Consider the following 111,973-nt stretch of genomic DNA (forward strand, 5'->3'; position numbering starts at 1 on the left):
CCTGCGTGCCGCCGATCCAGGTGCTTTTCAGCTGGTAGTCGTTCGTCAGGATCAGGAAGTCGGCGTCGTATCCCTGCTTCAGCTGGCCTTTGCGGCCCGCCAGTCCGGCAGCCTCGGCTGGGTAAAGGCTTGCCATACGAATGGCTTCCTCGATTGGTAGGCCGAGTTTCCGGTGAACGAAAAGAACAGACGAGAGCATATCGATGTCAGCACCCGCCAGCGTGCCATCGGCAAGCGTCAGGCGACCGTCCTTCCGATAGATCTGGCGCCCATTCAGTGTCAGGCCTTCAAGATCGGTGCCGATTGTGGACATGGCGTCTGTAACAATGAAGATCCGTCCGGGTCCCTGTTTGGCCCTCAGCGCAGTGCGCATCGCCGCGGGGTGGACATGAAAACCATCAGCGATGATCCCGGCTGAAACAGTGCCCAGTTCGAGAGCGGCGCCGACGAGACCGGGCGAGCGGTTTTCGAGCGGGCTCATGGCGTTGAAAAGGTGCGTTACGGTACGCGCTCCCGCTTCTACATAGGCCTCTGCCATTTCAAAGGCAGCATTGGTGTGACCAAGACTGACGATAAAGCCGCCCTCTGCCAGTGCCTTGACCTGCTCCAACGTTGTGTTTTCCGGTGCGACCGTAATCATCAGGGCGTCGAAGCTTTTCCCGATTTTCAAAAGACGTTCGAGATCTTCCCGTTCCATAGGCCTTATCAGGTCTGGATGATGAGTGCCCTTGCGGGCGACAGAAAGATGTGGGCCTTCCAGATGCAGCCCTATAAAGCCTGGAATGCGTGCGGCTTTCGCGTTGAGGCCAGCCTCTATAGCCGTTGCCGTAACCTCACGCGTATCTGTAATCAAGGTTGGCAGGAGAGCGGTTGTGCCAAAGCTTGCATGGGCCGCGCAGATCTGCCGGATACCCTCGACGGACCGGTCATCGTTCAGCATCACGCCGCCGCCGCCATTGACCTGCAGATCGATGAAGCCGGGAACAATCAGCCCGCCAGCCGTGTCGACGGTTTTCACGCCTGAAGAAAGCTCGCTCTGCGCAGCAATGCTGATGACCTTGCCATCTTCAACAACAAACGCGCTTTCTTCGATCCAGCCCTGGCCGTCGAAAATTCTGCAATTGGTAAAGGCTTGAACCATTATCAGCGTGTCTCCGTGACCTTCTTGAGGGCAACCGGGGCATCGGGGTTGAACCCGCGCGATCGGGACCAGGCCTCAACGAACCCGTAAAAGGGCACAATCAGGGCAAGCGAATCGGTCAGCGGATGGCCGGTTTCAACAAATGGCAATCTACGGGCGTGGCTTGCTCCATCTGCGGTCACGAAGGCAAGGGCACCCTTTTCTGCGAGACTGTCGGCTGTCGTCAGGACAGACATCAAGGCCGCATCACGCGCCGCAAAAGTGACAACCGGAAAGCGGCGATCTACCAGTGCCACAGGACCGTGAAGCACCTCGGCGCTGGAATAGGCCTCGGCGTGCATTTCCGAGGTTTCCTTGAATTTCAGCGCAGCCTCGCTGGCGATTGCCAATGAGGGACCGCGACCAAGCATGTAAAGCGAATCCGCGTCTCCCAGCTCCGCTGCGAGATCTTTCCAATCCAGCGTGATGGCCTGATGTAGCTTTTCGGGCAGTTGCCGGATGGACCGTTGCAGATCCGAATCGACTGTCCATTCGGCCAGAACAGCAAGTCCGGCCAATACCGAGTTGAAAAAGGATTTGGTTGCCGCTACCGCGAGCTCTGGCCCGGCATTGATATCGATGGCATGTGCACAGGCATCCGACAAAGGCGAGGGCCGCGTATTCGTCAGCGAGATCGTCAGCGCACCCGCCGCCGCAGCCGATTGGGCAAGAGCAACGATGTCAGGACTTTTTCCCGATTGCGATACCGAGATCGCTGCCGCTTTGTCCAGTTTCAGCGATTTCCCGTAAATGGAGGCAAGCGAGGGGCCGATGGAGGCCACGGCGCGGCCTGCCTGCTGCTCGATGGCGTATTTGAGAAAGTGGGCGGCATGATCCGAAGAACCGCGCGCGATGGTGATGAGAAAGGCGGGATCAAACGCCCGCAACGCCTTGCCGGCAGCCTGAAGGTCATCGCTGGCACTGCTCAGCAAACGGCTGGCTGCATCGGGTATTTCATCGATTTCCTGGCGCATATGCGTGGGCATGGAACTCTCTTTTCCTGTGTCGGCGGCGGCACTCAGCCGTCCGTCAGTGTCATTTCAGCTACGAAGTCGTAGGCGTCGCCCCGATAGAGCGATCGCGTCAACTCAACCACGCGGCCAGATTCCAGATAGGATATGCGTTCGATGGCGAGCCCTGCCGACCCCTCGGGAACCGCAAGCAAAGCCGCATCCTCACGCGATACGTTGCAGGCCGAAATACGTTGTACCGCACGCACAGGCCGGTTGCCGCTACGGTGCAATTCGGCATAGAGCGATGTGCCCACCGCTGCCGGATCGGGCAGTATATCCGATGCCAGGCTTGCTCTCTCTATGGCAAGGGGCAACTCATTGGCGATGCGGAGACGCTCAAGACGCGCGACCATCATGTCGACCTTGAGACCCAGCATCATCATCTCGTTGGATGACGGGTGGAAAAGACCTCTGGCAAGCCATTCCGAGCGGGTAACATATCCCCGTCTGGCCATGTCTTCGCTGAAGGATGTGAGGCGCGACAGCGGTTGCTGCAGGCGGGAAACTGGCTTCATGACGAAAGTGCCAGAACCGTGCTTGCGGCTAAGCAAGCCGTCCTTGACCAGATCGTCTACCGCTTTTCGGACAGTGACGCGGCTGACATTGGCAAATTCCGCCAGATCGCGCTCGGGAGGCAATGCCTGCCCATGGGCCAGTTTACCGGAAAGGATCGCACTTTCCAGCGATTGCCGAAGCTTGACGTAAAGAGGTCCCGTTCCGATGGATTGCAGATCGTCAGGGGAGATGAAATCGGACAAGGCTTCCGTCATGCCACTCCCCCTTCAACGCCTGCGAAAGCGGCTTTTGCCAGCGCAATCGAGCCTGCCAGCGCATCCTGCGCAGGTTGGACAAGACGCTGCTGATGGCGTGGGGCCAGATACTGTGCGTAGAGCGTCGACAACCCGCCCAGAAGACAAAGTCTTCCGCCGTGTGTCAACTCGGACATGCGGTCAAGCGAGCGGTCAATGAATCGGGCGGATTGCTCCAGAATGCTCAAAGCGGCCTTGTCGCCGTGGGCACCAAATTGAAACACAAGGGGGGCATAGCGACCATAGTCGCCCGGTTTTGCGCTTTGAGAAAATGCCACCATCTTGCGTGGATCGAACTCAAACTCTTCAAGCAATGCCTGCGTAAGTTCTGTCCGGACAGAAATTCCGTCGTGGGCCAGCAGGCTTTCCTGCAGAGCCATCTGGCCAAGTCGCGCGCCACTTCCCAGATCACCGAGATGGTAGCCCCAGCCGCCGATGGAGCTGACTTGCGAGCCGGACCGGGCAATATAAATCGTTCCGGTCCCCAAGATCGCAACCGCGCCATCTCCGTCACCAAGAGCGCCCTGCAGCGCGATCAATCCGTCAGACTCGATGATGGACTGGTGGAATGGCAAGCGCGGCATGACGTATGCCACGGTGTTCTCGACATTGTTTCCCGCAAGTCCGAGATAGGCCTCAGCATCTTCCATCAAGCGCGGATCAAGACCTGCATCTTCAAACGCCGCTTTGGCGGCTTGGGCGATGTTTGATATCGCCGTGTCTGGCGCGGTCATGATGTTGGACGCGCCGCTTCTGCCACGACCAAGAATTCTGCCGGTTGCGTCTGCGACTGCTGCCCGGCAACTCGTGCCGCCGCCGTCGACTCCCACGAGATATCGCTGCATGAAATCGTCTCCTGCGAGAAAGATACCAAAAAAATACCAATTTCCAAGTCGAAAAAATAAAGTTTTTGTAAAAGCCATTTTCTCTATTTTTATCATTAGGTTATGCTTTTGACTAACTGTTGGGAGGCTAATAAATAAATCATTTCTTAAAAGACGCTGGACAATTGGTATTTTTTTGGCATTAAATTCCACTGCAGGGAGTTTTTTATGAGCGCAGGCGGAACTGAGGGTTTGCACGATAAGGCGAGGGGGCTCGACACCATGGTGCCGAGCGATGTTCTGTCGCTTTTGAGTTCAGGACAGCAGCAGGCTGCCCGGTCCGTCGATGCAGCCCGGGATGCCATTGCGTCAGCGTCACTGCTTGCGGCCGATGCGATTTCGCGCGGTGGTCGGCTCGTCTATGCGGGAGCGGGCAGCTCTGGCCTGATGGCCATGGCTGACGCTTTGGAGCTGCCAGGAACCTACGGGATAGAGCGCGAGCAGATCGCTATTCTTTTCGCTGGCGGTATCAGCAATCTGTCTGAAATGCCGGGTGCGCCTGAGGATGATGTCGAGCAGGCGCGGATAGATGCAGAGGCGGTCGTTGGGGCAGGAGATTGTGTCGTCGTTATCTCGGCAAGTGGGTCGACACCCTACGCGTTGGGCGTCGCGGACTTCGCCCGTCAGAAGGGTGCAAAGGTTATTGCCATTGCCAACAATGCGGATGCAAAGCTTTTCGACAGAAGCGATGTCGCCATTCTGCTCAAAACTCCACCGGAATTCGTTGCGGGCTCGACCCGGATGGGCGCGGGCACGGCGCAAAAAATCGCGCTCAACATGTTTTCGACCCTCATGGCCATTCGCCTGGGGCATGTACATGACGGCCATATGGTTAACCTGCGCGCCGATAACCGAAAGCTGCTTGAGCGGGCAGCGCGCATTGTTTCCGATGTCGCCGGTGTGAGCATGGACGAAGCAGGACGTTTGGTGGAAAAGGCGTCCGGGTCCGTCAAGGTCGCGATTCTGCTTGGGGCGGGCGCGAAAGACAAGAATTCAGCCGAGAGAATGCTAGAGACAAGCGGCCAGAACCTTCGCCGTGCGCTTGAGCTGATCGGCGGATAAGACTGCAACAACCATAGTTGATGAACGCCGTGGCGGCGTTACACCAAGAGGGAGAACAAGAATGACCCGTAATCTCACGAAAGCCCTGGCCTTGGGAGCAAGTTTGCTGGGCTATGCCGGTCTGGCCTCGGCAGCGGACGTAACGCTGACGATCGAGAGCTGGCGCAATGACGATCTGGCGATCTGGAAAGACAAGCTCATACCGGCTTTTGAAGCAAAGAACCCCGGTATCAAGCTCGCGTTTCAGCCCATGGCGCCAACGGAATATAATGCCGCATTGAATGCCAAGCTGGAATCCGGTTCGGCGGGCGATCTCATCACGTGCCGTCCTTTCGATGCATCGCTTGAGTTGTTCAAGAAGGGCTATCTTGGCGACCTGACCAAGAATCCTGGCATGGAAAACTTCTCGAACGTTGCGAAAACGGCCTGGTCAACGGATGATGGTGCCCAGACGTTCTGCGTTCCGATGGCCTCGGTTATCCATGGTTTCATCTACAACAAGGACGCATTCGAGACACTCAAGATCGAAGTGCCGAAGACGCAGGCGGAGTTCTTCGCCGCCCTCGACAAGATCAAGGCTGACGGCACCTATGTCCCGATGGCGATGGGCACCAAGGATCTTTGGGAAGCCGCAACCATGGGCTATCAGAATATCGGCCCTAACTACTGGAAGGGCGAAGAAGGCCGTCTGGCGCTGGTCAAGGGCGAGCAGAAGCTGACTGATGCCGCCTGGGTCAAGCCCTACGAGGTCCTAGCGAAGTGGAAGGACTATCTGGGCGACGGCTTCGAAGCGCAGACCTATCCCGATAGCCAGAACATGTTCACCCTTGGTCGCGCGGCAATTTATCCTGCGGGCTCATGGGAAATCTCCGGCTTCAACACGCAGGCTCAGTTCAAGATGGGCGCATTCCCGCCACCCGTCGAGAAGGAAGGCGATACCTGCTACATCTCCGATCACACGGATATCGGAATGGGTGTAAACGCCAAGTCCAAGCATCCCGCCGAGGCTGCCAAGTTCCTTGAGTGGGTCGCATCTGCGGAATTTGCCGATCTCTACGCCAACGCACTGCCGGGCTTCTTCAGCCTCAATACCACGGCTGTAAAAATGGCTGATCCTCTCGCCCAGGAATTCGTCTCCTGGCGCGAAAAGTGCAAGCCGACGATCCGCTCGACATACCAGATCCTGTCGCGCGGCAAGCCGAACCTGGAAAACGAAACCTGGGTTGAATCCGCCAACGTCATCAATGGAACGGATACGCCTGCCGTGGCTGCTGAAAAGCTGCAAAAGGGTCTCGACAGCTGGTACAAGCCAGCAAAATAAGTCTGACGAAGCGGTGCATGGCGGAGGATATTCGCCATGCACCCAGCGCGTCACAAACCTATTTGCTTGTCAAATCTGACCTATGGTTTTCGTTGGGCCGTATCCGCGCCCCGTTAGCCTATGTCATGCTCGACTTCCCATCTGACAGTTCGGACTGATCCCATGAGCGCCGAGAATAGTTTCAACGACGAAAGAACAAGCCGGCGGCCATTCCGGTGGCATATCCTTGTGTTCATGCTTCCGGCATTCCTCGTCTACACGGCGGTGATGATCATTCCTCTGGGCAGCACGCTCTGGCTTTCCTTTTTCAAGGAGGTCGACGGGCAAAGACTTTTTGTCGGGCTTGAGAATTTTCGGACACTGTTCTTTGAAGATCGGTGGTCGGAAAGCTTCTGGAACGCACTGGTCAACAACGTCTATTTCTTCATCATCCACATGCTCGTGCAAAATCCGATCGGCGTCGCGCTGGCCGCACTTCTTTCACTGCCCAAGCTGCGTTTTTCGGCCTTCTATCGTACGGCAATATTCCTTCCTACACTTCTATCTTTCGTGATTGTTGGCTTTATCTGGAAGCTCATCCTGTCGCCGCTTTGGGGAATAGCGCCGACATTGCTGGATTTCGTCCATTTGAAATTCCTCTTTGCGCCATGGCTCGGCAGGCCGAATTCGGCACTCATTGCCGTGTCGCTGATATCTGTCTGGCAATATGTCGGTATTCCCATGATGCTGATCTATGCAGCGCTGCTCAATATTCCCGATGAGGTCATCGAAGCTGCCGAAATGGATGGCATCACCGGCTGGAGCCAGTTCTGGAAAATCAAGCTGCCGCTTATCCTGCCAGCCATTGGCATCATCTCGATTTTGACATTCGTCGGCAATTTTAACGCGTTCGACCTGATCTACACCGTGCAGGGCGCGCTGGCCGGGCCGGATGGGTCGACTGACATCCTGGGAACGCTACTTTATCGCACCTTCTTCGGCTTCCAGCTCCAGTTGGGTGATCGCTCCATGGGTGCGACAATTGCAACCGTGATGTTCCTCATCATTCTTGCCGGAGTGAGCTTCTACCTTTTTGCCATTCAGCGCCGTATGCGCCGCTATCAATTCTAAGGGGCGTCGGAAATGTCTAAAGCACGCTCCTCACTCGTCCGCACCGTTCTGGCCCACGCCGTCCTTCTTTCCTACACGGCCATCGCGCTTTTTCCGGTGGTGCTGACGATCATCAATTCCTTCAAGTCGCGTAATGCCATCTTCCGCAATCCCATGCAGGTGCCGTTACCTTCGACATTCGATCTCGTCGGTTACACCACCGTTCTTGGCCAGAGCGATTTTGTGCAATATCTACAAAATTCGCTGATCGTTACGGTGGTTTCGATTGCGCTCGTGCTGCTCTTTGGCGCGATGGCGGCATTTGCGCTGTCGGAATATCGGTTCAGGGGCAACACCTGGCTTGGCCTCTATATGGCGCTCGGCATCATGATTCCGATCCGCCTTGGCACGATCGGCATCCTGCAGGGCATGGTGGCGACGGGGTTGGTCAATACGCGAACTGCCCTGATCCTGGTTTACACCGCTCAAGGTCTGCCGCTTGCGATCTTCATCCTGTCGGAATTCATGCGAACGGTTTCCGATGACCTCAAGAATGCGGGTCGCATCGATGGATTGTCGGAATACAAGATATTCTTCCGCCTTGTCCTGCCGCTTATCCGCCCCTCCATGGCAACGGTTGCGGTCTTTACGATGATACCGATCTGGAACGATCTCTGGTTCCCTCTTATCCTCGCGCCCAGTGAGGCGACCAAGACCATCACGCTCGGCGCGCAAATATTCATCGGTCAATTCGTCACCAACTGGAACGCGGTCCTGGCAGCCCTGTCGTTGGCAATCGCACCTGTCCTTGTTCTCTACACCATATTCTCGCGGCAACTGATCCGCGGCATCACGGCAGGAGCGGTAAAATGAGCCAAAAACCCCTCAAGGTTCTGGTTGCGGGTCTCGGCAATATGGGCATGAGCCATGCGCTGGCCTATGCCGCCAATCCCGGTTTCGAAATCGTCGGGCTCGTCAATCGTTCCAAGCCGGTCTTGCCTCCAGCACTTGCGGGCCATGACATACTGCCGTCTTTTGAAAATGCGCTGGCGGAACTAAAGCCGGATCTCTGCTCCATCAATACCTATTCCGACAGCCATGCCCAGTTGGCCATCACGGCGATGGAGGCGGGCTGTCACGTCTTTGTGGAGAAGCCGCTGGCGACGACCGTTGCGGATGCCGAGCGTGTGGTTGCCTGCGCACGCGCCAACGGCCGTAAACTCGTTGTCGGCTATATTCTGCGTCACCACCCGTCCTGGGTAAAATTGATCTCACTCGCTCGCGATCTCGGCGGGCCCTATGTTTTCCGCATGAACCTCAACCAGCAATCATCCGGCAAGACCTGGGAGACACATAAGGCCTTGATGCAGACGACGCCTCCGATCGTGGATTGTGGCGTGCATTATGTGGATGTCATGTGCCAGATTACGGATGCAAAACCCGTTTCGGTGCGCGGCATGGGCCTGCGGCTTTCTAACGAAATTGCGCCGGACATGTACAATTACGGCCACCTGCAGGTGACTTTCGAGGACGGCTCCGTGGGTTGGTACGAGGCCGGATGGGGCCCGATGATCTCCGAGACTGCTTTTTTCGTAAAGGATGTCATGTCGCCGAATGGCTCCGTTTCCATCGTCATGGACCCGAATGCCAAATCGGATGACATCGACACCCACACGAAAACGTCGACGATTCGTCTCCACAAGGCTGAGACGGGTCCGGATGGCCGTTTTGTCGAGCCCGATCAGTTGCTGCAAATGGACGGCGAGCCCGGCCACCAGGAACTGTGCGACCGGGAGCAGGCCTATGTCTTGAAGGCTATCCGCGAGGATATCGATCTCGACCGGCATATGAGCGATGCTGTCCAATCGCTGCGGATCTGCCTTGCGGCGGATGAAAGCGCGCGAACCGGCCGTATGGTCGATCTTTGAATCTGGAGAAAATCCTTGGGTAATCTGACACTCAAATCCGTCGCAAAATCCTTTGGCACCGTGGAGGTGCTGAAAGGGATTGATCTGGACGTCAAGGATGGAGAGTTCGTCATCTTCGTCGGGCCATCCGGTTGCGGTAAATCAACGCTGTTGCGGACCATTGCGGGGCTTGAAGATATCAGCTCCGGCGAGATCATCATCGATGGTCGCGAAGTCTCCGCCGTGCCGCCCGCAAAGCGCGGTATCGCCATGGTCTTCCAGTCCTACGCGCTTTATCCTCATTTGACGGTTAAGGATAATATGGGCCTTGGTCTCAAGCAGGCCGGAACACCGAAGGATGAGATCGAGACGCGGGTCGCCAATGCATCGTCCCTTCTATCGCTCGGCCCTTATCTGGAGCGACGTCCGGCGGAGTTGTCGGGTGGGCAGCGCCAGCGCGTAGCCATCGGCCGCGCCATCGTGCGGGAGCCGACGCTTTTCCTTTTCGATGAGCCTCTTTCCAATCTCGATGCGGCTCTTCGCGTGCAGACTCGCCTCGAAATCGCGCGTCTCCATCGGCGGCTAAAGGCAACGATGATCTATGTAACGCATGATCAGGTCGAGGCCATGACTCTTGCAGACAAGATTGTGGTTCTCAACGCCGGGCGCATTGAGCAGGTCGGCACCCCCATGGAGCTTTACAACCGCCCAGCCAATCTTTTCGTTGCCGGGTTCATCGGGTCCCCGCAGATGAACCTGATCGATGCCGCGCGGTTTGGTGAAAGCGGCTACAAGACACTCGGCATTCGTCCAGAACATATTCTGCTGTCGCGCGAAAGCGGCACCTGGCCTGGAAAGGTCGTGCATGTCGAACATCTGGGTGCCGATACCATCGTCTACCTCGAGAGTGATGCCATCGGCCTGTTGACCGTGCGCCTGTTTGGTGAACATGCCTATCACCCGGACGATGTTGTTTACGCTTCGCCAAGCGGGGACGCCACACACCGTTTCGACGCCAACGGAAATGCGGTTCGATAGTCCGTCTTTATCGCCACTCTTATCGCATCAGGTCAATCATGGCTGAAATTTGGCTGGAAGTCTGCGTCGATGATGTCGCGGGCCTGAACGCCGCCGTCGAGGGTGGAGCGGATCGGATTGAGTTGTGCAGTGCTCTTTCCGTCGGCGGACTGACACCGTCCGTCGGCTTGATGAGTCTGGCTGGGCGCTCCCCGGTGCCATGCTATGCGATGATCAGACCGCGGGCCGGAAATTTCGTCTATTCCCCGGATGAACTGGCCGTGATGGAAGACGATATCAGGTTTGCCGCTTCCTGCGGCATCGCTGGTGTGGTCTTTGGAGCAAATCTTCCAGACGGGCGTCTCGATCATCTTGCTCTGAGGCAGTTGTCCGAGGTCGTAGGGTCCATGCCGCGCACCTTGCATCGCGCCTTCGATCTTGTACCTGACATGTCTGAGGCAGTCGAAACCGCCATCGATTGCGGCTTTGAGCGGATACTGTCCTCCGGGCGCGCTGTAACGGCTCTCGACGGGATCGCCGATTTGAAAGCCGCGATAGAAATCGCTGCGGGTCGTATCTCCATCATGCCGGGCTCTGGCATCAATCTCGACACGCTCGGCCCGGTGCTTGAGGAGTTGCACGTGGCAGACATCCATTCGTCCTGTTCCTCCAGTGTAGAGGTCACCGATCCAGCCGTCCTGGCTTTCGGTTTTTCTGCTCGGCAGATGAAACAGACCGATGTCGCTATCGTCAGGGCGATGAAAGAGCTGCTCACGGCAGCTTCCTAGCGGACCTCACGGACAGTTCTGCATAAAAATGGCGCACGATCAAAAAATGAGCTTGACGTGTCGAGCTTTTACGGCTTGATTTGAACCAATGTAAAATTGGTACCAACCAATGAACGAAACATCCCGCATTCTTGGTCCGGAAAATGCCAACTACGCACTCGAGAGACTGCGGGAACTGATCACCGTCAGCGCGTTTGGGAGAGATGGCAAACTGCCGACGGAAAGAACGCTATCCGAGCGCCTGGGCGTTGGTCGTCGCGAAGTCAGGCGTGCTCTCGAAGTATTGGAAGCCGAGGGGCTGATCTGGCGCAAACAGGGCGCGGGCACCTTCCTGGGGCAAAAGCCGGATAGCTGGAGCGATCATGCCGCGAGCCTGGTTTCCGGGACCAATTTCATGGAAATCATGGAGGTGAGGCTACGGCTGGAGCCACAGCTGGCGCAACTTGCCGCAATGCGGGCCAAGCCCTCCGACATTGCAAGAATGCGCGAGACGTGCCTCAAGATTTACGAGCGCACCGATGCCGACTGGCGCGAACTCTGGGATGGCTCGCTGCATCGGCTGATTGCGCAAAGTGCCGGAAACCAGCTGTTCCTTTCGCTGTTCGATGTGGTCAATCGCGTCCGACAGGACCCGACATGGCAGGCTGTGCGGGAGCGCGCCCGCCGCCTCGATCACACCTTGCAGGAATCGCGTGATCAGCACGCCGAAATCATCGATGCAATCGCCGAGCGTGATCCGGCCAAGGCGGGTGAAGCCATGCGCAATCACCTGCTGACGCTTCAGGAGAGGCTCGTTCGCCAGACGTCCATGGACCATCTGGACCATCCATCCAAGGAAAATGCTTGAAAGACGGCGTAGGGCTCTCCTGCGCAGAGGTAGAACCGGAAAACCGGCTGCCATAACCGACCAGAGGAACAAGAAGATGAAACGACAGATGACATTTGCTGCCAGTTTGCTGGCGGCGGCACTCCTTTCGACGTCGCTGCAGGCCGCGGAACTTCGTATCGGTTTGCAGGACGATGCCGACGTGCTGGATCCTGCCCAGTCCAGAACCTTTGTTGGACGGCTGGTTTACACCAGCATGTGCGACAAGCTTGTCGATCTAGACAATAACCTGTCAGTCGTTCCGCAACTGGCGACGAAATGGGCCTGGGGCGACAATGGCAACACGTTGACCATGGATCTGCGCGAAGGCGTTGTCTTCCACGATGGCACGCCTTTCAACGCCGAGGCCGCCGTCTATACGATCGAACGCAACATGACCATGCCCGAATCCCGCCGCAAGAGCGAGCTTGCATCTGTGGCGAAGGTCGAAGCGACGGGCGCGTATCAGATCAAATTCACGCTGAAAAGCCCGGATGCGAGCCTGCTGGCGCAGCTTTCCGACCGAGCTGGCATGATGGTTTCGCCAAAGGCTGCAAAGGAACTCGGAGCGAATTTCGGTTCCAAGCCGGTGTGTGCCGGACCTTTCCGGTTTGTCGAGCGCATTCAGCAGGACCGCATTGTTCTGGAGAAATTTCCGGACTACTGGAACAAGGACAATATCTTCCTCGACAAGGTCACGTTCCTGCCTATTCCGGATACCACGGTGCGCCTTGCCAACCTTCGCGCCGGTGATCTCGATCTGGCAGAGCGGATTTCCGCGTCTGACGCCGCTTCCGTCAAGGATGATCCGAAGCTGACCTATGGCGAAGTGGTCGGCCCCGGTTACATGGCAATGTATGTGAATATTGGCAACGGTGCTCGCGCCGATAATCCGTTTGGCAAGGACAAGCGGTTGCGGCAGGCTTTTTCGCTGGCCATTGATCGCGAGGCCATCAACCAGGTTGTGTTCGAAGGAACGGCGCTGGCAGGAAATCAACCCTGGCCATCCACCAGCCCCTGGTACAACAAGTCTGTCCCGGTGCCTGCGCGTGATGTTGAAAAAGCCAAGGCATTGATGAAGGAAGCCGGCTTCGATCGCTTCGAAATCGAGTTGCAGCACGCCAACAACACCACCCAGACCCAGATGATGCAGGTCATTCAGGCCATGGTTGCCGAGGCCGGTTTTGACGTGAAGCTGAAGGCGACGGAGTTTGCGACGCTGCTCTCTGAACAGACTGCTGGCAATTACGTCCTGTCACGGTCTGATTGGTCGGGCCGTTCCGATCCGGATGGAAACATCCATCAGTTCGTGACCTGCAAGGGTGGCATCAACGACACGAAATACTGCAATCCAGAGGTCGACAAACTGTTGAACGAGGCGCGCGCTTCAACCGACAATGCCGTGCGCAAGGAAAAATATGACGCAGCCACCAAGATTCTCGATGAGGATCTGCCGCTGATTTATCTCGGGCATCAGGCTTACCTTTACGCGACGTCGAAGGCCGTTACCGGTTTTCAGCCTTCGTCCGACGGGATGATCCGTCTGACCGGCGTGAAGAAGGGCTCGTAAGAGACGACTGTTATCCCGGTGCGCGGCGAGCTGCCGCGTATCGGGGTCATCGATACCCGGCCTCGCCCAAAGGATCACCTTCATGCATATCTATATCGGCAAGCGGCTTCTGGTGGCCATTCCGACGCTGCTCATCATTTCCATCTTTGTCTTCTCCCTGCAGAAGTTGCTCCCGGGCGACCCCATACTCGCCATGGCTGGAGAAGAGCGGGATCCGGCGGTTATCGAACTGTTGAGAGAGCGATATCGAATGAACGATCCTCTCGTCTTCCAGTATTTCTACTGGCTAGGCTCCGTGCTTCAGGGTGATTTCGGAATTTCGCTTAGAACGAACCAGCCCGTTCTCGAACTGATTGCGCAAAAGCTTCCTGTCACGATCCAGCTCGCGCTGATGTCGATGTTCTTCGCGCTGATTATCGGTGTGCCCATAGGAATACTCGCCGCTGTCAAGCAGAACACATGGATTGACTACCTCTCCAACATCGTCGCCCTTTCCGGGCTTTCCATCCCGAATTTCTGGCTGGGGATCATGCTTATCCTGCTGATATCGGTGCAACTGGGATGGTTGCCCGCGTCAGGTTACGAATCGATCTTCGTTGATCCCGTCAGGTCTATCCAGACCATGATCATGCCCTCATTCGTGCTGGGCAATGCGCTGGCGGCGACGTTGATGAGGCATACACGCTCCGCCATGCTGTCGGTGATGAAATCGGATTACATCCGCACCGCCCGCGCCAAGGGATTGTCGAACTGGCAGGTCATTTTCAGTCACTCGTTCCGCAACGCCCTTTTGCCGATCATCACGCTTGCCGCGTTGTTGTTCGGCGAGCTGCTGGCAGGTGCCGTTCTGACCGAACAGATTTTTACCATTCCGGGCTTTGGCAAGCTGATCGTCGACGCCGTTTTCACGCGTGATTATGCGGTGGTTCAAGGCGTCGTGCTCTGCACGGCAGTCGGCTTCATCTTGATGAACCTCTTGGCGGATGTCGTCACGGTCTTGCTCAATCCGCGCATGAGGACTGCGATATGACAGTTGCCATCGACGTCACCAACGTGACCAGGAAATCGCAAAATCGCGCCTGGAAGAAAATGAAGCGCAACAAGAGCGCCATTGCCGGGTTGATCATCATATCCTTTTTCGTGCTGCTTGCACTTGTTGCGCCGCTTCTGCCACTTGCCGATCCCTATGCCACGAGCTGGAGCGCCATTCGAAAGGCGCCGTCCATGGCGCACTGGATGGGTACTGACGATATTGGAAGGGATATTCTGTCGCGCATGATCTGGGGCGCGCAGGCGTCGCTGATGGCAGGGGTTATTTCCGTGGCGATCGCCGTTGCAGCCGGCGTGCCGCTCGGACTTGTGTCCGGCTATTTCGGCGGCTGGATCGATCAGGTGATCTCGCGGATCACCGAAGCATTTCTCGCCATGCCATTTCTCATCATGGCCATCGCACTCGCCGCCTTTCTGGGGCCGAGCCTTGGCAACGCCATGATCGCCATCGGTCTTTCCGCCATGCCCGTCTTCATCAGGTTGACGCGGGCCCAGGTCCTTGCCGTCAAGAGTGAGGACTATATAGAGGGCGCACGCTCGATTGGCCTTGGCCATCATGACATCATGCTGCGTTATATTCTGCCAAATATCGTGCCGCCCATCATCGTGCAGGCAACGCTCACCGTCGCCACAGCCATCATCGCCGAAGCGAGCCTTTCTTTCCTAGGGCTTGGACAGCAGGCACCCGCGGCCAGTTGGGGCTCGATGTTGAATGTGGCCAAGAATTACCTCTCGCAAGCGCCCTGGATGGCCATGTGGCCCGGCGCTGCAATCTTTCTCGTGGTCATTGGCTTCAACCTGCTGGGTGACGGCTTGCGCGATGCGCTTGACCCCCGTGAACATTGATATCTAAGCACCGAAGGAAACAACATGACTGCATTCACAACCCGCCCAGAAATCCTCGGTACGTTCGGGGTTGTCACATCCACGCACTGGATTGCCTCATCGGTTGGTATGAGCATTCTCGAAAAAGGCGGAAATGCATTCGATGCTGCCGTCGCCACCGGTTTTGTCCTGCAGGTTCTGGAGCCGCATCTCAATGGTCCGGGCGGCGACATGCCTGCCGTGATCTATTCCCGCAAGAAGGACAAGGTGGAGGTCATCTGTGCGCAGGGCCCTGCACCTGCCGCGGCAACAATCGACCACTATAAGAGTGAGGGGCTGGATCTCATCCCTGGCGACGGCCTGCTTTCGACCGTCATCCCCGGCGCGTTCGATGGCTGGATGCTGATGTTGCGGGACTATGGTTCCATGAGCGTGAGGGAGGTGCTGGAGCCAGCCATTTACTATCTGGAGAATGGCCACCCGATGTTGCCGCGTGTTTCTGCCTCGATAGCCGGGCTCGCGGAATTTTTCGAAAAGGAATGGCCTACATCCTATCAAACCTGGTTGCCCGGCGGGGCAGTCCCGCAACCGCTTTCCAATTTCAAGAACCCGACACTTGCTGCAACATGGAAGCGGATCGTCAACGAAGCGGAGGCAAAGAGAGACCGCGAAGCTGGCATCGAAGCGGCACGAGACGCGTTTTATCGCGGTTTTGTCGCCGAGCAGATCGCGGATTATCTTAAAGACGCCGAGGTCATGGATGCCAGCGGCAGCCGTCACAAGGGCGTCCTCACCGCAGATGACATGGCCAACTGGCGCGCGACAATCGAAGCACCCACGACTTATGATTATCATGGCTGGACGATTGCCAAGACCGGCCCATGGGGGCAGGGGCCGGTTCTTTTACAATCGCTGGCGCTTCTCAAGGGCATCGATATCGCTGGAATGGATCCCGCCGGTCCCGATTTCGTGCATACGGTTGTGGAAGCAATGAAGCTCGCCTATGCGGATCGGGAGGTCTATTATGGAGATCCGGAATTCGCGCAGGTGCCAACGGAAACCCTGCTGTCTGACGCTTACAATGACGAGCGTCGGCGTTTGATCTCGTCCCATGCTTCGATGGAACTGAGGCCGGGCCTCGTTCCCGGCTTTGACAACCAGCGCGACCTCACACTTTCCATGCTCGGCTCGATGCAGGGTACCGGCGCGGTCTACGAGCCAACCATGTCCCATCTGACCGAGAAAAGGGGCGATACCGTCCATATCGACGTCATCGACCGCGAGGGCAACATGGTTTCCGTCACGCCGTCCGGTGGCTGGTTGCAAAGCTCACCCATCGTGCCGGGTCTGGGCTTCTGCCTCAATTCTCGTGCGCAGATGTTCTGGTTGCAGCCTGGGCTGCCCACGTCTCTGGAGCCCGGCAAACGCCCTCGCACGACGCTCACCCCATCGCTTGCGCTTTACGAGGGACGGCCCACGCTCGCCTTCGGCACGCCGGGCGGCGACCAGCAGGACCAATGGCAGCTTTCCTTCTTCCTGCGCTATGCCCATTTCGGGCTCAATCTTCAGGAGGCCATCGACATGCCTCTGTTCCACACCTCCCACTTTCCCGGCTCTTTCTATCCGCGAACGAGGCAGCCGGGTAATGTGATGATCGAAACCAGCATCGGCCAGGGCGTTCTGGACGAATTGCGCGGCCGAGGACACGATGTGACACCGGCAGACCCGTGGACGGTCGGACGATTGACGGCCGCGCGGCGCGATGCTGATGGCCTTTTGCGTGCGGCCGCAACTCCCCGCCTGATGCAAGCCTATGCCGTGGGACGCTGACCATGGATGACAACGCCCTTTTTGAAAAAACAGCGGTGCTTAGTGTAAAAAACCTGACCACCTCGTTTCGTGTCGATGACGCATGGAAGACGGTCGTGCGGGACCTTTCTTTCGAGGTGCGAGCCGGGGAAACGGTCGCAATCGTTGGCGAGAGCGGCTCTGGAAAGAGCGTCACCTCTCTCTCGCTCATGCGTCTCCTCGATCCGCGAAACAGCCGGATAGAAGGCTCCGTTTCCTTGAACGGGAAGGATATTCTCAGCCTTTCAGAAGGAGAAATGCGCCACGTGCGCGGCAATGACGTTGCCATGATCTTCCAGGAGCCCATGACATCCCTCAACCCGGTTTTCACGATCGGGAGGCAGATTTCCGAAGTGCTTGTCCGCCACAAGGGGCTCAACACGCTTCAGGCCCGCGAAGAAACCATCCGCCTGTTGGAAAAGGTGCGGATCCCGAACGCGGCCAGCCGTTTCGACGAGTACCCCCATCAGTTCTCGGGCGGAATGCGCCAGCGCGTCATGATTGCCATGGCTCTTGCATCGCGACCGAAGCTGCTGATTGCCGACGAGCCGACAACAGCTCTGGATGTGACGATCCAGGGTCAGATTCTCGACCTCATCAAGACGCTACAGGAAGAGGAAGGAATGGCAGTCCTCTTCATCACCCATGATATGGCGGTGGTTGCCGAAATTGCGGACAGGACCATCGTCATGTTTCACGGCGATCAGGTTGAGACTGGGCGAACGGCTGATATATTCCATCGTGGCGCTCACCCCTACACCCGCGCGCTGCTGGCCGCGATACCGAAACTCGGTTCGATGAAGGGGCACGAGAAACCATTGCGGTTTCCATCGGTAGATATGACCACAGGTGCGGTCGGACCAAGCATAGAGGTGGACGATACGGTTACGGGGGGCATGACGCCCATTCTTTCGGTCAAGAACCTCGTCACACGTTTTGCCATTCGCTCGGGTATGTTCGGTCGCGTCACCGGCGCTGTCCACGCGGTAGAAAATATCAGTTTCGATCTCTTCCAGGGGGAAACCCTATCGCTTGTGGGAGAGTCCGGATGCGGCAAGTCAACGACCGGCAGGTCGATCACGCGGCTGGTCGAGCCATTGTCAGGCGATATCTCGCTTGATGGATATGACGTTCTCAAACTCGATCCATCGGGGCTTCGCGCGATGCGTCGCAGCGTGCAGATGATCTTTCAGGATCCGTTCTCCAGCCTCAATCCCCGCATGACCGTTGGTGCGGCGGTGGCGGAACCGATGATCAAACATCGCACCGCAACCCCCGCCGAGGCGAGAAAGAATGCGGCTGACTTGCTTGAGCGTGTCGGGCTTTCGCCCGCAATGATGGACAGGTACCCCCATGAATTCTCCGGTGGGCAGCGGCAACGGGTCGCGATCGCCAGAGCATTGGCGCTCAACCCAAAGGTCATCGTGGCAGATGAGAGCGTGTCCGCTCTGGATGTGTCGATAAAGGCTCAGGTGTGCAATCTGCTGCTGGACCTTCAGCAACAGTTCAAGATCGCCTTCCTGTTTATCAGCCATGACATGGCGGTGGTGGAACGCGTGAGCCATCGTGTCGCCGTCATGTATCTGGGCGAGATCGTTGAAATTGGTCCCCGAGCGGATATTTTCGCGAACCCGCAGCACCCCTATACGAGGAAGTTGATGGAGGCAGTGCCCGTACCCGACCCAGCGCGAAGGGGCATTCGTCGCAATGCCGGGGCCGAGGAGTTGAAAAGCCCGATCAGGCCGGTGGGCTACGAAGCGCCGAGGCGAGAATATGTCGAGATTTCGCCCGGACATCTCGTTCGGGCATAAACACAAGGGCGCGCTCATCGGCCGAAAAGTGCCTATGTCTGACCCTGAGTGCTATGCTTAACTCATTGTTAAGTATAGCACTAAGCTTTTAGTCAAATTCGATCTTAATCAGATTTTTGCCTTATATTTTCATGATTCCGCGGCATAACTGTTTTCAACGAGCTGCGCCTTAAAAGGCAGTTCCACCAATGCCAATGCCCCTATCGTTAACGGGGTGGACAAGTATGGAGTTTGAAATGTCCCGTGGTCTGAAATCTTTCGGAGCTGTCCTGCTCGCAACTTTCGCTGCAACGCCGGTCTTGTCTGCAGACTTGAATTCTTATGAAGCGCCGCCTGCATATAACGAGCCTGCCAGCACGTCCTGGACCGGCGCTTATGTCGGCGGACATATTGGCGCGGCCATGCCAAGAGCCAACCCGTTCAAGGGTGGCAAGGGCCTGGCAATCGGCGCGCAGGCAGGTTACGATTACGATCTCGGATCTGCTGTTGTCGGTGGCGAAGTTGAAGCATCGCATCTCGGCGACACCGAGGTTCGGGTTCCCGGCGGCCATTTGAAGGAACGCTGGCGTGCAGCCGTCAAGGCGAAAGCCGGTGTGAAGCTCGATCAGACGCTCGTCTATGGAACGGCTGGTCTCACCGCGACGAGCCTGCGTGATGCCGATGGCGTCACCGGTCCTGACAGCACCAAGGGTGGCTACCTCCTGGGTGCAGGCGCTGAGCACCGCTTTACGCAACAGATTTCCGGCAAGGTCGAATATAACTATGTCTCGACCAATGATGTTCGCACATTCGCCAATGGAAGCGCATCCCATACGGATCTGAGCGATCACGTTATCAAGGGCGGTGTCAACTATCGCTTCTAAGCGACGGTGGTCACTCTCTGCATAATCATGCAACTGAGCAGCGCGCCCTTGGCGCGCTGTTGGCTTTTCAGGGCGCAGTTCTGTCGAATTTTGTCTAACGATCACCAAACAGGGCGTTTCTATCAGCGAAGATGACGCGATGTGGAACGTTGATCGCCTAGCCCCGTTTGCTCTCCACAAAACAGGAGAAAACGTATGGCCAATAACGACGATGACATCACCAAGGTTTGGGAACTCGCAGATAAGATCGGCTTCTGCATGTTGACGACAAGCACGGGAGAGGATCTGCGCGCGCGGCCCATGTCTGCCTATTCCGAGCAACTGGAAAACGCCTTCTATTTTCTGACGGATGTGGCCAGCCACAAAGACGAGGAAATTGCCCGTCATCCAAACGTCTGCCTGGCCTTCGCGGATTCTAAGGGGCAGAAATACGTCTCGATCTCAGGTGCTGCAGAGGTTCAGAACGATCGTGAAAAGATCAAGGAATTGTGGGCAACCCCCGCAAAGGCGTGGTGGGACGATGCGGATGATCCATCAATCAGGATCCTTAAAGTGACTCCGACCTTCGCGGAATATTGGGACAGCCCAGGCACCGTGATCAGCTACATCAAAATGGCTGCTGCCGCCGTCAGCAACACGCGGCCAGATATGGGCGAAAATGCCAAGGTAGATATGTGAAGAAATAGCGGCCAGTTATCTGGCCGCAACTCCCCGCATTTACGAGAGTAATAAGAGCCAAGCCGCTCAGGCGGCTTGGGCGTTACCCTTGTAATAATGGGACGAAATCCCGCTGCGATCGAGTTTGAAGCGTGAAATGAGACGTGCAAGCGTATTCACTTCATCGTCAAGGCGGTTTGTCCCGGCAGTGGACTCCTCCACCATCGCGGCATTCTGCTGCGTGACCTGATCCATCTGGTTTACAGCGCTGTTGACTTCCGCAAGGCCAGTGGACTGTTCCTTCGACGCCGTCGCGATTGAGTGGACAAGGTCGTTTATCTTCATGACGTGACTTTCGATCAGCGACAGAGCCTCACCTGTTGCCGTCACAAGTCTCACGCCTGATTGAACTTCTTCCCCTGAGCGATGAATGAGATTCTTGATATCCTTCGCCGCACCCGCAGACCGTTGGGCCAGCTCACGAACCTCCTGTGCAACGACAGCAAATCCCTTGCCCGCTTCGCCAGCACGGGCCGCCTCGACGCCTGCATTCAGTGCGAGAAGGTTCGTTTGGAAGGCGATTTCGTCAATGACATTGATAATCTGCCCGATTTCAGCGGAAGCGCTTTCAATCTTCCCCATGGCAGAGACGGCATCCCGGACAACGGCACTGGACTGTTCAGTGCTGCGCCGGGCCTCATCGACCATCTGGCTGGCTTCGTGAGAGCGATCCGTTGAGCTTTTTACCGCAGAGGTGATTTCTTCAAGAGCCGCTGATGTCTCTTCGAGTGAAGCGGCCTGCTGCTCAGTACGTCGTGAAAGATCGTCCGAAGCGGCGCGTAGCTCGCCGGTCCCGCCGCTGATGGTGTCAATGGAGAATTTGATCTCTCCAAGAACGGATTTCAAACCCGACATCGTTGAGTTGACGTTCTGCTGCAGCTCGTAAAAAACGCCCTGGAAACTGCCACGCATTTCCTCTGTCAGGTCGCCCTCGGCCAGTGCGGCTACGACGCGCCGGGTTTCGGCCACACCTCTGTCTACCGAGGTCACAAGCTCGTTGACGCTTTTTGCGAAGCGGTTGAGGTCTGGGTTGGCATAATCCTTCTCAATCCGTCGGGTGAAGTCACCTGCAACCGCTGCCGCAACGACAACGCCAATGCTGGACTGAAGATCTGCACTTTTTGCCTGCAACGCCGCTTCCTGTGCGTTGAGGTCACGGACCTTGATGCCGTTTTGTTTGAAGACTTCGACCGCGCGCGCCATTTCGCCGATTTCATCCTCCCGATCCGCAAGCGGTATGTTACTTTCAAGATCACCTTCGGCAAGCTTTGCCATACTGCGTGTGAGGTTGCCGATCGGTTGCGCGATGGCTTTCGCGCCAAAAAACGCCGAACCACCCAGAACGATAATGACGAGGGCGCCCATGCCCAAACCTATCTGGAGCGCAAGCGCCTGCGCGTTGTCCATATCGACGACTGCGGCATCTGCTCTCTTTTTCGTGGCGTCGACACTTTCGTCCAGCAGACCGCTCATCTTTTCCGCTATGCCGTTCATTTCGGCTGCATCACTGCGCTCGGATGGCATTGGGGAAACATCAGGAGTAGGACGACCCAATCTCGTCGTGATCGCTTGCGAAAGACTTGCAAACTTTGTCATCCAGCTTTGATTAAGCTCCAATATCTTTTTTGTGCGCTCCACATTGGCCGGCAATGACATGTGGCTGAGCGCAGAATTGAGATATTTTACCGCTGAAGAATGGCGTTTGCTGACGAAGTCTTTGAAATTTGCCGCTTCCTCTGCCGTTTGTGCAAGCCGAAGTTCGGACATTCCTGCGATCATGCCACGGATAGATGCTTTCGCATCCACGAGATCGCGCGAGATTGTCAGTTGCGTCCGCCCGAAATCTGAGCTTCGACTGACCGACGAGCCGCCCAGCCATATTGCGCCGAGCATCCCAATCACCATGAGGATGCCAATCGCGGACATAGCGGAGAGTTTGGAACTGATACGTTTCAGTGAAATCGGATTGGGCATGCACTGTTCCTCCGGCGGAGACGTCAGCTTTCATGCCGCCGTTATCCAGCTCTCTGAAATAGAATTCATTCTATTCGCTGAATTGTCGGCGCCGACGGACACGCAGTCGCCATGCACCTTCCAGTTGCTGAAATATATTAAAGAATGGCTTAAAGAAATGTTACAGTTTTATGACAAGACAAGGTATTTCCTTGTTTGTGTTCCGCACGCTATTCTAATACGGCCTTCAATCTGAACTGTTAGGTAAGAGAACTGTTTTCTTTAATAATAACATGATTATGAATATGGGACTTTCCCGATTTTTGTAGCGATATTCACATCAACATATTGTTAAATATGACGGCATCCCTATTTTCTCAGGAAACTATACTAGCATGTTTCAAGGTTTCTGCGTTGAGACCAGATTGTTGATGGAGATGTTTCCCTTGAGTACGCCTCGTTCCAAGTCGGTTCGCCCACTCTCAATTTGAACGACCGTATAAAGTTTTTCACTTCTAAATTGACTCGCTTCATTGGTGGTCGTGCCTCCAGCCGGCGCCGCGTCGATCTCCATAAAATCGAGTTCTTGGGAAGACGCGACGATGCGAGCGTCGCCAGTGGTGCGTGCAGCAACGACAATTTCTTCCCTGCCCGGGGCGTTTTGCCACCGCGGGTCGTCTTCGGCCGCAATGGGTATGAGGCGATAGACATTGAGGACGGTATCTTGCGACGGTCCCGCCGTTGTCTGTGCGTCGTCAAACTGCGCCTGGCTCTCGACCGATTTCCCAAAGCTGGTGTGACTTTCGCCAGTTGAGACGACGCTGCCTGTTTTATTGCTGTCGCCAGTATTGTTCGACATGGGAAATCTTCCTTACTACGGATGGGGGTGCGTCACAGTGAGGCCTGTGACGCAAACGATACGGGAAATCAGATCATGATCTCGCCGCCGGTAACAGGGATAACGGCACCCGTCATGTAACTGCCAAGGTCGGAGGCGAGCAGCACATATGCTCCCGCCAACTCGGCCGGCTGGCCAGCACGACCGATCAGGGTCTTTTCGCCAAACTTCGATGCTTTTTCAGCCGGCATGGTGGAAGGGATCAGGGGGGTCCAGATTGGGCCCGGTGCGACTGCGTTCACCCGAATTCCCTTCTCGGCAAGCATTTCTGCCAGACCAGCGGTGAAGTTCGAAATCGCGCCTTTCGTTGATGCATAGGCGAGCAAAGATTGCGAAGGCTGTCGAGACTGGATCGAGGTGGTGTTGATGACCGAGCTTCCAGCCTTCATATGGGGCACGGCAGCCTTTGCAAGGTAAAACGGCGCATAGATATTGGTACGAAATGTTTCGTCCCACTCTTCTGCCGAGATATCTTCAATCGACGCATAGGTGCGCTGGAAGGCTGCATTGTTCACGAGGATGTCGATTTTTCCAAGTTCACTCACGGTCTTATCGACCAGCGAGCGGCAATGCTGCTCGGATTTGATGTCTCCAGGGGCAAGAACAGCCTTTCGTCCGGCTTCTTCGATCCATTTTGCGGTATCTTTGGCGTCTTCATCCTCATTGAGGTAAGAAATGACGACGTCTGCTCCTTCTCTCGCAAAGGCAATAGCGATCGCCTTGCCGATACCGGAGTCTGCGCCAGTAATCAGTGCGACCTTACCGGACAGTTTTCCATCGCCTCGATAGGATTGCTCACCATGGTCTGGAACAGGCTGCATCTTGGCAGTCTGGCCTGGTGGCTCCTGCTGTTGCTCGGCAAAGGGTGGCATGGGTCTACGGCTATCGGACATGAAATTTCCAATCAATGGTGAAATGGTTACTCCCATCCTAACCATCGTTGACGCTATGAGTTCCGATATGACTTCGGCCGGTCTGTTACAGCTTTGCTCTTGTAGAGCGAGCAGTGGACAGAAGCAGGCTTGTTTCACTTCCGGTTATGCCGGGGACAAGCCGGATGCGGCGCAGCACCGAGTCGAAATCACTCAAGGTGGCGGCACTGAGTTCGACGATCAAATCCCATCGTCCGTTGGTGGAATGAATTGCCGATACTTCCGAAAAGCCGCCGAGGGCGCGGATCACCCGGTCTGTCACATGACCCTCGATCTCAATCATCATAATACCGCGCACCGCCTCTCCCATGGCATCGCCACGCAGAATGACAGTGTAGCCGATGATATCGCCACTGTGTTCCAGCCGTTCCAGGCGAGCGCGGACTGTCGCCCTCGATGTGCCCGTCTCCATAGCAAGGTCTGAAATGCTTCTTCGCCCATTGTGCCGCAGCAGTGTGATGAGTTTTGTGTCGAGTTCGTCCATGCTGATCACTTTGAAAGTTCAATTTGCCGAAACGATAAGTCATATATCAAATTTTGCCAATATTTATCATTCAATCTGCCAGACGCCCGTGATGAGATATCTGTGTTTCTCAAATATTTGGAGTGGGTTCATGGAGTGCAGATTGATAGGGGTGCCGCTGCAGATCGGCGCGGGCCAACTCGGCTGTGAGATGGGCCCAAGCTCCCTTCGGGTCGCGGGACTGAAATCGGCATTGGAGGAACTGGGGCATACTGTTGTGGATGTAGGAAATGTCGCGCCCGCGGTAATGCGGGATTTTTCCCATCCCAACCCGGCGGTTCATCATTTGTCGGAGACGGTCGCCTGGACGGAAGCATTAGCGGACGTCGCGTATCTGCAATCCGAAAATGCCATGCCGATATTTCTTGGCGGCGATCACGCCATATCCGCCGGAAGCGTGACAGGTGTTGCGCGCCGGGCGGCAGAAGTGGGAAGACCGCTTTTTGTTTTATGGCTGGATGCGCACACCGATTATCACACGCTGGACACGACGCGCAGCGGAAATCTTCACGGCACTCCGGTGGCTTATTATAGCGGCAGGCCGGGATTTGAGGGCTATTTCCCGCCGGTCTCACATCCGGTCGATCCTGCCAATATTTGCATGATCGGTATTCGCAGTGTCGATCCTGCAGAGAGTGCCGCGCTTGGCGAGACCGGCGTGACGATCAACGATATGCGCATGATCGACGAGCATGGCGTCGGCGTGCTGTTGCGTGCGTTTCTGGAAAGGGTTTCTGCTGCCAACGGGTTGCTCCATGTCAGCCTGGATGTGGATTTTCTTGATCCGTCCATTGCCCCTGCAGTCGGCACGACGGTTCCAGGCGGGGCGACATATCGGGAGGCCCATCTCGTCATGGAAATGCTCTGCGACAGCGGGCTCGTCTCAAGCCTCGATCTGGTGGAGCTCAATCCGTTTCTGGATGAGCGGGGGCGTACCGCGCGTCTGATGGTGGATCTGACTGCGAGCTTGATGGGAAAGCGCGTCATGGATCGTCCGACCCGAGCGGCTTGAGGAGGGGCACAGCAATGGCACAAGTAGAAAATCTCAACATCGTTCCCTTTGTCAGCGTCGACAATATGATGAAGCTGGTACTTCATGTGGGGATCGATACGTTTCTGCGTGAACTCGCTGTCACCATCAAGGAGGATTTTCTGAGATGGGAGCAGTTTGACAAGACTGCGCGTATAGCATCGCACTCGAAAGACGGCGTTATCGAGTTGATGCCAACGAGCGACGGGACGCTGTACGGGTTCAAATATGTCAATGGTCACCCTAAAAACACCCGGGAGGGCAGGCAGACGGTAACGGCATTCGGCGTGCTGTCCGATGTTGGCAATGGCTATCCCATGCTGCTTTCGGAGATGACGATCCTTACTGCTCTGCGCACCGCCGCGACCTCCGCCCTTGCTGCCAAATATCTCGCCCGGTCAAACGCCCGTACCATGGCAATCATCGGCAATGGCGCTCAAAGCGAGTTTCAGGCACGCGCCTTCAAGGCAATCCTTGGAGTCGATCATTTGCGACTTTACGATATAGACCGGTCTGCCAGCCTCAAATGCCTCCGTAATCTTGATGGGCAGGGTTTTTCGATAGAGATCTGTGATACTGCGCAAGATGCCGTCGAGGGCGCCGACATCATCACGACAGTCACTGCAGACAAGCAATATGCCACGATCTGTACCGACAATATGGTAGGGCCGGGGGTGCACCTGAACGCTGTCGGTGGCGATTGCCCCGGCAAGACAGAATTGCACAGGGACATATTGCTCCGCTCCGATATCTTCGTGGAATACCCTCCCCAGACCCGTGTGGAGGGGGAAATCCAGCAGCTTGAGAAGGATCATCCTGTTACCGAACTCTGGGAGGTCATCGCAGGACGTGCGTCTGGCCGAACCTCGGATCGGCAGATCACATTGTTCGATAGCGTCGGTTTCGCTATCGAGGATTTTTCAGCACTGCGTTATGTCCGTTCCAAACTGGCGACGACGGGGCTGTACGATCAGCTGGATCTGCTCGCTGATCCCGATGAGCCACGGGATCTTTTCGGGATGTTGCTGCGGTGTGAGGCATTGCAAGCCATATGAACAGCACCACCGAAGCGGCGTCACCGCGCTGACGCGCGCTTTTTGCGGGCAAGCATCTGCTCTCGCCAGATCGTAAACAGGCCCGCGGCGACGACAATGGCTGCGCCGACAACCATGTGCGTGCTGAGCACTTCACCGTAAAGGCTGACGCCGAGGATGGAGACAAGTACCATCTGGTAGTAGGAGAATGGTTGAACCGAAGCGGCGTCTGCAAGCTCGAAAGCTCGGATCAGCAGGTAGTGGCCACTCATGCCGGTCACACAAAGCGCCAGCATCCAGCCCCAATCATAGGGTGCCATATGCGTCCAGAAGAATGGGCCAACTAAGGTCAGCGCGCATGCGCCTGGAACCCCGATGTAGAAGAAACTGGTCATCGCCGTGTCCGTGCGGCTGGCGAGCCGTGTCAGGACGCCGTAGAGGCCAAGCAGCGCTGCAGCTGCGAAACTCACGATCAGGACAGGGTCAAAACCGCTTTCATCCGGCTTGAGGATGATGAGAACACCGAGAAAGCCGACAAGGATAGCTGACCAGCGCTTCCAGCCGACTTTCTCGCCGAGGATCGGCACCGAAAGTGCGGCGACGATGAGCGGCGTGGAGGCGAGGATGGCATGGGTGTGCGCAAGGCCTACGAGCGAAAATGATATGATTGAAAGCACGATCTGGACCGCCAGAACGACGCCCCGGCTTACCTGGAGAACAATGCGATCTGTTGATATCGCCTTGCGTAAACCACCGTTCGATCTCGCTGCGAGGATAATAACGAACAGGGCAAAGGCCCAGTACCGCAGCATGGCCACGAAGACGGGCGGATAGGCAGAGCCCAAGTGCTTTGAAATGCCGTCTTGAACGGCGAAAATCGTGAAGGCTGCGAACGCGTAGAGGTAACCTGCGGATTGAGGTGGCATGGACTCAAGTGCTTTTCAGGGAAGGAATGAAGGTGCTTCAAGTTCTAGACGATTATCAACTGATCGGGAACCGTCAATCTGTCAAAACTTGTCGCTATCTCCCTGTGCCCTTCTGTGGTGGCAGACGGGTGCGCCGCTTTGTCTTCACCTGGCGGATTTGGCAGTGGCTTGGATCGCTTTCTCGAATTCGTCTGGCAGCACTCCGACAGCCGAGCGGATCATCATCTTGAGAAGCTCCTGCAATGTCTCTTCGCGGCGAATTTCCGGTGTGAAGAAAGAGGCAACCAGCCCCTGACCGGCGAGGAGATGGGAAATGGCTATGGAGTGCATGAAGAATGTCAGGGGTATGTCTTCCGAGCGGATCAAGCCGAGCGCTTTGCCCTCCATCAGAAGCGGCATCGTGACATTCTGAAAGGGCTGGATCAACGTGTCCCTGACCAGTTCCTGCCGCTCGCCCGGCTGCAACATCTCCTGCAGGATGAAAAGGCCGTAGTCCGGTGTGTCGGCGCTGAAGCGAATGAATGTGGCATAGACGCCCACCAGCTTTTCCGGATAAGGCAGCGCTCCAGTAGCCAGAGATTGCATTTTCGATACGCAATCTGTTGCGGTCATCTGCAACTGTTGCAGGCACGCTTCCCACAAGGACTGCTTGGAGCCGAAATGATAATTTGCCAGCGCAATGTTCACACCGGCCTGCTTGGCAAGATCGCGTATGTTGACGCCATCAAATCCCCGGCGCGCAAAGTTTTGCAGAGCATTGGAGAGAATAGTGTCCCGCCCGGTTTCCTTACCCAGCCGGGGCCTGCCGGATTTTGCTCTGGCGGACTCGGGGTTCGGTTTCTTCAACGGCGTGCTGCTCATGTTGCTGCCTTGTCTGTATGCGTCGAGTTTGAAAAACGATACAGAAACAAGACCCTGAATCCTACATTGAATAAGCGAACAGGCAGATGTTTCACAGCCTTATGCCGGATATGGATATGGCAGACATCTGGAATTCAATCGTACCAGCAGGGTTGGGTTATGGCACAAGGATGGCGCACGACGCAGTCCCTTCAACGATTTTTCATGCGCGGCACACTGTCTGATAACGCTGAACCACGGTCGACAGGACTTGATCAACGGGCTGGGCGTTCCAGTTGTTTGAGAATATCTCAACCTCCTGCGGACCCAAAAAACCGGCTTTCTCGATCATCGTTCTAAAGCCTTTGAGGTCTATGACGCCGTCTCCCATCATGCCGCGATCATTCAGCGGATCCTTGGTTGGCACCAGCCAGTCGCAAATGTGGTGCGCGAGGATTTGTCCATTTCGACCCGCGCGGGCGACCTGTTGCTCGAGCTCCGGATCCCACCAGACGTGATAGACGTCGATGGCAACGCCGGTGCCCTCTCCAAGCCTGTCGCAAAGATCAAGCGATTGCCTCAAAGTGTTGAAGCAGGCCCTGTCAGCAGCGTAGAAGGGGTGTAGAGGTTCGATAGCCAGCGGCACACCAGCCTTCCGTGCATAGGGCAAAAGCGCCGCCATGCCGTCTTCCACCATCTGGCGGGCACCCTTCATGTCCTTCGATCCCGCTGGCAAACCGCCGACGACCAGAACCAGACAATCGGCCTTCATCGCTGCGGCCTCATCCACCGCCCGCTTGTTGTCCTCGATTGCGGCTTTTCGACCTTTCTCGTCTATTGCTGGAAAGAACCCTCCGCGGCAATGCCCGCTCAGGCCTATGCCGTTTTGAGCCACGATGCGCGCGGCTTCATCAAGGCCGACGGCGTGGATCTGGTCCCGCCAGGGAGAAATTGTCGTGATGCCATGCGCAAGACAGGCGTCGACAAGCTTACCAAAGGACCCGCCCTGTTTGATTGTCGCGAAGTTGATGGAAAGACCCTCAAGGCTCATGCGGCTACCTCCCTCTCCCGAAGCGTATGAAATGTTTCGCGGGCCGCAATATCGCTAACGCCAAGCCCTTTGGCGGCCAGAACAGTGTCGAGCGAAAGGCAGCCTTTCTGAACTGTCAGATAGGCGCGCTTCTGTCGTTCGTGGTAAAGATCTGCGTGAGCGCCAAGCCATGCGGCATTCTCGTTTTCTGAAGCGCCCTGCATGCCGTCCACATAGTGATGGCCGTTGCGTTCGACATGACCGAGGTTGAGGACGGCTGCCAAGGCCAAATCCTGCTGAACTGCGATGCCAGCCTGCGTGGTCAAGCCTTCAGCCGACATGAAATAGCCACCAGCACTTTCGGCATTCCATTTCTGCACACGCATCTTGTTGAGAAGCGCCCGGTAAAAACCTTTGCACGACTTCGAGGAGACGCCGAGATAGCCCTGTTGTCTGGCTCTGATAAACGCATCCGGACTATCGTCGGACTCGTCGATTTCAAGTGCCACGCGTCTGGCAAGGTGTGTCACCGGTTCAGATAGCGCTGTCGCGCGGTTGATGGGTTGTTCCACAAACAGCAACGAATTGCGCAACCGGGCAAGGGCAGGCTCCTTTTCGATGCGGTCCATCAGCTCAATGACAGCCGCCTCGTCAGAAAATTGTTCATTGCCATCCAGCGTGACCCTGTAGCCTTCAAGTCGATCCAGAACGGCTGCGATCTCTTTCAAGCGTTCCGTATCCTCCTCCGGTCTGCCGGAAACCTTCAGCTTGAAATAGTGTACGCCGTAAGCCTCTATCTCTTCACTCAGGCATTCCGGCAAGCCGTCATCCCGGCGAGGTCCAACGATCTGTCGAGGCGTCAGCGGATCGAGGTAGCCGATCGTATGGCGCAGGAATAGCCTTCTCTCTGGCGTAATGGTGTCAAGAAAATTGCCGACGTCGAACCCTGCAAGATCAGGTGTCGTTGACAGATCTATGCCCGGCAGATTTGCCCTTAAGGCATCCGGTAAGGGCATGTCGCGCAATCTGCAAAGACCGTCCAGAACGGCGCGGTCTACCAGTGCCAGCCCGAAAGACGCGATGAGGCCATTCAGCCCCTTCGCTGCAGCCTCTGTGTGCTGTTGCGGCTCGAGTGCTGCGTGAATGCCAAAGGCGCTGGCGCAAGGTGCTTCCAGCACCAGCTTGACTGCGAGATGCACGGAGCTGCGCAATTGCTGCTCGTTGTCGGCATTGCTGAGGGCAGGGTTCTTGTCGAACCATTTGGGAACCATCAGTTCAGCAGCAACACCGGTTGCGGACCGTCCTTGTGAGTCCTCCACGATGATCGAGAGAAATATTTGCGCAGCTTCGGTGACCGTCACTGCTCCGAAGCGGAACGGCATCCGCATTTTGAGGCGACGCTCGAATATCGAGGCATCCCGTATCTTCAGGATTGGCGCGTCTACCATTTCACTGCACGCCTCTTACCGCCAGAAACGACCTCATGCGGCGTGCCGCATCATCGGGATCTGCCAAAACATTGGCCTTGTCTGCCAGCCGAAAAAGCTCTGCCAGATGCAGCGTGGAACGCGTGCTTTCCTGACCGCCGACCATTGTGAAGTGATCCTGCAGGCCGTTGAGATAGGCCAGGAAAACCACGCCGGTCTTGTAAAAGCGGGTAGGGGCTTTGAAGATATGCCGAGACAGCGCCACGGTCGGCTCGAGAATATCGAAGAACTCCCCACTTGCTCCCCGCTTCAGGCTTGCCAGCGCCTTGGATGCTGCTGGAGCTATCGCATCGAAAATACCAAGGAGCGCATCGGAATGTCCTTCTTCGTCGCCCGCGATCAGTTCCGCATAGTTGAAATCGTCGCCCGTATACATGCGGACGCCCGCCGGAAGCCGGCGGCGCATGGCGATCTCCTTTTCCTTTGACAGGAGCGAGATCTTGATGCCGTCGATCTTGTCCGCATTGGCCTCGATCATTTCAAGGCATGTGTCCATTGCAACATTGTGGTCGCGGTTACCCCAGTATCCTTCAAGAGCGGGATCGAACATCTCGCCCAGCCAGTGAATGATGACCTTCTCGTTCGCCTTGGCAAGAACGCGAGCATAGGTTTCCAGATAGTCATCGGGTGATTTTGCGCTGGCAGCCAGTGCACGGCTTGCCATCAGAATGACACGGCCGCCTTGCCCCTGCACGAAATCGAGCTGCTCCTGATAGGCCTCGACAATCTGGCCCGGACTATAGTCCGATCCAGCCAGACCATCCGTGCCAACGCCGCAGGCTATCAGTGCATCCTGTCGGGTGGAGGCTTCTTTCAGTGCCCTGGATATCAACTCTTGCGCCTGCGGCCATGCCAGCCCCATGCCGCGCTGGGCGGTGTCCATGGCTTCTGCAACACCCAGCCCCAAATCCCACAGGCGATGTCGGAACCGAAGCGTGCCTTCCCAATCGATTGCTGGCGTCAGCCACGGGTCATTATCCGCGAAAGGATCTGCCACGACGTGCGCTGCGGCGAAGGCGACGCGATTGAAATCACTCGCTTTTCGTTTTTCCAGCGCGATGGGCGTGCCGGTCATCCTGTAGCGTTCGATAGAGCGATCCGGGCGGGGAAGGTTGATTTCGGTCATTTGCCCCTCCTCAGGCGATGGCGGGAACGTCGAGCCAGCGGCGTTCCTTCCAGGATTGAAGCCCGAGTTCGGCAAGCTGTACGCCTTTAACGCCCTCCATCAGCCCATACGGCCAGGCATCGCCATCGACCAGGTGGCGGATGAACATTTCCCACTGAGCCTTGAAGCCATTGTCATAGACGACGTTATCCGGGACCTCCTGCCACGTCTTGTAGAAGTCGATGGTCTGCGGCTGGTCCGGGTTCCAGACTGGTTTGGGTGTGTTGGTGCGGTGCTGTGTCCAGCATTTGGTAAGCCCGGCAACGGCAGAACCATGCGTGCCATCCACCTGAAAGGTCACGAGATCGTCCCGACGAACACGCACTGCCCATGACGAATTGATATGGGCGATGACCCCGCCTTCAAGCTCGAAGGTGGCATAGGCGGCGTCATCGGCGTCAGCCACATAGGCGTTGCCCTGTTCATCAAAACGCTTGGGGATGTGGGTCGTGCCAAGGCAGCTGACCGCTTTGACATTGCCGAAGAGGTTATCCAGCACGTAACGCCAGTGGCAAAGCATATCGAGAATAATGCCGCCGCCATCCTTCTGGCGATAGTTCCAGGAAGGGCGTTGGGCCGGTTGCCAGTCACCCTCGAATACCCAGTATCCAAATTCGCCGCGAACGGACAGGATCTTTCCGAAAAAGCCGCTGTCTCGCAGCATTGCGAGCTTTCGGAGGCCCGGCAGGAAAAGCTTGTCCTGCACCACGCCGTGTTTGATGCCTGCGCTCTCAGCCAGTCTGGCAACGACAAGCGCTTCTTCCATGTTGTCGGAAATAGGCTTCTCGCAATAAACGTTCTTGCCAGCCTTGATGGCCTTGGTCAGCAGGCTCCCGCGCATCTGTGTCGTGCCGGCATCGAAAAATAGCGTGTCGTCAGGATTGGCGAGTGCGGCGTCGATGTCAGTCGTCCAGCGGGCGATATTGTGTTTCGCGGCAATCGCTTCGATTTTCTCGCCGTTACGCCCGACCAGTATCGGATCGAGCATAACCTTCTCGCCGCTCTTGAGCGTAACGCCCCCTTGATCGCGTATCGCGAGCACTGAACGAACGAGATGCTGATTATATCCCATACGGCCGGTAATGCCGTGCATGATGACGCCAATGCGTTGCATGAACCCTCCTCCACGAGCGCCCCACTCCCGTCAGGGCACATCATCTGGTTTAATTTTGTAACCAATTGGTTATTTGTGATTCCGAAATGGCTTTTCTGTCAAGCGGTTTTTACTAGGAAAAATGAGTGTGAAAAATCGTAGTGCGCAGACCCAATGCCTCCTCCGCAGCAGGCGTTGTCTTCTCTACCTTCGCATGTGCGAAGGTAGAGAAAGTTGATCTTGTTCAATTTTCTGGAATGAGGATCAGAGTGGCCGCAATGCAGCAATCACCGTGTTCACAATGTGCTGACCCCATCTTTCGAGTTCCGCCGGTGCCGCCAGATCTCTTTGGAAGATGGTAGAAAGTGTGAAGCGGTTAGACAGATAGAAGTAGCCAAGGGAAGCGATTGTCAGGTACACATCGACAGGGTCCAGTCCCGGCCTGAAATCGCCGGTGACCTCTCCCCGCTTTAGCACGTCCTTTAACTCGGAAATGAAGTTTGAGTGCATTTCTGGGATGCTCTCGGATTGTCGCAAGTATCTGGCCTGATTGAGATTTTCGGTTGCAAGGATGCTGAGGAATTCCGGGTGATCCAGGTAGTAGTGCCAGGTAAACAGCGCCAGTTCCTTTAGGCCCTCCATCGGCTGCTTGCGGGCCAGATCAAGCCTGTGTTCGGCATTGCGGATGTGACGGTAAGCGTCTTCCAGCACCGCCAGATAGAGCGCGTCCTTGTCTCCAAAGTAGTGGTAGATCATCCGTTTGTTGGTGCCGGCGCGCCTTGCCACCACATCTATGCGCGCGCCTGCCAGACCCTTTGCCGCCACTTCCCGTCGTGCTGCCTCCAGAATGGCAGCTCGGGTGCGCTCGGGATTGCGGGACTGCGTCACTGTCTTTTTTCGACCGGTGGTCGTCTTGTCTGCCGCTTCGTTATCGCTCTTTCGAGACCCTTTTTCTTTGAAATCATCCATGTGCAATGGCCGCTTGACAATGTTGCTAATCGATGATCCCATGTAACCAGATAGTTATAAAACGGCAAGCGCTGTTTATCTTCATCATTCAATTTGGCAGTCAATTAGGGAGGAGTTGCCAATGTCCGTGATGCTCAAAAGACGTGCCGTGGTATCGGCGGGACTTGCGGCCATGTCGCTGGCGGTGGTGGGTGGAGGACCCGCTTTCGCACAGGCAGCCCGTTTGCGACTGCTGTGGTGGGGCTCGCAAGAGCGTGCCGATCGCACAAACAAGGCCATCGCCGCTTACAAGAAAGCCAAGCCCGATCTTGATATCGCGGGGGAATTTGCGGGTTGGTCGGATTACTGGCCGAGACTTGCAACACAGGTTGCCGGTCGAAACGCGCCTGACCTCATCCAGATGGACTACCGCTATATCTTTGAATATGCCCGACGCGGGGCGCTGGCTCCGCTCGATGAATATGTCGGCAAAGCTCTGAAGATCGAGGATTTCGGAACGCCCAACATCGACTCTGGTCGAGTAGACGGCAAGCTTTATGGCATTAATCTCGGTGTTAACTCGAGTTCTGTTTTCTTCGATGCCGCCGCCTGGGAAAAGGCGGGCGTCAAGGCGCCGTCAGCAGGCCAGTCATGGGAAGAGTTTGCCAAGAATGCCGCCGAGTTCGGAAAGAACAAGCCCAAGCCGGGATATTACGCCACAGCCGACGCCAGTGGCGTAGAGCCGAGCTTCGAAAACTGGCTGCGGCAGCAGAACAAGGCGTTGTTCAGCGAGGACGGCGGGCTCGGCTATGATGCAAAGGATGCCGGCGACTGGTTCACCATGTGGGCGGATATGCGCAAAGCCGGCGCTTGTGTCCCCGCAGACATTCAGGCGCTCGATCAGTTGAACATTGAAAGCAATGCTCTAACGACTGGAAAGGCCGCCACCGCCTTTGCTCACTCCAACCAGTTTGTCGGATATCAGGCAGTCAACAAGGCAAAGCTGTCGATAACCTCCTATCCGAAGGTGTCCAAGGATTCTCCGTCGGGCCACTATCTCAAGCCATCCATGCTGATGAGTGTTGCCAAAGGCAGCGCCGGGATGGAAGCGGCGGCAGAGTTTATCAACTTCCTGGTCGCCGTACCGGAAGGCGTGGATATTCTCGGGGTCGAACGCGGCGTTCCGGCATCGGAGTCGATGCGCAATCAGCTGAGCCCCAAGCTCAACGACGTCAGCAAGGCGATGGTGGACTATATTGCCGAAGTTACGCCCGGCGTCGGACCGCTGCCGCCATCCCCACCTCCTGGTGCCGGTGAATTTGCCTTCGTGCTGAAGCGCACCTCTGAAGAGGTTGCATTTGGCAGGATGACGCCAGAAGAGGGCGGCAAGCGACTGGTCACGGAAGCGGAAACAGTTATCAAGCGGAAGTAACGAGCAATGGCGTTTCGATCCGATGTTATGGTGCGGGAGGGCCGACAGGCGGCTCTTCCGAAGCAGAGCGGTATTCGAAAAATTTTCGACCGCAACTTTCACGCCTACATGTTTCTGCTGCCATGGTTGATTGGCTTTTTCGGTCTCACCCTGGGGCCAGCTCTGGCATCCCTGTATCTTTCCTTTACCAATTATGACCTGCTGCAATCGCCGGATTGGGTGGGCGCTTCGAACTATGTTCGCATCGCCACTGCCGATCCGAAATTCGCAGCCGCGATGAAGGTGACCTTCACCTATGTTTTGCTATCGGTACCATTGAAGCTGATTTTTGCCCTGATGGTGGCGATGGCTTTCAATCGCGGCATGCAAGGGCTGACGCTTTATCGCGCCGTGTTTTATCTGCCTTCCCTTCTGGGTTCCAGCGTTGCCATCGCCGTTCTCTGGCGCCAGCTCTTTGCGTCGGATGGTCTGGTCAACATGGTTCTGTGGCAGCTTTTCGGATATGAAGGTCCAAGCTGGATTTCCAATCCCGACTACTCCATCTACACGCTTGTCATTCTTTCTGTCTGGCAGTTCGGCTCGCCGATGATCATCTTTCTGGCTGGCCTTCGACAGATCCCGCAAGACATGTATGAGGCAGCCGAAATGGATGGCGCGGGCAAGATGCGCCAGTTCTTCCGCATCACGCTGCCGCTTCTGACCCCTGTCATCTTCTTCAACGCGGTCATTCAGACGATCGATGCCTTCAAGGCGTTTACCCCCGCATTCATCATCTCCGAGGGCTCGGGCGGTCCGATCAATTCGACGCTGTTCTACACGCTCTATCTCTATCAGGAAGCTTTCGGGTTCTTCCGCATGGGCTATGCATCTGCCCTGGCGTGGATACTCGTGGTGATCATTTCCCTCTTCACGGCCTTCTCTTTCCTCAGCGCGCGATATTGGGTGCACTACGATGACTGATGCTGTTACCTCACTGCGCCCGGGGCAGGCAGTGCAACGCCCCGTCTGGAAGTCCATACTCCTTCATACCGCATTGATTGCCGCGTCGATTGCGATGATGTATCCAATCCTGTGGATGATTTCAGGCTCGTTTCGCCCGCAGGACGAGCTGTTCGGTTCATCGTCTCTCATCCCGTCGGCAGTCGATCTTGGCGGCTATATCAGGGGCTGGACGGGGCTTCAGGTTTCCTTCGGCCAGTTCTTCTGGAATTCCTTTTTCATCGCCGTTCTCGCCACCATCGGAAATGTCGTGGGTTGTTCGCTGGCCGCCTTCGCCTTTGCCCGCCTGCGGTTCGGGGGGCGGAACTTCTGGTTTGCCCTTATGCTGGGCACATTGATGTTGCCGTATCACGTGGTGCTCATCCCGCAATATATCCTGTTCCTGGAAATGGGCTGGGTCAACACATCGCTGCCTTTGATCGTGCCGAAATACCTGGCTACCGATGCCTTCTTCATCTTCCTGATGGTGCAGTTCTTCCGTGGTATTCCAAGGGAGCTGGATGAAGCCGCCGTGATGGACGGCTGCAGCCCATTCCGAATCTACTGGAAGATCATGTTGCCGCTTTCCCTTCCGGTCCTGGCGACGGCAGCCATATTCTCTTTCATCTGGACCTGGGACGACTTCTTCGGCCCGCTCATCTACCTCAATGATATCAACACCTACACGGTCCAGCTCGGTCTGCGCTCCTTCGTTGACTCAACCGGCAGCTCTGATTGGACGGCTCTGTTTGCCATGTCCAACCTGTCACTGGTGCCCGTCTTTCTTTTCTTCCTCTTCTTTCAGCGGCTCCTCATCGAGGGCATTGCGACCACCGGCATGAAACGCTGATACATCAAGGCTCGATCATGAAACCAGTTCGATTTGCAACAATCGGTATCAACCACAATCACATATTCGGTCAGACGAAATGCCTGTTGGATGCGGGCGCCGAACTCGTCGGCTTCCACGCCATTGAGGATGATCTTGCTCAGGAATATGCGCAGACCTTTGCGGGCGTGGCACGTGTTGATGACCAAGGCAGGCTGTTGGAAGATGGGTCGATCGACCTCATCATCAGTGCCGCCATTCCGGATGAACGAGCCCCACTTGCCATTGAAGCCATGCGCGCGGGCAAGGATGTGATGGTAGACAAGCCGGGCATGGTCACGCTTGCTCAGCTTGAGGAGGTGAAGAAAGTTCAGGCCGAAACGGGCCGGATTTTCTCGGTGCTGTATTCGGAGCATTTCGAAAACAGAGCAACCGTGAAAGCTGGTGAGCTTGTCGCAGCCGGGGCCATTGGCGAGGTTGTCTCGATCGCCGGCTTCGGCCCGCATCGATTGCGCGCCTCAACACGACCTGACTGGTTTTTCGAGCGGCAACGTTATGGCGGAATCCTCGTCGATATTGCTTCGCATCAATGCGAGCAGTTCCTTTTCTTCACCAATTCCAATACGGCAGATGTCCTCTTTGCCCGGGTGTCCAACCGCGCCAATTCCCATACACCGGGTTTGCAAGACAGTGGTGATATCCATCTGGCGACGAATAATGTCGATGGCTTCATCCGCGTGGACTGGTTCACGCCGGAAGGCTTGCCTAGCTGGGGTGACGGGCGCCTGTTCATCACCGGCACGCAGGGTGCGATAGAGGTTCGCAAGAACGTCGATATTGCCGGGCGTGATGGCGGCAACCACCTGTTCCTGACCGACAGAGAGGGGGTGCACTATTTTGATTGTGCGAATGTGCCTCTTCCCTACGGTCCCCAGCTTCTGGCTGATATCCGCAATCGCACGGAAACGGCAATGCCGCAGGCGCGGTGCTTCGCTGCGATGGAAATCGCATTGAAGGCGCAACAGATCGCGGAGGGCCAACATAATGGCTAAGCGCTACAGGGTAGGGATCATTGGCTGCGGCATCGGACGATCTCACATTGTCGAGGGATATGCGACCCATAAGGACAAATATGAGGTGGCCTGCCTGTGTGACCTTGATGAGAAACGCTTGAACGCGGTCGCTGACGAATTCAATATTTCTAAACGCACTCGCTCATCGGATGAGCTGATGTCGATGCCCGACATCGACATTATCGACATCTGCACTCCACCCGCCATTCACACGAGCCTCATTCTAAAAGCCCTGGCATCCGGTAAGCATGTGGTCTGCGAAAAGCCTTTGACAGGCTCACTGGCAGAGCTGGACGAAGTGGTTGCGGCCGAAAAGATTGCCAAGGGCAGCCTCATGCCAATCTTCCAGTATCGCTATGGTGACGGAGTGCAGCAGGCGCGGCGCATCATCGAGAGCGGACTGGCTGGAAAACCCTATGTCGGAACCGCAGAGACACTTTGGAACCGTGACGCCACCTACTACGACAATCCATGGCGCGGGCGTTGGGCGACCGAGCTCGGTGGTGTTCTGATGACGCACGCCATCCATCTGCACGACATGCTGACATACCTGATGGGACCCGTGGACCGGGTCTTTGCGCGCACGGATACGCGCGTCAACGCCATTGAAGTGGAGGATTGCGTTTCCGCCAGCCTGCTCATGGAAAACGGTGCCCTGGTTTCGTTGACGTCCACCCTGGGTTCCCAGGAGGAAATCAGCCGCCTGCGGTTGGCCTTCGAAAATGTCACCTTTGAAAGTAACCATGCGGCCTATTCACCGGGGGACGGTCCGTGGCGCATTATTCCTGCCAATGAAGAGGTGGGCAGGAAGATAGAGGCCCTCGTTTCGGAGATGGCGCCCGTCGGCAGACGGTTCAATGGCCAGATGGAAGCCTTCTATCACGCGCTGGAAAAGAACGAGCCGCCGCCTGTCCGCACATCCGACGCGCGTCGGTCGCTGGAACTCGTTACGGCGATTTATCACTCGAGTGATACGAATTCGGATATCCGCCTCCCAATTGGCTCCGATCATCCAAAATACAAAAGCTGGCGACCCTGATCGCGGGTGGAGAACAATATGGCAAGCAGCATCACTCTGGAAAAAATCGTCAAGCGCTTCGGTGCCTTTCCTGTCATCCACGGCATTGACCTGATAATCGAGCCCGGGGAGTTTACCGTCTTTGTTGGGCCCTCTGGCTGTGGCAAGTCGACGCTTTTGCGAATGATAGCCGGATTGGAGGAGATATCGGACGGTGATCTTCTGATCGATGGCGAGAAGGTCAACGAAACGGCTGCTTCCAAACGCGGCATCGCCATGGTCTTTCAATCATACGCTCTTTATCCGCATATGAGCGTGTACAAGAACCTGGCTTTCGGCCTTGAAACAGCCGGATATAAACGCCCTGAAATCGAAGCTCGGGTCCAGAAAGCGGCCGACGTGCTGCAAATCGGTCCGCTCTTACAGCGCAAGCCGAAAGCGCTCTCGGGCGGCCAACGCCAGCGCGTTGCGATTGGCCGGGCGATCGTGCGAGAGCCGAAGATATTCCTCTTCGATGAACCGCTGTCCAATCTCGATGCAGAGTTGCGCGTGCAGATGCGCGTGGAAATCGCCAAGCTGCATCAGACGCTTGGCAGCACCATGATCTACGTAACACATGATCAGGTCGAGGCCATGACCATGGCTGACAAGATTGTCGTGCTGCGTGAAGGGCGTATCATGCAGGTCGGGCGGCCGCTCGATCTTTACAATCAACCGGCAAATCAGTTTGTGGCTGGCTTCATCGGTTCGCCAAAAATGAATTTTCTGACGGCAAGGCTGGTCTCCAACGATCCATCCCGCAGAACGATTGAGGTGTCTGGCCAGCAGATCGTTCTCGACCGCTCGCTGGAGGCAGAAGATGGTGAAACCCTGACACTCGGCATCCGCCCGGAGCATTTCAACCCGCAAATCCAATCTGCGAGTCTAGGGGAAGGAAAGGTCCAACTGGTCGAGCATCTCGGTGGGTCGACGGTCATCTACACCACCACGGCGGATGGTCAGGCCGTAACCGTCTTGCTGGAGGGACAGAAACAGTTGCGCATAGGCGAAACCGCTCCGCTCTCCTTCGATATCGCCAACGCACATCTTTTCGGCGCCGACGGCCGCAGGGTTTGATGCCGGGGGCGTTGCCTCGCAAATTCGAGCGTTAAGCAGCCTGCCAGGGAGTGGGCGGCTGGCGAGACGAGGCTGCGGGCAGGGTGACGCCTGACAAAGTGACGATTTGGCGCTGTCGCGTCATTAGCTAGACGAATGAGTTTTGACATAACGCAGAATAATCACGCCGATCTATGAAGTCCCGCTCTGAACAGTGAGCTCGGCGGCCCGTGTGGTTGCTACCAGGCGGCGTAGTCTATCGCGCCGGCGCAACTTTTCATTCTTGAAAATTTAAGTTTTTTTTAAAGTATAGTCGAAAAATCCCGCGTATGCCGGGAAACGCAGCCGGAGCGCTGGGCAATTTCAACACTACGGAAAGGATTTAGGCGTATCTATGTCAACGACGTGGCATCGTGCTGCATTTGGCATTCGCCGCTCTCGAAGATGAGAAATCAACCAACCGGTGTTCAATATGAAAATCAGCAATATATCGATTTTGAAGAAAGTGAGCCTGGTGGTTGCGCTCATGGGTTTTTCAGCCTTCGCCATCACCATTGCCGGAACTCAGGGACTTATGTCACTGGGCGCGGCACTGAAAGATACCGGCGCGAAGGAAGAAGCCGCGCGAGAAGCAATGGATTTGCGCATCGACGTGATTGCGATGAGCCGATTGACCTACCAGCTTGTTCTCGCCCCTGAGAAGTCAGCTGATTTTGCAGCCGATACCGAAAAGCGTGCCAAGGAAATGCTGGAGCGCCTGCCGAAGATCGCGGCTGCAGCGGATGAGACCGAAAAGAAACAGCTCCAGGATATCGGCGTTGCGCTTAACGCCTATTTCGACAAGATCCGCGCTCTTGTGAAACTGGCTTCCGGTCCGGCTGTGACCACCGATACCATCAAGGCTGGCCTCAATGACAGCCTGGAAGGTCAAAAGGCGGTCACCGCGGCAATCAAGGTTTACAGCACCTATTCCGGCAATGCGTTGACTGAATCTCGTGCGCATGCACTTTCTGTATCGAGCTTTACGATGATCGTCCTGATCACGACAGCAGTCGTATCGATTGTCGGCGGTGTCCTTGCGGCACTTGCGGTCGGTGGTCGCGGCATTTCGCGTCCTGTGCGCATGCTGACCCAGCGCATGAGCAGCCTTGCCAAGGGCGACCTGAGCGAAAAGATCGAAGGTGTCGATCGGCAGGACGAAATCGGCGAAATGGCCCGCGCTCTGGAAATCTTCAGAGCAAACGAAACGCAAATGCGCGAAATGGAAGCCCAGGAAGCCGCCATCACCGCGCAGAGCAAGGACTTGCAGTCCTCCATCAGCGGTATCGTCGCCGCTGCCGCTGCCGGCGACTTCTCCAAGCGTATTGCCAAGAGCTATGAAGATCCTGACTTGCAGCGTTTTGCAGAAGGCGTGAACGAGCTGGTCGTAAACGTTGATCGCGGGATTACTGAAGTGCGTCGCGTGATCGCTGCGCTGTCTGAAGCTAACCTCACACAGGAGATGAATGGCAGCTACCAGGGTGCCTTCGCCGAACTGCAAACGAACGTCAATCAGACGCTTGCCACCCTGCGTGGCACCATGCAGACGATCCGCCAGGCCGCAGGGACAATCACTGATAACTCTGGTGAGCTTTCCTCCTCGGCAAATCAGCTTGCCCGTCGCACAGAGCAGCAGGCTGCTGCCCTGGAAGAAACCGCCGCTGCGCTGGAAGAAATCACAACAACGGTCAAGACCTCGACAGCTCGCGCCAACGAAGCGACGCAGATGGTCCGCGAAACGAAGAGTAGCGCAGGCAAGTCTGGCGATATCGTTCGCAACGCTATTGATGCCATGGGCCGTATTGAGCAGTCCTCCCAGAAAATCGGCCAGATTATCTCCGTTATCGATGAGATTGCTTTCCAGACCAACCTGCTTGCCCTGAACGCCGGTGTCGAAGCCGCGCGCGCCGGTGAAGCGGGACGCGGTTTCGCCGTCGTTGCGCAGGAAGTGCGTGAACTTGCTCAGCGCTCGGCAAATGCCGCGCGGGAAATCAAGTCGCTCATCAACACGTCCGCGGATGAAGTAAAGGGCGGTGTCTCCCTCGTTCTGTCCACGGGTGAGGCGTTGAAGGAGATCGAAACTCTCGTCAATCGCGTCGATGATCACGTCACGACTATTGCGCGGGCCGCCGAGGAGCAATCCACGGCCCTCACCGAGATCAACAGTTCGGTCAACCACATGGACCAGATGACCCAGCAAAATGCTGCAATGGTTGAAGAAACGACTGCAGCCAGCCAGGTTCTGGCAGATGAGGCGCGTCAGTTGAGAACGCAACTTGAGCGGTTCCAGCTGGAAAGCAATGGTCAGACAGAGCATCGTTACCGCGCTGCGGCCTGATCTTGCTCGATAAAACTCAAAACGTGGCCGGGAAATGAGCTTCGCTCTGTTTCCCGGCCTAGCTTCATCTAGGCCATGAGTGTCGCTAAAGCGCTGGCAAGGGCCGCCTGATTAAGCGGATACTATGGTTCATCGGTTTAATCGCGCAAAAGGGACGTCCATCCTCGTTCATCGGCAGGCTTTCGGGCCCTGTGCGTGCCTGTCCCCGTGAAACCGCAGGGGGCATTTCTGTTGAACATGGAAGACGGACACTCGGGAAAATCGGCCACATTGAGAAAAAAAGCCGGATTGTCCAGGTGGTCATAGATTCGCTCGCATCGCTCCCTCAATACTGATCTCGTCCAAGAAAAACGGTATATTAACTCGTCATCCATAGATTGACCAATGGCCAATGCTTCAGGCGTCCTATGACATGTGAGCAAATGAGAGCAGTATCTGAAGTGCTGAATTCATCGCTCGACAGGTGCGGATGCCGGGATGCGACGAAACACCAATGTCAGGAAACCCGCGGGGCGGCTCCGCAGGAATATGGGATCGTAGACAGATATGGCGATGAACGGCACCACGTCTTACGATCCACATCCGCGTGAGGAAGCAGGCGGTACGCACAATCTTATGCGACTGGCACTATTGTTGTGGCGCAACATCCTCTTCATCATCCTAATCGGCATCATTTGCGGGGCGCTGGCGTTCGGCGCATCGCTACTCATGCCGAATTACTACATAGCGACGTCACAGATATTGCTGGATCCGGAAGGATCGCGCGTTCTTGAGAGCGATCTGCCCGGACAGCCTCGTGCTGTGGATTCCCATGTTCTGAACCAGCAATATATTATCACCTCGGCGCAGGTCTTGTCGCGTATAGTAGAGAGCGAGAAGCTTTACGACGATCCAAAGTTCGGGGCGGCTAAGCCTTTTTATCCCGACAAGGAAAGCCGCAGCAATCTGGCGCTTGATGCCTTGAGAAAAGTCACGTCCGTTTCCGCTGTCGGACGCAGCTTCGTCGTCAACGTCTCCGTGAAATCGGACAGCCCGCAACGGGCGGCCGAACTCGCTAATCTCATTGCCACGACCTATACGCAGGTCCGCGTTGAGATGAACAGTGACGTGTTGCGCCGAACAGGCGGCGGGCTCGCCGCCCAACTTGACCAGCTGCGCAAGGCCGTGGAAGACGGCGATCGCGCCGTGCAGGCATACCGGGCGGAACATAATCTTGCCGATATTCAGGGCCGACCCGATGTCGAGCAGCGCATTGCCGATGCCAATACGGAAATTTCCAGACTGTCCGCGACAGTCGCCGAAAGCGAGGCGCTGGTGTCGGAGCTGAACCGGGCCAGAAACGACAGTCAGTATCTGCGTTCAATCCCAGACACGTCCTTGACGCCTGCAATCATTTCGCTGCGCGCGCGTTATCAGGAAAGTCGCGAGGAGGAGCAGGTTCAGGCTACCTCTCTGGGTGCCCAGCATCCATCCCTGCAGGCTGCGCGCGCCCGTAGCCAGTCGCTGGCGAATATTCTTGATGAGCAATTGCGCAATTTCGCGACCGCGACGTCAGGCAATCTGGAGCGCCTGAAAAACCAGTTGGCACTGTTGCGCAAAAACGCAGATGCGCTGAAGACAACACTCAACAGCGACGAACAGACGATGGTGCGTCTGCGCGAACTGCAGCGCAAACTCGAAAGCGACCGCGCGGTCTACGAAGCATTCCTGCTGCGCACCAAACAGCTGTCGGAACAGCAGGGCACTTCCAATGAGAACCCGCAAATCATTTCCAGCGCTGAGCCCCCTCTGCGTGCCGCAGGACCACCGCGTGCATTGATCGTGGCGGGCGGCGGAATTCTGGGTCTGATGCTGGCCGCTGGCCTCCTTGTTGTCCGCGATCAGTTTCGCAGCCTGCCCTACGAGCCGCAACGTCTTCTTCGCAAACCGCGCAAGGAGGTCGACGCGGAAGCAGACAGAGAGGAAGGCAGACAGGCTCAATTGCCACCGCCACACATGGACGAGGAGCGTCCTTTTTCCAGCACTGCGCAGGCAAGTCGAGTTGTTCGGGAAGTCGACACCAAGTCGTTGAGCGCATCTGCGGGCGACGACTTCAGCGCCCTTGCCCGCACTGTGTCCTCGGGTATGAGCCCGGGCAACAATCATTCCATCCTCGTCGTTTCCACAGGTGTCAAAAACCGCGCACCTTACGCTGCCTTTAATCTGGCGGCAGAAGTGTCAAAGCTGGGACGCAGGGTTTTGCTGGTCGATGCTGCGGCGCACGATCCATTGCTCACAGCGATGCTTCTGCCGGAAGCAGCCGAGCGGCCGGCTCTGGACGCACCATATGCTGTCGAGGCCTTGCCGTGTCTGCACTTTGCCGCGATTGACGGACGTGGAGGCCACGGCGTTTTGCGCGATGCGCAGGACGAAAAAGGAGAAAAATTCGATTGCATCGTGGTAGATGGAGGTGTGGCAACAAAATCGCGCATCCATTCGGGTGAAAGCCACGTATTCGACGAAGTATTCCTCATGCAGCACGAGGAAGATACCGGCAGTGTCGTGATTGCCCTCGTTTCACTGGAGGAAAGTGGAATGGAGGACATCAGGCTTGTTCGGATGACGCATTCCGGGCTGCAATATTGAGGATTGAAATTGGCTGAAGACAACAACCGGGCTGCTATTAGGATCCCTTTTCTGCAAGGTCGATCCTTTTCCGGCATGAATGTGCTCTTCAATATGGGGCTTCGTGGCTCCACGCTGGTTTTGCGTTTTGCGCTTTCCTTCTACATCGTCAAATTTATGGGGCTTGAGGCCGCCGGCGTGTACGGCCTGGCGCTTGGCGTCGTCAATGCCGCCCCCGCAGCATTGGGCTGGGGCCTGAATTATTTCATCTCTCGAGATGTGAGTGGCAAGACCTCCGGTGTCGCAGGTCTTTACATGAAGACCCGCTTGCTTGTGACGGTCACATCTCTCGCCGTGATGACGGCTGTTGTCCTGATGGTCGCCTTCTCCCTGGGTCATTCTGTAACCCCGCTCTATTTCCTCATTCTTCTGGTCGTCTGGCTGGAAACGATTTCCTGCGACATTCACGTGCCCTTGATTGCGCAGGAAATGTCCAGTCAGGCAAATGTGCTGTTTTTTCTAAGGACCTCATCCTGGATCGTGCCGGTCATCGGGCTTGGCTTGGCGTTTCAGTCTCTGCGCACAATCGAAGCGATCATGATTGCTTGGAGTTGCGGTTATATTCTGATGTTCCTTGGGCTGGCATGGTTTCTGCGTAGCTGGCCCATCAGGCGTATTTTTCAGGCGCCGGTGCGGCTGCGCTGGGTTCGCAAGCGGATGCGTCGGGCATGGCTGATCTACATCAGCGACATGAGCAATGTCGGCCTCGTCTATGCTGATCGATATATCGTTTCACTCTTGCTCACGCTTTCCTTGACGGGCGTCTACACATTCTATTGGTCACTGGCCAATGCATTGCAGACCTTGATCTCGACGGCGGTATTGCAGGTTGCGGTTCCTGTGCTGTTCAAGGCCTACAATACGGGATCGATGAGAGAGTGGCGGGAAGCGATGGTCTGGCAGTTCACAAAAACCGCTGCCGTCGCCTTTGCTCTCGGTCTCGCCATATTTTTGAGCGGCAATGTTCTTGTCCACTTCATGAATATGCCGGAACTTGGAGAGCATCAGGGAATGTTTGCGCTTCTGCTGCTCACCGCAGTGGTGCGCTCCTGCACCGACCTGATGGGTCTTGGCCTCAACAGTTTGAGAAAAGACGCCCATTACGCCTTCGTCAACCTTTCCAGTGTCCTGCTGTCGATCGCGATGAGCGTCATTCTGATCAGCTCCTTCGGCTTTATCGGAGCGGGACTTTCCGCCTTTTTCACCGCGCTTGTGACGGCGTCCATATCCAGCACATTGCTGTGGCGAGCGTCGCGCCCGTAAGCAAAGATATTTGAGTACCAGACGAGTTTAGCGAGGGTTGGGGAACCATGGCATCTGATCAGCCGAAGCATTCAGCAATACGCCGCCTGTTGAAAAGCCTTTACCACGCCACCATCAACAGCCTGCCAATCAAGCAGGCCACCCAATTGCAGTACTACAGATATCATAAGCTATGGCCTGACCTCGATAACCCGAAGACACTGAATGAGCATCTCGCCGCGCGGAAAATAGCATGGACAAGCCCGGCATCCGATCCCCGGCTGATAATGCTCAGCGACAAGATTTCGGTGAAAGCACATGTGGCCAAGGTGCTGGGCGACAAATGGGTGACGCCGACCCTCTGGCGTGGTAAAAATCTCGATGATTGCCCGCCTTTGCCGTTTCCCTATGTGATCAAGGTCAATCACGGATCTGATCGCAACATCTTCGTCTACGGGCCGGAAGATCTGGTCGGTGCTAAGGAAAAATGTGCGGCCTGGCTGGCAGGGCGAACGGCGTGGAGGCTGGCGGAAGAGTGGTATAACCACATCGATCCGGAAATTTTCATTGAGCCATTCATCGGCGACGATGGTGAGGCGCCAGTCGACTACAAGCTGTTCTGCTTTGAGAACGATATCCCGTGCATACAGATCGATACCGCGCGCTTTTCGGATCATCGCCGCTGCTTCTACGACGAAAACTGGAACAAACTCAATTTCGGTCACTATTATCCGTTGGAGCCGGGTGAGTTGCCTCGTCCTCCGCATCTGGATGAAATTCTAGCTGCGGCACGCACTCTGGCACAGGGGTTCGAATTCGTTCGCATCGATTTCTACGATAAGGAATCTGGGCCCCTGTTCGGCGAAATGACTTTCAGCCCGACCTCTGCCTTCGGTGCATTCAGGCCGCCATCAACCGATCTGTGGCTGGGAAAATTCTGGAAAGACAAGCCGGAAGGCACGTTTCAAACGGGCGATAACTAAGCTGCGAGGATAATTTCAGCGTGCTGCGGCACTCAACAGCACCGCTTCCAGACGTCCATAGTAATCGGATTGCTCTGCCGTGCCTTTGAAGTCTGCTATACCGGGAAACAGAGTATCCCGCTGTTTCCACCATTGGTCCTGGCCGATCTCGATAGCCTTGGTCAGAAGATTAGCCAAGGCGCCGGGCTGGTCCGGGTCGTAGAGCCAGCCGGTCTGGTTTTGATTGATGATCTCGGTCGTTCCTCCCCGCATCGTGCCAATTACCGGAAGGCCGTAGATTGGCGCCTCGATCAATATGCGGCTTTGCGGTTCGTGCCAGCGGGATGGCAAGACCATCACATCGGCCTGCCGATAGACATTTTCGGGAGGAACAAAGCCGGTAAACTCAACCGTCTTTCCTGCAGCCCTTTTTTTCAGTTTTTTGACGTCGTTCTCACGGCCTCTTCCCGCCAGAACCAGCCGGGCATCGTTTTTATCGCAAGCGGAGCTGAATGCCTGCAACAGATCTCCGATGCCCTTCTCTTCGGAGATTGCGCCAAGATAACCGAAGGTGAATGTTTTGGACTTTGGCTCCCGTCTGCCAACCAGGCTGGCTTCGAAACTGCTTTCTGCCGCATTGGTGTTGTGCATGACGTGCCATTTGGCGTCCTGAAGCAGGCCGTTGTCGGCGAATCTTTGCCGCAACGCCTCGCTGACGGCAATCACCGTCATGCCCGACCCGTTTAGTGAGGACACGCGCTGCTTGAGAAGAGAGCAATCGAAACAGGGACGCTCACAGTTTTTACCGTTGCGAAACATGCTGGTCTTGGGACAGAGCAGGCCATAATCCCTCAAATGCAGGCAAACGGGTACATTTGCCTGGCGTGCCGCAATGAACAGGGCAGGCTGCATATAGGAAGAGTTCTGCGCATAAATGAGGTCGAATTTCTCCCGTATCAGAAACTGCGTCAGTTCTTGAGGGCAGACTGCACCCAATGCCGTGCGCAGGTGCCAGCCTGCGCGTCTTATCAACCCGACCGAAGATTTCCGCGGCAGCGGTAGATAGCTATTGTTCCACTGAATTCGGACCAGTCGGATGCCACCTGGCAGTTGCCTCTCGCCGGTTGGGGCAACGGGATCGCCTTCCTTGCCGAGTGCCAATACCGTGACATCATGGCGCTGCCCCAGCTGGACCGCGCCAAGCCGCGCAGAGATTTCCGCGCCACCCTCTTCCTGGGGAGCAAACGTCTGCGATACGATGCAGATCTTCAAATCCGCTGCCCTCTGTCCACGACAAGTGCCTTTGTTGAGCTTCAGGCCCACTTATGCCGGTGCAACCATTTAAATATATTGAACAACAGTCAGGTGTATTCAGTCCCGCGTAGAACTAAATTGCTTGGAGACGTAGTGTGCATCTGCAAACAAGTCTTCCCCTGATGTCGCGGAAGATAACATTTATTATTTTCCCCTTACATTTCATATTATTAAGAATTTTGGGCTTTAAGTCACTGTGAAAGAGCAGATCGCATTCGATGCTGTATCATGAATGAGGGGATCATGAGGATTCTGCACGTCTTTGAGACCTTGCCGGGCGGCCCCGCGACCTATCTGAACGAAACGGTCCCGGCTCAGATCGCAGTGCTGGGTGAAAAAAATGTGAGGCTACTGGTTCCCGATGCTCATGTCAGCTTTCTGAAGAACATCCCTTCCTCCTGCGTCTCCACCTTCGCGCGGAAAAGACGATTAACCGCGCTTCCTGCGCTGGGTGCCGCAGTGGCGCGGCAAGTCAGAGAATTCAGGCCTGATATCGTCCATGCACATTCCACTTTTGCCGGGGCAATCGTCAGGGCTATCAGCGCCCTACCGGGACAGTTTCCGCCAGTCGTCTATTGCCCCCATGGCTGGGTGTTCGACATGCAGACACTTGGCAACCTGAAATATCCAGCCAGATGGGTCGAGAGGGCCCTGGTCCCTCTTTCGCGAATTATTGTGGCCATCTCGGACCATGAGTATCAGCAGGGCCTCAAGGCCGGTATACCCGCAGATCGTATGAGGGTGATCGAAAACGGCATATCGTCAAGACCGCCAGAAAGTGTCCCGGCCGAGTGGAAAGACGAACGCACAAAAGTACTCTTCGTTGGTCGCCTGGACAGGCAAAAAGGCGTGGACGTTCTTCTTGAAGCTGCAGCCTCGCTTGGCGAAACGGCGTTCTTTCGCATCATTGGTGCACATGTCACAAATCGGGACCATCTCAAGCAGGCTACCCCGGCAAATGTCGAATTCCTGGGTTGGAAGTCTGCTGAAGAGATTACGGGTCAAATGGCGGTTTGCGATGTTGTTGTAATGCCTTCGCGCTGGGAAGGCTTCGGGTTGGTTGCTCTGGAAGCAATGCGGGCTCATAAACCGGTTATCGCATCCGCCGTCGGAGGTTTGCAGTCTGTCGTAAGCGACGGCGTTACCGGCATTCTCTTTCCCGCCGGAGATCATGCGGCCTTGGCGCGAGCCATCTCGTCACGCAATCGTGAAAGCTGGGCGCAAATGGGTGCGGCTGGATATCAACGCTTCATGGAGCGGTATCGCAGCGAGCGGACGAACCAGGAGCTTATGGACCTCTATCGCACCATTGTGAGTAAACCTTCCGCTGAGAGCATTAGCCGCATATGAAGAATTTCATCAATGGTCGCTTCTTGTCTCAAAAAACCAGCGGCGTGCAACGCTTCGCGCGCGAGATCGTCAAAGCACTGGATGAACATCTGATTGCTTCGGGCTCTCAGGAAGAATGGGTATTGCTGGCACCTGCTAATGCGGAGCTCGACCTTAAACTGTCGGCCATGAAACAGCGTCATGTCGGCACTCTTTCAGGACATCTGTGGGAACAGACCCAACTCTTTGCCGCCGCTCGTGCCGGTCGACTGGTGAATTTGTGCAATAGCGGTCCGATCCTGCACAGCAGAAGTCTGACCGTCATCCATGACGCGATGATCTTTCGCACACCGGAGAATTTTTCCCGTTCCTACCGGGCTGTCCACGGAACGCTTGGGCATATTCTCGCGCGCAGAGGCAAGATCGCGACGGTCTCGGAATTCTCGCGTCGGGAGCTGGCGCAAACAATCGGCGCGACTGATGTTTCCGTTATCCCCAACAGCTGCGAGCATATGGCCAACATTGTCCCGGACGAAACCGTCCTTGGACGCCTCGGCCTTGCTGAAAACGCCTATCTGCTTTTCGTGGGCTCTCCGACACCCAACAAGAATATCGGCCGCGCCATTGAGGCCATCTCATCCATGGGAGAACGGGCTCCCACATTCGCTATAGTCGGCGCAGCTGCCTCAAGTGTCTTCAAGGATGATGCCAGCGGCGTTGGCAAGGGCCCGCAAAACGGCCGCGTGGTCTTTACCGGGCGGCTTACCGATGAAGAAATTGCGGCTCTTTATAAAAACGCGACGGCTCTTCTCTTTCCGAGCCTTTATGAGGGATTTGGAATTCCACCGCTGGAGGCAATGTTCCTCGGATGTCCGGTCCTGTCTTCGAATATTGAACCAGCACGCGAGGTCTGCGGCGATGCCGCTCTCTATTTCGATCCGAATTCGAGTGCTCAGATCGTTCAATCGATCGACCTGCTTTCGGAAAATCCCCAGCTGCGGAGCGAGATGATCACGAAGGGCGGGGTGCGGGCAGCACAGTTTTCCTGGAGCAAGAGTGCAAGCGCACTCCTCGCTGCTATTTCGCGTGCTTGATGTAATGTTTACGTCTGCTGAAATAATATCCAATCATCAGCCTCGCCAGCCCTGTATCAAGAGCGAGTGCGACATGGAGAAAATGCGAAACCGATGAAAATCTGTATCGTCGCACAGACATTCGCACCTCAGGAGGAGGGAGGTGCAGAAATCGTGGCACGCATGTGCGCGGCAGAACTTTCGCGTTATCACGACGTCATCATTCTTTCTCTGGGGCTTGAAGGCGATGCGGTCGCCCCGCCCGGTGAAAGCATCAACAGTGATGGCATCCGGGTAATTAGAATAAACTGGCACAACAGCTATCTGCCTGGTCCACGCAAACCCGCAGTAGGTAAGCTCACCAAGCTGGCCTGGCATATTCGGAGCGCCTTGGGTGCCACTTCGACCCGGGAAATGATGGAGTTACTGGCCCGGGAAAAGGTCGACCTCGTCTACGCGCATAATTCCGCTCGTATGCAGCCGGCGATCTTTGCGGCCACAAGTGCGCTGAATATTCCGCTCTGCCTGCACCTGCATGATTACGCTCTGCTTTGCCCAAAATCGAGCATGTTCCGCAGTTCCGGAAACTGTGCAAAGCCTTGCCTGGAATGTCGTATTCTCACCTCACGTATCAAATCCAGCAATGGCGATGGTGTCACGGCAATTTCGGTCAGCGACGCATTGCGCCAGCGATACCTGAAAAATGACGTTCTGCCGAATGCGGATTGGCATGTCCTGCTCAATGCCAATCGCAGCGAGGCTCTGTTCCACGCCCCGCTGGTGGGACGAAAAAGTGGCGTGAGCGAGCGCTTTACCTTTGGCTATCTCGGCGCGCTGGCAGAAGAGAAAGGCGTCGAAGATCTTATTTCTGGATTTCTCAAGCTCTCCAATCCTGAAAAGGCGACACTGTTGATCGCCGGTCGCGGTCGCGAGGACTATGTCCATCATTTGAAATCACTTGCTGGAAACGCACCTGTGCAGTTTCTTGGATTTGTCCCGCCGGAAGAAGTCTACAGACTTGCTGATGTCATTGTCGTTCCGTCTCGCTGGCACGAGCCGCAGAGCCTGATCCTGATGGAAGCGGCGACCTATGGTGTTCCCGTCATCGGAACCGAACGGGGCGGCACCCCGGAAATCCTTCGCGATCTGGGAACCGGCTGGTGCTACGATCCCGACAGGGAAGGGGATTTGTTAAGAGTACTGGAAAAAGCGCTGGCAATCGGTGTCGATCGGTGGTGGATCGAAAGAGACACGCATTTCCCCGGCATAGAAGGGTTCAAGGGAACGTCTGAATCCTCTCAATATTATGAAAAGCTCAACGCTATCCTGGTGGCGGCACATTCAGGCAGAAGGCCAGCATCCGATCTTTGAGCTGTAGCGTGAGGGACCGTGGCGCCGCAGCGTCAAGACTATCTCAAGTATTGTTTAATATCGCTCAGGCATTGTCACAGCGCGTTTCGCAAGGGTTGGGGGTCAAGGGGGATGAATGCCATGGTCGGTCTGCATGAGATAAAGGGAAAGAACGCCCAGATCGCTGCGGATTACCCCGTGACATTCGCAGATACCGTTGGTCTTTTCAGGCCGGCAGATGGGCAGCTGGTTCCCGGAAATTCCTCCTTGGTGGGTCCAGAGATGACGGATACGGCGGTATTGTTCGTCGGCTCCTGGGGATTTGAGGAACTCTGCGCGCGCAAATTCTGGCAACGTCTTGCCGTCGAGCTTTCAAAGCGCGGCATGGCGAGTATGCGCTTCGACTATCCCGGAACCGGTGACGCCCTTGATCGCGCCAGCTATGATGCTGGTCTTGATATCTGGCTTGAAACAACACGGGCAGCTGCGGAAAAGCTGAAGGCATTATCCGGTGCGGACCGCATCTTGTTTGTCGGGCACGGCATTGGCGGTGCAATCGCGTGGAATGTAGCAGAGCAATCGGGGGGCGTTGCCGGTCTGGCCCTTGCCGCACCCGCATTGTCCGGTCGTCACTGGTTGAGAGAATTCGTTGCTCTAAGCCGGATCGCCAATCAGGGGTCGATTCCCAACACCGGTACCAGTGGTCCGTCCATGGGAGAGCAGGTCATTCCCGAACCGGTAGCGGCGGGCCTGCGCAAGTTGAACATCGCATCGGGCACAAAGGCACCCGCAGCCGACATATTGCTGCTCCAGCAGGAAAACCGTCACGCCGATATGGAGTTTGCCGAGCATATAAAGACGCTTGGCGTAAACACCAGAGCCCTGGTGTTCGAGGGCTATGATCGATTCATCCGGGATGTGCTGTTTTCGGTGCCACCGACCTCCGCCATTGAAACATTGGTTGAATGGGCAGCCAAAATCGCAAGTCAGGCCCCAAAACGCGTCCATGAGCCATTCGCTCTCCCAACAACCGCCGCCCTTCAGGGGGAAGGTTTTCGGGAAATGCCCGTGCGGTTTGGACAGGATAACCGCCTGTATGGCGTCCTCTCGGAGCCAACAGGTCCACGCACCGGTGCGACCGTGCTTGTTCTCCCCACCGGCTATGAGCGTGCGTCCGGCTGGGGTCGGATATCTGCCAAGCTTTGCAGGGATCTCGCAAAGTCCGGCGTGCCAAGCCTGCGTTTCGATATGGCCAACATCGCTGACAGTCCAGCAGTTCCCGGTCGACCGGAGCAGATCATCTACGGGGAAGGGCAACTGGAAGATATCGATGCCGCCATGCAGTTTCTGGAAGAACGACGTCTGTTCCCCGTCGTCGTGACCGGGCGGTGCAGCGGCGGTTGGGCCGCGTTCCAGAGTGGCGTTCGAGACAGGCGTTTTAGTGGCGTCGTGCCGGTCAATGTTTTCGATTTCTATATCCCGGACGATGCCGATGTGGAGGCTTTGCTGATTTCATCGCGGCAACCGCTGGCAAGCTATGGCGCAAAGCTGATGTCTTCCACCTTCTGGCGCCGGGTCCTCAGTGGCGATGTTCGGGTCAAAAATGGCATAGTCAATCTATGGGCGATGATTGTTGGAAAATTCGTGTCATTCACGACGCCGCTCATGGTGCGCTTTCCATTCCTCTCCCCGCGTTTCGCAAAGCTCTCGCAGGATTTCAACGCCATTGTTGCCAATGACACGCGGATGACCATCATCTTTACCGAAGGTGATATCGGCGCCGCGATGCTGGAAACGAATTTTGGCCCGCGTGGACGATTGCTGACCAGCCGCTATGGCAATCCGCGCATCGTTTACATCGCCGATGCGGACCATAACTTGACGACGGCGGAAGCGAGGCACGCCTGGGCCGATGAGGTCAGACTGATCGCTCTGCAATTTCCACCGGAAAGCAAGGCCGGATAGAATTCACTCACCGGTGAAGGCAGCCGAACGGCGGACGAAGGTTTTCGTGGCAAAGTTGGACTGGATACGAGCAACGCCGGGTACGGTCGTCAGAAAATCGAGAAGCTGCTGATAATGCGCGAGGTCTCTGACCATGGCGTGAATCAGGTAGTCCGAACTGCCACTGGTTTGGTAGCCTCCCACCACCTCGGGCATGGATGCGACGCTGTGCTCGAATGTCACAAGGGCATCCTTGATCTGCCGTTCCAGCGTGACGGATATGAACACGCCCATGTTTCCCAACAGGCGGTTCTCGTCAAAGACTGCTGTATATCCTCTGATGATTCCCTGTTCCTCCAACTTGCGGACACGCCGCAGGGTTGGCGAAAATGACAGGCCTATACGGTCGGCAAGATCACGCCAACTGATGCGCCCATCCTCGCTGAGGACATGCAATATTTTCTGGTCGAAGCTATCGAGTTCCATCATGGATCAAATGATCTAACCTTTTGTCAAATTCTAGATCAAATGATTGAAGATGGCAATTAATGCCACTCTGTTTGGTTTTGAATCGTAAAGGATGTGGTGTTACCGTTCATTTGCAACCTGAGTGATTTTTCATCGGTTGTAGCGCTTCAGCCTTGGAGGAGGGGAAAAGCGCGAATGGATCTTTCCAAAGGAGGTGGAAAGTGACTGCATCAGGCAAACGGCGAAGCCCAGATGGCATCGCGGCCTTCCTTAGGGAGGCCGTATGATTCTCAACGAATCTCAGCAGCAAATCAAAGACATGGCTCGTGCCTTTGCGCGTGATCGATTATCGCCGGGCGCAGCCAAGCGAGACCGCGAAAGTCGATTTCCCGCAAAGGAATTGCGGGAGATGGGTGAGCTGGGCTTTCTCGGAATGCTGGTTGACGAAGACTATGGTGGATCCGATGTCGGAGCCGTTGCCTATGCGGTGGCTCTGGAGGAAATCGCTGCGGCAGATGGATCATGCTCAACGATCATGAGCGTGCACAATTCGGTTGGATGCGTGCCCATCCTTAATTTCGGTACGGAAGAGCAGCGAAACCGTTTTCTCCCGAAACTGAGCAGCGGCGAATGGATCGGCGGCTTTGCACTGACCGAACCCCATGCGGGATCAGACGCCTCCAACCTTAGGACTCGCGCCATTCGCGATGGCGACGACTACGTGATCAATGGCGCAAAACAATTCATCACGTCCGGCAAAAACGGGGATGTCATCATCGTCTTTGCCGTAACTGACCCACAGGCGGGCAAGAAGGGCATCTCTGCCTTCATTGTTCCCACGAACACACCAGGTTACGCGGTTATAAGGGTCGAGGAAAAGCTTGGCCTGCATTCCTCCGATACCTGTCAGCTTGCCTTCACGGACATGCGTGTGCCCGCATCCTTGCTGCTGGGTGAAAAGGGTGAGGGATACAGGATCGCACTGGCCAATCTCGAAGGTGGGCGCATCGGCATAGCCGCCCAGGCGGTTGGTATGGCGCGCGCCGCCTTCGAGGCGGCGAAGGATTATTCCAGTCAGCGAAAAGCATTCGGAAAGGCAATCAGCGAACATCAGGCGGTTGCTTTCCGGCTTGCAGACATGGCCGTGCAGATCGAGGCTGCCCGGCAGCTGGTTCTTCACGCCGCAGCCTTGAAAGAGGCAGGCGAGCCCTGCCTTTCGCAGGCATCCATGGCAAAACTTTTTGCATCTGAAATGGCGGAGCGTGTTTGCTCCGACGCCATCCAGATCCATGGCGGCTACGGCTACATGGCCGATTACCCTGTCGAGCGGATCTATAGAGATGTTCGGATATGCCAGATTTACGAAGGAACGAGCGATGTTCAGCGCATGGTGATTGCGCGCGGTTTGTGATGGTTTCGACCGCTTGAGGAGGCGGATGTTCTGTGGAGGAGCGGAAAGCAATGACGGAAACGACGAGCGGCTTGAGCCTGCATGTGCCGGAACCGGCGGTAAGGCCCGGCGGACAGCCGAATTTTTCCAACGTCAAGATACCCGCAGCCGGTGCCGTGCCACGCCCGGACATTGATGCTGCACCGGAATCCATGCGCGATCTGGCCTATTCGATCATCCGCGTTCTCAACCGTCACGGAGAGGCGGTGGGACCATGGGCGGGCACGCTTTCCCATCAGGAGCTGCTGATCGGGCTTCGCAACATGATGCGGCTGAGAGCATTCGATGCCCGCATGGTCATGGCGCAGCGGCAGGGCAAAACCTCGTTCTATATGCAGCATCTGGGTGAGGAAGCGGTCAGTTGCGCCTTTCGGAAGGCTTTGTCGAAGGGTGACATGAACTTCCCCACATATCGGCAGGCAGGTCTGCTGATCGCGGACGACTATCCGCTCGTGACCATGATGAACCAGATTTTTTCCAACGAGAACGATCCTCTGCACGGTCGGCAAATGCCGGTTCTCCATTCGGCCAAGGACCACGGATTCTTCACCGTTTCTGGCAATCTGGCAACGCAATATGTGCAGGCGGTCGGCTGGGCCATGGCGTCGGCCATCAAGGGCGACACGAAAATTGCTGCCGCATGGATCGGCGATGGCTCCACGGCGGAATCGGATTTTCACTCGGCCCTCGTCTTTGCTTCAACCTACAAGGCACCGGTCGTTCTGAATATCGTCAACAACCAGTGGGCAATCTCCACCTTTCAGGGAATAGCCCGCGGGGGCTCCGGCACATTCGCAGCCCGAGGCCTTGGCTTCGGCATCCCGGCGCTGCGCGTGGACGGCAATGATTATCTCGCCGTTCATGCGGTGGCGAAATGGGCTGTCGAGCGGGCTCGCCGTAATCTTGGTCCCACACTCGTGGAGTATGTGACGTACCGTGCGGGCGCACATTCCACCTCGGATGATCCCAGCGCATATCGTCCCAAGACCGAGTCCGAGGCATGGCCACTCGGCGATCCCATACTGCGTCTGAAGAACCATCTCATCGTGCTTGGCGCCTGGTCAGAGGAGCGTCACCAGCAGACGGAGGCAGAGATCATGGATGAGGTCATCGACGCGCAGAAGGAGGCGGAAAGCCACGGCACGCTGCACGCCGGTGGCAAGCCTTCCGTTCGCGATATCTTTGAAGGCGTCTACGCGGAAATGCCTGATCACATTCGCCGACAGCGCCAGAAGGCGGGGTACTGACATGACAAGAATGACGATGATCGAAGCTGTGCGCAGTGCCATGGACGTTTCCATGGGACGCGATGAGAATGTCGTGGTTTTTGGCGAAGATGTTGGTTATTTTGGCGGCGTCTTCCGCGCCACGCAGGGGCTTCAGGCCAAGTACGGACGCACGCGTTGCTTCGACGCGCCCATCAGCGAGTCCGGCATCGTAGGGACGGCAATCGGGATGGCCGCCTATGGTTTGCGCCCATGCATCGAAATCCAGTTCGCGGATTACATGTACCCTGCTTACGACCAGATTACGCAGGAAGCAGCCCGTATCCGCTACCGCTCAAATGGTGATTTTACCTGCCCCATCGTTATCCGAATGCCGACGGGCGGTGGTATTTTCGGTGGACAGACGCACAGCCAGAGCCCCGAGGCGCTTTTTACCCACGTATGCGGCCTGAAGGTAATCGTTCCGTCCAATCCCTATGATGCCAAGGGATTGCTGATGTCTGCCATAGAGGATCCCGATCCGGTCATGTTTCTGGAGCCGAAGCGGCTTTATAACGGGCCGTTTGATGGTCATCATGATCGGCCTGTCGTGCCATGGTCCAAACATGATCTGGGCGAGGTGCCGGAAGGTCACTACACCATTCCAATTGGCAAGGCAGAAATTCGCCGCCCAGGTACACAGGTTACCATCATTGCCTATGGGACAATGGTGCATGTGGCTTTGGCAGCAGCGGAAGAGACGGGCATCGACGCCGAGGTGATCGATCTGCGCAGCCTGCTTCCGCTCGATCTCGATACCATCGTGGCATCTGTTGCAAAGACCGGCCGTTGCCTCATGGTGCATGAGGCCACGCTGACCTCCGGCTTCGGAGCGGAGGTCGTCTCACTCGTTCAGGAGCACTGCTTCTATCACCTTGAAGCCCCGATCATCCGGGTTGCCGGATGGGACACGCCTTATCCCCATGCGCAGGAGTGGGACTACTTCCCCGGCCCCGCCCGCGTCGGGCGCGCCCTGCTTGAACTGATGGAGGCATGACCATGGCCGAATATGTTCTGAAAATGCCTGATGTGGGTGAGGGCGTTGCTGAGGCCGAACTTGTGGAATGGCACGTCAAGCCCGGTGATGTCGTTCGGGAAGACATGGTTCTTGCGGCGGTTATGACGGACAAAGCGACCATTGAAATACCCGCACCTGTGGCGGGAACCGTGACATGGATTGCCGTGGATGTTGGGCAAACCGTTGCCGTCAAGGCACCGCTGGTTCGCATCGAGACAGAGGAAAGCAGTGGCGAGGCTGCCGAAACGCCTGCTGATGTGACGATGCCTGCTGCTTCTGAAGCCGCCAGAGTGCCAAAGCCCGAAGTTCAGGCCGCGGAACCCCCAGTACAATCTGCGCCGTCAAATGCACCGTTGCAAAAGCCCTTGGCCTCTCCGGCTGTGCGGCGGCGGGCATTGGACGCCGGTATCGACCTGCGTCAGGTCGCTGGCAGCGGACCGGCAGGGCGGATCACGCATGATGATATCGAGACTTTTCTGGCGGCGGGCACCCGTGCTCCAACTCCATCCGGGCGCAATCGGAAGACGGCAGTCGAAGAGATCAAAATCACCGGCTTGAGGCGCAGGATCGCGGAAAAGATGGCTCTTTCCGTATCCCGCATTCCCCACATTACCTATGTCGAGGAAATTGACGTCAGCGATCTGGAGGAATTGCGGGCCAAGATGAACTCGGGACGTCGGCCAGAACAGACCAAGCTGACGATCCTGCCCTTCCTCATGCAGGCCATCGTCAAGACCGTGGCCGAGCAACCGGCGATAAATGCGACCTTTGACGACGCTGCCGGTGTGATCAGCAGACATGCTGCCGTCCATATCGGCGTCGCCACACAGACGGGAGCCGGTCTGATCGTGCCTGTCGTTCGACACGCAGAAGAGCGAGGAATCTGGGAATGTGCTGCCGAACTTTCGCGGGTAGCGGAGGCGGCGAGGACAGGAAGTGCGCAGCGGGAGGAACTCTCCGGCTCCACCATCACCGTCAGTTCGCTTGGCGCGCTTGGCGGCATTGCTTCCACGCCACTGATCAACCACCCGGAGGTCGCCATCATAGGTGTGAACAAGATTGTCGTCCGACCGGTTTGGGATGGCAGTCAGTTCATACCGCGCAAGATGATGAACCTTTCTTCCAGCTTTGATCACCGCATCATCGACGGATGGGATGCTGCGAATTTCATACAGCGCATCAAGGCACTGCTTGAAACGCCAGCCCTGATTTTCATTGAAAGCTGAGGCCGACATGAAAGAGATATATTGCAAGCTTCTCATCATCGGTGCAGGTCCAGGCGGTTACGTCTGTGCCATCCGCGCTGGCCAGCTGGGCATCGATACCGTCATTGTCGAACAGGCAAGATCCGGCGGTACATGTCTGAACGTAGGCTGCATTCCGTCCAAGGCGCTGATTCATGCCGGGGATGAGTTTTACAAGGTTCGCCAGATGGCGGCGGGCCGCACTCCGCTTGGCATCCGGCTACAGCAGCCCAGCCTTGATCTCGGTGAAACAATGGCCTGGAAGAACGGCATAGTCGGTCGCCTGAACAACGGCATCGCAGCCTTGTTGCAAAAGGCCAAGGTGAAGATGCTGGAGGGGACCGCGCAGTTTCGCGATGGCAAAACCGTACTTGTTGAGACTGAAACGGGCGCGCAGATTGTCAGGGCGGAGAACATCGTCATTGCTACGGGGTCCGCACCCGTAGAACTGCCTGATCTTCCCTTTGGGGAAAATGTCCTGTCTTCGGCAGAGGTATTTTCGCTGAACGAGGTGCCTGAGAGCATGGCTATCGTCGGTGGCGGCTATATAGGGCTGGAGCTTGGCACCGCCTTTGCCAAGATGGGATCACGCGTCACGATCGTTGAGGCAACGCCCCAAATTCTTCCACAATACGACGCCGACCTGGTAAAGCCCGTTGCAAAGCGGCTTGGCGAATTGGACATCACGGTCCTAACCAATGCAGTCGCAAGAAGATATGACGCCACCTCGTCTGCACTGGTTGTTTCCGAAAGGGATGGCAAAGACATAACGCTAGACGTCGACAAAGTGCTGGTTACAGTTGGAAGAAGGCCGCGAACCGAAGGTTTTGGTCTAGAGGAGCTTGGGCTCGACATGGCGGGGCGCTTCATCCGTATCGATGAACGCTGCCGCACCTCCATGCGCGGTGTGTTTGCAATAGGCGATATTACGGGCGAGCCGATGCTGGCTCACCGTGCCTCTGCCCAGGGCGAAATGGTGGCAGACATTATTGCTGGTGAAAAACGCATGTGGGACAAGCGTTGTATTCCCACCGTATGTTTTACCGATCCGGAGATCGTCAGTGCCGGAATTTCGCCTGCCGAAGCGCGCGCTCAGGGCATCGAAGTTGCTGTCGGGCAATTTCCTTTCAGCGCCAGCGGTCGCGCCATGACAACGGGGGATGAGGCAGGTTTCGTGCGGGTCGTCTCTCGCGTGGATAACCATTTGATCCTCGGCATTCAGGCCGTAGGCGCGGGCGTGTCTGAGCTGTCCAGCACCTTTTCGCTCGCCATCGAGATGGGCGCTCGCCTTGAGGACGTCGCTGGAACGATACATGCCCACCCCACCCGTGGCGAAGCATTTCAGGAAGCGTCGTTCAAGGCGCTCGGCCATGGTTTGCACGGCTAGTTGCAGGGTGACATCAGAAGGAGGCGACAATGACATCCATTGCATTTATCGGGCTCGGCCACATGGGTGCGCCGATGGCAGCAAATCTGGTCAAAGCGGGGCACATTGTGCGTGGCTTCGATCTGGTGCCTGATCTGCTTGAACAGGCAGCCGCAGGCGGTGTCCTACCCTGCCACTCGCTCGAAGATGCGGTCGATGGATGCGATGTCGTCATCACCATGCTTCCAGCCGGCAACCATGTGCTGTCTGTCTGGAGCAGTCTGGCCTCTCTCGTCCCTGCCGGGACGTTGTTGATCGACTGCTCCACGATCGATATCGAAAGCGCCCGTTCAGCGCATGACTTGGCCGGCGACCACGCCTGTCCTTCACTGGATGCTCCGGTTTCCGGCGGAACGGCAGGTGCACAGGCCGCCACGTTGACATTCATGGTGGGCGGGCAATCAGAAAGCTATGCCCGAGCAGAACCGTTGCTGCAGGCAATGGGCAGGCGGATCGTCTTTTGTGGAGGACCGTCCATGGGGCAGGCGGCAAAAATCTGCAACAACATGATCCTCGGGATATCAATGATAGCCGTCTCGGAAGCCTTTGTTCTCGCCGACAAGCTGGGGCTTTCTCAGCAATCCCTGTTTGATGTTGCCTCTGTGTCATCCGGTCAATGTTGGGCATTGAACAGCTATTGCCCGGTGCCAGGCCCCGTTCCATCTTCACCCGCCAATCGAGATTATGTCCCGGGGTTTGCGGCGGCTCTGATGCTGAAAGACCTGTCTCTGGCACAGGACGCTGCGCGAATGAGCGGTGCAGAAACACCGCTCGGTAGGGAAGCGGCAGCGCTCTATCAAAGATTTCTGGACACGGGAGGAGGCGGGAAGGACTTTTCCGCAATCATTCAGATGCTTGGCGAAGCATAATAGAAACCGGGATAGGGAAGTAATCCCTGTCCCGGCAAAAATTTCATCTTGAAAAAGGTGGTGTCAGCAATGGCCTGCGCGAACGGAGGCAAGATTGATGATTTCTACATTTGAAAGGTCAACGTCCATCTCGCTTTGCAGTGCGGACTTGAGAGCCTGTTTTGCGACGTCGATATACCAGCTGGCGGAAGGCGCTCCCAGGGAGTCGGCGACACCTTCTGCATAAGTCAGCATGTTGATGAGAGTGAGAAAGTCCTCCTGGCGTTCATTAATCTGGGCGTCAGTGTTCATGGAAGTCATCGGTAAACTCATCGTATGTTGTTGCGACAAATTCACCCTAACGGCACCGATCCCATTTCGCGCGTTGCAAAACCGTTGCACACGCAGAACTTGATCATGCGGCACACCATTCGCGTTGCGCTTAATTAGTAATACATTTTCCGGAAAAGCGGCGTCGCGTTGAATTGCCATTCCATGTCGACCGCTGGCGCCAGATCACCTTGCATTGCCTGGATCAATTCCAGAGCATCGAGCCTCTTCTGGTCGATCCAACAAATGTCCACAACCGCTTTCAGCCTGTCGAAATCCATGTTTGCCGCCTGGGCGATAGCTTTCCATGTCCGGCGTTTGAAGAATATTTGGCAGGCGGCGTCATTGAGCAAGTTGTACTCCGTTGCGCTCATCATCTGCTTTTGGAGCATCCTGGCGAGGGTGGCCTGTACATTCACCAGTGGAAGGCTTGTGGCTGGATAACCAAGCTCTGCTGGACCATAGGTCAAGGCCACATCTGCATCGTCTACCCGTTTGCCGGAAGCGAAGTCCTCAAAGATCCTGCCGATGCCGACCATTCCGAAGGCCGCGCACTCTGCTGCACGCAGGGCGCCCATGCTGGCGGCTCCAAACACGCGAACCTTATTCGAAAGGGCGTATAGAAGCTCCTTATGCCACACGGGTGCTGCCATTGCGAACTGTCCATCGATGATACCAATGGCGGTTGCTCCATCGGCTAAGGCACGCATGACGTCTCCCTGGCAGGCGGGCGGTCGCAAATCGATATCCGGTGCAGCATAATCCCGAGCGTCTGGCAGGCTCGGTCCAACAAAGATAGTTTTCATCAAAGAGCCTTGGAAAGTGCGCGGCTGCCAAACCGCCTATGCCGATCGCCATCGGGGTTTTCCAACTGAGGGGCGACCACTTTCACGACAGAGGCCGGCAGCCAATCCGGGGCAAGATCGACGGCGAAAAGGTCGCAGATGCCACGTTCCTGAAGCCTGCCAAGGACGGCCTGCAGAGATTGCTGGGTCGATGTCGAACCGAGAACCGGCAAATCCTTCAAGCCTCTTGTGGCAATGGAATCCATCGCCTCCAGCGTTGCGGTATCTGCGGGCTGCGAAAAAATCTCCGGAAGAAGATCATCTCTGGCGCCGGCAATGAACGTCATTCTGGATTGCACCGCTTCCGTGATCGCTCTCATGGCGGCAATTTCGGGAAGGGTCGAGGCGCCCGCACCCATGGTGATGTCCACATGGCGTATGGATCGTGGATAGCTCCGGTCTCTGGGACCGAGAAGCGCTGCGACGCAAGGTATCGCCAAATCCGTCGTAATGTCGAATAGGGACATGTCGAGACCTGCAGCGGTGATCTTGTCCAGGGCTTCCCGCAGTGCCGGAGCACAAATTGCCGCAGTGTCTATCGCCCCTTTATATCGCTTGGTAGCGGGCGTTACCTGCCACAGCGTCAAGGCATCGCGCTCTACACGCTCCAGCAAACCATGCAGGACCGCTTCGTCACGTGTATTGCCCGAGGCAAGGCCGTCGGATGATTGCCAGTATCTGGACGCTGGTACTGTGCGGTCGAGATGGATTGCCTCATAGGGAAGCCAAACAGGCTGAGCGCCAAGGAGGTGGGTGCCGCGAACCCAGCTTGATTCTTCGTCTGGCGCTGGGGGCTTTGAGTGAGACAGAAGCAGGCAATCCAGCGTATCGACAGTCTGCCCCTCTTTTTCGAGCATCAACCGGCTTGTAACGCGCAAAAAGCAAACGGGATTTGTGGCAACCGCCCGCTCAATTGCCTCCATCGCTGCCGATGTCTTGGCCGCTTCGTCATCGATACCCTTTCCTTGGGCGATCACGATGGCCTTGGCGTTGGGAGCATATGCGCACCAGACTGCGATGCCGATATCATCAAGGCCGGTCTGTCGGGCAAGCCGCGTGATGCCCAACCGCGACAGGAAAGGCGAAACCCGTGAAAAGGTTTCGCCCGCAGAGCACGCTCGATAATTGTCGAGCTGCAAGATCAGTCTTGGCCTTCGTGGATGCCGGTTGCAATAGGCGATGTCGACGAAACCGCAATCGCCAGATTAACACCCTTGGTCAGTGTTACGCCCGAAGCGCGCAGAGAGGCTGCTGTCGCCAGCTCGTCGGACAGGGGAGCTTTGATAGCAGTCACGGTTCCCGCCTTCAGATCCGCCAGCCAAAGACCATTTTCGCCTTCAACCCCAAAAACAACTGCCTGTGTCATTAATACTTTCCTTTAAAAACCGGCCCTTATGAGCCCTTCGCGATACATTTCAGTCTGCCACGGTTCTTTGTGAGGAACGACCGCCAGCCAACGCTCCAAATCAAAACTTGGATTGTCTTCGAAGACCTTTGCTCGATAAACGCGAGCTTTGTCAATGTCTCCCATCATCCCACAACATGCTGCAGCCAGACGGGCGGCCAGGCGCTTGCTGGACATGCGGCCAATGTAATCCAGTGCCTGCTGATATTCCTCGAGAAAGTAACTGGCTCCTGCCGCAGTCCAGAAATAAATGTCTGGCGATATCGGGTTGAGAGAGATGGCGTGCTTGATCTTGACGATCGCATTCTTCGGGTCACTGTTATGGATGAGGCTGTCAGCATGGCTGCATAGGACATCGGCATATTGCGGGCTCAGGCTTTCAGCCTCAGCCAGCGCGGCGAGGCTTTCGTCGATTTGCCCCATGAAAAGACGGCTTACGCCGAGCTCCTTGAAGCCGCTGGCAGATCCACCATTCTGCTTGATAGCATTGTCCGCAAAATACTCGGCTTTCTTGAGCAGATCGTCGTCTCCTCGCGCTGTCAGTATCCACTCCATGGTAAGTGTACGTGACATGCCCGCCAGCGCTTCTGGCAGGTCGTTGCCGTGGTCCAGTGCCTCTTTGAAATATTTCCTTGCGCGGCGGGTCCCGGGCAGGCTGATGCTGGAAAGGGATTGCAATCCCTTGAGATAGAGAAAATAGGCTTCAGGTCTTCGCGAGAAATCACCCACGGCGCTTTGATGCGATCCAATTCGAGACATCAGTTGGCTTTGAATGGCCTGAGCAATCGTAGTGCGGTGTGAAGCAATTGAGACAGGCGAAAGCTCGAAGCGGTCTGCCCAGATGACCTCTTCGGTTGGCGTGAAAATCAGTTGTACGAAGAGATGGGTTTCGTTTCGCCGGCTGTCGAGTGCATAAACGACATTGTGCTTCTCCAGCACGGAAGCCTTGTCTTTCGATGCCTGTATTCGCTCCGAAGTATATGGTGCCACCACCGAGACAAAACGACTGCTGCAAAGTCCAATCGTCAGGTCTTCGATCAGCGCGTTTGCGACCGATCCCTCCCGGCTCGCCTCTTTCGACGTGTGCGGCGGAAGAAGCGCGATACGGGGCTGCGTGGAATGGTTTACATCATTCCTTCCAGCGGCGAGTGGCGCAGGACTGGCGGCGACTGCGGGAACCGCTTCACCAGACTTTTTTGTTCCCAGTTCGGCTGATAGCAGGTTCCTGATTTCATGATCGTGAGGGTCGGCTTCCAGCAGAAGGACCGCAGCCCGCCTGAGGTCGGCATTGGCCTGTGGCCTTCGAACAGGGTCTACCGCCAACGCCAGGAATTGCGCTCGAAGGCCACTTAGAAGTCGAAGGCGAACATCTCTCGCCCAAGTATCCAGAGCAGTCTTTCCGCCCCCGAGTGAGGGAAGAAATTGCATGGCGACCGCACTGCAGGCCGCTTGAAAACGCTCCAGTGGCGACGCAAGACCGTTGAACTCGAGATCGCAATGCAGAACCTCCCTGTTCAGCGAGAGGCTCATGGCTTCAACCGAGATGATGGGCGCCGCAATATCTTGAGTCGCCTGCGCGAAACGACGCAGAGTCGAACGCAGATTCGTGGCCGCAGCGTCACGGTTTCCTGGCCACAGGAGCTTGGCGATATCGCGTCGTGCGACCGGTTTTCCCACATCGTACAGATACGCGCAAATCAGCAAGGACTGGGAAGGAACGTTTATAACGTTGCCGCTTTCGTCCTCGAGATTGCATCTACCCAGTGTTGCCAGTCGCAGTGGCATGTCGATCAGTGCGCGCTGGAGGCGGAGGCTTCGGCGTCCTTCTGCGTCTCGACGGCGCTGCTGTTGCCGAGCGATTGAACGAGCTCAAGCACGCGGCGTCGTACACGGGCGTCTTCGATGGCCGAAAAGGCCCTTGCAAGCAACACACCCTCTTTCGAGTTCATGAACTGCGACAGGACGCTCGGAGCAGCGAGCGCTCTGTCTTCGGAGGCTTCTGGACCTCCTTCGAAGAAGTAGGAGATATGAACGTCCAGCAACTCGGAGATGTGCTGGAGACGGCTTGCGCCGACCCTGTTCGTGCCTTTTTCGTATTTCTGGACCTGCTGGAAAGTGATTCCCAGCCCGTCTCCAAGCTTTTCCTGGCTCAGGCCAAGCATGACGCGACGCATACGAATGCGCGACCCTACATGTATGTCGGTCGAATTTGGTGATTTCTTCATGATGCGGATGCCCCCTGGGACGTGAACTCTACGTATGATTGCCAGAAATTTTCTTGATCGCAACTGGTCGACAAAGAAAATACAGATAAATTCGAGATGTAGCTTAATATTGGGCAGAAGCTGCCAAGTCGTTCATTTCAACTTTATAAGTTAAGTGTCCGACTCTGCAGATAGCCTTCACCGTCGCGCCGGACGCTGAATAGCTGCAGGCGGGATCGGTTGCAGTATGTTCATCAAGGCGCCGTATGGCAGCAGAAGCACAAAACCCACCAATACCTTAACCGACAGGTCACCCAGCGCCCAGGACACCCAACGCGGCGCTTCGCTGGTGAAAATGCCGAAAATCGGCGCATGTTCGATAGCGAATGGATCATTGGCGCCAAGAACGCTGAAAGATGCTGCGAAGGCCAAAGAGAAGAACAGGGCGGTATCGACGACCGAGCCGAGCATCGATCCCGCCAACGGGGCCTGCCACCAGGTTTGACGACGCAGCCGATTGAAGACGAAGATATCCAGCAACTGGCCGATGAGATAAGCCGTTCCCGAGGCAATCGCGATCCGTGGAATGGACGTCCAGAAGGACAGCGTCACACCAACGACGAAGCCTGCCAGAACAACCCTTCGGGCGATGGCCGGACCGAATTGCCGGTTGGTCAGATCTGTGATGAGGAACGCGACGGGATAGGTGAATGCACCCCATGTCAGAAGATCGCCAAGATTGATGCCGAACAATGTGCCAGCGAGTGGATGCTGAACGAGAATGTTCGATGCTACGACGATGAGGGTCATCAGGCCAATATAGGCCAGTGTAGAGCGGAGGTAGGGCATTTTTTTATCCTGGGTGATGCCACCAGTTGGAGCCAAAAACAAGCGAAAGGCTTGAGCGGCAATTGCCAGTCAAGCCTTTCGAAAGTGCATGTTGTCGTAGCAGCGATTAAGCGGCTTCAACAGTCTTCTTTGCGATCTGACGACGCAGCAGACGTGCGCGCATCGAAAGATCATTCTCGCTGGACTTCAGTAGGAACGCGTCGAGACCGCCGCGATGCTCAACGGAGCGCAGAGCAGCTGCAGAAACGCGCAGACGGAAGCGCTGGCCGAGGGAATCAGAAATCAACGTTACCTGGCACAGGTTCGGGAGGAACCGGCGCTTGGTTCTGTTGTTGGCGTGGCTGACGTTATTGCCCGTCTGGACGCCCTTGCCGGTCAATTCGCATACACGGGACATGGGTACACCTATTTGTTATCGTCTGTTTCACCAGTGGCCCGCTACCCGGCAAAATCCGGTGAGCAATCCAACTGGCAATGATTGGAAAGTTGCGGTTCTATAGTCAGACAGGAACTTGCAGTCAAGCCGCCCGCTCTTTTTTGTGAGCGATTTCGCCGGTTTTCCACGTTACTCCGCTTTTTTATTGCCATAACTCGGCGTATATCATCGCGGCAGTGGACGGCATTTCCTGTCCGTCGAGGTGTTAACGCAATGAACGTCATAGCACAAAGGTTTTTCGCAGGTATCGCTCTTACGCTGGGAAGTCTTTCCCCGGCCTTTGCAGCAGAATCGCAGCACGATAGTGAATACAGCATCAATCTGGGCCTTCTGCCCATCGCGAGGGCTAATTTCTCGACTCGCATGGAAGGCTCGACCTACTCGATATCGGGTTCTTTCAGCTCGGCGGGAATCGCCAGCGTGCTGAAGGACATCTCAGGCAAGACGATTGTTTCCGGCGCCAAGCGTGGCAATCGTCTGCAGGCGAACGAGTATTCACTCGTCTACAAGGACGGCAAGAAGACGCGGACCTATGATGTGCAGTATCGAAACGGCAACGTCACGTCCACGACCGTAAAGCCTGAGCCGAAGTCGCGCCCGGACAATTGGGTGGATGTGAAGGATCGGGACCTGCGTTCGGTCCTCGACCCCATCTCTGGCCTGATATTCCCGGTAGGCGGTCGTATCTGCCCCAGTCGGCTGCCAATCTATGACGGCGAATCGCGGCTGGATCTGGTCTTGAGCTCAGGCGGTACCAAACCCTTCGCCACCAACGGATTTACTGGTGATGCGATTGTGTGCAACGCGCGCTACGTGCCCAAATCCGGCTTTCGCAAGGGACGCAAGGACATCGAGTATCTGAAATCCATTTCCATGGAAATCTGGTTCGCCAAGGCCAACAACATGGATGTGTATGCGCCGGTCTATGCGCGCATTCCGACCAAGGTCGGGCAGGTCTACATCACGGCAACCAAATATGGTGGCTAGCGCCGTCAGCCCGGTGACCAGCCGGGCGGAGCCATGACGAAACTTTCGAAGACAAAGCCCGGAGCCACGGTGCAGCCCACCAGCGTAAAATCACCGAGGCTCTCTGCAGCTTGCCAGTGATTGGCTGGGACAACCGCCTGCGGTCTTTGGCCATCGAGAAGGAAAGGACCGAGCTTAATTGTCTCAACGCCCTTTCCATCCGCGCTCAGGTGAAGCGCCAGCGGTGCGCCCGCATAATAGTGCCACGCTTCCGCCGCATCGATCACACGGTGCCAGTGCGACCGCTCACCCTTTTTCAGCAGATAGTAGATTGCGGTCGAATGGCCGCGGCCATCTTCCGGCCCGTCACGAAAGGTCTGACGATAGTAGCCGCCTTCAGGGTGCGGCTCCAGTTGCAATTCGGCGATGATGGCATCGGCGGATAGGTCTGCATATTGCATCAAAACTGATCCTTGCGGGCTCTGATTTCCGCAAAGACCTCAGCATCCGAGGCATCGGGGAGACCCAATTGCTTGCGGATATTGGCATCGGCAACGCGCATGTAGGGATTTGTCTGCTTTTCGAGCCCGATGGTGGTGGGTATCGTGAACTCGCCCTTGCTTCTCATATCCTCAACCGCACGCGCACGTTCAGTCAATGCGGAATTCTCAGGATCAACGGTAACCGCGAAGCGGGCATTGGCGAGCGTATATTCGTGCCCGAAATAGACTCTGGTTTCGTCAGGCAAGGCCATCAGCTTCTGAAATGAGTGCCACATGTCAGCTGCTGGGCGCTCAAAAAGACGGCCGCAGCCCATGGCGAACAGGGTATCGGCGGCAAAAAGCAATGCGTCATCCGGAAAGTAGTAGCAAATATGTCCGGCAGTGTGGCCGGGCGTTGCTATGACCTGAACACGACGCCCGGCCAGTTGAAACTCATCACCGTCCATTGCGGATTTGTCCAACCCGGGAATGGCAATGGCCTCGTCGTGGGGGCCGTGAATTTCGCAGCCGTATTTTTCCTTCAAGGCGAGATTGGCTTCAACATGGTCCATGTGGTGATGCGTGGTAAGGATATGGGTAAGCTTCCACCCACGGCGCTCGAGCGCAGCGATGATGGGAGCCTCCTCCGGAGCGTCGATAGAAACGGTGATCCCGGTCTCGCCGTCGTGTAGCAGGACGCCGAAGTTGTCACTGCGACAAGAAAATACCTCTATTTCCAACGGTTTCATATTCCTCTCCATCTTGGACTTCCAAACCAAAGGCGCCTCTTATGTAAACCCACCCGCCTTGAAGTCCAACGGGGGACTGCTACATTCTGCTGATGAACACCGATATTGTCGATCTGCGCGAATTCTATCATTCTCCGCTTGGCCGGTCCGCCGAGCAGGCGATCACAATGGCGCTTTCGACGCTCTGGCCTTCCTTGCCAGATGAGCGTCTGGTCGGGATCGGTTATGCCGTGCCATTTCTCGATCGGTTTCGCCACGATACGGAAAGAACCTTCGCCTTCATGCCAGCGGGGCAGGGGGCGGTTAACTGGCCGGCTGGGGAACGCTCCGCCACAGCCCTTGTGTTCGACGAGGAATTACCGCTCCCGGATTCCTCCATAGATCGCGTACTGATGGTTCACTCTCTGGAATTTGCAGAAAATCCTCGGGAGACACTCAAGGAATTGTGGCGTGTGCTTGCGCCAGGTGGACGTCTGGTCATCGTGGTGCCAAACAGACGTGGCGTGTGGGCCAGAATGGAACACACACCCTTCGGGTCCGGGCGGCCATACTCGCGCGGCCAGTTGACGACACTTCTCAGGGAAACGAATTTTACGCCGGGCGCTTCTGCGGAAGCCCTTTTCTTCCCGCCGTCGAAGGTTCGATCGGTGTTGAAGTTCCGACGCTATCTCGAAAGCACCGGCAGAAGGCTTTGGCCTGTCTTTTCGGGCGTCATCATCGTTGAGGCGCAAAAGCGTTTGTATCAGGGCCTGCCTGTCACTCAACGGGCATCGCGACGGGTGTTCGTGCCGGTTCTTGCGCCACACGGCGTGCCCACGACCCGGACATCAAGCGAACCGCTAAAGCCGCGCTGACACTCGACAAATCTTGCGTTCCGGTCTAATGCCCGAGGCATTATTTTGCCGGGTCCTCCGGCGTTTTTCAGAAGGTGATGAAATGAGTGCAGAGCCGAACCAACCTGTTCCACGTCCGGGCATTCTGGATATCGCTGCTTATGTTCCCGGCAAGGAACATGCAGAGGGGGTAGCGAAGGTTTACAAGCTCTCCTCCAATGAAACACCGCTTGGCCCAAGCCCGAAAGCCATCGAAGCCTTCAAAGCCGCAGCGTCAAATCTGGAAATCTACCCGGACGGTCAGGCTATGGCCTTGCGCCACGCCATTGCCGATGTCCATGGCTTGAATGTCGCCAATATCATGTGTGGCAATGGCTCTGACGAGCTGCTGGGCCTTCTATGCCACGTTTACCTGGGCGCTGGTGATGAGGCGATCATTACCGAACATGGCTTTCTGGTCTACAGGATCCAGATCATGGGCGCGGGTGCCCAGCCTGTCACCGTCAAAGAGAAGGATTGTGCCGTCGATGTCGATGCCATCCTCGCGGCGGTAACGAACAAGACGAAAATGGTATTCATTGCCAATCCTGGCAATCCGACGGGCACCTATGTACCCGTTGCAGAAATACGCCGTCTGCAGGCTGGCTTGCCCAAGCATGTCATCCTTGTGCTGGATGCCGCCTATGCGGAATATGTCCGCAAGAACGACTATGAGGCTGGCCTGGAGCTCGTCTCCGGCAACGCCAATGTCGTGATGACGAGAACTTTCTCAAAGGTTTACGGGCTTGCTGCGCTGCGTGTTGGCTGGATGTATGGTCCTGCTGCCATTATCGACGCTCTGAACCGGGTGCGCGGGCCTTTCAACATGAATTCGCCCGCCATTGCTGCCGGTGCGGCCGCGATTCGCGATCAGGCATTCATGCAGAAGGCGGTGGCGCATAACCTTGAATGGCTGGAGAAGCTCGCAGAGGCATTCACGGCGCTCGGCCTCGTTGTGACACCATCGGTGACCAATTTCCTTCTCATTCATTTCCCCGATGTCGACGGCAAGCGAGCCGCAGACGCGGATGAGTTTCTGACCCGCCGGGGTTACATTCTGCGTGCTGTGCGCGGATATGGTTTTGCGAATGCATTGCGCATGACGGTGGGCTCGCAGGAAGCCAACCTTGGCGTCATCGCCGCTCTGAAAGACTTCATGGAGCAAGCTTGATGGGCAGCGTATTGTTTGACCGTATTGCGCTCATCGGCATCGGCCTGATCGGCTCTTCCATCGCGCGTGACATAAAGGACGCCGGTCTGGCGCGTGACGTCGTTATTTCGACGCGCAGTCCCGAAACACTGAAGCGGGCCGAGGAGCTGGAGCTTGGAACAGCCTACACCATATCGGCTGCGGAGGCGGTAAGGGACGCAGATCTCGTCATCATTTCGGTGCCGGTCGGCGCTTCCGGCAGCGTTGCGGAGCAGATAGCTCCCAATCTCAAACCCGGCGCGATCGTAACCGATGTCGGCTCCACGAAAGCCTCGGTTATCGCGCAGATGGCACCTCATATGCCTGATAGCGTTCATTTCATTCCGGGGCACCCCCTGGCCGGTACGGAAAAGTCCGGCCCGGACGCTGGCTTTTCAGGATTGTTTCGTGATCGCTGGTGCATCTTCACGCCCTTGGCCGAGACTGATCCGGACGCCCTTGCGAGATTGAAGGCGTTCTGGGAGCAGCTCGGCTCACGAATCGATGAAATGGACGCCGAGCATCACGACAAGGTGCTGGCCATCGTTTCACACCTTCCGCATATCATCGCCTACAACATCGTCGGTACGGCTGACGATCTTGGTACGGTGACCGAATCGGAAGTCATCAAATATTCCGCATCCGGCTTTCGAGATTTTACCCGTCTGGCAGCGTCCGACCCAACCATGTGGCGGGACGTATGTTTGCACAACAAGGATGCCATTCTTGAAATGCTGGCCAGGTTTTCCGAGGACCTTGCCTATCTGCAACGGGCGATACGGTGGGGAGAGGGCGACAAGCTGTTCGAACTCTTCACACGCACGCGTACCATCCGTCGTTCAATCGTGGAAGCCGGGCAGGATGTGGATGCACCTGACTTTGGCCGTCACACGCTGGATGCAAAGAAATAGGCTCTCTGATCTTTTGGGTGGCGCGTCGGCAACGGTGCGCCACCGCTCGCTCGTAGCCCTCAGATCGGGGGAATTTTTCCGAGCGGTATGAAGCCGCTGACCGTTGCCCGGCCACGGTCGACAACCAGATCGACAGACGCTCTGTCTCCTCCGCCCGCAAGGGCACGAAGCAGTTTACGGGCGGTGTCTATGGTCGATTGGAGTTGCGGCAGCGCCTGCTTGGCATTGTCTGCCCAATCGCCCAGTTTTTCGATTTCCAGCTTGAACTGACCTGACAGGTAGCCCTGCTCGTCAAAGGAGAACGGACCCGTCAGCCGCATGGTACGTCCGTCGCCGATATCCAGCATCAAGCGGCGCAACTCTCCACTAGCGCCGTAGAGGCCGGAACGATCGCTGCCATCGATCATGCCTGCTTTGCCTGCAAGCGTCAGATCGGCAATGGCATTCAGCCTTGGCAAGAGTTGCGGCCAATCCTTGATGACGGTGGAAGCATCCGTCAGGGTGACTGCGCCATCAAGATCGGCACCGTTCTGGCGCAGGTGAACTTCCGTTTTCGCAGCATCGAAATTGACCGTCTGGGCCGTGACGGCGGAAACCGCCGAAGCTTTCAGCCCGTCAATCACGAGCGATGTCCGGTCGATGCCTTTCAGCTTGGTGACAAGGCTGGATTGCAGGTTCGCCCATTGCGCGGACACGCTGAGGCCATGGCCGGTCTGTATTGTCGCTGGCGAGTCCAGTTCCCAGACAATGTGGCCTGGAGCATAGATTTGTGCGGCAGACCGCAACTCACCGAAGGATGCCGACATGTCGTTGGCGGTATTCTTGACATCCACCTTGGAGCAGAAAAGACCGATACGGAATGGGTAGCCCCTGAAGGCAATGTCCGAGCACTCGCCCGTCACGCCTGCCGCGCCACCGGGGGCAAGAGTCCGTATGACGGTGTCCTGAAGGCGTTGCGCCGCATAAAACCAGCCTGCCGTGTAGATGGCGGCGACCGCAATGATCCCGACACCGAGAAAAAGGAATTTTCTGCTGGTTCGGGATTGGCTTGACGCTGCCATGATGATCTCCAATGGTAGACACAGGTGATTTGGTGTGGCTTGCGATATGGACGATTTTTGGGTCTTTGGCTATGGCTCGTTGATGTGGAACCCCGGCTTCCCGTTTGAGGAGCGCCAGCAGGCGCGTCTTTACGGATACCGGCGGTCTTTATGCATACGGTCTAATCTCTACCGTGGTACGGAAGAAAATCCCGGTCTGGTGCTGGGGCTGGAGCGTGGCGGCTCTTGCCTGGGGGTTGCCTTCCGGGTTGCGCAGGAAAACCGCGCGCCAGTGCTTGATTATCTGCGGGAACGCGAATTGGTCAGCAATGTCTACAAAGAGCGCGTGCTCTCCGTAGGACTGGCCGACGGAAGACGACAGATGGCGCTGACTTACGTCGCGGACCGTCAACACCCGCAATATATTGGCGATCTCGCCCTTGAAGAGGCGGCCATGATCGTCAGCAATGCGTCGGGGCGTTCGGGCCCTAATGTCGATTATGTCTTCAACACCGTCGCACATCTGCAGGACATGGGAATTCGCGACGCGCTGCTGGAGCGTGTGGCCTCCAATGTCAAGAAACAGGCGGGTTAAGCGTTCAGGCGGATTGGTTTTGCCGTAGTTCCGCCAGTCGCTTGGCAGCCGATGGGGGCATCGGAAGGTCAGGGTTATCGCGCGCGGTTTCTAGAAGAAGCTCGTCACTCGCTTTTTCGGTGACTGCAATCAACTGCTTGAAAAACACATCCGGGTCTAATCCCGGCTCTATCGGAGGAAGGATGCGAACCGTGAAATGGCCGGGATAGCGCATCGTCGTGTGACGCGGCCAGAAAAGTCCGGGGTGCATTGCAACCGGCACGACAGGGACCTTCAGGTCGCGGTACAGCCTTGCAATGCCATAGCGATATTCAGGTTCGGCACCGGGCGGCCGGCGCGTCCCTTCCGGGTAGATGATCAGTTCCCGGCCCTTGGCCATTTCTTCGCGGGCGCGATCCATGACCTTCAGCATGACCTTTCCACGTGCGGCACGGTTGACGGGGATCATACGCTGCTTTGCGACATACCAGCCAAATAGCGGTATCCACATCAACTCCCGCTTCAATATGTAGACCGGGTCCTTGAGGTTGGGAAGGAGCGCATAGGTATCCCAGAATGATTGGTGCTTGGGTGCGAAAATGCAGCCAGTTTCCGGAATGTTTTCCAGACCTTCTATGGTGAAAGTCGTGCCGACGATCTTTTCCATCAGCCAGTGATTGGATCGAGCCCAGGCTTTTGGAATCTCAAACGCCAGCTTTCGCGGCACCAGGAAATAGATTGGCGTCAGCACAATCATCCTGACGATGAGATTGAGATAGAAGAGCGTGTTGAAAAGAATGGAACGCAGTCTGAGCATAGAAAAGGCTTCCCCCGGCGCATCCGTTTCAGCGGAAGAAAGCGAAATCCGATGTCGTGCGCAGGGCTGAACGCCTACACGAAAACAGGGTATCTCAGCAAGACCAATCCAGCGTGCGATGCGCTATAGTCAGTTGGACGGAGGCCCGCTTCTCAGGCCATTACCCTTGCCCAAGCCGGTCAGGTCCCGGGTGGCCGCAGCTACGAACTTGATGTACTCGGATATCATCGTCCGCACGACATCCGGATTCGCAAACCAGTTGGTGCGGGCGAGGTCCGAATTGATCACCGGGTAGGCGATAAATTGCGTTTCCGGGCTGGAACTGCGCAACTCGTGCAGGCTTCGGTGCATGTGGTAGTTGTTGGTGACAACAACGACAGAAGCGTAGCCCCTGTCCTTTATCCACTTAGCGGCCTCGCTGGCATTCCCGATCGTGTCCACGGCCTGATAGCCCATGTCCACACAGCAGGCGAAGAGATCGGCCGAGCTCTGCGTCATCTTGCGAATCTGGGCGCGCGTTGTCGATGGATTGACCCCTGAAATCAGCAAGCGCTTGCCGACACCGTCGCGCAGCAATCCGACAGCCTGATCGATCCGAAGATAGCCGCCCGTCAGCACGATAATACCATCTGCCTTGGTTGCTGAAGGGGGACGCATGGAGGCAACCGAGTCTGCAAACCAGAGAAAACCTCCGAACACAGCGCCCGCAATCACCATGCAGATCAGGATTGTTGCCCTAACGAACCGACGCAAACGCCCCTTGCGCGAAAACCAGCGGTTTCGCGGCGTCGGAGTCAAATCGTCATCCGGGTCTGTACGACTCATTGCCATGAGTTATCCGTAAGCTTGGATCAAGGCAAGAAACAGGTAGCTTCTTTCCGCTGGCGGTATCTGCCGTCATCAGACACCCTCACTCTTTGACGGGTCGGAGCGCACGCGATCAATATCGTCAATCGTGCGGATCACTGTCATTCGAGCCGTGACCGTCGTCAGCAAAGCAATGATCAGCATGGTGGCGAAAATGCCGATATAGCCCTCCAGACCAACAGAGAAGGTGCCAAAAAGAGCGCTAGCCTGATCGCTCTGCGGTGTTGCCAGTGAACGGGACTGCCAGAAACCCGCAGCAAGAAACACAAGGGCAGCCAGCGCACTCCCGGCTCCGGAACCTTTGAGGCTGATTTTCAAGAAGTGTTTTTGAAACTCCCGTGCCACAAAACTGCTCTCGGCACCGACGAAATGCAGGACTTCAACGATATGACGATTGCCGGACAGGGCGCCGCGTGTCGCAAAAATCACGGTAAGCACCATGGCGCTGAAGACCAGTATCAAGACGCCAAGGCCGATCATGACAGTCGTATGGGCCATTGAGACGAGACGGTCCACCCAGGTGCGGTGGTCATCCAGGAATGCCTGCGGAATTTCCGTTTTCAGCATGGCACGCATCGCTTCAAAGTCAGGTGGATTGTTTTCGTCGATCGTGATGATGACGAGCCTGGGCACCGGGAGTTCCGACAGATCGAGGCCCGCACCCAGCCACGGCTCAAGCAGACGGCTCGTGGCGGCGTCATCCATGATCGTTCCCTCGCGCGTGCCCACGAAAGAAAGCGCAAGATTGCGTGCCTTGTTGAGTGCGGCATTCATGTCGAGGCCGTCTTCCGGCTTGATCTGAATGGTGATCTCGCGCGAAATCTGGCTCTGCCAGCTGGAGGCCGTGGCGCGCACCATGCTCACGGCACCCAGCGTCAGGCAGGCAAGAAATGCCATGATCGCGATAACGACGATCAGCGCGTTTCCCTGAATGTTGGAAGGCGGCAAGATGGGCGCCATTGGCCGAATGCGCATCTGCGGCATCTTTGGCGCGGCCTTTTGCGAGGGCTTGAGGGCTTTACGGCTCATCTCATTCATAAACGTCGAGCCGCCCTTCCGTCAAAATCATCCGTCGTGCGTCAACCTGATCCATCAGGCCGAAGTCATGGGTGGCGATGACCACTGCAGTGCCGAGGCGGTTCAATTCAAGAAACAGGTTCAGCAACCGCTTTGCCATTGGAGGATCGACGTTACCCGTCGGCTCGTCCGCGAGAAGAATTTCCGGCTGATCCATCAGAGCTCTGGCAATCGCCGCGCGCTGTTTTTCACCACCGGAGAGAATGGGCGGCAGCACGTTGATTCGCTCACCAAGGCCGACCCATTTCAAAAGCTCGATGACATCGTTGCGATAGGCGCTCTCTTCCTTGCCGCGCACACGAAGCGGAAGCGCCACATTTTCATAGGTTGTGAGATGATCCAGAAGACGAAAGTCCTGAAACACGATGCCGACGCGGCGGCGCAGCAGCGGCAATTCACTACGGGGAATACGGGAGACATCGCGGCTGAACATGCGGATATGCCCGCGGGTGGGCTGCAGCGACATCAGCAGCAGGCGCAGAAGCGTCGTCTTGCCGGCACCCGATGGTCCTGTGAGGAACTGAAACGAACCCTTTGGGATATCGAACGTCATATCCCGCAGAATCTCCGGACCCATTCCGTACCGCAAGCCCACATTTTCGAAATGGATCAACGAATTTCCAGTCTTTTGCTTTCGTGGCGATTTGTCTGCATCGTCGCTATGGCCTCATCAACCCGGGTCGCATCCGGGGCCTTTTCCAGCGTCTTTGCAAAGCATTAACCAATTAAATTTACGACTAGGCAGGATTTCATTCAATGCCCAGTTTTTATCGGGCCGAAAAACTGACTGAGGGAACTTCATGGGTATGTTCCGTTCAACTCGCCGGCAGGCGGCACTCGATTTGGATCTGTTGATGCCGGAAGCGCCACTTCGCCAGACCTGGCGAACGCGCAACGGTAACGACATCCTAGATGCCGACTTTGTCACGATAAAGGAAACGCCGTTTTGTGACCATGGAAACGACAATAGAGACGTGAATTATCAACAGAAGGCGTCAAAACCGGCTTCTGCCCTCGGCGTCCTCTTCGCCTTCGTGCACTGGTTAGACAGAAAGCTTTCGACGCTTTCGGTGGATGGGTATTCTGCGATCGTGGCAGCTGCGGTTGTCCTGGTGTTTTTTCTCTCCGGCGGATTTGCAGCACTGCAGGAAAAATCGGCAGCCGCATCACCTGTCGCGCCGCTTAGCATTACGCATGTTACGGTTACGCCTCAGGATGCTGGAGGGATGGAAGTCCTGCTTATCAACGGCATCGTCGAAAACAACAGCAATGATCCGCAGGCGCTGCCTGCAATCCGGGCCGATCTTTTTGCGAGCAAGGGCGAAAAGGTGGCAAGTATGCTGATCGAGCCTCCCGTGCAGGACATAAAGGCGGGCCTTAGCCACGGTTTTTCTGCAAGACTGCGGCATCCCGGTGGAAAAACGCCCGAAATCAAGCTTTCTTTTGCTGAAACGGGTGTTTCCGAACGCTGACTGTGCTACCGGACGCCCTTCGTTTCGTTTCGGCGGGTCGTGTTGACGATCCGATGCCGGATTGGCGCAGGAGAAGACATGCCCGTCGTTCGTGGAAAAAATATCGAGCCCCTCTACACCGCAGAGCAAATTGCCGAGCGCAACCGCGACCTCGCCAAGCGGATCGCGAGCGGGCCGACGAATGACCTGCTCGTTATCGCGGTATTGAAAGGTTCTTTCATCTTCGCCGCCGATCTCATCCGTGCCCTGCATGACAGTGGACTGGCGCCGGAAGTCGAATTCATCACGCTTTCCAGCTATGGCACCGGCACCGTTTCCCAGGGCGTCAGGATCGTCAAGGATATCGATAGCGATGTCAAAGACCGTGACGTGCTGTTGATCGACGACATTCTCGAATCCGGCCGAACGCTTCTGTTTGCGAAAGAACTGCTCTACGAGCGCGGTGCGCGCAACGTTTCCATTGCCGTGCTGCTGGATAAGAAGGTGAAGCGCAAGGAACAGCTCGAAGCAGACTATGTCGGCTTCGAATGCCCTGATTACTTCGTGGTCGGTTATGGAATGGATGTGGCTTACGCATTCCGCGAGCTTCCCTTTGTCGGCGTCGTCACCGGAGACGCCGACTGAGCCGGCCGTCCTGCCTGTAAGACAGAGGCAGGATACCGCCATGCATTGTTAACCATGCCGCCCGTATGCGCTGCGCCATTTACCTCTTGCAAAGGGAAATGACCGAGTTTGTTGCTCGCTGGAATGAATACCAGGAGCGATGGAAAATGGCGAAAATATTAATCACAGAAGACGAAGACGCGTTGCGCACCTTTGTGGCGCGTGCGTTGCGTCTGGACGGGCACGAAACTCACGAAGCCGCTGACGGCGAGCAGGGATTCGAGAAGCTGAACGAGCACACGTTCGACCTTCTTCTTTCGGATATCCGTATGCCTGTCATGGACGGCATCGAGCTGGCGCACCGCGCTTCCTCTCAATTTCCGAATCTCAAGATATTGCTGATGACGGGTTATGCCGAGCAGCGCGAGCGGGCAGATGACTTGATGGAAAAGATCATCGATGTCGTGCCAAAACCCTTTGCGCTGCCTGATATCCGCAAAGCCGTGGCGCGTGCGCTGGCAACTGCAGCGGCCTGACAGGCCAAGGCGCAAAACGCGGGCGGCTCACCGCCCGTTTTTTATTACGTTCAGATCTACTGAATATCCAGCAACCGTTCCAGATACCGGCGTTCGACTTCACCGGGCGGGTTGTTTCCGAGTTTCTCACGGATGGCTTCAAGAATTTCGCGGGCGCGCTGGACATCGATTTCGTCGGGCACTCTGACCTGATTGTCTCCAAAATCAGGGCCGCTGCTTTCGCGTGGCCGTCCCAGCGGGTCGCGACCGTTCTGCCCACCTTGACCCATCATCCCTTGCTGGCCTTGCCCCGGCTGCTGACCCTGCTGCCGCATGGCCTGCATGATCTGGCCCATCATGTCCTGGGCGCCCTGGCGCAATGCGTTCAGCGCGTTGCCTTGCCCTTCAACGGCCTGCTCGCCCTGGCTTTGACCGAGTGCCTGACCGGCACCCTTCATCTCCTGCTCCGCCTTGCCGAAGTTCTGGCCGGGGTCCATCCCAAGATCGCGCAGACCCTTTTGTAGCTCGCCGAGTTGCTTTCCAAGGCCGTCCTGCTGTTCGCGAAGGTTTTTCAGCGCTTCCCGCAGCTGTTGCGCCGTCATTTGATCTGTTGGGTTCTGACCGTTTTGACCCTGCTGCTGCGGGTTCTGCTGGCCGGGTGGTTGTTGGCCATTTTCGCCCATCTGTTGGTCGCCGCCCTGTTGACCCTGCTGCGGGTCGCCGCGCTGCATTCTGTCGCGAAGGGCCTGATCGAGCTTGAAGGTTTCATCCATCAGCTTCTGTTGTTGCTGCATGATGTCACCCAGCTTGTCGATCTGCTGGCGAAGCTGGCTGTTCTGTTGCTGCTGTTGACCCTGTTGGCCGCGTTGCGGACGCCCGGCCTGAAGATTGTTCATCATTCGCTGAAGTTGCGACAGCATCTCCTGGGCCGCATCCCGATTACCGGAGCGGGCGAGGTTCTCGATCTGGTTCATCATGTTCTCCAGATCGCGTTGCCGCAGAACGTTCTGCGCCTGCTGATTCATGTTTGCCTGGGGGGCGTTCTGCATCCGCTGCGCGAGCTCTTTCATGAACTCGTTCATCGCCTGGCGAAGCTCTTGCATAAGCTTGGCAATTTCCTCGTCCGGTGCCTTCCGTTCCAAGGCTTCCGAAAGCGCGGTCTGGGCGTCGCGCAGGCGCTGCTCGGCTTGCGACAGATCGCCATCCTCTATGCCAAGCGCGATTTCCCAAAGGTAATCGGACGTGTTTTTCAGCAGCTCCTCATTGTAGGCGAGCTTCATTCGGGCTTGTGCCGATTGCAGCAGAAGATAATGCGTGGTGTTCGGGATCGTGTCTTCCGGACGCAAAGACACCGCCTCATTATAGGCGATTGCCTTGGGCATCTGGCGTGTGTCGAGCGAGAAAATCTGTCGTTGCTCGACAACGGATGCGGCCAGCGGTTCAGAGAAATTGCGTCCGGGAAGTATCATTTCCTGTGACGGACTGCGGCCGGTTTGGCCTGCGCCATCCGTGGCAACCAGAGTGATGCGCACCCTTTTGCCTGCCATCGGGTGTTCCGTTAGGTTCCTGCTGGTTACAGCTTTCATATCGCGCGAATTTTGCCTCGGCAGATTCAGCTTGAATTCCGGCGGTGGATAGAGCGGCGTCGCGCCTTCCTTGACGCCGACAGGTTCAATGACGGCATGAGCTTCGCGAAGGCCATAGTCGTCCTTCGCCGTAAATCCAATTTCTAGCGCTCCGTTGACCGCGCGGCGCGGCAGCTTGTCAAAGGCAATGGTCGGTGCCGTGTCCGGGATGACATTGAACTGCCATTGTTGCCCGTTGGCCTCGATTGTTCCGCTTTCGGCAACCTCCATGGAAAATGTCCTTGGTGGCAGCGGCTTATCTGCAGGTTGGTCTGAATTTGCGACCGTTTCCTCAGCTTCGTCCTTCTCGCCTTCAGCACTCAGCTTCTGGAGTTGCCCGGCCTCGTGGGGCTCGAAGGTTACTTCTTCATTTCCATCGCCACCTGTCATCCTGATCGTCAACCGCGATGATTGCGGCATGGAAATGGCTTCGCTTCCGGTCGCATTGTTGCCGGTTAGGAAAATGGGAGCGCGCCCGGTATAGGACGGGGGGGTGACCCAGGCATCCAGCCGGATATCGGGATTTGCGGGTCCGCCGGTGGGGTGGTTGCGGAAAGCATCCGCAATACCGCCTGCGCCATTGGAAAAAGAAAAGCCAAAAGCCGTGACGAGCAGTAGCGCTGGAAGCGCCCGCAAGGCCATGCGGTCGTGAGAGGCGATATCTGGTCTTGGAAGACCGGCATCGAGCGCGGCAATTTTCTCGGCCATGCGCAACTGGTGCTCTTTCCAGAGAGCCCTTGCAAACAGCGTTTCGAATGCCGGTTCGTCCTCCTGCACGCCAACTGGCTGGTGCGGTAGGCCGTTGCGTGCTTCCAACAGCCGCGATGCTTCTTCTTTCGTCGGCCACTTCACGCGCGTCATCGGCAAAAGAGACGTGATGAAGGAGAAGATGAGGACAAATACGACGGCAAGGCGAAGAATGTCCGGCATATGACGGAAAATGCCAAACCAGGCGATCGCTAGAAAAATTGCGGCCAATGACAGGGGCAGCAGTGTTCTGGGCGCCAAGCGTTCAGCGAAGAGCACGAGTTTTGCAAAAAGACGTTTGCCCGCCACGCGCCGGGCAAGTTCAGGTCTGTTGCTGAAAGCGCCTTTACCGCCTTGCCTGGATGTGGTCATCAATCCGTTCTCCCGGTTCTGGCCACCCGATTTCGCCATGTCCGCGATAGCGTTCCAATTGGCGATCAAATTCAGTGCACGGCAGTTAGGATAGCATTCTTTATGGCGAAGACGAGGGCAAGCACCCGCCAACCCTCGTTTTTACCTCGGTTTCGCTCAATTGTGATCAGCAGACCCGATCATTCCAGCCAGGCTGGGACAGAATCCAGTGCTATCAGTTGCTCATATGTGCCACGCGGACGAACGACGTGGAACTGGTTACCCTTGACCAGAACCTCCGGGACAAGAAGCCGGGAATTATAGGTACCGGCCTGGACGGCGCCATAGGCCCCTGCGGAACTTACCGCGATCAGGTCCCCAGGCTGTGGCGCGGCCATTTCGCGGTCCAGTGCCAGATAATCGCCCGTTTCGCAGACCGGCCCAACGACATCCGCCTTGATGCGAGGGCAGTCGGCCGCGGGCTGAACCACAGGGCGAATGCCGTGATAGGCTTCGTAAAGCGTCGGGCGAATGAGGTCGTTCATCGCGCCGTCAACAATCACGAAAGTCTTGTCTCCGCTGTCTTTGACGTAGATGACCTCAGTGACAAGTATCCCGGCATTCCCCACGATGAGGCGGCCTGGCTCCGTGACGATCTTGCAATCAAGGCTCTTCAGTTCGTTCTTGACGATGTGGGCGTAGGCATCGGGAAGGGGCGGAGGATTGTTGTCATCACGGTAAGGAATGCCCAAGCCGCCGCCGATGTCCACATGGCTGATCGTGTGACCGTCGCCACGCAATGCTTCCACCAGCTCACGCAGCAGGCGGAAGGCGTCTTCAAACGGCTGCAGTTCCGTAATCTGGCTGCCGATATGCATATCGATGCCGCTTACATGAATTCCCGGCAGCGTGGCGGCGTGTTTGTACACGGCGCGGGCGCGTTCGTATGAAATGCCGAACTTGTTTTCCTTTTTGCCCGTCGAAATCTTGGCATGGGTGCCAGCATCCACGTCCGGGTTGATGCGGAATGAAACATGCGCCTTCTTGCCTGCCTTGACGGCGCGAAGATTGAGGACTTCCAGTTCAGGCTCGGACTCGATGTTGAAGCAGTAGATACCTGCCTCAAGGGCAAAATCCATCTCGGCAACGGTCTTGCCAACACCGGAAAACATGATGCGGCTTGCAGGGACGCCCGCCGCCAGCGCACGACGCAATTCACCGCCGGAGACAACATCGATGCCGGCCCCGAGCTTTGCCAAGGTTGCCAGCACGGCCTGATTGGAATTCGCCTTCATCGCGTAGCAGACCATCGAATCTACATCGGCGAAAGCCTCACTGAACACCTTGTAGTGGCGCTCAAGCGTCGCGGTGGAATAAACGTAGAAAGGCGTGCCCACGGCCTTGGCAATTTCAGGCACGGGAACGTTTTCAGCGTGAAGCACGCCGTCGATATACTGGAAATGGTTCACAGTTGCGGACCTTAAAGAAGCTTGTCGAGAACGAATGGCCGCTCAGGCGTGGGCTGCACCGTGCCGTTGGTGGAGCGGATATTGCGCTGCTCCTTCGGCGTGCTGGGCGGATCGATGTCGCCTTTGCGGCCGCAGCCTGAAAGTGCAAGGCCGACGGCGAGCGTCATGCCGACTGGAACGATGAATGTACGCAAGGTTTTTGAAAGCATGGGCCCGTCCAAAGGAAATTTCTGCATTCCTGATACCGAAAAACAGGGCGCTTGTGCACCCTGTTTCTTGTGATGCTGACCGAACGCCAGACTGATCAGTTCCGCGCGCGCCACCAGGCGATCTGCTTGCGGACTTCAGATGGCGCCGTGCCGCCAAAGCTTGTGCGGCTGGCAACCGATGCCTCAACCGAAAGCACATCGAAAATGCCTTCGGTGATGGCCGGGTTGATGGCCTGAAGATCCTCCAGCGACAGATCGGCCAGATCGCAGCCTTTCTTCTCCGCAAGGGCCACAGCGTGGCCGGTCGCGTGGTGCGCGTCGCGGAAAGGCAGGCCTGCCTCGCGGACAAGCCAGTCTGCGAGATCGGTGGCCGTCGAATAGCCGGAACCTGCGGCGTCGCGCATCTTGTCGACGCGGACTTCCAGATCGCGGATCATTCCTGTCATGGCAGCGATGGCAAGTTCCAGGCTTTCAGCGGAATCAAATACCTGTTCCTTGTCTTCCTGCATGTCCTTGGAATAGGCCAGGGGCAGTCCCTTCATGATGGTAAGAAGGGCGATCAGCGAACCGTTGATACGACCTGTCTTGGCGCGCACCAATTCTGCCGCATCCGGGTTCTTCTTCTGCGGCATGATCGAGGAGCCGGTCGAAAATGCATCCGACAGGCGGATAAATCCGAATTGCGGTGTCGACCAGATGACGATTTCTTCAGCCAGGCGCGACAGATGCGTGGCGCAAATGGACGCAATCGACAGAAACTCCAGCGCAAAGTCACGGTCCGATACCGTATCGATGGAATTGCGCGTCGGCTCGCGGAAACCCAGCGCCTTTGCGGTCATGTGCCGGTCTATGGGATAGCCGGTGCCTGCCAGTGCTGCGGCGCCGATCGGGCTTTCATCCATATGTTCGATGGCGTGTCGCACGCGGGCGCGGTCTCGGCCAAACATTTCAACATAGGCCATGCAGTGGTGACCGAAGGTGACCGGCTGGGCCGTTTGCAAATGGGTGAAGCCCGGCATGACCGTGTCGGCGTGCTCTTCGGCGCGGTCGAGAAACGCGGCAATCAAGGCCGTCAACATCTGCTCGGTCTTTTGGAGTTCCTCTTTCACCCAGAGGCGAAAGTCGAGCGCGACCTGATCGTTGCGCGAGCGGGCCGTATGAAGGCGTCCCGCTGCCGGGCCGATCAGATCAGCCAGACGCGCCTCGATATTCATGTGAATGTCTTCGAGCTTGCGAGAGAATTCAAAGGATCCGCTTTCGATTTCTGACAGGATCGTGTTCAGGCCCGTGATGATCTTGTCTTTATCTTCGCCGGAAATGATGGCTTTTGAAGCCAGCATGGTCGCATGTGCTATTGAGCCGCGGATGTCCTGCGCATAAAGCTTCTTGTCGAAGCCGATCGAGGCATTTATTTCTTCCATGATGGCAGAAGGACCGGAAGCGAAACGTCCGCCCCACATCTGGTTGGAGGATTTTTGTTCGATGCCGTCAGCCATTATTCGCCTGCCCTGGAGTATTCAATGACAGAAAAAAGGCCGTTCAGGCTTCCTTCCGCCAGACTTGTTGCAATTGCTGCCATCGCCGGACTTGTTTGCGGCGCGGGCGTTGTGACGATCAGGCATATTTGGTCTGAAGGTCAGGTTCAAGGGGCTGGGGTTGCACAGGCCGGTTTATGTGAGGGTACCGCAACCCGGATCGCCTCGCTCAAGCCTCTGCTGAAAGGCCAGGTCGCAGCAATGTCGACCAATGAACGGCCTCGCATTGTACCGCTGTCATTCAAGGGGCCGGATGGCGCTGCGATGAGCGAAGCCAGTTTTACTGGCAAGACAGTGCTTCTCAATCTCTGGGCCACCTGGTGCGTTCCGTGTCGCGAGGAAATGCCCGCGCTCAACGCGCTTGAAAGAGAAAAGGGTGATGACCGCTTTGAGGTCGTCACCGTCAATATCGACACCGGCGATGACGCCAAACCTCAGACTTTCATGGGTGAATACGGCATAGACGCGCTGAAGCTTTACCGCGACAGCTCGATGGGCGTCTTCAACGCGCTCAAGAAGGAAGGACTTGCCTTCGGTTTGCCGGCAACGCTCTTGATCGATGACAAGGGATGCCTGCTTGCCTCCATGAACGGCCCGGCAGCCTGGGACAGTCCCGATGCCAAGGCGCTCGTGGATTTTGCCAAAGCGAAATAAGCGAAAGCTTTACCGTGTCGGAACAGGCGTTTCGCCACGGTAATCGTAAAAACCGCGACCAGACTTACGACCGAGCCATCCCGCTTCGACATATTTTACCAAGAGCGGGCAGGGGCGATATTTGCTGTCCGCCAAACCATCATGAAGAACCTGCATGATCGACAGGCAGGTGTCCAGACCGATGAAGTCGGCCAGCTGCAATGGTCCCATCGGGTGGTTCGCACCCAGCTTCATGGCGGTATCGATGGCTTCGACCGATCCAACGCCCTCATACAATGTGTAGATCGCCTCGTTGATCATCGGCAGAAGAATGCGGTTGACGATGAAGGCCGGGAAGTCCTCGGCAACGGTAATCGCCTTGTCGAGCGTGCGTACATATTCTTTCGCACTCTCGAAAGTCGGCTCGTCTGTGGCGATACCGCGCACCAATTCCACCAGCTTCATGACGGGCACCGGGTTCATGAAATGTATGCCCATGAACTGTTCAGGGCGGTCGGTTGCCGATGCCAGGCGGGTGATCGATAGCGAGGACGTGTTGGTTGCAAGAAGCGCTTCGGGTTTGAGGACCGGGCAGATCTGGGCATAGATCTTGCGCTTGGTTTCCTCATGTTCGGTTGCCGCTTCGATGACCAGATCCATTGCGGCGAGATCGTTGATGTCGGAAGACCCACCAATGCGAGCCAAGGCGGCCTTGCGGTCCTCGTCCTGCATCTTGCCGTTGCTGACCTGGCGGGCAAGATTGCCGTTGATCGTCGCAAGACCGGCCTCGATGCGATCCTTGGCGAGATCGTAGATATGGACCTTGTAGCCAGCGACAGCAGAAACATGCGCGATACCGCAGCCCATCTGACCGGCTCCAATAATACCGATATTCTTGATTGGCGCGGCCATGATGTGTCTCTCCTGTGGGCATGTGCTGGAATGCGTCGCAACTTTTGCGGATGTTACGCATATTACCGGAAAACAAAAGCGGCGCGTTTATAAAAACGCGCCGCTTTACCAATTGTTATGATCAGAGCGCTTTTTCGAGCTCAGGCAGGGCGTCGAATAGGTCCGCAACGAGGCCATAATCGGCAACCTGGAAGATCGGGGCCTCTTCGTCCTTGTTGATGGCGACGATGACCTTCGAATCCTTCATGCCAGCAAGGTGCTGGATGGCGCCGGAAATGCCTGCGGCGATGTATAGCTGTGGTGCAACCACCTTGCCCGTCTGGCCAACCTGCCAGTCGTTCGGGGCATAACCGGCATCGACAGCCGCGCGTGACGCGCCCACAGCTGCACCCAGCTTGTCTGCAACAGGCAGAATGACTTCCTTGAACTTCTCGGAAGAACCGAGCGCACGGCCACCCGAAATGATGATCTTTGCAGATGTCAGTTCCGGACGGTCAGACGACGCTAGGGCATCCGAGACGAAGGAGGACAATCCCGGGTTTTCAGCCGCGGCCAATGTTTCAACCGAAGCAGAGCCTCCAGCCTGCGCCGGGGCGAAGGTGGATGTGCGAACGGTGATGACCTTCTTGGCATCGCTTGCCTGCACGGTCTGGATCGCATTGCCAGCATAGATCGGGCGCTTGAAGGTATCGGCGGAGATGACTTCGATGATCTCCGATACCTGTGCGACATCAAGGAGTGCCGCGACGCGCGGCAGAACGTTCTTGGCCGATGCCGTCGCAGGCGCGATGATGACATCGTAAGCGCTGCTCAGCGACACGATCAGCGCTGCCAGTGGCTCTGCCAGCTGGTTGGCATAGGCAGCGTCGTCTGCAAGGAGCACCTTGGAAACACCGGCAAGCTTTGCGGCTTCATCGGCGGCTGGCTTGGCGTTGGATCCGGCGACCAGAACCGTCACGTCGCCACCGATCTGGGTCGCTGCGGTCAGTGTCTTTGCCGTCTGGTCGGAAAGGGTTGCGTTGTCGTGTTCTGCCAGAAGAAGAATGGCCATGTTAAAATCTCCCTTTCGCTTCCTTAGATGACGCCATCGGCTTTGAGCTTGGATACCAGTTCGGCAACCGAACCGACCTTGACGCCCGCCTTGCGGCCCGCAGGCTCTTCAGTCTTCAGAACCTTGAGGCGAGGTGCGATATCGACGCCGAAATCGGCAGGCGTCTTCTTGTCGAGCGGCTTTTTCTTTGCCTTCATGATGTTGGGCAAGGACGCATAGCGCGGCTCGTTCAAACGCAGGTCTGTCGTAACGACGGCGGGCAGCTTCAGCTCTACCGTTTGCAAACCGCCATCGACTTCACGGGTTACGGCGACCTTGCCGTCCGATGTCTCGACCTTTGATGCGAATGTACCCTGGCCCCAGCCCAGCAATGCTGCCAGCATCTGGCCGGTCTGGTTGCTGTCATCGTCGATTGCCTGCTTGCCGACAATAACGAGACCCGGCGCTTCGGCCTCCACGACACCCTTCAGAAGCTTGGCAACGGCCAGCGGTTCCACGGCTTCGTCCGTCTCGATGAGGACGGCGCGATCCGCACCCATGGCGAGCGCCGTGCGCAGCGTTTCTTCCGCCTTGGCTGGACCGATGGAGACGACGACGATCTCTTCAGCCTTGCCGGCTTCCTTGAGGCGAAGCGCTTCTTCCACGGAAATCTCGTCGAAAGGGTTCATCGACATCTTGACGTTGGCAAGCTCAACGCCGGAACCATCCGACTTCACGCGGATCTTGACGTTATAGTCCACCACACGCTTCACAGGGACAAGGATCTTCATCGATAACCTTCCTTCAACTCCTGACCATAAAGCGCAACGCTGAACGGTCCTCCTGATAATCAAGTTGCCACATGGATACGCATTTTTGCCGTAAGTTCAACGGAGCAATGCTCATGATCTCATGCGGTTCGGGGATATCTTACGTTAACGTGAACGTAAATATCAATCCTCTCTGCAATCTTCACCGAATGTCGCAGCGATGCCGTTCCGTTTGCGACACGTTGCCGTCTTACGCTTGTCCATCCTTCAACTGAACGGCCTGCGGCGTGACGATGGTCCTGTCAAAGAGCGGAACGCCCGGACGCCGCAGGAAGAAGGTCAAGGTTCCACCTGCGATAATCCCTCCGACATGCGCACCCCAGGATACGCGTTCTTCGAGTCCCAGCCAGAACATGGCGAACTGTTGAGCGATCCACAGAACCAAAGGAATGAAAGCGGGTAGGGGGACGGGAATTCGCATAAAGACCAGAACCCATATCCTGACCTTCGGATGCAGGAGCAGGTAGGCAGCAACAACGCCCGATACCGCACCGGATGCCCCGATCAGCGGTGCTTCCGAGGTGGGGGAAACGTAACCGTGGAACAGGGCGCCAGCTATGGCGCAGGCAATGTAAAACAGTGCGAAGCGTAGATGGCCGAAGGCATCTTCGACATTGTCCCCGAAAACCCAAAGAAACAGCATGTTTGAGGCGAGATGCCAGAACCCCAGATGGAGGAATGCGTAGGTGACGACGGTAACCTGATCCGGAACGATTTGCAGAACAGGGTCCAAATGCGCGTAATCGAAAACAACGGCCGGTATGAAACCCAGGCCCAGAACCGCAGCGTTTGAAACATCCAGCGATGAGAAGCTGGAGAGCAGCCATATGCACAGATTGACCGTTATGATGGCCAAAGTCATATATTGCACCTTGATGTGCTTGAGCGAATTGGCGTCGTAGATGGGGATGAACATGTAACGACGCCTTGCGATGACTAGCGGTTCTGACCGGGAACCCAGAGAATGTCGGATGTGCCGGAATTCGCGGTATTGTTTGCAAACCGTGCAGCCACGAAAAGAAAATCGGAGAGGCGGTTGATGTATTTCAACGCAGCAGGGCTGACAGTCTCGCCCTCAATCCCAGCAAGCTCGACCATCTGCCGTTCAGCGCGCCGCGAGACCGTACGGGCAAGGTGCAGATAGGCGGCAGCAGCCGTGCCGCCGGGCAGAACGAAGGACTTCAGGGGCGACAAATCTGCATTCAGCGCGTCGATTTCATGTTCCAGCCGCGTAACCTGCGTCTCGATGATCCGCAACGGTTCATAGGACAAAGCCTCGTCGGTATCGGGAGTGGCGAGATCCGCACCGAGATCGAAAAGGTCGTTTTGGATGCGAAAGAGCATGGCATCCAGTTCGACCATGTTCGTCGTGTGAAGCCTGACAATACCGATGACGGAGTTTGTTTCGTCCACGGTTCCGTAGCTCTCTACGCGCAGATCATGCTTGGGGCGTCTTGGCCCGGCAACAAGCGCGGTGGTGCCGTCGTCGCCCGTCCGGGTGTAAATCTTGTTCAACTTTACCATGGAATGTTCCGCTTCTTAACGCCCGCCGCCAGTCAGCCACAGGGTCAACATGATGAGTATGATAGCGATGGCCTGCAGCAACAGCCGCAGTTGCATGAGCTTGTTGGACTTGTTCGCATCCGTGCCCTTGAGCATGTTGAAGAGCCCGCGTATCAACACGAGCACGACCAGCCCCATGACTATGGCTGCAAGAACCGTTGTAAAACTGGACATGCGCTATCCTCTTGAATGCTCTGATTTGCGAAGCGTTGTAGCTGATTGAATCGACACAGCGCTAGTCGAACTTGCGCAGCAGACGGTAAAACACATCAGCTGGCAAAAACCGTTTGAGAATTGTCGCCTGTATCGCTGGCGTGGTGATGATGTAATGCGCCCTTGGACGACGTGCGACGAGAGCGTGCTTCAATTTTTCGTATACTGCTTCAGGCCCCAGCTTGTGCTTGTTTTTACCGGCGCTACCATCCAGTCGAGCAAGTTGACGCTTGTATTCCTTCGCGTGTGCCGAGTTTTCCACGTCGATATTGTCCTTGATGTGGGAAAGGGCGGTTGCGGTAAACCTGGATTCAATCGGTCCGGGCTCGATCATGCTGACATGTATTCCACTTCCCTGAAGCTCCATTCGCAATGTTATCCCAAGACCTTCGAGAGCAAACTTGGATGCCGTGTAGGCCCCGCGATAGCGATAGGGAACGAGACCCAGTATGGAGGAGCAATGGACGATCCGGCCATGGCCCTGCCTCCTCATGAAGGGAATGACGCGGCAGGTCAGGTCATGCCAACCGAAAAGGTTCGTTTCGAATTGCGCTCGCAGGACTTCGACAGAAAGATCCTCCACTGCGCCGGGCTGGCCATAGGCGCCATTGTTGAAAAGCGCATCGATCCGCCCGCCGGTTCGGGCGGCAACCTCATCCACCAATGCGGATATCGTTTCCGGTACGGTGTAATCCATCAAAAGGACTTCGATGCCTGCCTGTTCCAGCAGGGCCATATCCTCGGTCTGTCTGACGGTCGCAAAAACCCGCCAGCCGTCCCGATGCAGCGCTCGTGCACAATGGGCGCCGATGCCTGATGAACAGCCGGTTAAGATGATCACCGGTTTTTCGGACATGAGTGTATTTCCTTAAGGCGACAATGGTTGAAAATAGCTGCGGAATAGGCAGCATGAATTTCCGTAGTGCACAATTCTTCTTTTGAAAGTGGAACCCGTGCACGGTCTTGTGCGCTGTACAATCATGATCGACTTCCCATATCTGAGCATGGGTTGCAAACTAAATGCCGATTGAGGAGGTGACATGGTTGCCGCGTTGGACATCGTCCGAAAAGTCGCCTTCGATGCCTATTTCCATTTTGCCGAAGATGACGGCTGGGCCATGGCAAGCCATGTCGCACTCTCGATTCTGCTGGCGCTGTTTCCATTCTTGATTTTCGGTACGGCTCTTGCCGGTTTTCTTGGGGCAGACCAGTTTGCAGAAACGGCCGTGCATATCATTTTCGACACGTGGCCCGCAGCCATCGCCGCGCCGCTCGCTGCGCAGGTACAACAGGTACTCACTATTCCTCGTGGTGGCCTTCTGACGATTTCGGTGCTCGCTGCCGCCTATTTCGCGTCCAATGGCGTGGAAGCACTCAGAATTTCGCTCAACCGTGCCTATCGTGTGAGCGAAACACGCTGGTGGTACGTCACGCGCCTGCTCAGTCTTTTCTACGTCATAATAGCGGTCACCACCTTTGCTGCCATCAGCATCGTGCTGGTTGCCGTGCCTGTTGCGCTGTCCTTTGCCGAAACGCGTTTCCCGCTGCTGAAGGATTTTCTGGAGACCGTTTCCAATCTGGGCCTTTACGGCACGATCATCGTGCTTGCCGTCGGGCTGATCGCCGCGCATCTCTGGCTGCCCGCAGGCAGAAGACGCATATGGGATGTGCTGCCAGGCATCGTGCTGACGCTGTTGTTCTGGGTCATAGGAGCGGCAATCTTCGCCTATTATCTCGCCACCTTCGCCAATTATGCCGCAACCTATGCCGGTCTGGCCTCGGTCATGATCGTGCTTGTCTTTCTCTATATGGTCGGCGTCATTTTCATGCTGGGTGCAGAGGTCAATGCTGCCTTGATGAAGTATCGCATTCGGCACGTCATCAAGGTCGGCATTCACAATGGCAGCCTACGGGAAGCGCTAGACGCCGAGGAGGCGGCGGATATCTGAGGGCGTGTCGCCACGTGCGCGCAGCGCCTCCAGGGCGGTACTGCCAATACTCTTTGAAAGCTTCTTTCCGTCCTCGTCCAGAACCAATCTGTGGTGATGGTATTGCGGGGCGGGCAGGTCGAGGAGCTCCTGCAGCAGCCGATGAACGGATGTTGCCGCGAACAAATCCATACCCCGAACCACGTGAGTGACGGATTGCAGCGCATCATCCAGTACGACGGACAGATGATAGCTGGAAGGGGCGTCCGGCCGGGACAAAACGATATCTCCCCATGCGGTGGGGTCGGCTTCGACGAATGTTTCAGCCCCGCTTTCGCCTTCCTGCCAGTGCAAAGAACGTTCAATTCTGCCCACAGCTTTCGCCATGTCCAGGCGCCAGGCGTGCTGCGCGCCTGAAGAAAGAAGCTGAGCAATCTGCGCCGCAGGTCGCCCTTTATCGATCGGCGGATAGAGTGGAGCACCATCGGGATCGCGAGGCCAAACCTTTCCGTCCACTTCATATTGCCTGACGAACGCTTTTATTTCGCTGCGGCTCATGAAGGCCGGATAGGCCAGTTCTGCGTCGATCAGGCGCTGGAGTGCAAGCCGATACTCGTCGAAATGCTCGGACTGACGCCGCACGGGCTGTTCCCAGGATAGGCCCAGCCATGCAAGGTCGTCGTAGATACACCGTTCGAATTCCGGCGTGCAGCGGGCAAGATCGATGTCCTCGATGCGCAGCAGAAAACGTCCCGCCGAGGCCGCAGCCATGTCGTGATTGAGAATTGCTGAAAGAGCATGGCCAAGATGCAGCCTGCCATTGGGGCTGGGCGCAAAACGGAACACTGGCTTTTGGCGGACACGCGAGGACATATTTCGTCTTTTGCCACGATTTCCAATGCTTCGCCAAGAGACTGGCAGCCAATCGAGTCAAGGAAAGGAACCTGCTCGTGCTGGCACGGGCGGAGTCGCGCGCGTGGTCAGGGCGTTGATTGGCGACACAGCAATATGGGATTTATGGCAATGGTCGTGGCTTCTTTCTGCGTACCATCGCGCACGTCCAGAATGAGTGCAGCCGCCTGCCTTCCGATTTCCCGAGGCTTAGGGTCGATGGTGGTAAGGGAGGGAACGCAGATGCCGGCAATCTCGTAGTCACCGAAGCCTGCAACAGCGATCTGTCCGGGAACATCGATGCCGCGCCTCTGGCATTCGGTCAGTGCCCCGAAAGCGGAGAGGTCGGACACGCAGATCACGGCCTGTGTATCCGGCAGTGTTTGCAGAAGGCGCCCCATTGCATCGGCACCTTCCTTCATGGAAATGGGTGGGGTGCCGGCAGCAATCAGCCTGTCAGCTTGCAGTCCATGGCTGCGCATGGCCTCGATGAACCCGGCGCGGCGATCCGTTCCACGGGTATCGCGATCAGCATCGCCCCCGATAAAGGCGATGCGGGTAATGCCGACCGAAACAAAATGATCAACCATCGAACGTACGGCACCTGCGTTCGAGAAACCTACGACATGGCCAACGGGATTTTCGGGGAGATCCCAGGTCTCGATGACGGGTATGTCGGCATTCTCAAGAAGCCGCCGGGCACGGGGTGTGTGTCTGCCACCGGTCACGACGATCGCTTCCGGGCGGCGGCGAAGCAACTGTTCGATCAGTCGCTCCTCCTCCTGAATGTCGTAGTCCGTATAGCCCAGCAGAATCTGCAGGCCGCGTGGCTTCAACCCTTCCGACAACCCGCGTACGGTATCGGCGAAGTTGGCGTTGTTGATCGACGGTATCGTGACGGCTACGAAATCCGTCCGCTGCGAACGCAGGTTCGATGCCGTACTGTCGAAGACATATCCAAGTTTGTCCGCGGCTTCGAGGATCGCGCTGCGCGTGGCATGGCTGACGGATGTATCATGCTTGAAAGCCCGGCTGACCGTCATGGAAGAAACGCCCGCGAGGCGGGCGACATCGGCCATGGTGGGTACTTTACGGAATGGGCTCATATTCGGTTGTTACCGTTATCTTTTTCGAAAATCCAGCCTTGCTAACATAGCTCCACAGACAAGCTTACAAAGGCTCGAATTCATGCGCCGATGTGACGTGATGATGGATCGTGCCGGTGAAAAAGCGCGCCAGTACGGCTTCGGTCGCAGCTCTTGCCTCGGTGCGGACCGGGCTCGCGAGCGCTGCCTCTACAGCTTTCAGATCCGGATAGTTGATAGCCAGGATCATCGGATATTCCGGGGCTCCGTCATCGCGGCTTTCTGCGAAGGTGACACGCACCGAAAGGGCGCCGGGGAATGCCCGCCATTTTGGCAGGATTTCAGCGAGGACTGCGGCTCTGAAAGCTTCGGTCTGGCCTTGTTTGATCGTGCCGTCGAACAATGCATAGCGGGTTATCATCGGGCAAGCTCCTTGGTTGGTCCCTTGAAATATTCCATAAGCGCGGCCTGATCTTCGCCGCCCAGACCAGCGGCGGTCAGCATCCGGTGAATCTCGGCGCAGATTGCAGTCAGCGGCATGGAGGTGTTGCTGAGCCGGGCCAAATCCTGTGCGGCATTCAGGTCTTTCACCATGTTGTCGATACGGCCGGTGCGGCGATAATCACGCGCGGTGAAGCGCGGCATATATTCCTGAAGCAGGGCGCTGTCGGCCCGTCCACCCTTCAACGCCTGTGGAATCTTGGCAACGTCGACGCCAGCTGCCTCGGCAAGTGCCGTTGCCTCTGCGACCGCAAGAAAACCGAGGCCGCATAGAACTTGATTGATCATCTTGGTGGTTTGCCCCGCGCCAGGCCCGCCCATATGCGTCTGGTTGCTGGCCAGCCCACCCAGAATGGCTTGCGCTTCCTGCACGTCAGCTTCCGTGCCGCCCTGCATCAGGGTCAACTGCCCGGTTGCTGCTTTTGGAATTCCACCGGAAAGTGGGCTGTCCACCCAGCGCAAGCCGACTGCCGCACTCTCTGCCGCAAGTGACTTCGTCGACTCGGGGTCTACGGAAGACATATCGATGATGAGGGTGCCGGGGCGTGCACCTTGCGAGACACCTTCAGGGCCGAAAACGGCGGCGCGTACAATAGCAGCGGAATTGAGCGAGAGGATAATCGCTCTGGCCTTTCCTGCGGCTTCGGCGGCGGAGGATGCGGCTACAGCTCCTTTGGAAACAAGGGCGTCCACCTTCTCCCTGTCGCGATCATAGACGACGAGATGCGTTTCCGTTTCAACGAGACGTGCACCGATTGCGCCGCCCATTGCGCCTGCGCCGATCAGGGCGATCGTATCTTTCATAGCCGTTTTCCTCCTCCAGTGGCCTCCAAAGGTTGCCACGCCCCTTTTGGATGCTCAACTCACAGGGATGCGGTAATCCCGCCATCGACGTAGAGAATGTGCCCATTGACGAAGCTGGACGCGTCAGACGCAAGAAAGATGCAGGCGCCTTGCAGTTCCTCGACCTTGCCCCAACGTCCTGCCGGGGTGCGTTTCTCAAGCCATGCCGAGAAGGTCGGATCGGCAACCAGCGCGGCGTTGAGCGGCGTATCGAAATAACCGGGAGCAATGGCGTTGCAGTTCAGCCCGTGCTTTGCCCAGTCGGTTGCCATGCCCTTTGTGAGGTTTCCGACAGCGCCCTTTGTTGCTGTGTAGGGCGCAATCGACGGCCGCGCGAGACTGGTCTGAACGCTGGCGATGTTGATGATCTTGCCGCGTCCGCGACCGATCATGTGGCGCGCGACGGCTTGCCCGACATGGAAGACGCTGGCGATATTTGTCTGCAGCAGTCGCTCGAACGCGTCGGCGGGAAACTCTTCAAGGGGAGCACGGTGCTGCATTCCGGCATTGTTGACGAGAATGTCGATGGGCTTGCCGGATGCCTCATATGCGTCGACCGCTCGCCGCACGGCTTCGTGGTCCGTCGCGTCGAAAGCAAGCATGTCCGCATCGCCTATGCGCGCAGCCGCCTGGCTCAGCTTCGCCTCATCCCGACCGTTCAAAACAATCGCCGCTCCGGCGGCTTTAAGACCCTCGGCAAGTGCATATCCGATCCCCTGAGATGATCCGGTAATGAGTGCGCGTTTGTTTTTAAGGTCGAACAGGTTCGTTGCCACGGTTTTCTTCCTTCAGTTTCGCTCTCGACAAGCGTTTGTTGATTTGTATATGTTATCGATAACAATCGAAAGTCAAGCTTCGTGAGGAGAGACGATGACCAAGCCCGACATATTGCAGATTGGCCCGTATCCGGATTGGGATCAACATCCCCTCGATGCGGCGTTTACGATGCACAGGTATTTTGAGGCGTCCGAGAAATCAGATTTTCTCGCAAAGGTAGGGCCGAAAATCCGCGGGATCGCGACGCGCGGCGAACTTGGTGCCAACGCCGCCATCATCAACGCCTGCCCGGGCCTCGAAGTCATATCCGTCTATGGGGTGGGCTTTGATGCGGTCGATCTCGCACTGTGCCGGGAGCGGGGCATAAGGGTCACCAACACACCCGATGTTCTAACGGGTGACGTTGCGGATCTCGGGGTGGCAATGATGCTTGCCCAATCGCGCGGAATGATCGGCGCGGAAAACTGGGTCAGGGACGGCTCCTGGTCCACAAAAGGACTATATCCCTTGCAGCGAAGGGTCTGGGGCCGCAGGGCAGGAGTGCTCGGTCTTGGCCGCATTGGCTTCGAAATCGCCAAGCGCCTTGCTGCCTTCGGCATGGAGATCGCCTATAGCAGCACATCGCGCAAGGATCATGCGCGGGATTGGGCGTTCATCGCAGATCCTGTCGAGCTTGCTTCCCGGTCCGACTTCCTCTTCGTGAGCCTTGCTGCCTCTGCGGCAACCCGTCATATCGTGGGCAAGGAGGTCATCGAGGCGCTGGGCCCTGAGGGTATGTTGATCAATATCAGTCGTGCTTCGAATATTGATGAGGACGCGCTTCTCGACGCGCTGGAGAAGGGCAGGCTGGGTGCCGCAGCACTCGATGTGTTTGAGGGCGAGCCGAAACTTAATCCGCGCTTTCTGTCCTTGCCGAACGTGCTCCTTCAACCTCATCATGGCAGCGGGACCATTGAAACGCGCAAGGCCATGGGCCAATTGCTTCGTGATAATCTTTCGGCACATTTTGCCGGTAAACCTCTTCTCAGTCAGGTGCTCTGATGAAAGCCATCGTTATTCATGCAGCCGGTGATCTCAGGATCGAAGACCGCCCCGTGGAACAGCCAAAAGCGGGGCAGCTCAGGCTACGTCTCGCGACAGGCGGCATCTGCGGCTCTGATCTGCACTATTACAATCACGGGGGCTTTGGAGCCGTGCGGCTACGGGAGCCCATGATTCTTGGCCATGAAGTATCCGCTCATGTGGAGATGATCGGGCCCGGCGTTTCCGGTTTCGAGGTCGGCCAGCTCGTCGCCGTCTCCCCATCGCGCCCTTGCGGCCATTGCCGCTATTGCGCGGAGGGTTTGCAGAATCAGTGCCTCGATATGCGTTTTTATGGCAGTGCAATGCCGTTTCCGCATATTCAGGGCGCTTTCCGCCAAACCCTTATTGCCGATGCTTTCCAGTGTGTCGATGCCACCGGCCTGTCTGCGGGCGAGGCCGCGATGGCAGAGCCGCTGGCGGTGACCTTGCACGCCACCACCCGTGCAGGAAGCCTCCTTGGCAAAAGAGTGCTTGTTACGGGCTGTGGTCCGATAGGCGTTTTGTCGATCCTTTCGGCACGCCGGGCGGGCGCTGCTGAGATCGTTGCGACAGATCTTTCTGATTTCACGCTGTCTCTGGCAGCCAAGGTTGGAGCCGACCGTGTGATCAATACGGCCAAGGAGCCGGAAGCCCTTGCGCAATATTCGGCCAACAAGGGAAGCTTCGATGTTCTCTATGAATGCACGGGCGTTGCCGCAGCGCTTGCGGGTGCAATTCCGGCCATCAGGCCGCGTGGAATTATCCTGCAGCTTGGGCTTGGCGGCGACATGACCCTGCCGATCATGGCAATCACCGCAAAGGAGCTGGAATTGCGCGGCTCATTCCGCTTTCATGCCGAATTTGCGATCGGTGTCGAATTGATGCGCAAGGGATTGATCGATGTCAGGCCGCTTATTACGCATACGGTGCCGCTTAACGAGGCAGAATCGGGCTTCAAGCTTGCATCGGACAGAAGTCAGGCCATGAAGACACAGATAGACTTTTCGGCGTAAAGCCGGTGACTTCGGAGGATTTTCAACAATGTCGTTTTTTGAAGTCATCGATCCGGTGTTTGCCACCTATGTATTGGGCAATGCACCGCTGAAGCGTTTGGCGACCGGTTTCGACTGGGTGGAAGGGCCGGTGTGGTTCGGGGATGCCGGCTGCCTGTTGTTTTCCGATATTCCCAACAACCGCATTGTCCGGTGGAACGAAGAGGGTATTACGACATACCGCCAGCCTTCAAACTTTGCCAATGGTCATACGCGAGATCAGCAGGGGCGCTTGGTGAGCTGCGAGCATGGAACGCGCAGGGTGACCCGCACCGAATTGGATGGCAAGGTCACGGTTATCGCTGACAGCTATCAAGGCAAGCGGCTCAACAGTCCGAACGATGTCATCGTCGCAGCTGATGGCGCAATCTGGTTCACTGATCCTCACTACGGCATCATGACGGACTACGAAGGAACAAAGTCGGAGCAGGAACTGGACTGCTACGTCTACCGCGTCTCGGCGGATGGCAATATCGAGGCCGTCATTACCGATATGAAGGCACCCAACGGGCTGGCCTTCAGCCCCGATGGGAAGCGATTGTATGTCGCCGATACAGGGCGGATGTTTTCTTCTGATCCGCAGCATATCCGTGTCTTCGACATGGTGGACGGTCTGCCCGTCAACGGCCGGATTTTCCACACGATCACTGCGGGATGCGCAGATGGGATCCGTTTGGATAGCGACGGAAATCTGTGGTCTTCGGCAGCCGACGGGGTGCACTGCATTGCGCCGGATGGGCATCTGATGGGCAAGATTCTCGTGCCGGAAACGGTGTCCAACATCTGCTTTGGCGGCCACGCCAAGAACAGGCTATTCATTACAGCAACCACCAGCCTCTATTCCGTCATCCTCAATCGACGCGGAGTGCAGGTGCCCTGAGATGTAGCGCGAATGCTAGACGGTCTCGCCGTGGACAAGGCGTGTCGATACGACATTGACTGCCTGTACGGTTTCGCCCTTAAGCCGCGCGACCAGTGCTTCCGCTGCAGCTTTGCCGATGCCCGTCGTCGGCACCACCGTCGTGGTCAGGCGCTTGTCCAGAATGGACGCCGCCTCCATTCCGCCCCAACCGGCTATTCCAATATCATCCGGCACACTAAGGCCATGCGCTCGACAGAAAGCCAGCCCGCCGATCGCCATCTCATCATTGTGAAAATAGACGACGTCAAACTCGTTGCCGCGGCTGAGCAACATCTCCAGGCCGTAGTAACCCGCATAAAAGCCAGGCGCGTCGTGAAGCATTTCTGCATCCACCAATGGATGGCCCGCCTTTGCGAGGGCATCCCGAAACCCTTCAAACCGCGCCTGACCCATCACGTCGCTGCGGGCGAACGCTCCGATATAGCCCGCCTTTCGACGGCCCCGTGACAACACATGCCGTGCCATCTCCGCACCGCAATCGGCGTGGGAAAAGCCAACGGCCATATCGATAGGGCTCGTGGTCAGATCCCAGATTTCCACGACAGGCATGGATGCTGCGCGCAGAAGGTCTATCGTACCAGGCGTATGATGACTGCCGGAAAGAATGAGACCCGCCGGACGCCAGCTTACCACCTGGCGTATCCACTCTTCCTCATCGGTTGCCGAATGGTCGCTCGCGCCGATAATCAATTGATATCCGAGGCGTCCAAGCGCGCGATCCACCCCATCCAGCACGTGGCCGAACAGTCCGGATGTCAGGCGTGGCACGCACATGCCAACGAGTGTCCCCGCGTGGTCTGAACCGAAGGCGGCGGCAAGCCGGTTCGGTACGTATCCCATTTGCTCCGCAATCCCCAGGACTTTTTCCCGCGTCTGGTCAGAGAAGCCGGATCCATCTCTGAGAACTCGGCTGACCGTCATCTTGGAGACGCCAGCGGCCCGGGCGATGTCTTCCAGATTGGCTTTCATGTGTCTTTTCAATGTCCTTTTCGCACCGGCATCTAATGTACATGTTATCGATAACTTTTCTCTTGACATAGCCGGGCGTCAGAATAATTTATTTACGTTACCGGTAAAGCAGGCGCAAGATCTGTCCGGATTGGGAGGAGACAATCATGCAACAGTCCACAGACGGACTGCTGTTCGATCGCATCGTGAAAGTCTTTGGAGGCACGCAAGCCCTCAAGGGCGTTTCGCTGAAGGTCGAGCGTGGCGAAATCGTTGCCCTTCTGGGCGAAAATGGTGCTGGCAAGTCAACGCTGATCAAGGTGCTTGGTGGAATCCACCGTGCCGATGAGGGCGGCGTCTTCATTGATGGCGTTCCCTACGCTCATGAAGCCGGAAAGGCCGGTGGTCAGCAAGTTGCCTTCATCCATCAGGATCTCGGACTGATAGAGTGGATGAGCGTTGCCGAGAATATCGCGCTATCGCTAGGCTACGTGAAAAAGGGTCGTCGCATCGACTGGACCGCGACGGAGGCGGCTGCCGATAAGGCTCTTTCGCTGGTCGAGGCTGACTTTTCAGCGAAAGCCCGCGTGTCCAGCCTCACCCGCACGCAGAAATCCCTGGTTGCCATCGCACGAGCCCTTGCTGCCGATTGCGACTACCTCGTTCTTGATGAGCCGACGGCCAGTCTTCCTGCAGATGAGGTAGAGAGACTGTTTGCAGCCCTCAGCCCGCTAAAGGCACGCGGCGTCGGAATGATCTATGTCAGCCATCGCCTCGATGAGATTTTCCGGATAGCCGATCGGGTTGCCGTGCTTCGAGACGGCCAGATGGTCGGTATGCGGGCGATTGAACATACCACGCCTGAGGAGCTGGTTGGTCTCATCGTCGGGCGCAAGGCGCGCGAAATTGCCCGACCCGCAGTTCTGTCTGGCTCATCCATCCTCAAGGTGGAGGGATTGGCAACCGGCGCGGTGGGCCCGGTGAATTTTGAAATTCGCCGTGGAGAACTGCTCGGTCTCGCGGGGTTACGTGGCGCAGGCCATGAGGATGTCGGTCGCGCATTGTTCGGCCTCATTCCCCATTCGGGCAGCATCCTGTTGAACGGGATGAAGCCGGATCTGCGCAATGCTGGAGCGGCCATGCGGTCCGGCATTGGACTCGTCGCACGTGATCGCGTTGCGGAAAGTGTCGCGCCAGGCCTCACAATCCGAGAAAACGCGTTCATTAACCCGGCGGCTACCGGTCGACGCCTGATGAGTTTCCTGTCTCCCCGCGCCGAGGATGAAATCGCCCATGGGCTTGGGCGCCGCGTCGGGCTGTCGCCGAATGATCCGACCCTCGCGATAGAGGCCTTGTCCGGCGGCAATCAGCAAAAGGTCGTTGTGGGACGCTGGCTTGATTCCGGACGCCAGTTGCTGATTACGGAAGACCCCACTGCAGGTGTCGATGTCGGCGCGAAGGCTGAAATCTACCATCTGCTATTCGAGGCGCTTGCAAGTGGCATGGGCGTCCTCGTGGTGTCCACCGATTTCGAGGAGACCGCCAATATCTGCCACCGTGCGATTGTGTTCAGTCGTGGCCTGCCTGTGGCCGAACTGAGCGGCGTCGAACTTTCAACCGAATCATTGATCCAGGCCGCATCGGCCGGTGAAGCCGCCTGAGGACAGCCATGCCCGGTATTCAATCCAACGCAGTTGAACCCACCAAAGACGAGCTGAGAGGTCTTTCATTCAGCCGAAAGCTGGTTCGCCTCATTCCGACCTATGGTCTCGTGATCCTGATGTTCGGTCTGATCGTCCTTTTCTCGATCATACTGCCGACCACTTTCCCGACCTTGCTCAACGTCCGCGCCATTCTCTCCGACAAGGCGATCATCGCGATGCTGTCGCTTGCGGCCATGATTCCCATGGTTGCCGGGCGCATCGACCTGACGGTCGGCTACGGTATCGTTCTCTGGCACATTCTGGCCATCAGCTTGCAGACGCTCTACGGGCTTCCCTGGCCAGTTGCCGTTGCTATCGTTCTCGTCCTCGGCGTCCTCATCGGGGCCCTTAACGGGCTACTGGTTGAGGTTGCGCGGATCGACAGTTTCATAGCGACGCTTGGAACAGGCACGATCCTTTATGCCATTGCACTCTGGCATACCGGCGGCCGTCAGATGGTTGGTGCGCTGCCAGATGCCTTTTATGCCATCAATGGCACCTTCGTCGCAGGGCTGCCAATCACCGCCATCTATGTCCTTGTCATCACGCTGTTGCTCTGGATCGCGCTCGAATACACGCCGATCGGCCGGTATCTCTATGCGATTGGCGCCAATCAAAGGGCAGCAGAGCTCAATGGCATTCCAACGCGCAAATTCGTTATCGGCGCATTTGTCGCGTCCGGCCTGATGACCGCGCTTGCGGGTGTGCTTCTGGCGTCCAAGCTGCGTATCGGGCAGGCATCCGTCGGCCTTGAATTTCTCTTGCCCGCACTTGTGGGTGCCTTTCTCGGCTCCACAACCATCAAGCCCGGACGCGTCAATGTCTGGGGCACAATCGTCGGCGTGATGATCCTCGCCGTTGGCATATCCGGCATCCAGCAGTTCGGCGGCAGTTTCTGGGTTGAACCGCTGTTTAACGGCACGACCTTGCTGATCGCAATTGGCATTGCCGGATATGCGCAGAGGAAAAAAGGCGCGAAGTCTAAATAGTTCGTTCAGCTACATCGGGAGGAAACCATGCTGAAAAGAGCACTAGCCGTATCGATCCTGGCACTGGCGGCCGCCATGCCAGCCCACGCCGACGCGATTTCTGACGCGATGGCGCAGGTCCAGAAATATGCAGGTGAGAAAACGACCTGGGATGGGCCGACCAGCGGTCCGGTCGCCGCGACGGGCAAGAAAATCGTCGTGTTGGCTGCCGACATGAAAAACGGCGGCATCCTGGGGGTGACGAATGGCATACAAGAGGCTGCGGCCAAGATCGGTTGGCAGGTGACGGTTCTGGATGGCGCTGGTTCCGTGCAGAGCCGTGCCGGAGCGTTCGGGCAGGCATTTGCGCTGAAGCCTGATGGCATCATCATCAACGGCTTCGATGCGGTCGAGCAGCAGGCTGCGTTGAAGCAGGCTTGCGATGCCGGCATTCCGATGGTGAGCTGGCACGCAGGTCCGGTGATTGGGCCTGACCCGGCCAATTGCCTTTTCGCCAATGTTTCCACCGATGCCATGGAAGTCTCCGCCGCTGCCGCGAAATGGGCCTTTGCTGACGCAGGTGGAAAGCCGGGTGTCGTGATCTTCACCGACTCGACCTATGCCATCGCCATTGCCAAGGCCGACAAGATAAAAGAAACAATCGAAAAGCTCGGCGGAACGGTGCTCGAATATGTGGATACGCCAATTGCGGACACCTCGAACCGTATGCCAACGCTAACGACCTCGCTGTTGCAAAAGTATGGTACGAAATGGACTCATACGCTGGCAATCAATGATATCTATTTCGACTTCATGGGGCCGAGCCTCGCCGCAGCCGGTATCGCGGGCGATGGGGCGCCCAAGGCGGTCGCTGCCGGTGACGGATCGGAATCGGCCTATCAGCGCATTCGCTCAGGCCAATACCAATCGGTGACGGTGGCAGAGCCCCTGAACCTGCAGGGTTGGCAGCTTGTAGACGAATTGAACCGAGCAGTCAGCAAGGCGAAATGGTCCGGCTATACGTCACCACTGCACGTGGTCACCAAGGCCAATATCAGCTCCGACGGTGGCGACAAGAATATCTTTGATCCCGGCAATGGCTACCGGGTTCAGTATGCGAAGATCTGGGGCAAATAGGCCGATGCCTTCAAATGGCTGGCGCGGATCTTATCTGCGCCAGCCGTTTTCTCTTTCTTCATCTACATTCACACGGCTCCTGTGGTCCCGGTCCCTCTGCTTCGTACGGTATCGGGCGATGAATCTCTGGAACCGCCGCAAGCGCGCGGTGTTTCCTCCGCACATTCATCATGCGAAGGAACTGCAATGCCCGATATCAAATCCCCCGCCGTACAATCGCTGGAGAGTGAACAGAGCGAACCTCGCGTCGATCAGGATGATCTCCGCGATGGTTTGGAAGACACGTTTCCTGCCTCCGACCCAGTCTCGGCCACCGGCACGACAACATCCGGCGCAGGTGCTGACGCAGCAGAGCCCGTTGCCAAATCGGATGCACCACGAGTGGACGAGGCCCTGGAATCCATCCTCGCTCATCGAAATGATCCCTACAGCGGACCTAAGGAAAACATTGTTGCGGTCAGGCAAGAGGTTTCAAGCCTGGGCTACAGAACCGCAGACGACCTTCGCCGTCGTGTGCGAGAAAACCCCATGCGAGCTTTGGGCCTTGGAGCCATTTTCGGCTATCTGGTCGCAACGACGCTGACGCGTTGAACCTTGAAAAAGCGACTGGCGAAAACAATCTTTTTCGCCGGTTGCTGCCGCATCTCCAGCTCTCATGGACTTGCCGAGCAATGGGGCACCATTCCCGCATCCGCGCAAGAGCGGTGCCTTATAACAATCTAGTTTTGATAAAATACATCTTCGGCGAGAAGCCGACATTTTCTGACAAAAAATGCTATTAAAAATCTATCGGGCCGCTCCGGGTCCTCTTTAAACCAGCAAAACTCCATACCATATCAAGTTCATCAGAATGCCATGTCAGACACGAGCTCTGACCTGTCATTCAAGGCGATACTGGCATGATTGAGTGTCGGTCGTCGCAGCGGGGCTTGCCGCTTCAGGGAGCCTCAACCCCAGCAATCCAAACTGTGCCGAGATCGGGCAGGGCGGTAAGAGGAGTTTGATTATGAACATTGAGAAATATTCCGAACGAGTTCGCGGTTTTCTGCAATCTGCCCAGACCTATGCGTTGAATGAAAACCACCAGCAATTTGCGGCTGAGCATGTCTTGAAAGTGCTGCTGGATGACGACCAGGGCATGGCTGCGGCCCTTATGGAGCGTGCGGGCGGCAATGCAAAGGAAGCGCGCCTTGCCAATGATGCCGCCTTGGCGAAGTTGCCAAAGGTTTCCGGCGGCAATGGTGGCCTTTCGCTGACAGGACCGCTGGCCAAGGTATTTTCAACTGCCGAAGATCTTTCAAAGAAGGCCGGCGACAGTTTCGTCACGGTGGAGCGTCTGCTTCAGGCCATGGCGATTGAAACCTCTGCCTCGACCTCCGCCTCGCTCAAGAAGGCAGGCGTAACCGCTCAGGCGCTCAACCAGGTCATCAATGATATCCGCAAGGGTCGTACCGCCGATAGCGCCAATGCCGAACAGGGCTTTGATGCGTTGAAGAAGTATGCGCGTGACCTGACGGCGGAAGCGCAGGACGGCAAGCTGGATCCGGTCATCGGCCGTGACGACGAAATTCGTCGCACCATTCAGGTTCTGTCGCGCCGTACCAAGAACAATCCCGTACTGATCGGTGAACCTGGCGTCGGCAAAACGGCGATCGCAGAAGGCCTTGCCCTGCGCATCATCAATGGTGACGTACCGGAAAGCCTGAAAGACAAGAAGTTGATGGCGCTCGACATGGGCGCGCTGATTGCCGGTGCGAAGTACCGGGGTGAGTTCGAAGAGCGCCTAAAGGCTGTCCTGAACGAAGTTCAGGCGGAAGTCGGTGGCATCATTCTCTTCATCGACGAAATGCATACGCTTGTCGGCGCTGGCAAGGCAGATGGAGCAATGGACGCGTCCAACCTGTTGAAGCCCGCTCTTGCCCGTGGTGAGTTGCATTGCGTTGGCGCAACCACGCTGGACGAGTACCGTAAGCATGTCGAAAAGGACCCTGCTCTGGCGCGTCGGTTCCAGCCCGTTCTGGTTAACGAGCCCACAGTCGAAGACACGATTTCAATTCTGCGTGGCTTGAAGGAGAAGTATGAGCAGCACCACAAGGTGCGCATCGCGGACTCCGCACTCGTGGCTGCTGCCATGCTGTCCAACCGCTACATAACCGACCGTTTCCTGCCCGACAAAGCCATCGATCTTATGGACGAGGCTGCGTCGCGCCTGCGCATGCAGGTGGACAGCAAGCCGGAAGAACTGGATGAGCTTGATCGTCGCATCATCCAGCTCAAGATCGAGCGTGAAGCATTGAAGCAGGAAACCGATGCGTCTTCTGCGGATCGGCTGAAGAAGCTCGAGGATGAGCTTGCTGATACGGAAGAAAAGGCAGATGCGCTGACGGCACGCTGGCAGGCAGAAAAGCAGAAGCTTGGCCATGCGGCGGACCTGAAGAAGCAGCTCGACGAAGCCCGCAACGAGTTGGCGACCGCCCAGCGTAATGGTCAGTTCCAGCGCGCAGGCGAGTTGACCTATGGCATCATTCCCGGGCTGGAAAAGGAGCTTGCTGCGGCGGAAGCACGCGACAGCAGCGGCGCTGCCTCCATGGTGCAGGAAGTGGTGTCGGCGGACAACATTGCCCATGTCGTATCAAGATGGACTGGTATTCCGGTGGATCGCATGCTCGAAGGCCAGCGCGAGAAGCTGCTGCGCATGGAAGATGAGCTTGCCAGATCCGTCGTCGGCCAGGGCGAAGCGGTGCAGGCAGTGTCAAAAGCAGTCAGGCGCGCCCGCGCTGGTCTGCAGGATCCGAACCGACCGATTGGCTCCTTCATCTTCCTCGGCCCGACCGGCGTCGGCAAGACAGAACTGACCAAGGCTTTGGCGAGGTTTCTGTTCGACGATGAAACGGCAATGGTGCGCCTCGACATGTCGGAATACATGGAGAAGCATTCAGTCGCCCGGCTGATCGGCGCGCCTCCTGGCTATGTCGGTTACGAGGAAGGCGGTGCGTTGACGGAAGCCGTGCGTCGTCGCCCCTATCAGGTCGTCCTGTTCGACGAGATCGAAAAAGCGCATCCGGATGTCTTCAACATTCTGCTGCAGGTGCTGGATGATGGCCGTTTGACCGACGGTCAGGGCCGTACCGTCGATTTCAAGAACACCATCATCATCATGACCTCGAACCTCGGTTCCGAGTTTCTGACGCAGATGGGCGACAATGACGATGTGGATTCTGTCCGCGAGTTGGTGATGGAACGGGTCCGGGGACACTTCCGGCCTGAGTTCCTCAACCGTATCGACGACATCATCCTGTTCCATCGCCTGCATCGCAATGAAATGGGTGCCATTGTCGATATCCAGTTGCAGCGTCTTCTCTCGCTGCTCAGCGATCGCAAGATCGAGTTGGAACTCGATGAAGATGCCCGTATCTGGCTTGCCGACAAGGGGTACGATCCCGCCTATGGCGCTCGTCCGCTGAAGCGCATCATCCAGAAAAGCGTTCAGGACCGTCTTGCCGAGATGATCCTGGGCGGTGAAATTCCGGATGGTTCGCGCGTCAAGGTCACATCGGGCTCCGATAGGCTACTGTTCAAGGTCAAGCCGTTGCGACCAGACATCGAAACCGCTGACGCAGCATGATAAAACGAAAAAGGGCTCCTGCGAGGGAGCCCTTTTTTCTTTGCGAACGAAAAAATGTTTAGCGACTTGCGACCTGGTCCGGCTTGCTTTCAATGTTCAGCAAAGTGTCGATGCGCCGTCTTTCGTCAGAAAATCTGGCCAGCGCCACGCCCGAAAGGGACTTCCCACCCGGGAGGCGCACCTTCATTGCATCGACCTTCGTGCCGTTGACGATCAACTCGTAATGCAGGTGAGCGCCGGTCGATAGGCCAGTCGATCCGACATAACCGATAACCTGACCCTGTGTGACGCGAGCGCCCTCGGTCACACCCTTGGCAATCGCATTCTGGTGATTATAAGAAGATACATAGCCATTCGCGTGGCGGATCAGCGTTTGATTGCCGTAGCCGGATGCCCATCCAGCCTTCTCGACTACGCCATTACCGGTGGCAATGATCGGCGTTCCCCGTGGTGCGGCCCAGTCTGTTCCCGTATGCATGCGGCTGAACCGCAAGACGGGGTGGCGGCGCATACCGAAGCCGGACGTCATGCGCCCGTTCGGCACAGGGTTTCGGATCAGGAACTGACGAATACTCTTACCCTGGCCGTCAAAATAATCGACGCTTCCATCATCGGGGTTCTGGAAGCGGTAAAAACGGGTTTCATTGTCGCCGAACTTGGCATTCACATAGAGAAGCTCGGACTGGTCGGTCGCTTTCCCATCAGGCCCCTCGACCGAGAAGAAAGCTTCCAGCGAATCCGTGGGCTTCAGCTGAGCCTGGAAATCGACGCTGCTGGCTAGAAGTTTCACGATCTGCGACACCATTGACTGGTTCATGCCGTAGGTAAGAGCCGCCCGATAGACCCCGTCATAGACGCGTGGCAGATCACGGTTCGCAGTCAAAGGCGCGTTGCTGCTGTCGAAAGCGGTGGCGACGGCATCAAGCTGAGGAGGCTCAGCCGCCTTGACGAACTGCTTGTGATCATCGGTTGCTACTGTCACGACGTGGCGTGCCTTGCGATAAAGGCTTGCGCGGACAACATCGCTTTTGTCATCACTCTGCAGAATTCCGATGCGCAGCACATCGCCGGCCTGCACTTCGGCTGATCCATTCTCTGCGCTTAGAGCGTCTGCCGTCTGCTTGGCTTGCTGCTTGGAATAACCTGCGCCAAAGAGCGCTTCTTCCATTGTCTGCGCCTGGCGAACAGGAATGACATCGTCAGCATATTCCGGTGCATCCACTGTCGCTGCCTGCGGCGTGGATACCGACATGTTCTGTTCCACCACTCGGGCTGATAGGCCAGCAGTCACATCGACGTCCTCAGTCGCCTCAAACCGACGCGGATCGATGTAATAGAGTGCGGAAAGCTGCTCATTGCCATCGGTCAGGATAGAGCCATTGGAGCGAACGGCCTCTTCCACCTCGTCGAAGCTCATTCCGCCGGCATAAGCAAATGGGCTGTTTTTCGTCGGAAAAGCCGTTGTCTTCAGGCTGACCTCCGACTCTACCTCCGATCCATAGATCGTACCCGTCTTGCTCGCTGCTGGAGAAGCATCCTCATTCGTCGCAAAAATGTTGAGCGGATCAAATGGCGGATAGTCGTCCTGATTATTGTAATTTGCGGCCAGAGCGATCTTCACGTGCGAGAATGGGACCTTGCGGACAACTTCCTTATCGCCATCGTGGATAACGGTCGACACTTCCATCACAGACCTGTCGGAAGGCCGTGCTGCAATATTTGGTGCTAGCAGTCTTGTGCCGCGCCTGACGGTTTCCGATGCATCCTGCTCCATATCGGCGCGCGCGAAAGCCTCTGCCGGGATCGCGAGCTGCTGTCGGCCATCCAGAGCCGCGAAAAGAGCGACGCCCATGAGAATGGACGATGTAATGCCAGTGAGAAATGTTCCACTAAGCCAACGCAAAGAAATCTCGCGACGGTCTGGAGCACGGCGACCCTCTGCCAGAATAGGCGGCTCTGACCCAAGCGAGCGGACCATGTCTCGATCCGTCATCATGCCTGTCGCGACCATTCGTTCATTTGATCTCCAGAAACCTTATGGCGAAGGTGTGCAACTTTAAAACACGGGAGTCAAACAGGGGAGCAATTCCCCTTACTACTCTCCCCGTGTTTCTACGTCGAAGCACTTCCTCTCCGTCCAGATATGGATATCTCATGTCGAAAACGTGGCGCGGGTTCTATTCTAATAAGGCGAGGGCACCGAACGAGCCTTCATATAAGCCGAAGGGGCGTTATTTTGGACCTGGTTTCGTGCCGACCCGAAATACCCCTGCCTAATCAGCGACTTACATAAAATCTGTATTTTTTTGGATTGGCAGTGTTGACTTGTTTGAG

General features: G+C 56.7%; 105 protein-coding genes. 55 read left to right on the forward strand and 50 right to left on the reverse strand.

What is annotated here, in order from left to right; genetic code table 11:
• From nagA to ASF69_RS14290, 4 genes are all read right to left on the reverse strand, one after another.
• Window positions 1–1,141: N-acetylglucosamine-6-phosphate deacetylase (nagA, locus tag ASF69_RS14275; RefSeq protein WP_082469739.1), on the reverse strand; the 1,141-nt coding region annotated here is incomplete at its 3' end.
• A 2-nt stretch (window positions 1,142–1,143) separates the two neighbouring features.
• Window positions 1,144–2,166, reverse strand: coding sequence for an SIS domain-containing protein (locus ASF69_RS14280; RefSeq protein WP_062588589.1), 1,023 nt, complete (start codon window positions 2,164–2,166; stop codon window positions 1,144–1,146).
• Window positions 2,167–2,198: 32 nt separating this feature from the next.
• Complete coding sequence (locus tag ASF69_RS14285; protein ID WP_062588590.1) at window positions 2,199–2,963, reverse strand: GntR family transcriptional regulator; 765 nt, start codon at window positions 2,961–2,963, stop codon at window positions 2,199–2,201.
• On the reverse strand, window positions 2,960–3,847 hold the full coding sequence (locus tag ASF69_RS14290; protein WP_062588782.1) for a BadF/BadG/BcrA/BcrD ATPase family protein: 888 nt from the start codon (window positions 3,845–3,847) through the stop codon (window positions 2,960–2,962). The genes ASF69_RS14285 and ASF69_RS14290 overlap by 4 nt, the downstream gene beginning before the upstream one ends.
• A gap of 207 nt (window positions 3,848–4,054) precedes the next feature.
• Between ASF69_RS14290 and ASF69_RS14295 the strand changes: the two genes are divergently transcribed.
• The 15 genes from ASF69_RS14295 (at window position 4,055) to ASF69_RS14365 (ending at window position 20,580) form a co-directional block, all read left to right on the forward strand.
• A complete protein-coding gene (locus ASF69_RS14295; protein ID WP_062588592.1) occupies window positions 4,055–4,948 on the forward strand; it encodes an N-acetylmuramic acid 6-phosphate etherase in 894 nt (297 codons plus the stop codon).
• Window positions 4,949–5,009: 61 nt separating this feature from the next.
• Entirely contained in the window at window positions 5,010–6,269 is a 1,260-nt protein-coding gene (locus tag ASF69_RS14300) for an ABC transporter substrate-binding protein (RefSeq protein ID WP_062588594.1), read from the forward strand.
• Between the two features lie 162 nt (window positions 6,270–6,431).
• Entirely contained in the window at window positions 6,432–7,379 is a 948-nt protein-coding gene (locus ASF69_RS14305) for a sugar ABC transporter permease (protein ID WP_062588596.1), read from the forward strand.
• A gap of 12 nt (window positions 7,380–7,391) precedes the next feature.
• Window positions 7,392–8,231 (forward strand): carbohydrate ABC transporter permease, encoded by an 840-nt coding sequence (locus ASF69_RS14310; protein WP_062588598.1) that lies wholly within the window; start codon window positions 7,392–7,394, stop codon window positions 8,229–8,231.
• A complete protein-coding gene (locus ASF69_RS14315) occupies window positions 8,228–9,286 on the forward strand; it encodes a Gfo/Idh/MocA family oxidoreductase (protein ID WP_062588599.1) in 1,059 nt (352 codons plus the stop codon). The genes ASF69_RS14310 and ASF69_RS14315 overlap by 4 nt, the downstream gene beginning before the upstream one ends.
• A gap of 15 nt (window positions 9,287–9,301) precedes the next feature.
• Window positions 9,302–10,303: a sn-glycerol-3-phosphate ABC transporter ATP-binding protein UgpC gene (ugpC, locus tag ASF69_RS14320; protein WP_062588601.1), complete on the forward strand. Its 1,002-nt coding sequence runs from the start codon at window positions 9,302–9,304 to the stop codon at window positions 10,301–10,303.
• A gap of 38 nt (window positions 10,304–10,341) precedes the next feature.
• Window positions 10,342–11,070: a copper homeostasis protein CutC gene (locus ASF69_RS14325; protein WP_156462072.1), complete on the forward strand. Its 729-nt coding sequence runs from the start codon at window positions 10,342–10,344 to the stop codon at window positions 11,068–11,070.
• 109 nt (window positions 11,071–11,179) lie between these two features.
• A complete protein-coding gene (locus tag ASF69_RS14330; RefSeq protein WP_062588607.1) occupies window positions 11,180–11,917 on the forward strand; it encodes a FadR/GntR family transcriptional regulator in 738 nt (245 codons plus the stop codon).
• A 76-nt stretch (window positions 11,918–11,993) separates the two neighbouring features.
• Window positions 11,994–13,505: an ABC transporter substrate-binding protein gene (locus tag ASF69_RS14335; protein ID WP_062588609.1), complete on the forward strand. Its 1,512-nt coding sequence runs from the start codon at window positions 11,994–11,996 to the stop codon at window positions 13,503–13,505.
• An 82-nt stretch (window positions 13,506–13,587) separates the two neighbouring features.
• Window positions 13,588–14,535, forward strand: a complete 948-nt coding sequence (locus tag ASF69_RS14340; RefSeq protein ID WP_062588611.1) for an ABC transporter permease — start codon at window positions 13,588–13,590, stop codon at window positions 14,533–14,535.
• Window positions 14,532–15,401: an ABC transporter permease gene (locus ASF69_RS14345; protein ID WP_062588613.1), complete on the forward strand. Its 870-nt coding sequence runs from the start codon at window positions 14,532–14,534 to the stop codon at window positions 15,399–15,401. Before ASF69_RS14340 ends, ASF69_RS14345 begins: the two co-directional genes overlap by 4 nt.
• A gap of 24 nt (window positions 15,402–15,425) precedes the next feature.
• Window positions 15,426–17,210 (forward strand): gamma-glutamyltransferase family protein, encoded by a 1,785-nt coding sequence (locus ASF69_RS14350; RefSeq protein ID WP_062588615.1) that lies wholly within the window; start codon window positions 15,426–15,428, stop codon window positions 17,208–17,210.
• 2 nt (window positions 17,211–17,212) lie between these two features.
• Window positions 17,213–19,039, forward strand: coding sequence for an ABC transporter ATP-binding protein (locus ASF69_RS14355; RefSeq protein WP_062588617.1), 1,827 nt, complete (start codon window positions 17,213–17,215; stop codon window positions 19,037–19,039).
• A gap of 236 nt (window positions 19,040–19,275) precedes the next feature.
• Window positions 19,276–19,902, forward strand: coding sequence for an outer membrane protein (locus ASF69_RS14360; RefSeq protein ID WP_062588784.1), 627 nt, complete (start codon window positions 19,276–19,278; stop codon window positions 19,900–19,902).
• Between the two features lie 195 nt (window positions 19,903–20,097).
• Window positions 20,098–20,580: a pyridoxamine 5'-phosphate oxidase family protein gene (locus ASF69_RS14365; RefSeq protein WP_062588619.1), complete on the forward strand. Its 483-nt coding sequence runs from the start codon at window positions 20,098–20,100 to the stop codon at window positions 20,578–20,580.
• Between the two features lie 66 nt (window positions 20,581–20,646).
• On the opposite strand, the gene ASF69_RS14370 is transcribed toward ASF69_RS14365, so the two are convergent.
• From ASF69_RS14370 to ASF69_RS14390, 4 genes are all read right to left on the reverse strand, one after another.
• Window positions 20,647–22,593 carry a methyl-accepting chemotaxis protein gene (locus tag ASF69_RS14370; RefSeq protein ID WP_082469740.1) on the reverse strand — a complete coding sequence of 649 codons (1,947 nt, stop codon included), beginning with the start codon at window positions 22,591–22,593 and terminating at the stop codon, window positions 20,647–20,649.
• Window positions 22,594–22,972: 379 nt separating this feature from the next.
• Window positions 22,973–23,431: a hypothetical protein gene (locus ASF69_RS14380; protein WP_062588622.1), complete on the reverse strand. Its 459-nt coding sequence runs from the start codon at window positions 23,429–23,431 to the stop codon at window positions 22,973–22,975.
• 68 nt (window positions 23,432–23,499) lie between these two features.
• Window positions 23,500–24,363 (reverse strand): SDR family oxidoreductase, encoded by an 864-nt coding sequence (locus tag ASF69_RS14385; RefSeq protein ID WP_082469742.1) that lies wholly within the window; start codon window positions 24,361–24,363, stop codon window positions 23,500–23,502.
• An 85-nt stretch (window positions 24,364–24,448) separates the two neighbouring features.
• Entirely contained in the window at window positions 24,449–24,886 is a 438-nt protein-coding gene (locus tag ASF69_RS14390; RefSeq protein ID WP_062588624.1) for an Lrp/AsnC family transcriptional regulator, read from the reverse strand.
• Between the two features lie 130 nt (window positions 24,887–25,016).
• Between ASF69_RS14390 and rocF the strand changes: the two genes are divergently transcribed.
• A complete protein-coding gene (gene rocF, locus ASF69_RS14395; RefSeq protein ID WP_062588786.1) occupies window positions 25,017–25,937 on the forward strand; it encodes an arginase in 921 nt (306 codons plus the stop codon).
• Window positions 25,938–25,951: 14 nt separating this feature from the next.
• On the forward strand, window positions 25,952–27,010 hold the full coding sequence (locus ASF69_RS14400) for an ornithine cyclodeaminase (RefSeq protein ID WP_062588626.1): 1,059 nt from the start codon (window positions 25,952–25,954) through the stop codon (window positions 27,008–27,010).
• Between the two features lie 20 nt (window positions 27,011–27,030).
• Here the strand turns inward: ASF69_RS14400 and ASF69_RS14405 are convergent, their stop codons facing one another.
• The 7 genes from ASF69_RS14405 to ASF69_RS14435 form a co-directional block, all read right to left on the reverse strand.
• Window positions 27,031–27,915 (reverse strand): DMT family transporter, encoded by an 885-nt coding sequence (locus tag ASF69_RS14405; RefSeq protein ID WP_062588628.1) that lies wholly within the window; start codon window positions 27,913–27,915, stop codon window positions 27,031–27,033.
• Between the two features lie 144 nt (window positions 27,916–28,059).
• On the reverse strand, window positions 28,060–28,776 hold the full coding sequence (locus ASF69_RS14410) for a TetR/AcrR family transcriptional regulator (RefSeq protein WP_062588630.1): 717 nt from the start codon (window positions 28,774–28,776) through the stop codon (window positions 28,060–28,062).
• Between the two features lie 202 nt (window positions 28,777–28,978).
• Window positions 28,979–29,806, reverse strand: coding sequence for a sugar phosphate isomerase/epimerase family protein (locus tag ASF69_RS14415; protein ID WP_062588632.1), 828 nt, complete (start codon window positions 29,804–29,806; stop codon window positions 28,979–28,981).
• A complete protein-coding gene (locus ASF69_RS14420) occupies window positions 29,803–31,233 on the reverse strand; it encodes a hypothetical protein (protein WP_062588634.1) in 1,431 nt (476 codons plus the stop codon). Before ASF69_RS14420 ends, ASF69_RS14415 begins: the two co-directional genes overlap by 4 nt.
• 1 nt (window position 31,234) lies before the next feature.
• Entirely contained in the window at window positions 31,235–32,398 is a 1,164-nt protein-coding gene (locus ASF69_RS14425) for a dihydrodipicolinate synthase family protein (protein ID WP_062588636.1), read from the reverse strand.
• A 10-nt stretch (window positions 32,399–32,408) separates the two neighbouring features.
• Window positions 32,409–33,551 (reverse strand): Gfo/Idh/MocA family oxidoreductase, encoded by a 1,143-nt coding sequence (locus ASF69_RS14430; protein WP_062588638.1) that lies wholly within the window; start codon window positions 33,549–33,551, stop codon window positions 32,409–32,411.
• Window positions 33,552–33,794: 243 nt separating this feature from the next.
• Window positions 33,795–34,499 carry a TetR/AcrR family transcriptional regulator gene (locus ASF69_RS14435; protein ID WP_062588640.1) on the reverse strand — a complete coding sequence of 235 codons (705 nt, stop codon included), beginning with the start codon at window positions 34,497–34,499 and terminating at the stop codon, window positions 33,795–33,797.
• 121 nt (window positions 34,500–34,620) lie between these two features.
• Here ASF69_RS14435 and ASF69_RS14440 point away from each other — a divergent pair, with 121 nt between their 5' ends.
• The 10 genes from ASF69_RS14440 (at window position 34,621) to ASF69_RS14485 (ending at window position 48,169) form a co-directional block, all read left to right on the forward strand.
• Window positions 34,621–35,910, forward strand: coding sequence for an ABC transporter substrate-binding protein (locus tag ASF69_RS14440; RefSeq protein ID WP_062588642.1), 1,290 nt, complete (start codon window positions 34,621–34,623; stop codon window positions 35,908–35,910).
• 6 nt (window positions 35,911–35,916) lie between these two features.
• Window positions 35,917–36,870 carry a sugar ABC transporter permease gene (locus tag ASF69_RS14445; protein WP_162238084.1) on the forward strand — a complete coding sequence of 318 codons (954 nt, stop codon included), beginning with the start codon at window positions 35,917–35,919 and terminating at the stop codon, window positions 36,868–36,870.
• A complete protein-coding gene (locus tag ASF69_RS14450) occupies window positions 36,863–37,738 on the forward strand; it encodes a carbohydrate ABC transporter permease (protein ID WP_062588644.1) in 876 nt (291 codons plus the stop codon). Before ASF69_RS14445 ends, ASF69_RS14450 begins: the two co-directional genes overlap by 8 nt.
• Window positions 37,739–37,755: 17 nt before the next feature.
• Window positions 37,756–38,769: a Gfo/Idh/MocA family oxidoreductase gene (locus ASF69_RS14455; protein ID WP_062588646.1), complete on the forward strand. Its 1,014-nt coding sequence runs from the start codon at window positions 37,756–37,758 to the stop codon at window positions 38,767–38,769.
• Window positions 38,762–39,829: a Gfo/Idh/MocA family oxidoreductase gene (locus ASF69_RS14460; protein ID WP_062588649.1), complete on the forward strand. Its 1,068-nt coding sequence runs from the start codon at window positions 38,762–38,764 to the stop codon at window positions 39,827–39,829. The genes ASF69_RS14455 and ASF69_RS14460 overlap by 8 nt, the downstream gene beginning before the upstream one ends.
• Before the next feature lie 18 nt (window positions 39,830–39,847).
• Entirely contained in the window at window positions 39,848–40,924 is a 1,077-nt protein-coding gene (ugpC, locus tag ASF69_RS14465; protein WP_062588651.1) for a sn-glycerol-3-phosphate ABC transporter ATP-binding protein UgpC, read from the forward strand.
• A gap of 451 nt (window positions 40,925–41,375) precedes the next feature.
• A complete protein-coding gene (locus ASF69_RS14470) occupies window positions 41,376–43,280 on the forward strand; it encodes a methyl-accepting chemotaxis protein (protein ID WP_062588653.1) in 1,905 nt (634 codons plus the stop codon).
• 552 nt (window positions 43,281–43,832) lie between these two features.
• The gene (locus ASF69_RS14475; protein ID WP_162238085.1) at window positions 43,833–45,905 is read left to right on the forward strand and encodes a GNVR domain-containing protein; all 2,073 of its coding nucleotides are present in this window, start codon (window positions 43,833–43,835) and stop codon (window positions 45,903–45,905) included.
• Between the two features lie 75 nt (window positions 45,906–45,980).
• On the forward strand, window positions 45,981–47,207 hold the full coding sequence (locus tag ASF69_RS14480; protein ID WP_062588657.1) for an oligosaccharide flippase family protein: 1,227 nt from the start codon (window positions 45,981–45,983) through the stop codon (window positions 47,205–47,207).
• Window positions 47,208–47,254: 47 nt separating this feature from the next.
• Window positions 47,255–48,169: an ATP-grasp fold amidoligase family protein gene (locus ASF69_RS14485; protein ID WP_062588659.1), complete on the forward strand. Its 915-nt coding sequence runs from the start codon at window positions 47,255–47,257 to the stop codon at window positions 48,167–48,169.
• 15 nt (window positions 48,170–48,184) lie between these two features.
• Here ASF69_RS14485 and ASF69_RS14490 read toward each other — a convergent pair whose 3' ends face one another.
• The gene (locus tag ASF69_RS14490) at window positions 48,185–49,420 is read right to left on the reverse strand and encodes a glycosyltransferase (protein WP_062588660.1); all 1,236 of its coding nucleotides are present in this window, start codon (window positions 49,418–49,420) and stop codon (window positions 48,185–48,187) included.
• A 285-nt stretch (window positions 49,421–49,705) separates the two neighbouring features.
• On the opposite strand from ASF69_RS14490, the gene ASF69_RS14495 reads away from it, so the two are divergent.
• The 4 genes from ASF69_RS14495 (at window position 49,706) to ASF69_RS14510 (ending at window position 55,179) form a co-directional block, all read left to right on the forward strand.
• Window positions 49,706–50,812 (forward strand): glycosyltransferase family 4 protein, encoded by a 1,107-nt coding sequence (locus ASF69_RS14495; RefSeq protein WP_162238086.1) that lies wholly within the window; start codon window positions 49,706–49,708, stop codon window positions 50,810–50,812.
• Window positions 50,809–51,885, forward strand: a complete 1,077-nt coding sequence (locus ASF69_RS14500) for a glycosyltransferase family 1 protein (RefSeq protein WP_062588664.1) — start codon at window positions 50,809–50,811, stop codon at window positions 51,883–51,885. Before ASF69_RS14495 ends, ASF69_RS14500 begins: the two co-directional genes overlap by 4 nt.
• Window positions 51,886–51,978: 93 nt before the next feature.
• Window positions 51,979–53,235: a glycosyltransferase gene (locus ASF69_RS14505; protein ID WP_062588666.1), complete on the forward strand. Its 1,257-nt coding sequence runs from the start codon at window positions 51,979–51,981 to the stop codon at window positions 53,233–53,235.
• A gap of 120 nt (window positions 53,236–53,355) precedes the next feature.
• Window positions 53,356–55,179: an alpha/beta fold hydrolase gene (locus tag ASF69_RS14510; RefSeq protein WP_162238087.1), complete on the forward strand. Its 1,824-nt coding sequence runs from the start codon at window positions 53,356–53,358 to the stop codon at window positions 55,177–55,179.
• 3 nt (window positions 55,180–55,182) lie between these two features.
• On the opposite strand, the gene ASF69_RS14515 is transcribed toward ASF69_RS14510, so the two are convergent.
• Window positions 55,183–55,647, reverse strand: coding sequence for an Lrp/AsnC family transcriptional regulator (locus tag ASF69_RS14515; protein WP_062588670.1), 465 nt, complete (start codon window positions 55,645–55,647; stop codon window positions 55,183–55,185).
• Between the two features lie 262 nt (window positions 55,648–55,909).
• Here ASF69_RS14515 and ASF69_RS14520 point away from each other — a divergent pair, with 262 nt between their 5' ends.
• Genes ASF69_RS14520 through mmsB form a run of 6 tightly spaced genes read left to right on the forward strand, consistent with a single transcriptional unit; the run spans window position 55,910 to window position 62,898 of the window.
• The gene (locus ASF69_RS14520; RefSeq protein ID WP_062588672.1) at window positions 55,910–57,037 is read left to right on the forward strand and encodes an acyl-CoA dehydrogenase family protein; all 1,128 of its coding nucleotides are present in this window, start codon (window positions 55,910–55,912) and stop codon (window positions 57,035–57,037) included.
• 50 nt (window positions 57,038–57,087) lie between these two features.
• Complete coding sequence (locus ASF69_RS14525) at window positions 57,088–58,323, forward strand: 3-methyl-2-oxobutanoate dehydrogenase (2-methylpropanoyl-transferring) subunit alpha (protein WP_062588673.1); 1,236 nt, start codon at window positions 57,088–57,090, stop codon at window positions 58,321–58,323.
• A gap of 1 nt (window position 58,324) precedes the next feature.
• Window positions 58,325–59,338: an alpha-ketoacid dehydrogenase subunit beta gene (locus ASF69_RS14530; RefSeq protein WP_062588675.1), complete on the forward strand. Its 1,014-nt coding sequence runs from the start codon at window positions 58,325–58,327 to the stop codon at window positions 59,336–59,338.
• A gap of 2 nt (window positions 59,339–59,340) precedes the next feature.
• Window positions 59,341–60,585, forward strand: a complete 1,245-nt coding sequence (locus ASF69_RS14535; protein ID WP_062588788.1) for a dihydrolipoamide acetyltransferase family protein — start codon at window positions 59,341–59,343, stop codon at window positions 60,583–60,585.
• Window positions 60,586–60,592: 7 nt separating this feature from the next.
• Complete coding sequence (lpdA, locus tag ASF69_RS14540; protein WP_062588677.1) at window positions 60,593–61,990, forward strand: dihydrolipoyl dehydrogenase; 1,398 nt, start codon at window positions 60,593–60,595, stop codon at window positions 61,988–61,990.
• A gap of 29 nt (window positions 61,991–62,019) precedes the next feature.
• Entirely contained in the window at window positions 62,020–62,898 is an 879-nt protein-coding gene (mmsB, locus tag ASF69_RS14545; protein WP_062588679.1) for a 3-hydroxyisobutyrate dehydrogenase, read from the forward strand.
• Between the two features lie 63 nt (window positions 62,899–62,961).
• Here mmsB and ASF69_RS23105 read toward each other — a convergent pair whose 3' ends face one another.
• From ASF69_RS23105 to rpmB, 8 genes are all read right to left on the reverse strand, one after another.
• Entirely contained in the window at window positions 62,962–63,369 is a 408-nt protein-coding gene (locus ASF69_RS23105; protein WP_156462073.1) for a hypothetical protein, read from the reverse strand.
• Window positions 63,324–64,013, reverse strand: coding sequence for a TfuA-like protein (locus tag ASF69_RS14555; RefSeq protein WP_062588683.1), 690 nt, complete (start codon window positions 64,011–64,013; stop codon window positions 63,324–63,326). Before ASF69_RS14555 ends, ASF69_RS23105 begins: the two co-directional genes overlap by 46 nt.
• Window positions 64,013–65,191 (reverse strand): YcaO-like family protein, encoded by a 1,179-nt coding sequence (locus ASF69_RS14560; RefSeq protein WP_062588685.1) that lies wholly within the window; start codon window positions 65,189–65,191, stop codon window positions 64,013–64,015. Before ASF69_RS14560 ends, ASF69_RS14555 begins: the two co-directional genes overlap by 1 nt.
• Before the next feature lie 2 nt (window positions 65,192–65,193).
• Window positions 65,194–65,418, reverse strand: coding sequence for a hypothetical protein (locus tag ASF69_RS14565; protein ID WP_062588686.1), 225 nt, complete (start codon window positions 65,416–65,418; stop codon window positions 65,194–65,196).
• A gap of 12 nt (window positions 65,419–65,430) precedes the next feature.
• Window positions 65,431–66,987 carry a tetratricopeptide repeat protein gene (locus tag ASF69_RS14570; protein WP_244475481.1) on the reverse strand — a complete coding sequence of 519 codons (1,557 nt, stop codon included), beginning with the start codon at window positions 66,985–66,987 and terminating at the stop codon, window positions 65,431–65,433.
• Window positions 66,988–67,247: 260 nt separating this feature from the next.
• A complete protein-coding gene (locus tag ASF69_RS14575) occupies window positions 67,248–67,682 on the reverse strand; it encodes a helix-turn-helix transcriptional regulator (protein ID WP_062588690.1) in 435 nt (144 codons plus the stop codon).
• A 177-nt stretch (window positions 67,683–67,859) separates the two neighbouring features.
• Window positions 67,860–68,510, reverse strand: coding sequence for a queuosine precursor transporter (locus ASF69_RS14580; RefSeq protein WP_062588692.1), 651 nt, complete (start codon window positions 68,508–68,510; stop codon window positions 67,860–67,862).
• Window positions 68,511–68,616: 106 nt separating this feature from the next.
• Entirely contained in the window at window positions 68,617–68,907 is a 291-nt protein-coding gene (gene rpmB / locus ASF69_RS14585) for a 50S ribosomal protein L28 (protein ID WP_062588694.1), read from the reverse strand.
• Window positions 68,908–69,159: 252 nt separating this feature from the next.
• On the opposite strand from rpmB, the gene ASF69_RS14590 reads away from it, so the two are divergent.
• Complete coding sequence (locus ASF69_RS14590; protein ID WP_062588696.1) at window positions 69,160–69,933, forward strand: DUF3108 domain-containing protein; 774 nt, start codon at window positions 69,160–69,162, stop codon at window positions 69,931–69,933.
• 5 nt (window positions 69,934–69,938) lie between these two features.
• Here ASF69_RS14590 and ASF69_RS14595 read toward each other — a convergent pair whose 3' ends face one another.
• Window positions 69,939–70,373: a cupin domain-containing protein gene (locus tag ASF69_RS14595; RefSeq protein WP_062588701.1), complete on the reverse strand. Its 435-nt coding sequence runs from the start codon at window positions 70,371–70,373 to the stop codon at window positions 69,939–69,941.
• The gene (gene gloB, locus ASF69_RS14600; RefSeq protein WP_062588703.1) at window positions 70,373–71,143 is read right to left on the reverse strand and encodes a hydroxyacylglutathione hydrolase; all 771 of its coding nucleotides are present in this window, start codon (window positions 71,141–71,143) and stop codon (window positions 70,373–70,375) included. The genes ASF69_RS14595 and gloB overlap by 1 nt, the downstream gene beginning before the upstream one ends.
• Before the next feature lie 92 nt (window positions 71,144–71,235).
• Between gloB and ASF69_RS14605 the strand changes: the two genes are divergently transcribed.
• From ASF69_RS14605 to ASF69_RS14615, 3 genes are all read left to right on the forward strand, one after another.
• Window positions 71,236–71,997 (forward strand): class I SAM-dependent methyltransferase, encoded by a 762-nt coding sequence (locus ASF69_RS14605; RefSeq protein WP_062588705.1) that lies wholly within the window; start codon window positions 71,236–71,238, stop codon window positions 71,995–71,997.
• 82 nt (window positions 71,998–72,079) lie between these two features.
• Window positions 72,080–73,186: a histidinol-phosphate transaminase gene (gene hisC, locus ASF69_RS14610; protein ID WP_062588707.1), complete on the forward strand. Its 1,107-nt coding sequence runs from the start codon at window positions 72,080–72,082 to the stop codon at window positions 73,184–73,186.
• A complete protein-coding gene (locus ASF69_RS14615) occupies window positions 73,186–74,115 on the forward strand; it encodes a prephenate/arogenate dehydrogenase family protein (RefSeq protein WP_062588709.1) in 930 nt (309 codons plus the stop codon). The genes hisC and ASF69_RS14615 overlap by 1 nt, the downstream gene beginning before the upstream one ends.
• Window positions 74,116–74,174: 59 nt before the next feature.
• On the opposite strand, the gene ASF69_RS14620 is transcribed toward ASF69_RS14615, so the two are convergent.
• Window positions 74,175–75,176 carry a DUF2125 domain-containing protein gene (locus ASF69_RS14620; protein WP_062588711.1) on the reverse strand — a complete coding sequence of 334 codons (1,002 nt, stop codon included), beginning with the start codon at window positions 75,174–75,176 and terminating at the stop codon, window positions 74,175–74,177.
• 46 nt (window positions 75,177–75,222) lie between these two features.
• On the opposite strand from ASF69_RS14620, the gene ASF69_RS14625 reads away from it, so the two are divergent.
• Window positions 75,223–75,750: a gamma-glutamylcyclotransferase gene (locus tag ASF69_RS14625; RefSeq protein ID WP_062588713.1), complete on the forward strand. Its 528-nt coding sequence runs from the start codon at window positions 75,223–75,225 to the stop codon at window positions 75,748–75,750.
• A gap of 4 nt (window positions 75,751–75,754) precedes the next feature.
• Here ASF69_RS14625 and ASF69_RS14630 read toward each other — a convergent pair whose 3' ends face one another.
• The 4 genes from ASF69_RS14630 to ftsE all read right to left on the reverse strand — a co-directional run bounded on the left by ASF69_RS14630 (window position 75,755) and on the right by ftsE (window position 79,103).
• On the reverse strand, window positions 75,755–76,546 hold the full coding sequence (locus ASF69_RS14630) for a 1-acyl-sn-glycerol-3-phosphate acyltransferase (protein ID WP_062588715.1): 792 nt from the start codon (window positions 76,544–76,546) through the stop codon (window positions 75,755–75,757).
• 129 nt (window positions 76,547–76,675) lie between these two features.
• Window positions 76,676–77,371, reverse strand: a complete 696-nt coding sequence (locus ASF69_RS14635) for a YdcF family protein (RefSeq protein WP_062588789.1) — start codon at window positions 77,369–77,371, stop codon at window positions 76,676–76,678.
• Window positions 77,372–77,446: 75 nt separating this feature from the next.
• The gene (locus ASF69_RS14640; RefSeq protein WP_062588717.1) at window positions 77,447–78,451 is read right to left on the reverse strand and encodes an ABC transporter permease; all 1,005 of its coding nucleotides are present in this window, start codon (window positions 78,449–78,451) and stop codon (window positions 77,447–77,449) included.
• On the reverse strand, window positions 78,444–79,103 hold the full coding sequence (ftsE, locus tag ASF69_RS14645; protein WP_062588719.1) for a cell division ATP-binding protein FtsE: 660 nt from the start codon (window positions 79,101–79,103) through the stop codon (window positions 78,444–78,446). The genes ASF69_RS14640 and ftsE overlap by 8 nt, the downstream gene beginning before the upstream one ends.
• A gap of 193 nt (window positions 79,104–79,296) precedes the next feature.
• On the opposite strand from ftsE, the gene ASF69_RS14650 reads away from it, so the two are divergent.
• The 3 genes from ASF69_RS14650 (at window position 79,297) to ASF69_RS14660 (ending at window position 81,101) form a co-directional block, all read left to right on the forward strand.
• On the forward strand, window positions 79,297–79,962 hold the full coding sequence (locus tag ASF69_RS14650; RefSeq protein WP_062588790.1) for a DUF3426 domain-containing protein: 666 nt from the start codon (window positions 79,297–79,299) through the stop codon (window positions 79,960–79,962).
• 78 nt (window positions 79,963–80,040) lie between these two features.
• The gene (hpt, locus tag ASF69_RS14655) at window positions 80,041–80,586 is read left to right on the forward strand and encodes a hypoxanthine phosphoribosyltransferase (RefSeq protein ID WP_062588721.1); all 546 of its coding nucleotides are present in this window, start codon (window positions 80,041–80,043) and stop codon (window positions 80,584–80,586) included.
• 146 nt (window positions 80,587–80,732) lie between these two features.
• The gene (locus tag ASF69_RS14660; protein WP_062588791.1) at window positions 80,733–81,101 is read left to right on the forward strand and encodes a response regulator; all 369 of its coding nucleotides are present in this window, start codon (window positions 80,733–80,735) and stop codon (window positions 81,099–81,101) included.
• Between the two features lie 56 nt (window positions 81,102–81,157).
• Here ASF69_RS14660 and ASF69_RS14665 read toward each other — a convergent pair whose 3' ends face one another.
• The 4 genes from ASF69_RS14665 to argH all read right to left on the reverse strand — a co-directional run bounded on the left by ASF69_RS14665 (window position 81,158) and on the right by argH (window position 86,977).
• Window positions 81,158–83,824: a TIGR02302 family protein gene (locus ASF69_RS14665; RefSeq protein ID WP_062588723.1), complete on the reverse strand. Its 2,667-nt coding sequence runs from the start codon at window positions 83,822–83,824 to the stop codon at window positions 81,158–81,160.
• 179 nt (window positions 83,825–84,003) lie between these two features.
• Window positions 84,004–85,272 carry a diaminopimelate decarboxylase gene (lysA, locus tag ASF69_RS14670; RefSeq protein WP_062588724.1) on the reverse strand — a complete coding sequence of 423 codons (1,269 nt, stop codon included), beginning with the start codon at window positions 85,270–85,272 and terminating at the stop codon, window positions 84,004–84,006.
• Window positions 85,273–85,283: 11 nt separating this feature from the next.
• A complete protein-coding gene (locus tag ASF69_RS14675) occupies window positions 85,284–85,481 on the reverse strand; it encodes a lipoprotein (protein WP_062588792.1) in 198 nt (65 codons plus the stop codon).
• Window positions 85,482–85,576: 95 nt separating this feature from the next.
• Complete coding sequence (gene argH / locus ASF69_RS14680; protein ID WP_062588726.1) at window positions 85,577–86,977, reverse strand: argininosuccinate lyase; 1,401 nt, start codon at window positions 86,975–86,977, stop codon at window positions 85,577–85,579.
• Between the two features lie 24 nt (window positions 86,978–87,001).
• On the opposite strand from argH, the gene ASF69_RS14685 reads away from it, so the two are divergent.
• The gene (locus ASF69_RS14685) at window positions 87,002–87,670 is read left to right on the forward strand and encodes a TlpA disulfide reductase family protein (RefSeq protein WP_062588728.1); all 669 of its coding nucleotides are present in this window, start codon (window positions 87,002–87,004) and stop codon (window positions 87,668–87,670) included.
• 9 nt (window positions 87,671–87,679) lie between these two features.
• Here the strand turns inward: ASF69_RS14685 and ASF69_RS14690 are convergent, their stop codons facing one another.
• From ASF69_RS14690 to ASF69_RS14720, 7 genes are all read right to left on the reverse strand, one after another.
• A complete protein-coding gene (locus ASF69_RS14690) occupies window positions 87,680–88,561 on the reverse strand; it encodes a 3-hydroxybutyryl-CoA dehydrogenase (RefSeq protein ID WP_062588730.1) in 882 nt (293 codons plus the stop codon).
• 121 nt (window positions 88,562–88,682) lie between these two features.
• Entirely contained in the window at window positions 88,683–89,612 is a 930-nt protein-coding gene (locus ASF69_RS14695; RefSeq protein ID WP_062588731.1) for an electron transfer flavoprotein subunit alpha/FixB family protein, read from the reverse strand.
• A 23-nt stretch (window positions 89,613–89,635) separates the two neighbouring features.
• Window positions 89,636–90,382, reverse strand: coding sequence for an electron transfer flavoprotein subunit beta/FixA family protein (locus tag ASF69_RS14700; protein WP_062588733.1), 747 nt, complete (start codon window positions 90,380–90,382; stop codon window positions 89,636–89,638).
• 229 nt (window positions 90,383–90,611) lie between these two features.
• Window positions 90,612–91,337, reverse strand: coding sequence for a rhomboid family intramembrane serine protease (locus tag ASF69_RS14705; RefSeq protein WP_062588735.1), 726 nt, complete (start codon window positions 91,335–91,337; stop codon window positions 90,612–90,614).
• 20 nt (window positions 91,338–91,357) lie between these two features.
• Complete coding sequence (locus ASF69_RS14710) at window positions 91,358–91,945, reverse strand: cob(I)yrinic acid a,c-diamide adenosyltransferase (protein WP_062588738.1); 588 nt, start codon at window positions 91,943–91,945, stop codon at window positions 91,358–91,360.
• A 15-nt stretch (window positions 91,946–91,960) separates the two neighbouring features.
• Entirely contained in the window at window positions 91,961–92,158 is a 198-nt protein-coding gene (locus ASF69_RS14715) for a twin transmembrane helix small protein (protein WP_062588741.1), read from the reverse strand.
• A 61-nt stretch (window positions 92,159–92,219) separates the two neighbouring features.
• Window positions 92,220–93,053, reverse strand: coding sequence for an SDR family oxidoreductase (locus tag ASF69_RS14720; protein ID WP_062588742.1), 834 nt, complete (start codon window positions 93,051–93,053; stop codon window positions 92,220–92,222).
• Window positions 93,054–93,237: 184 nt separating this feature from the next.
• On the opposite strand from ASF69_RS14720, the gene ASF69_RS14725 reads away from it, so the two are divergent.
• Window positions 93,238–94,146 (forward strand): YihY/virulence factor BrkB family protein, encoded by a 909-nt coding sequence (locus ASF69_RS14725; protein WP_062588744.1) that lies wholly within the window; start codon window positions 93,238–93,240, stop codon window positions 94,144–94,146.
• Here the strand turns inward: ASF69_RS14725 and gluQRS are convergent.
• The 5 genes from gluQRS to ASF69_RS14750 form a co-directional block, all read right to left on the reverse strand.
• Window positions 94,117–94,998, reverse strand: coding sequence for a tRNA glutamyl-Q(34) synthetase GluQRS (gluQRS, locus tag ASF69_RS14730; protein ID WP_062588746.1), 882 nt, complete (start codon window positions 94,996–94,998; stop codon window positions 94,117–94,119). The genes ASF69_RS14725 and gluQRS overlap by 30 nt on opposite strands.
• A 107-nt stretch (window positions 94,999–95,105) precedes the next feature.
• Window positions 95,106–96,122: a LacI family DNA-binding transcriptional regulator gene (locus ASF69_RS14735; protein WP_062588748.1), complete on the reverse strand. Its 1,017-nt coding sequence runs from the start codon at window positions 96,120–96,122 to the stop codon at window positions 95,106–95,108.
• 64 nt (window positions 96,123–96,186) lie between these two features.
• A complete protein-coding gene (locus tag ASF69_RS14740) occupies window positions 96,187–96,522 on the reverse strand; it encodes a hypothetical protein (RefSeq protein ID WP_062588750.1) in 336 nt (111 codons plus the stop codon).
• Entirely contained in the window at window positions 96,519–97,406 is an 888-nt protein-coding gene (locus tag ASF69_RS14745; protein WP_062588751.1) for an NAD(P)-dependent oxidoreductase, read from the reverse strand. The genes ASF69_RS14740 and ASF69_RS14745 overlap by 4 nt, the downstream gene beginning before the upstream one ends.
• A gap of 59 nt (window positions 97,407–97,465) precedes the next feature.
• On the reverse strand, window positions 97,466–98,221 hold the full coding sequence (locus ASF69_RS14750) for an SDR family oxidoreductase (protein ID WP_062588753.1): 756 nt from the start codon (window positions 98,219–98,221) through the stop codon (window positions 97,466–97,468).
• Window positions 98,222–98,315: 94 nt separating this feature from the next.
• On the opposite strand from ASF69_RS14750, the gene ASF69_RS14755 reads away from it, so the two are divergent.
• The 3 genes from ASF69_RS14755 to ASF69_RS14765 are packed head-to-tail and all read left to right on the forward strand — an operon-like array spanning window position 98,316 to window position 101,216.
• Window positions 98,316–99,263, forward strand: a complete 948-nt coding sequence (locus tag ASF69_RS14755) for a 2-hydroxyacid dehydrogenase (protein WP_062588755.1) — start codon at window positions 98,316–98,318, stop codon at window positions 99,261–99,263.
• The gene (locus ASF69_RS14760; RefSeq protein WP_062588756.1) at window positions 99,263–100,297 is read left to right on the forward strand and encodes an L-idonate 5-dehydrogenase; all 1,035 of its coding nucleotides are present in this window, start codon (window positions 99,263–99,265) and stop codon (window positions 100,295–100,297) included. The genes ASF69_RS14755 and ASF69_RS14760 overlap by 1 nt, the downstream gene beginning before the upstream one ends.
• Before the next feature lie 28 nt (window positions 100,298–100,325).
• The gene (locus ASF69_RS14765) at window positions 100,326–101,216 is read left to right on the forward strand and encodes an SMP-30/gluconolactonase/LRE family protein (protein WP_062588758.1); all 891 of its coding nucleotides are present in this window, start codon (window positions 100,326–100,328) and stop codon (window positions 101,214–101,216) included.
• Window positions 101,217–101,231: 15 nt separating this feature from the next.
• Here the strand turns inward: ASF69_RS14765 and ASF69_RS14770 are convergent, their stop codons facing one another.
• Window positions 101,232–102,227 carry a LacI family DNA-binding transcriptional regulator gene (locus ASF69_RS14770; RefSeq protein ID WP_062588761.1) on the reverse strand — a complete coding sequence of 332 codons (996 nt, stop codon included), beginning with the start codon at window positions 102,225–102,227 and terminating at the stop codon, window positions 101,232–101,234.
• Window positions 102,228–102,373: 146 nt separating this feature from the next.
• On the opposite strand from ASF69_RS14770, the gene ASF69_RS14775 reads away from it, so the two are divergent.
• From ASF69_RS14775 to clpB, 5 genes are all read left to right on the forward strand, one after another.
• The gene (locus ASF69_RS14775; protein WP_062588763.1) at window positions 102,374–103,867 is read left to right on the forward strand and encodes a sugar ABC transporter ATP-binding protein; all 1,494 of its coding nucleotides are present in this window, start codon (window positions 102,374–102,376) and stop codon (window positions 103,865–103,867) included.
• An 8-nt stretch (window positions 103,868–103,875) separates the two neighbouring features.
• Window positions 103,876–104,898 (forward strand): ABC transporter permease, encoded by a 1,023-nt coding sequence (locus ASF69_RS14780; RefSeq protein ID WP_062588765.1) that lies wholly within the window; start codon window positions 103,876–103,878, stop codon window positions 104,896–104,898.
• Between the two features lie 27 nt (window positions 104,899–104,925).
• Entirely contained in the window at window positions 104,926–106,014 is a 1,089-nt protein-coding gene (locus tag ASF69_RS14785; protein WP_062588767.1) for a substrate-binding domain-containing protein, read from the forward strand.
• 186 nt (window positions 106,015–106,200) lie between these two features.
• Window positions 106,201–106,605, forward strand: coding sequence for a hypothetical protein (locus ASF69_RS14790; protein ID WP_062588769.1), 405 nt, complete (start codon window positions 106,201–106,203; stop codon window positions 106,603–106,605).
• A gap of 415 nt (window positions 106,606–107,020) precedes the next feature.
• Window positions 107,021–109,639, forward strand: a complete 2,619-nt coding sequence (gene clpB / locus ASF69_RS14795; protein ID WP_062588771.1) for an ATP-dependent chaperone ClpB — start codon at window positions 107,021–107,023, stop codon at window positions 109,637–109,639.
• A gap of 58 nt (window positions 109,640–109,697) precedes the next feature.
• On the opposite strand, the gene ASF69_RS14800 is transcribed toward clpB, so the two are convergent.
• Window positions 109,698–111,635, reverse strand: coding sequence for a M23 family metallopeptidase (locus ASF69_RS14800; RefSeq protein ID WP_062588793.1), 1,938 nt, complete (start codon window positions 111,633–111,635; stop codon window positions 109,698–109,700).
• Window positions 111,636–111,973: the final 338 nt, after the last annotated feature.

The sequence above is a fragment of the Rhizobium sp. Leaf311 genome, from assembly GCF_001423445.1.
Taxonomy (GTDB): Bacteria; Pseudomonadota; Alphaproteobacteria; order Rhizobiales; family Rhizobiaceae; genus Agrobacterium.

What these genes read in the sequence shown, in the direction of transcription:
- ASF69_RS14335 (WP_062588609.1), top strand. Translation starts at nt 11,994, where the DNA reads ATGAAACGACAGATGACATTTGCTGCCAGTTTGCTGGCGGCGGCACTC.
- ASF69_RS14470 (WP_062588653.1), top strand. Translation starts at nt 41,376, where the DNA reads ATGAAAATCAGCAATATATCGATTTTGAAGAAAGTGAGCCTGGTGGTT.
- ASF69_RS14300 (WP_062588594.1), top strand. Translation starts at nt 5,010, where the DNA reads ATGACCCGTAATCTCACGAAAGCCCTGGCCTTGGGAGCAAGTTTGCTG.
- hpt (WP_062588721.1), top strand. Translation starts at nt 80,041, where the DNA reads ATGCCCGTCGTTCGTGGAAAAAATATCGAGCCCCTCTACACCGCAGAG.
- ASF69_RS14620 (WP_062588711.1), bottom strand. Translation starts at nt 75,176, where the DNA reads ATGGCAGCGTCAAGCCAATCCCGAACCAGCAGAAAATTCCTTTTTCTC.
- ugpC (WP_062588651.1), top strand. Translation starts at nt 39,848, where the DNA reads ATGGCAAGCAGCATCACTCTGGAAAAAATCGTCAAGCGCTTCGGTGCC.
- ASF69_RS14430 (WP_062588638.1), bottom strand. Translation starts at nt 33,551, where the DNA reads ATGCAACGCATTGGCGTCATCATGCACGGCATTACCGGCCGTATGGGA.
- ASF69_RS14575 (WP_062588690.1), bottom strand. Translation starts at nt 67,682, where the DNA reads ATGAAGAAATCACCAAATTCGACCGACATACATGTAGGGTCGCGCATT.
- ASF69_RS14715 (WP_062588741.1), bottom strand. Translation starts at nt 92,158, where the DNA reads ATGTCCAGTTTTACAACGGTTCTTGCAGCCATAGTCATGGGGCTGGTC.
- ASF69_RS14515 (WP_062588670.1), bottom strand. Translation starts at nt 55,647, where the DNA reads ATGATGGAACTCGATAGCTTCGACCAGAAAATATTGCATGTCCTCAGC.
- ASF69_RS14675 (WP_062588792.1), bottom strand. Translation starts at nt 85,481, where the DNA reads ATGCTTTCAAAAACCTTGCGTACATTCATCGTTCCAGTCGGCATGACG.
- ASF69_RS14345 (WP_062588613.1), top strand. Translation starts at nt 14,532, where the DNA reads ATGACAGTTGCCATCGACGTCACCAACGTGACCAGGAAATCGCAAAAT.
- ASF69_RS14790 (WP_062588769.1), top strand. Translation starts at nt 106,201, where the DNA reads ATGCCCGATATCAAATCCCCCGCCGTACAATCGCTGGAGAGTGAACAG.
- ASF69_RS14565 (WP_062588686.1), bottom strand. Translation starts at nt 65,418, where the DNA reads ATGACACAGGCAGTTGTTTTTGGGGTTGAAGGCGAAAATGGTCTTTGG.
- ASF69_RS14770 (WP_062588761.1), bottom strand. Translation starts at nt 102,227, where the DNA reads ATGAAAGCCAATCTGGAAGACATCGCCCGGGCCGCTGGCGTCTCCAAG.
- ASF69_RS14285 (WP_062588590.1), bottom strand. Translation starts at nt 2,963, where the DNA reads ATGACGGAAGCCTTGTCCGATTTCATCTCCCCTGACGATCTGCAATCC.
- ASF69_RS14555 (WP_062588683.1), bottom strand. Translation starts at nt 64,013, where the DNA reads ATGAAAACTATCTTTGTTGGACCGAGCCTGCCAGACGCTCGGGATTAT.
- ASF69_RS14630 (WP_062588715.1), bottom strand. Translation starts at nt 76,546, where the DNA reads ATGCTCAGACTGCGTTCCATTCTTTTCAACACGCTCTTCTATCTCAAT.
- ASF69_RS14650 (WP_062588790.1), top strand. Translation starts at nt 79,297, where the DNA reads ATGTTCCGTTCAACTCGCCGGCAGGCGGCACTCGATTTGGATCTGTTG.
- ASF69_RS14735 (WP_062588748.1), bottom strand. Translation starts at nt 96,122, where the DNA reads ATGAGCCCATTCCGTAAAGTACCCACCATGGCCGATGTCGCCCGCCTC.
- ASF69_RS14295 (WP_062588592.1), top strand. Translation starts at nt 4,055, where the DNA reads ATGAGCGCAGGCGGAACTGAGGGTTTGCACGATAAGGCGAGGGGGCTC.
- ASF69_RS14370 (WP_082469740.1), bottom strand. Translation starts at nt 22,593, where the DNA reads ATGCCCAATCCGATTTCACTGAAACGTATCAGTTCCAAACTCTCCGCT.
- ASF69_RS14660 (WP_062588791.1), top strand. Translation starts at nt 80,733, where the DNA reads ATGGCGAAAATATTAATCACAGAAGACGAAGACGCGTTGCGCACCTTT.
- ASF69_RS14385 (WP_082469742.1), bottom strand. Translation starts at nt 24,363, where the DNA reads ATGTCCGATAGCCGTAGACCCATGCCACCCTTTGCCGAGCAACAGCAG.
- ASF69_RS14800 (WP_062588793.1), bottom strand. Translation starts at nt 111,635, where the DNA reads ATGATGACGGATCGAGACATGGTCCGCTCGCTTGGGTCAGAGCCGCCT.
- ASF69_RS14640 (WP_062588717.1), bottom strand. Translation starts at nt 78,451, where the DNA reads ATGAATGAGATGAGCCGTAAAGCCCTCAAGCCCTCGCAAAAGGCCGCG.
- ASF69_RS14290 (WP_062588782.1), bottom strand. Translation starts at nt 3,847, where the DNA reads ATGCAGCGATATCTCGTGGGAGTCGACGGCGGCGGCACGAGTTGCCGG.
- ASF69_RS14700 (WP_062588733.1), bottom strand. Translation starts at nt 90,382, where the DNA reads ATGAAGATCCTTGTCCCTGTGAAGCGTGTGGTGGACTATAACGTCAAG.
- ASF69_RS14365 (WP_062588619.1), top strand. Translation starts at nt 20,098, where the DNA reads ATGGCCAATAACGACGATGACATCACCAAGGTTTGGGAACTCGCAGAT.
- ASF69_RS14525 (WP_062588673.1), top strand. Translation starts at nt 57,088, where the DNA reads ATGACGGAAACGACGAGCGGCTTGAGCCTGCATGTGCCGGAACCGGCG.
- ASF69_RS14710 (WP_062588738.1), bottom strand. Translation starts at nt 91,945, where the DNA reads ATGGTAAAGTTGAACAAGATTTACACCCGGACGGGCGACGACGGCACC.
- ASF69_RS14530 (WP_062588675.1), top strand. Translation starts at nt 58,325, where the DNA reads ATGACAAGAATGACGATGATCGAAGCTGTGCGCAGTGCCATGGACGTT.
- ASF69_RS14420 (WP_062588634.1), bottom strand. Translation starts at nt 31,233, where the DNA reads ATGGTAGACGCGCCAATCCTGAAGATACGGGATGCCTCGATATTCGAG.
- ASF69_RS14450 (WP_062588644.1), top strand. Translation starts at nt 36,863, where the DNA reads ATGACTGATGCTGTTACCTCACTGCGCCCGGGGCAGGCAGTGCAACGC.
- ASF69_RS14625 (WP_062588713.1), top strand. Translation starts at nt 75,223, where the DNA reads ATGGACGATTTTTGGGTCTTTGGCTATGGCTCGTTGATGTGGAACCCC.
- gloB (WP_062588703.1), bottom strand. Translation starts at nt 71,143, where the DNA reads ATGAAACCGTTGGAAATAGAGGTATTTTCTTGTCGCAGTGACAACTTC.
- clpB (WP_062588771.1), top strand. Translation starts at nt 107,021, where the DNA reads ATGAACATTGAGAAATATTCCGAACGAGTTCGCGGTTTTCTGCAATCT.
- ASF69_RS14765 (WP_062588758.1), top strand. Translation starts at nt 100,326, where the DNA reads ATGTCGTTTTTTGAAGTCATCGATCCGGTGTTTGCCACCTATGTATTG.
- hisC (WP_062588707.1), top strand. Translation starts at nt 72,080, where the DNA reads ATGAGTGCAGAGCCGAACCAACCTGTTCCACGTCCGGGCATTCTGGAT.
- ASF69_RS14445 (WP_162238084.1), top strand. Translation starts at nt 35,917, where the DNA reads ATGGCGTTTCGATCCGATGTTATGGTGCGGGAGGGCCGACAGGCGGCT.
- ASF69_RS14355 (WP_062588617.1), top strand. Translation starts at nt 17,213, where the DNA reads ATGGATGACAACGCCCTTTTTGAAAAAACAGCGGTGCTTAGTGTAAAA.
- ASF69_RS14480 (WP_062588657.1), top strand. Translation starts at nt 45,981, where the DNA reads ATGAATGTGCTCTTCAATATGGGGCTTCGTGGCTCCACGCTGGTTTTG.
- ASF69_RS14580 (WP_062588692.1), bottom strand. Translation starts at nt 68,510, where the DNA reads ATGCCCTACCTCCGCTCTACACTGGCCTATATTGGCCTGATGACCCTC.
- ASF69_RS14635 (WP_062588789.1), bottom strand. Translation starts at nt 77,371, where the DNA reads ATGAGTCGTACAGACCCGGATGACGATTTGACTCCGACGCCGCGAAAC.
- ASF69_RS14745 (WP_062588751.1), bottom strand. Translation starts at nt 97,406, where the DNA reads ATGAAAGATACGATCGCCCTGATCGGCGCAGGCGCAATGGGCGGCGCA.
- ASF69_RS14500 (WP_062588664.1), top strand. Translation starts at nt 50,809, where the DNA reads ATGAAGAATTTCATCAATGGTCGCTTCTTGTCTCAAAAAACCAGCGGC.
- ASF69_RS14595 (WP_062588701.1), bottom strand. Translation starts at nt 70,373, where the DNA reads ATGCAATATGCAGACCTATCCGCCGATGCCATCATCGCCGAATTGCAA.
- ASF69_RS14780 (WP_062588765.1), top strand. Translation starts at nt 103,876, where the DNA reads ATGCCCGGTATTCAATCCAACGCAGTTGAACCCACCAAAGACGAGCTG.
- ASF69_RS14340 (WP_062588611.1), top strand. Translation starts at nt 13,588, where the DNA reads ATGCATATCTATATCGGCAAGCGGCTTCTGGTGGCCATTCCGACGCTG.
- ASF69_RS14485 (WP_062588659.1), top strand. Translation starts at nt 47,255, where the DNA reads ATGGCATCTGATCAGCCGAAGCATTCAGCAATACGCCGCCTGTTGAAA.
- ASF69_RS14380 (WP_062588622.1), bottom strand. Translation starts at nt 23,431, where the DNA reads ATGTCGAACAATACTGGCGACAGCAATAAAACAGGCAGCGTCGTCTCA.
- ASF69_RS14725 (WP_062588744.1), top strand. Translation starts at nt 93,238, where the DNA reads ATGGTTGCCGCGTTGGACATCGTCCGAAAAGTCGCCTTCGATGCCTAT.
- ASF69_RS14615 (WP_062588709.1), top strand. Translation starts at nt 73,186, where the DNA reads ATGGGCAGCGTATTGTTTGACCGTATTGCGCTCATCGGCATCGGCCTG.
- ASF69_RS14410 (WP_062588630.1), bottom strand. Translation starts at nt 28,776, where the DNA reads ATGAGCAGCACGCCGTTGAAGAAACCGAACCCCGAGTCCGCCAGAGCA.
- ASF69_RS14325 (WP_156462072.1), top strand. Translation starts at nt 10,342, where the DNA reads ATGGCTGAAATTTGGCTGGAAGTCTGCGTCGATGATGTCGCGGGCCTG.
- ASF69_RS23105 (WP_156462073.1), bottom strand. Translation starts at nt 63,369, where the DNA reads ATGGCAATTCAACGCGACGCCGCTTTTCCGGAAAATGTATTACTAATT.
- ASF69_RS14695 (WP_062588731.1), bottom strand. Translation starts at nt 89,612, where the DNA reads ATGGCCATTCTTCTTCTGGCAGAACACGACAACGCAACCCTTTCCGAC.
- ASF69_RS14455 (WP_062588646.1), top strand. Translation starts at nt 37,756, where the DNA reads ATGAAACCAGTTCGATTTGCAACAATCGGTATCAACCACAATCACATA.
- ASF69_RS14435 (WP_062588640.1), bottom strand. Translation starts at nt 34,499, where the DNA reads ATGGATGATTTCAAAGAAAAAGGGTCTCGAAAGAGCGATAACGAAGCG.
- ASF69_RS14350 (WP_062588615.1), top strand. Translation starts at nt 15,426, where the DNA reads ATGACTGCATTCACAACCCGCCCAGAAATCCTCGGTACGTTCGGGGTT.
- mmsB (WP_062588679.1), top strand. Translation starts at nt 62,020, where the DNA reads ATGACATCCATTGCATTTATCGGGCTCGGCCACATGGGTGCGCCGATG.
- ASF69_RS14740 (WP_062588750.1), bottom strand. Translation starts at nt 96,522, where the DNA reads ATGATAACCCGCTATGCATTGTTCGACGGCACGATCAAACAAGGCCAG.
- ASF69_RS14665 (WP_062588723.1), bottom strand. Translation starts at nt 83,824, where the DNA reads ATGACCACATCCAGGCAAGGCGGTAAAGGCGCTTTCAGCAACAGACCT.
- ASF69_RS14305 (WP_062588596.1), top strand. Translation starts at nt 6,432, where the DNA reads ATGAGCGCCGAGAATAGTTTCAACGACGAAAGAACAAGCCGGCGGCCA.
- ASF69_RS14755 (WP_062588755.1), top strand. Translation starts at nt 98,316, where the DNA reads ATGACCAAGCCCGACATATTGCAGATTGGCCCGTATCCGGATTGGGAT.
- ASF69_RS14390 (WP_062588624.1), bottom strand. Translation starts at nt 24,886, where the DNA reads ATGGACGAACTCGACACAAAACTCATCACACTGCTGCGGCACAATGGG.
- ASF69_RS14415 (WP_062588632.1), bottom strand. Translation starts at nt 29,806, where the DNA reads ATGAGCCTTGAGGGTCTTTCCATCAACTTCGCGACAATCAAACAGGGC.
- ASF69_RS14360 (WP_062588784.1), top strand. Translation starts at nt 19,276, where the DNA reads ATGTCCCGTGGTCTGAAATCTTTCGGAGCTGTCCTGCTCGCAACTTTC.
- ASF69_RS14495 (WP_162238086.1), top strand. Translation starts at nt 49,706, where the DNA reads ATGAGGATTCTGCACGTCTTTGAGACCTTGCCGGGCGGCCCCGCGACC.
- ASF69_RS14280 (WP_062588589.1), bottom strand. Translation starts at nt 2,166, where the DNA reads ATGCCCACGCATATGCGCCAGGAAATCGATGAAATACCCGATGCAGCC.
- gluQRS (WP_062588746.1), bottom strand. Translation starts at nt 94,998, where the DNA reads ATGTCCTCGCGTGTCCGCCAAAAGCCAGTGTTCCGTTTTGCGCCCAGC.
- rocF (WP_062588786.1), top strand. Translation starts at nt 25,017, where the DNA reads ATGGAGTGCAGATTGATAGGGGTGCCGCTGCAGATCGGCGCGGGCCAA.
- ASF69_RS14440 (WP_062588642.1), top strand. Translation starts at nt 34,621, where the DNA reads ATGTCCGTGATGCTCAAAAGACGTGCCGTGGTATCGGCGGGACTTGCG.
- ASF69_RS14310 (WP_062588598.1), top strand. Translation starts at nt 7,392, where the DNA reads ATGTCTAAAGCACGCTCCTCACTCGTCCGCACCGTTCTGGCCCACGCC.
- ASF69_RS14685 (WP_062588728.1), top strand. Translation starts at nt 87,002, where the DNA reads ATGACAGAAAAAAGGCCGTTCAGGCTTCCTTCCGCCAGACTTGTTGCA.
- ASF69_RS14460 (WP_062588649.1), top strand. Translation starts at nt 38,762, where the DNA reads ATGGCTAAGCGCTACAGGGTAGGGATCATTGGCTGCGGCATCGGACGA.
- ASF69_RS14690 (WP_062588730.1), bottom strand. Translation starts at nt 88,561, where the DNA reads ATGGCCGCGCCAATCAAGAATATCGGTATTATTGGAGCCGGTCAGATG.
- ASF69_RS14505 (WP_062588666.1), top strand. Translation starts at nt 51,979, where the DNA reads ATGAAAATCTGTATCGTCGCACAGACATTCGCACCTCAGGAGGAGGGA.
- ASF69_RS14775 (WP_062588763.1), top strand. Translation starts at nt 102,374, where the DNA reads ATGCAACAGTCCACAGACGGACTGCTGTTCGATCGCATCGTGAAAGTC.
- ASF69_RS14720 (WP_062588742.1), bottom strand. Translation starts at nt 93,053, where the DNA reads ATGTCCGAAAAACCGGTGATCATCTTAACCGGCTGTTCATCAGGCATC.
- ASF69_RS14605 (WP_062588705.1), top strand. Translation starts at nt 71,236, where the DNA reads ATGAACACCGATATTGTCGATCTGCGCGAATTCTATCATTCTCCGCTT.
- ASF69_RS14315 (WP_062588599.1), top strand. Translation starts at nt 8,228, where the DNA reads ATGAGCCAAAAACCCCTCAAGGTTCTGGTTGCGGGTCTCGGCAATATG.
- rpmB (WP_062588694.1), bottom strand. Translation starts at nt 68,907, where the DNA reads ATGTCCCGTGTATGCGAATTGACCGGCAAGGGCGTCCAGACGGGCAAT.
- ASF69_RS14570 (WP_244475481.1), bottom strand. Translation starts at nt 66,987, where the DNA reads ATGAGCCTCTCGCTGAACAGGGAGGTTCTGCATTGCGATCTCGAGTTC.
- ASF69_RS14405 (WP_062588628.1), bottom strand. Translation starts at nt 27,915, where the DNA reads ATGCCACCTCAATCCGCAGGTTACCTCTACGCGTTCGCAGCCTTCACG.
- ASF69_RS14510 (WP_162238087.1), top strand. Translation starts at nt 53,356, where the DNA reads ATGGTCGGTCTGCATGAGATAAAGGGAAAGAACGCCCAGATCGCTGCG.
- ASF69_RS14425 (WP_062588636.1), bottom strand. Translation starts at nt 32,398, where the DNA reads ATGACCGAAATCAACCTTCCCCGCCCGGATCGCTCTATCGAACGCTAC.
- ASF69_RS14535 (WP_062588788.1), top strand. Translation starts at nt 59,341, where the DNA reads ATGGCCGAATATGTTCTGAAAATGCCTGATGTGGGTGAGGGCGTTGCT.
- ASF69_RS14330 (WP_062588607.1), top strand. Translation starts at nt 11,180, where the DNA reads ATGAACGAAACATCCCGCATTCTTGGTCCGGAAAATGCCAACTACGCA.
- ASF69_RS14475 (WP_162238085.1), top strand. Translation starts at nt 43,833, where the DNA reads ATGAACGGCACCACGTCTTACGATCCACATCCGCGTGAGGAAGCAGGC.
- ASF69_RS14520 (WP_062588672.1), top strand. Translation starts at nt 55,910, where the DNA reads ATGATTCTCAACGAATCTCAGCAGCAAATCAAAGACATGGCTCGTGCC.
- ASF69_RS14590 (WP_062588696.1), top strand. Translation starts at nt 69,160, where the DNA reads ATGAACGTCATAGCACAAAGGTTTTTCGCAGGTATCGCTCTTACGCTG.
- ASF69_RS14705 (WP_062588735.1), bottom strand. Translation starts at nt 91,337, where the DNA reads ATGTTCATCCCCATCTACGACGCCAATTCGCTCAAGCACATCAAGGTG.
- ASF69_RS14400 (WP_062588626.1), top strand. Translation starts at nt 25,952, where the DNA reads ATGGCACAAGTAGAAAATCTCAACATCGTTCCCTTTGTCAGCGTCGAC.
- lpdA (WP_062588677.1), top strand. Translation starts at nt 60,593, where the DNA reads ATGAAAGAGATATATTGCAAGCTTCTCATCATCGGTGCAGGTCCAGGC.
- ASF69_RS14760 (WP_062588756.1), top strand. Translation starts at nt 99,263, where the DNA reads ATGAAAGCCATCGTTATTCATGCAGCCGGTGATCTCAGGATCGAAGAC.
- argH (WP_062588726.1), bottom strand. Translation starts at nt 86,977, where the DNA reads ATGGCTGACGGCATCGAACAAAAATCCTCCAACCAGATGTGGGGCGGA.
- ASF69_RS14785 (WP_062588767.1), top strand. Translation starts at nt 104,926, where the DNA reads ATGCTGAAAAGAGCACTAGCCGTATCGATCCTGGCACTGGCGGCCGCC.